97 protein-coding genes, 2 tRNA genes and 1 pseudogene (2 of these 100 running past the window's edge) are annotated in these 115,343 nt (G+C 61.5%); 49 read left to right on the forward strand and 51 right to left on the reverse strand.

Going from position 1 to position 115,343, the window contains the following annotated elements; genetic code table 11:
* On the reverse strand, positions 1-299 hold the 5' portion of the coding sequence (locus QNH97_RS15365) for a polysaccharide deacetylase family protein (RefSeq protein WP_283552767.1). Its footprint begins 601 nt before the window's first position; 299 of the gene's 900 nt are visible here — the first part of the coding sequence; the start codon lies at positions 297-299; its stop codon lies off the left edge, out of view.
* A gap of 195 nt (positions 300-494) precedes the next feature.
* Here QNH97_RS15365 and QNH97_RS15370 point away from each other — a divergent pair, with 195 nt between their 5' ends.
* From QNH97_RS15370 to QNH97_RS15380, 3 genes are all read left to right on the forward strand, one after another.
* A complete protein-coding gene (locus QNH97_RS15370; protein WP_283552768.1) occupies positions 495-749 on the forward strand; it encodes a DUF6555 family protein in 255 nt (84 codons plus the stop codon).
* Between the two features lie 152 nt (positions 750-901).
* Positions 902-1,132: a hypothetical protein gene (locus tag QNH97_RS15375; RefSeq protein WP_123344260.1), complete on the forward strand. Its 231-nt coding sequence runs from the start codon at positions 902-904 to the stop codon at positions 1,130-1,132.
* Positions 1,133-1,255: 123 nt separating this feature from the next.
* Positions 1,256-1,681: a hypothetical protein gene (locus QNH97_RS15380; protein ID WP_283552769.1), complete on the forward strand. Its 426-nt coding sequence runs from the start codon at positions 1,256-1,258 to the stop codon at positions 1,679-1,681.
* 27 nt (positions 1,682-1,708) lie between these two features.
* Here QNH97_RS15380 and QNH97_RS15385 read toward each other — a convergent pair whose 3' ends face one another.
* Together QNH97_RS15385 and QNH97_RS15390 are read right to left on the reverse strand one after the other, a co-directional pair.
* On the reverse strand, positions 1,709-1,936 hold the full coding sequence (locus QNH97_RS15385; RefSeq protein ID WP_025213790.1) for a PLD nuclease N-terminal domain-containing protein: 228 nt from the start codon (positions 1,934-1,936) through the stop codon (positions 1,709-1,711).
* Positions 1,937-1,997: 61 nt separating this feature from the next.
* A complete protein-coding gene (locus QNH97_RS15390; RefSeq protein WP_283552770.1) occupies positions 1,998-2,195 on the reverse strand; it encodes a hypothetical protein in 198 nt (65 codons plus the stop codon).
* A gap of 293 nt (positions 2,196-2,488) precedes the next feature.
* On the opposite strand from QNH97_RS15390, the gene QNH97_RS15395 reads away from it, so the two are divergent.
* Positions 2,489-2,851, forward strand: coding sequence for an NUDIX hydrolase (locus QNH97_RS15395; protein WP_283552771.1), 363 nt, complete (start codon positions 2,489-2,491; stop codon positions 2,849-2,851).
* 79 nt (positions 2,852-2,930) lie between these two features.
* On the opposite strand, the gene QNH97_RS15400 is transcribed toward QNH97_RS15395, so the two are convergent.
* Together QNH97_RS15400 and QNH97_RS15405 are read right to left on the reverse strand one after the other, a co-directional pair.
* Positions 2,931-3,017 (reverse strand) — tRNA-Leu (locus QNH97_RS15400).
* 195 nt (positions 3,018-3,212) lie between these two features.
* A tRNA-Cys gene (locus QNH97_RS15405) sits at positions 3,213-3,286 on the reverse strand.
* Between the two features lie 385 nt (positions 3,287-3,671).
* Here QNH97_RS15405 and QNH97_RS15410 point away from each other — a divergent pair.
* Positions 3,672-4,451 (forward strand): TSUP family transporter, encoded by a 780-nt coding sequence (locus QNH97_RS15410; protein WP_283552772.1) that lies wholly within the window; start codon positions 3,672-3,674, stop codon positions 4,449-4,451.
* Here QNH97_RS15410 and nudC read toward each other — a convergent pair.
* The 11 genes from nudC to norR form a co-directional block, all read right to left on the reverse strand.
* Positions 4,419-5,249 (reverse strand): NAD(+) diphosphatase, encoded by an 831-nt coding sequence (gene nudC / locus QNH97_RS15415; protein WP_283552773.1) that lies wholly within the window; start codon positions 5,247-5,249, stop codon positions 4,419-4,421. The two genes, QNH97_RS15410 and nudC, sit on opposite strands and share 33 nt — an antisense overlap.
* A gap of 6 nt (positions 5,250-5,255) precedes the next feature.
* Entirely contained in the window at positions 5,256-6,068 is an 813-nt protein-coding gene (locus tag QNH97_RS15420; protein WP_283552774.1) for a crotonase/enoyl-CoA hydratase family protein, read from the reverse strand.
* A gap of 185 nt (positions 6,069-6,253) precedes the next feature.
* On the reverse strand, positions 6,254-7,729 hold the full coding sequence (locus QNH97_RS15425; protein ID WP_283552775.1) for an efflux transporter outer membrane subunit: 1,476 nt from the start codon (positions 7,727-7,729) through the stop codon (positions 6,254-6,256).
* Positions 7,726-10,830, reverse strand: coding sequence for an efflux RND transporter permease subunit (locus QNH97_RS15430; protein WP_283552776.1), 3,105 nt, complete (start codon positions 10,828-10,830; stop codon positions 7,726-7,728). The genes QNH97_RS15425 and QNH97_RS15430 overlap by 4 nt, the downstream gene beginning before the upstream one ends.
* A 178-nt stretch (positions 10,831-11,008) precedes the next feature.
* Entirely contained in the window at positions 11,009-14,104 is a 3,096-nt protein-coding gene (locus QNH97_RS15435; RefSeq protein ID WP_283552777.1) for an MdtB/MuxB family multidrug efflux RND transporter permease subunit, read from the reverse strand.
* Positions 14,101-15,414 (reverse strand): MdtA/MuxA family multidrug efflux RND transporter periplasmic adaptor subunit, encoded by a 1,314-nt coding sequence (locus tag QNH97_RS15440; RefSeq protein ID WP_283552778.1) that lies wholly within the window; start codon positions 15,412-15,414, stop codon positions 14,101-14,103. Before QNH97_RS15440 ends, QNH97_RS15435 begins: the two co-directional genes overlap by 4 nt.
* A gap of 177 nt (positions 15,415-15,591) precedes the next feature.
* A complete protein-coding gene (gene tpx, locus QNH97_RS15445) occupies positions 15,592-16,092 on the reverse strand; it encodes a thiol peroxidase (protein ID WP_025213808.1) in 501 nt (166 codons plus the stop codon).
* A 147-nt stretch (positions 16,093-16,239) separates the two neighbouring features.
* Positions 16,240-16,911, reverse strand: coding sequence for a DUF3313 domain-containing protein (locus QNH97_RS15450; protein ID WP_283552779.1), 672 nt, complete (start codon positions 16,909-16,911; stop codon positions 16,240-16,242).
* Positions 16,912-17,003: 92 nt separating this feature from the next.
* Positions 17,004-17,498 (reverse strand): hypothetical protein, encoded by a 495-nt coding sequence (locus QNH97_RS15455; RefSeq protein WP_283552780.1) that lies wholly within the window; start codon positions 17,496-17,498, stop codon positions 17,004-17,006.
* Between the two features lie 98 nt (positions 17,499-17,596).
* Positions 17,597-18,094, reverse strand: a complete 498-nt coding sequence (locus QNH97_RS15460; RefSeq protein WP_283552781.1) for a GNAT family N-acetyltransferase — start codon at positions 18,092-18,094, stop codon at positions 17,597-17,599.
* Between the two features lie 120 nt (positions 18,095-18,214).
* Entirely contained in the window at positions 18,215-19,747 is a 1,533-nt protein-coding gene (gene norR / locus QNH97_RS15465) for a nitric oxide reductase transcriptional regulator NorR (RefSeq protein WP_283552782.1), read from the reverse strand.
* Between the two features lie 160 nt (positions 19,748-19,907).
* On the opposite strand from norR, the gene ytfE reads away from it, so the two are divergent.
* Entirely contained in the window at positions 19,908-20,585 is a 678-nt protein-coding gene (gene ytfE / locus QNH97_RS15470) for an iron-sulfur cluster repair protein YtfE (protein WP_283552783.1), read from the forward strand.
* A 135-nt stretch (positions 20,586-20,720) separates the two neighbouring features.
* On the opposite strand, the gene QNH97_RS15475 is transcribed toward ytfE, so the two are convergent.
* On the reverse strand, positions 20,721-21,161 hold the full coding sequence (locus QNH97_RS15475; protein ID WP_283552784.1) for a hypothetical protein: 441 nt from the start codon (positions 21,159-21,161) through the stop codon (positions 20,721-20,723).
* A 22-nt stretch (positions 21,162-21,183) separates the two neighbouring features.
* Positions 21,184-22,374 (reverse strand): NnrS family protein, encoded by a 1,191-nt coding sequence (locus QNH97_RS15480; protein ID WP_283552785.1) that lies wholly within the window; start codon positions 22,372-22,374, stop codon positions 21,184-21,186.
* Positions 22,375-22,938: 564 nt separating this feature from the next.
* Between QNH97_RS15480 and QNH97_RS15485 the strand changes: the two genes are divergently transcribed.
* Together QNH97_RS15485 and QNH97_RS15490 are read left to right on the forward strand one after the other, a co-directional pair.
* Positions 22,939-23,622 carry a Crp/Fnr family transcriptional regulator gene (locus tag QNH97_RS15485; protein ID WP_283552786.1) on the forward strand — a complete coding sequence of 228 codons (684 nt, stop codon included), beginning with the start codon at positions 22,939-22,941 and terminating at the stop codon, positions 23,620-23,622.
* Positions 23,619-23,819, forward strand: coding sequence for a protein DnrP (locus QNH97_RS15490; RefSeq protein ID WP_283552787.1), 201 nt, complete (start codon positions 23,619-23,621; stop codon positions 23,817-23,819). The genes QNH97_RS15485 and QNH97_RS15490 overlap by 4 nt, the downstream gene beginning before the upstream one ends.
* A 4-nt stretch (positions 23,820-23,823) precedes the next feature.
* Here the strand turns inward: QNH97_RS15490 and QNH97_RS15495 are convergent, their stop codons facing one another.
* The 6 genes from QNH97_RS15495 to QNH97_RS15520 form a co-directional block, all read right to left on the reverse strand.
* Positions 23,824-25,662, reverse strand: a complete 1,839-nt coding sequence (locus QNH97_RS15495) for a nitric oxide reductase activation protein NorD (protein WP_283552788.1) — start codon at positions 25,660-25,662, stop codon at positions 23,824-23,826.
* 165 nt (positions 25,663-25,827) lie between these two features.
* The gene (locus QNH97_RS15500; RefSeq protein WP_283552789.1) at positions 25,828-27,255 is read right to left on the reverse strand and encodes a cbb3-type cytochrome c oxidase subunit I; all 1,428 of its coding nucleotides are present in this window, start codon (positions 27,253-27,255) and stop codon (positions 25,828-25,830) included.
* A 3-nt stretch (positions 27,256-27,258) separates the two neighbouring features.
* The gene (locus QNH97_RS15505) at positions 27,259-27,699 is read right to left on the reverse strand and encodes a c-type cytochrome (RefSeq protein ID WP_283552790.1); all 441 of its coding nucleotides are present in this window, start codon (positions 27,697-27,699) and stop codon (positions 27,259-27,261) included.
* Between the two features lie 255 nt (positions 27,700-27,954).
* Positions 27,955-28,212 (reverse strand): cytochrome C oxidase subunit IV family protein, encoded by a 258-nt coding sequence (locus QNH97_RS15510; RefSeq protein ID WP_283552791.1) that lies wholly within the window; start codon positions 28,210-28,212, stop codon positions 27,955-27,957.
* 12 nt (positions 28,213-28,224) lie between these two features.
* Positions 28,225-28,809, reverse strand: a complete 585-nt coding sequence (locus QNH97_RS15515; protein ID WP_283552792.1) for a cytochrome c oxidase subunit 3 family protein — start codon at positions 28,807-28,809, stop codon at positions 28,225-28,227.
* Positions 28,793-29,596: a CbbQ/NirQ/NorQ/GpvN family protein gene (locus QNH97_RS15520; protein WP_283552793.1), complete on the reverse strand. Its 804-nt coding sequence runs from the start codon at positions 29,594-29,596 to the stop codon at positions 28,793-28,795. The genes QNH97_RS15515 and QNH97_RS15520 overlap by 17 nt, the downstream gene beginning before the upstream one ends.
* Positions 29,597-29,792: 196 nt before the next feature.
* Between QNH97_RS15520 and QNH97_RS15525 the strand changes: the two genes are divergently transcribed.
* The 11 genes from QNH97_RS15525 (at position 29,793) to QNH97_RS15575 (ending at position 39,024) form a co-directional block, all read left to right on the forward strand.
* On the forward strand, positions 29,793-31,472 hold the full coding sequence (locus tag QNH97_RS15525; protein ID WP_283552794.1) for a cytochrome D1 domain-containing protein: 1,680 nt from the start codon (positions 29,793-29,795) through the stop codon (positions 31,470-31,472).
* Between the two features lie 24 nt (positions 31,473-31,496).
* Positions 31,497-31,808, forward strand: a complete 312-nt coding sequence (locus tag QNH97_RS15530; protein WP_283552795.1) for a c-type cytochrome — start codon at positions 31,497-31,499, stop codon at positions 31,806-31,808.
* Positions 31,809-31,995: 187 nt separating this feature from the next.
* Complete coding sequence (locus QNH97_RS15535; protein ID WP_283552796.1) at positions 31,996-32,325, forward strand: c-type cytochrome; 330 nt, start codon at positions 31,996-31,998, stop codon at positions 32,323-32,325.
* Positions 32,322-33,500 (forward strand): cytochrome D1 domain-containing protein, encoded by a 1,179-nt coding sequence (locus tag QNH97_RS15540; protein WP_283552797.1) that lies wholly within the window; start codon positions 32,322-32,324, stop codon positions 33,498-33,500. The genes QNH97_RS15535 and QNH97_RS15540 overlap by 4 nt, the downstream gene beginning before the upstream one ends.
* 2 nt (positions 33,501-33,502) lie before the next feature.
* Entirely contained in the window at positions 33,503-33,961 is a 459-nt protein-coding gene (locus QNH97_RS15545) for an Lrp/AsnC family transcriptional regulator (protein WP_283552798.1), read from the forward strand.
* Positions 33,958-34,470, forward strand: coding sequence for a siroheme decarboxylase subunit beta (gene ahbB / locus QNH97_RS15550; RefSeq protein ID WP_283552799.1), 513 nt, complete (start codon positions 33,958-33,960; stop codon positions 34,468-34,470). Before QNH97_RS15545 ends, ahbB (QNH97_RS15550) begins: the two co-directional genes overlap by 4 nt.
* Positions 34,463-34,906: an Lrp/AsnC family transcriptional regulator gene (locus tag QNH97_RS15555; protein ID WP_283552800.1), complete on the forward strand. Its 444-nt coding sequence runs from the start codon at positions 34,463-34,465 to the stop codon at positions 34,904-34,906. The genes ahbB (QNH97_RS15550) and QNH97_RS15555 overlap by 8 nt, the downstream gene beginning before the upstream one ends.
* The gene (ahbB, locus tag QNH97_RS15560) at positions 34,881-35,417 is read left to right on the forward strand and encodes a siroheme decarboxylase subunit beta (RefSeq protein WP_283552801.1); all 537 of its coding nucleotides are present in this window, start codon (positions 34,881-34,883) and stop codon (positions 35,415-35,417) included. Before QNH97_RS15555 ends, ahbB (QNH97_RS15560) begins: the two co-directional genes overlap by 26 nt.
* A 28-nt stretch (positions 35,418-35,445) precedes the next feature.
* On the forward strand, positions 35,446-36,642 hold the full coding sequence (gene nirJ / locus QNH97_RS15565; protein ID WP_283552802.1) for a heme d1 biosynthesis radical SAM protein NirJ: 1,197 nt from the start codon (positions 35,446-35,448) through the stop codon (positions 36,640-36,642).
* Positions 36,643-36,691: 49 nt separating this feature from the next.
* On the forward strand, positions 36,692-37,531 hold the full coding sequence (cobA, locus tag QNH97_RS15570; RefSeq protein WP_283552803.1) for a uroporphyrinogen-III C-methyltransferase: 840 nt from the start codon (positions 36,692-36,694) through the stop codon (positions 37,529-37,531).
* Positions 37,528-39,024, forward strand: coding sequence for a cytochrome D1 domain-containing protein (locus QNH97_RS15575; protein WP_283552804.1), 1,497 nt, complete (start codon positions 37,528-37,530; stop codon positions 39,022-39,024). The genes cobA and QNH97_RS15575 overlap by 4 nt, the downstream gene beginning before the upstream one ends.
* Before the next feature lie 221 nt (positions 39,025-39,245).
* Here the strand turns inward: QNH97_RS15575 and QNH97_RS15580 are convergent, their stop codons facing one another.
* Positions 39,246-39,686, reverse strand: a complete 441-nt coding sequence (locus QNH97_RS15580; protein ID WP_283552805.1) for a carboxymuconolactone decarboxylase family protein — start codon at positions 39,684-39,686, stop codon at positions 39,246-39,248.
* Between the two features lie 206 nt (positions 39,687-39,892).
* On the opposite strand from QNH97_RS15580, the gene pdxR reads away from it, so the two are divergent.
* From pdxR to QNH97_RS15595, 3 genes are all read left to right on the forward strand, one after another.
* Positions 39,893-41,326, forward strand: a complete 1,434-nt coding sequence (gene pdxR, locus QNH97_RS15585) for a MocR-like pyridoxine biosynthesis transcription factor PdxR (protein ID WP_283552806.1) — start codon at positions 39,893-39,895, stop codon at positions 41,324-41,326.
* A 123-nt stretch (positions 41,327-41,449) separates the two neighbouring features.
* Positions 41,450-41,743, forward strand: coding sequence for a putative quinol monooxygenase (locus QNH97_RS15590; protein ID WP_283552807.1), 294 nt, complete (start codon positions 41,450-41,452; stop codon positions 41,741-41,743).
* Between the two features lie 303 nt (positions 41,744-42,046).
* Complete coding sequence (locus QNH97_RS15595) at positions 42,047-42,451, forward strand: cupin domain-containing protein (protein ID WP_283552808.1); 405 nt, start codon at positions 42,047-42,049, stop codon at positions 42,449-42,451.
* 185 nt (positions 42,452-42,636) lie between these two features.
* Here QNH97_RS15595 and QNH97_RS15600 read toward each other — a convergent pair whose 3' ends face one another.
* Complete coding sequence (locus tag QNH97_RS15600; RefSeq protein ID WP_283552809.1) at positions 42,637-47,505, reverse strand: NAD-glutamate dehydrogenase; 4,869 nt, start codon at positions 47,503-47,505, stop codon at positions 42,637-42,639.
* Between the two features lie 465 nt (positions 47,506-47,970).
* Between QNH97_RS15600 and QNH97_RS15605 the strand changes: the two genes are divergently transcribed.
* From QNH97_RS15605 to QNH97_RS15645, 9 genes are all read left to right on the forward strand, one after another.
* A complete protein-coding gene (locus tag QNH97_RS15605) occupies positions 47,971-48,324 on the forward strand; it encodes a hypothetical protein (protein ID WP_283552810.1) in 354 nt (117 codons plus the stop codon).
* A 384-nt stretch (positions 48,325-48,708) separates the two neighbouring features.
* Positions 48,709-49,734, forward strand: coding sequence for a LacI family DNA-binding transcriptional regulator (locus tag QNH97_RS15610; protein WP_283552811.1), 1,026 nt, complete (start codon positions 48,709-48,711; stop codon positions 49,732-49,734).
* Between the two features lie 174 nt (positions 49,735-49,908).
* Complete coding sequence (locus QNH97_RS15615) at positions 49,909-50,691, forward strand: IolE/MocC family protein (protein ID WP_283552812.1); 783 nt, start codon at positions 49,909-49,911, stop codon at positions 50,689-50,691.
* Positions 50,684-51,658: a sugar kinase gene (locus tag QNH97_RS15620; protein ID WP_283552813.1), complete on the forward strand. Its 975-nt coding sequence runs from the start codon at positions 50,684-50,686 to the stop codon at positions 51,656-51,658. The genes QNH97_RS15615 and QNH97_RS15620 overlap by 8 nt, the downstream gene beginning before the upstream one ends.
* Positions 51,659-51,752: 94 nt before the next feature.
* Positions 51,753-53,051 carry an MFS transporter gene (locus QNH97_RS15625; RefSeq protein WP_283552814.1) on the forward strand — a complete coding sequence of 433 codons (1,299 nt, stop codon included), beginning with the start codon at positions 51,753-51,755 and terminating at the stop codon, positions 53,049-53,051.
* 14 nt (positions 53,052-53,065) lie between these two features.
* Positions 53,066-54,043 carry a 2-hydroxyacid dehydrogenase gene (locus QNH97_RS15630; RefSeq protein ID WP_283552815.1) on the forward strand — a complete coding sequence of 326 codons (978 nt, stop codon included), beginning with the start codon at positions 53,066-53,068 and terminating at the stop codon, positions 54,041-54,043.
* 310 nt (positions 54,044-54,353) lie between these two features.
* Positions 54,354-54,869 (forward strand): RICIN domain-containing protein, encoded by a 516-nt coding sequence (locus QNH97_RS15635; RefSeq protein WP_283552816.1) that lies wholly within the window; start codon positions 54,354-54,356, stop codon positions 54,867-54,869.
* Positions 54,870-55,562: 693 nt separating this feature from the next.
* Positions 55,563-56,735, forward strand: a complete 1,173-nt coding sequence (locus QNH97_RS15640) for a YcaO-like family protein (RefSeq protein WP_283552817.1) — start codon at positions 55,563-55,565, stop codon at positions 56,733-56,735.
* A gap of 34 nt (positions 56,736-56,769) precedes the next feature.
* Positions 56,770-58,485, forward strand: a complete 1,716-nt coding sequence (locus QNH97_RS15645) for an ATP-binding cassette domain-containing protein (RefSeq protein WP_283552818.1) — start codon at positions 56,770-56,772, stop codon at positions 58,483-58,485.
* A 368-nt stretch (positions 58,486-58,853) separates the two neighbouring features.
* On the opposite strand, the gene QNH97_RS15650 is transcribed toward QNH97_RS15645, so the two are convergent.
* Positions 58,854-59,222 (reverse strand): DUF6124 family protein, encoded by a 369-nt coding sequence (locus QNH97_RS15650; RefSeq protein WP_283552819.1) that lies wholly within the window; start codon positions 59,220-59,222, stop codon positions 58,854-58,856.
* Positions 59,223-59,825: 603 nt separating this feature from the next.
* On the opposite strand from QNH97_RS15650, the gene QNH97_RS15655 reads away from it, so the two are divergent.
* The 6 genes from QNH97_RS15655 to QNH97_RS15680 are packed head-to-tail and all read left to right on the forward strand — an operon-like array spanning position 59,826 to position 66,669.
* Positions 59,826-60,785, forward strand: coding sequence for an AAA family ATPase (locus QNH97_RS15655; protein WP_025213310.1), 960 nt, complete (start codon positions 59,826-59,828; stop codon positions 60,783-60,785).
* Between the two features lie 9 nt (positions 60,786-60,794).
* Positions 60,795-61,739, forward strand: a complete 945-nt coding sequence (locus tag QNH97_RS15660) for a DUF58 domain-containing protein (protein WP_283552820.1) — start codon at positions 60,795-60,797, stop codon at positions 61,737-61,739.
* Positions 61,736-62,230, forward strand: a complete 495-nt coding sequence (locus tag QNH97_RS15665; protein ID WP_283552821.1) for a DUF4381 domain-containing protein — start codon at positions 61,736-61,738, stop codon at positions 62,228-62,230. Before QNH97_RS15660 ends, QNH97_RS15665 begins: the two co-directional genes overlap by 4 nt.
* Positions 62,223-63,302 (forward strand): vWA domain-containing protein, encoded by a 1,080-nt coding sequence (locus QNH97_RS15670; protein ID WP_283552822.1) that lies wholly within the window; start codon positions 62,223-62,225, stop codon positions 63,300-63,302. Before QNH97_RS15665 ends, QNH97_RS15670 begins: the two co-directional genes overlap by 8 nt.
* A complete protein-coding gene (locus tag QNH97_RS15675; RefSeq protein WP_283552823.1) occupies positions 63,299-65,035 on the forward strand; it encodes a tetratricopeptide repeat protein in 1,737 nt (578 codons plus the stop codon). The genes QNH97_RS15670 and QNH97_RS15675 overlap by 4 nt, the downstream gene beginning before the upstream one ends.
* Positions 65,032-66,669, forward strand: a complete 1,638-nt coding sequence (locus tag QNH97_RS15680) for a BatD family protein (protein ID WP_283552824.1) — start codon at positions 65,032-65,034, stop codon at positions 66,667-66,669. The genes QNH97_RS15675 and QNH97_RS15680 overlap by 4 nt, the downstream gene beginning before the upstream one ends.
* Positions 66,670-66,703: 34 nt before the next feature.
* Here QNH97_RS15680 and QNH97_RS15685 read toward each other — a convergent pair whose 3' ends face one another.
* The 3 genes and pseudogenes from QNH97_RS15685 to QNH97_RS15695 form a co-directional block, all read right to left on the reverse strand.
* Positions 66,704-68,287, reverse strand: coding sequence for an ABC-F family ATP-binding cassette domain-containing protein (locus QNH97_RS15685; RefSeq protein ID WP_283552825.1), 1,584 nt, complete (start codon positions 68,285-68,287; stop codon positions 66,704-66,706).
* 368 nt (positions 68,288-68,655) lie between these two features.
* Positions 68,656-69,177 (reverse strand): hypothetical protein, encoded by a 522-nt coding sequence (locus QNH97_RS15690; RefSeq protein WP_283552826.1) that lies wholly within the window; start codon positions 69,175-69,177, stop codon positions 68,656-68,658.
* Between the two features lie 1,123 nt (positions 69,178-70,300).
* Positions 70,301-72,529: pseudogene (locus tag QNH97_RS15695) on the reverse strand (type VI secretion system Vgr family protein); the annotation flags it as partial.
* A 485-nt stretch (positions 72,530-73,014) separates the two neighbouring features.
* Here QNH97_RS15695 and QNH97_RS15700 point away from each other — a divergent pair.
* Genes QNH97_RS15700 through QNH97_RS15710 form a run of 3 tightly spaced genes read left to right on the forward strand, consistent with a single transcriptional unit; the run spans position 73,015 to position 78,496 of the window.
* The gene (locus tag QNH97_RS15700; protein WP_283552827.1) at positions 73,015-74,259 is read left to right on the forward strand and encodes an exonuclease SbcCD subunit D C-terminal domain-containing protein; all 1,245 of its coding nucleotides are present in this window, start codon (positions 73,015-73,017) and stop codon (positions 74,257-74,259) included.
* Positions 74,256-77,897 carry an AAA family ATPase gene (locus QNH97_RS15705; RefSeq protein WP_283552828.1) on the forward strand — a complete coding sequence of 1,214 codons (3,642 nt, stop codon included), beginning with the start codon at positions 74,256-74,258 and terminating at the stop codon, positions 77,895-77,897. Before QNH97_RS15700 ends, QNH97_RS15705 begins: the two co-directional genes overlap by 4 nt.
* Entirely contained in the window at positions 77,894-78,496 is a 603-nt protein-coding gene (locus QNH97_RS15710) for a glutathione S-transferase (RefSeq protein WP_283552829.1), read from the forward strand. The genes QNH97_RS15705 and QNH97_RS15710 overlap by 4 nt, the downstream gene beginning before the upstream one ends.
* 142 nt (positions 78,497-78,638) lie before the next feature.
* Here QNH97_RS15710 and QNH97_RS15715 read toward each other — a convergent pair whose 3' ends face one another.
* From QNH97_RS15715 to QNH97_RS15745, 7 genes are all read right to left on the reverse strand, one after another.
* Entirely contained in the window at positions 78,639-78,764 is a 126-nt protein-coding gene (locus QNH97_RS15715) for a hypothetical protein (protein ID WP_003202672.1), read from the reverse strand.
* A gap of 203 nt (positions 78,765-78,967) precedes the next feature.
* On the reverse strand, positions 78,968-79,147 hold the full coding sequence (locus tag QNH97_RS15720; RefSeq protein WP_003202673.1) for a hypothetical protein: 180 nt from the start codon (positions 79,145-79,147) through the stop codon (positions 78,968-78,970).
* A gap of 156 nt (positions 79,148-79,303) precedes the next feature.
* A complete protein-coding gene (locus QNH97_RS15725) occupies positions 79,304-80,479 on the reverse strand; it encodes a lactonase family protein (RefSeq protein WP_283552830.1) in 1,176 nt (391 codons plus the stop codon).
* Positions 80,466-80,762: a DUF5629 family protein gene (locus QNH97_RS15730; RefSeq protein WP_283552831.1), complete on the reverse strand. Its 297-nt coding sequence runs from the start codon at positions 80,760-80,762 to the stop codon at positions 80,466-80,468. Before QNH97_RS15730 ends, QNH97_RS15725 begins: the two co-directional genes overlap by 14 nt.
* A gap of 237 nt (positions 80,763-80,999) precedes the next feature.
* Positions 81,000-82,580, reverse strand: coding sequence for an aldehyde dehydrogenase (NADP(+)) (locus QNH97_RS15735; RefSeq protein ID WP_283552832.1), 1,581 nt, complete (start codon positions 82,578-82,580; stop codon positions 81,000-81,002).
* 13 nt (positions 82,581-82,593) lie between these two features.
* The gene (araD1, locus tag QNH97_RS15740) at positions 82,594-83,586 is read right to left on the reverse strand and encodes an AraD1 family protein (protein WP_283552833.1); all 993 of its coding nucleotides are present in this window, start codon (positions 83,584-83,586) and stop codon (positions 82,594-82,596) included.
* A gap of 218 nt (positions 83,587-83,804) precedes the next feature.
* On the reverse strand, positions 83,805-85,127 hold the full coding sequence (locus QNH97_RS15745) for an MFS transporter (RefSeq protein WP_283552834.1): 1,323 nt from the start codon (positions 85,125-85,127) through the stop codon (positions 83,805-83,807).
* A 193-nt stretch (positions 85,128-85,320) separates the two neighbouring features.
* On the opposite strand from QNH97_RS15745, the gene QNH97_RS15750 reads away from it, so the two are divergent.
* The 3 genes from QNH97_RS15750 to QNH97_RS15760 all read left to right on the forward strand — a co-directional run bounded on the left by QNH97_RS15750 (position 85,321) and on the right by QNH97_RS15760 (position 92,903).
* Positions 85,321-87,057, forward strand: a complete 1,737-nt coding sequence (locus QNH97_RS15750; protein WP_283552835.1) for an IlvD/Edd family dehydratase — start codon at positions 85,321-85,323, stop codon at positions 87,055-87,057.
* A gap of 280 nt (positions 87,058-87,337) precedes the next feature.
* Positions 87,338-88,057: a FadR/GntR family transcriptional regulator gene (locus tag QNH97_RS15755; RefSeq protein ID WP_283552836.1), complete on the forward strand. Its 720-nt coding sequence runs from the start codon at positions 87,338-87,340 to the stop codon at positions 88,055-88,057.
* A gap of 133 nt (positions 88,058-88,190) precedes the next feature.
* Positions 88,191-92,903 (forward strand): dermonecrotic toxin domain-containing protein, encoded by a 4,713-nt coding sequence (locus QNH97_RS15760; RefSeq protein WP_283552837.1) that lies wholly within the window; start codon positions 88,191-88,193, stop codon positions 92,901-92,903.
* Positions 92,904-93,271: 368 nt separating this feature from the next.
* Here the strand turns inward: QNH97_RS15760 and QNH97_RS15765 are convergent, their stop codons facing one another.
* The 8 genes from QNH97_RS15765 to QNH97_RS15800 all read right to left on the reverse strand — a co-directional run bounded on the left by QNH97_RS15765 (position 93,272) and on the right by QNH97_RS15800 (position 103,666).
* On the reverse strand, positions 93,272-95,647 hold the full coding sequence (locus QNH97_RS15765; RefSeq protein WP_283552838.1) for an efflux RND transporter permease subunit: 2,376 nt from the start codon (positions 95,645-95,647) through the stop codon (positions 93,272-93,274).
* A 43-nt stretch (positions 95,648-95,690) separates the two neighbouring features.
* The gene (locus QNH97_RS15770; RefSeq protein WP_283552839.1) at positions 95,691-96,743 is read right to left on the reverse strand and encodes a WD40/YVTN/BNR-like repeat-containing protein; all 1,053 of its coding nucleotides are present in this window, start codon (positions 96,741-96,743) and stop codon (positions 95,691-95,693) included.
* A gap of 388 nt (positions 96,744-97,131) precedes the next feature.
* Positions 97,132-99,789, reverse strand: coding sequence for an aminopeptidase N (pepN, locus tag QNH97_RS15775; protein WP_283552840.1), 2,658 nt, complete (start codon positions 99,787-99,789; stop codon positions 97,132-97,134).
* Between the two features lie 13 nt (positions 99,790-99,802).
* Entirely contained in the window at positions 99,803-100,633 is an 831-nt protein-coding gene (locus tag QNH97_RS15780) for a DUF2797 domain-containing protein (protein WP_283552841.1), read from the reverse strand.
* Positions 100,630-100,890, reverse strand: coding sequence for a YeaC family protein (locus tag QNH97_RS15785; protein WP_283552842.1), 261 nt, complete (start codon positions 100,888-100,890; stop codon positions 100,630-100,632). The genes QNH97_RS15780 and QNH97_RS15785 overlap by 4 nt, the downstream gene beginning before the upstream one ends.
* A 45-nt stretch (positions 100,891-100,935) precedes the next feature.
* Positions 100,936-101,808, reverse strand: coding sequence for a rhomboid family intramembrane serine protease (locus QNH97_RS15790; RefSeq protein WP_283552843.1), 873 nt, complete (start codon positions 101,806-101,808; stop codon positions 100,936-100,938).
* Positions 101,805-102,779, reverse strand: a complete 975-nt coding sequence (locus QNH97_RS15795) for a metallophosphoesterase (protein WP_283557495.1) — start codon at positions 102,777-102,779, stop codon at positions 101,805-101,807. The genes QNH97_RS15790 and QNH97_RS15795 overlap by 4 nt, the downstream gene beginning before the upstream one ends.
* Positions 102,776-103,666, reverse strand: coding sequence for an NAD(+) kinase (locus QNH97_RS15800; protein WP_025213287.1), 891 nt, complete (start codon positions 103,664-103,666; stop codon positions 102,776-102,778). The genes QNH97_RS15795 and QNH97_RS15800 overlap by 4 nt, the downstream gene beginning before the upstream one ends.
* 105 nt (positions 103,667-103,771) lie before the next feature.
* On the opposite strand from QNH97_RS15800, the gene QNH97_RS15805 reads away from it, so the two are divergent.
* Positions 103,772-104,737: a DUF1853 family protein gene (locus QNH97_RS15805; protein ID WP_283552844.1), complete on the forward strand. Its 966-nt coding sequence runs from the start codon at positions 103,772-103,774 to the stop codon at positions 104,735-104,737.
* 131 nt (positions 104,738-104,868) lie between these two features.
* On the opposite strand, the gene QNH97_RS15810 is transcribed toward QNH97_RS15805, so the two are convergent.
* Together QNH97_RS15810 and QNH97_RS15815 are read right to left on the reverse strand one after the other, a co-directional pair.
* A complete protein-coding gene (locus QNH97_RS15810; protein WP_283552845.1) occupies positions 104,869-106,152 on the reverse strand; it encodes an arsenic transporter in 1,284 nt (427 codons plus the stop codon).
* Between the two features lie 291 nt (positions 106,153-106,443).
* Positions 106,444-107,001: an NADPH-dependent FMN reductase gene (locus QNH97_RS15815; RefSeq protein WP_283552846.1), complete on the reverse strand. Its 558-nt coding sequence runs from the start codon at positions 106,999-107,001 to the stop codon at positions 106,444-106,446.
* 184 nt (positions 107,002-107,185) lie between these two features.
* Here QNH97_RS15815 and QNH97_RS15820 point away from each other — a divergent pair, with 184 nt between their 5' ends.
* Positions 107,186-107,449 carry a hypothetical protein gene (locus tag QNH97_RS15820; RefSeq protein ID WP_283552847.1) on the forward strand — a complete coding sequence of 88 codons (264 nt, stop codon included), beginning with the start codon at positions 107,186-107,188 and terminating at the stop codon, positions 107,447-107,449.
* Between the two features lie 85 nt (positions 107,450-107,534).
* Entirely contained in the window at positions 107,535-108,428 is an 894-nt protein-coding gene (locus QNH97_RS15825) for a LysR family transcriptional regulator (protein WP_283552848.1), read from the forward strand.
* Here QNH97_RS15825 and QNH97_RS15830 read toward each other — a convergent pair.
* The 4 genes from QNH97_RS15830 to QNH97_RS15845 all read right to left on the reverse strand — a co-directional run bounded on the left by QNH97_RS15830 (position 108,394) and on the right by QNH97_RS15845 (position 111,607).
* Positions 108,394-109,008, reverse strand: coding sequence for a GNAT family N-acetyltransferase (locus tag QNH97_RS15830; protein ID WP_283552849.1), 615 nt, complete (start codon positions 109,006-109,008; stop codon positions 108,394-108,396). The genes QNH97_RS15825 and QNH97_RS15830 overlap by 35 nt on opposite strands.
* A 322-nt stretch (positions 109,009-109,330) precedes the next feature.
* The gene (dnaQ, locus tag QNH97_RS15835) at positions 109,331-110,095 is read right to left on the reverse strand and encodes a DNA polymerase III subunit epsilon (protein WP_283552850.1); all 765 of its coding nucleotides are present in this window, start codon (positions 110,093-110,095) and stop codon (positions 109,331-109,333) included.
* Positions 110,096-110,309: 214 nt separating this feature from the next.
* Positions 110,310-110,762, reverse strand: a complete 453-nt coding sequence (rnhA, locus tag QNH97_RS15840; protein WP_025213276.1) for a ribonuclease HI — start codon at positions 110,760-110,762, stop codon at positions 110,310-110,312.
* An 86-nt stretch (positions 110,763-110,848) separates the two neighbouring features.
* Entirely contained in the window at positions 110,849-111,607 is a 759-nt protein-coding gene (locus QNH97_RS15845; RefSeq protein ID WP_283552851.1) for a class I SAM-dependent methyltransferase, read from the reverse strand.
* Between the two features lie 65 nt (positions 111,608-111,672).
* On the opposite strand from QNH97_RS15845, the gene gloB reads away from it, so the two are divergent.
* The 3 genes from gloB to QNH97_RS15860 form a co-directional block, all read left to right on the forward strand.
* Positions 111,673-112,440 (forward strand): hydroxyacylglutathione hydrolase, encoded by a 768-nt coding sequence (gene gloB, locus QNH97_RS15850; RefSeq protein WP_283552852.1) that lies wholly within the window; start codon positions 111,673-111,675, stop codon positions 112,438-112,440.
* A 99-nt stretch (positions 112,441-112,539) separates the two neighbouring features.
* Positions 112,540-113,988 carry a transglycosylase SLT domain-containing protein gene (locus tag QNH97_RS15855; protein WP_283552853.1) on the forward strand — a complete coding sequence of 483 codons (1,449 nt, stop codon included), beginning with the start codon at positions 112,540-112,542 and terminating at the stop codon, positions 113,986-113,988.
* A 249-nt stretch (positions 113,989-114,237) separates the two neighbouring features.
* Positions 114,238-115,343: the 5' portion of an extracellular solute-binding protein gene (locus QNH97_RS15860; RefSeq protein WP_502944373.1), read on the forward strand. 727 nt of this gene lie beyond the right edge of the window; the window shows 1,106 of its 1,833 coding nt (coding positions 1-1,106); the start codon lies at positions 114,238-114,240; its stop codon lies beyond the right edge, outside the window.

Consider the following 115,343-nt stretch of genomic DNA (forward strand, 5'->3'; position numbering starts at 1 on the left):
CGCATCAATGAACGGCCGATATCACTTCCGCCAGCCCGTGGCGCACGGGTTTGAACAAAGAAGACCGCCTTGATCCCCGGCTGCACCGGATTATCCATGAGTGCGTCCAAGACCGCCTGGCTAGGATTCCAGAAGCGCGAAGCGCTGGGGCCATCATCGAATGTGAGCAAGAAACGAATCGGCGGTTGTGCCCGCAGGTTTTGCTCGGTCTGCGGAGTCAGTTCGATGGGTCGACCGATACATCCCGACAGACCGGTGGCAAGCGCTACGAGAGCCAGGGCCCTGGCGAAGATTTTCATGTTTTGCCTTAAATAAGATGCCGCACTGCTGTGCCTTTGATCCCTGGCCCACGGTCTTGAAGCTCACCTTGGAGAAGGTTAACTGGGTTTGGTTCCTGACAGGGAGCACCGGTCTGTTCATGACCGCCTGGAAATCCGATGGAATTTTCCGCACCGCTCCGCATCCATCCGTATAGAACTAATTAGGGAGGATTTATGGGCGGGCCATCGCTTTACATCATCGACTACGTGCTCCATGGCGAGCCCAAGTCATTCATCATTCGCGCTGAACTGATGAATAACTCCGAAGCTTGGCATTGGGCCAGTTGCGATGCGGGTGTCGGGCGCATACCCAAATTCGGGCGGGAAAAGGTCAAGCGGGTTTCAAAACCCCTGGCTGAAAAATACGGTATTACCGACGTGCGCTGGCGAGCGAGCGTCGCACCGTCCTGGATCAAGGAGTCCGGCTGACTTAGAGAACACAGTTTCCGGCGTACCGGTTGTCCAGCCGTGCGCCGGATTCTTCGACAGACCCGAAATAACTCAACTACGCTTGTATAACACCATAAACCCGCATCTCGCGGGCTTAGTGCTGCCTCATCAACCCTGAATGGAGGTGTGACATGTCCGAAAAAGAGTCCATCACCACGCTGCTCACTTTACTGGAATCGCGCCAGGCCAGGCTCACGGCCGCCTGCAAGGAAATCGCCGACTGGGTCGATCACCAGGGCGGACATCCCACCGCGCTGCGCATCCGCGACCGGCTGAACGACATCGACAAAGATGCTCCGTCGATCCAGAGCGCATTGACCTCGCTCAAGCCTGTTGAGCGGCCATTACCCAAATTCCGCTAACGCTTTGCGGCAGACACGTTCCCCTGAACTCTACCGGTTGGAAAACCGATGGAACGAGGGCGTTCTTTGCGCCTCGATATTGATATGTATCGGCGTAAAGAACCGCGAAAGGGAGAACCCATCATGAATGCCAAAGTCCTGCTGTTGATTGCCTGCACCAGCCCGGCCACCGTCATGGCGCAAGGTTGTGATGTCATCACGCGCTCCCAGAGTCCGTCTGTACCGGCGATTGAATCCCACAGCTGCTATGAATACAACGGCATGCCCGCCGAGACCTTGGACTGGTCCTGCAGCAATGAGAGCAAGGGAACAGTAAGCACCCAGAAGCGTAAAGTGGAGCGCTGCGACGAGGGGTATGTGGCCACGTGCCAAGCCAGACTGACGCAAGAAGCCCTGGCCAATCCGCGCTCGACCAGCAAGGACCGCACGGGCGGGTCCGCCAACATTCCTGACAATGCGCAAGTCACCCAGTACTACTATAGTGCCGAGGACTTGGGCCAGGCACAAAAGGACTGCGAAACCACCGGCGGCCGCTGGAAGAACCAGTGATCTCGCGATCCATGCACTCTCCTGCTGTCAGCCCTTGCTGTGTTCCGGCGATGACGGGCCTTCCTTGATGCCTCGAGGCCCGGCCACCCCCCAGATGATCAAGCCCAACACGGGCAGGATTATCAGCAGCAAGGCCCAACCGGCCTTGGTCCCTGCCGACTTGTCGCTTCGAAAGACGCTGATGATTGCCCACAGATCCACCAGCAGCAAAAGCACCGCAACAGCGATCCAGAAATAACTGGCTAATTCAGACATGGCCTTATCCTCTTGTCGGTCTAAGGATTAGGCATGAACGCTCAGGGACTGTTCAAAGAATTTACGTCCTGGCGGGCGCGCCATCATTCAGATGAGCTACCCACTGCTCATAGGCTTCGTGTTGACGCTGAACCGCCTCTTCCCAGGCCGCTCCGGTCATTTGATGAACACAAATAAGCGTCATCATCTCTGATGTCGCCGCATCGAGCTCCACGAGAAGCTCATGGGATTTGATTTTGAAGTCTTCAACGGTGGTCATCTCTCTCTCCCCACTGCCCGGGGCTGGCCATCCACCCAATGAGACATGGATTCATTTTTTTGAATCTGATTCATTCGAGGCGATGACCGGTAGCGCATACAGCGCTGGCGCTCGAATTGATGCAGGGCCTGGCAGCCGTCATGAGGCTTGAAATGAACTCAGTCATTCCCGTCCCGCCACGGTCGTATTGATAGGGCTACCGAAAAACTGTTATTTGAACGCGCGGGTGATGCCGGGCTCAAATATTGCAGTTATATTGCAATTATATGACAGTCACTGATCGAGCAAGGCTTATGAAAATTCGAGCGACCGTCATCTGCGAGGAGAATCGCCATATCCTCCTGGTTCGCAAAGCCAAGAGCCGCTGGGCATTACCTGGCGGTTCCGTTGAGCGCGGTGAAACCCACGCCGGAGCAGCCATTAGAGAACTGGCGGAAGAAACCGGCCTGGACGTCGAAAATCTGCTCTACCTGATGCGAATCCATGACGGTGAAACCGAACACCACGTATTCGAAGCCTCGGTCAGCGACTCAACGGCGGCCAGGCCACAGAATGAAATCAGCGATTGCCTTTGGCATCCACTGGACGCCATTGCGCAGCTGCAGATGAAAAGAGGGACGCGGGAGATTCTTGAGGCGTTTCGGCGGCGGTTGTGAGCCTGGCGGTAGCGCCGAAAAAAAAGAAGCGCAACAAAAAGGGTTGCATGAGATATCTCATGCAACCCTTTGTTTCGTATGGTGCCCGAAGCCGGAATCGAACCGGCACGCCCTTACGAGCGGGGGATTTTAAGTCCCATGCGTCTACCAGTTTCGCCATTCGGGCGGTAGCGCGGTCAAGCCGTCTGGAAGTGGGCAAACGTCGGGTTTGCCGGATCCAGCCGGGTGCAGCAGAGGGAGGAATATATACATCCCTCCCCGCCGAAGCAAGAAGGCCCCAGTCCTTTTCAAGACAAAACCTTGCAGCGCTTCTAAAATAAAAAAGCTCCGTAAATCAAAGATCTACGGAGCTATTTTAAAGTGGAGGCCGAAGTCGGAATCGAACCGGCGTAGGTGGATTTGCAATCCACTGCATAACCATTTTGCTATTCGGCCTCAAGACGCTTGATGCAATGCAGCCACATCAACCGCGTACAAACCTGATCAGGAAACAGGACTCTTAGTAAGCGCTATCCCCTTGAAAACATTGAGATTTTTTACGTCTCAGCGCGTTCGATGGGCGCAATTATGTACTCATTTGCCTAGGCTGACAACCCCTTGATTTCAAAAAAAATTGTCCCTTGACTAGCCTCAGTCTGAACATTGCAGGTGGCTGGTTTAGGGCTGCTGCGCAGCCCAGCGGGAGCAAGCTCCCTCGCCACGGGGGAAATTCAGGTGCCTAGGAGGAGCGAACTAAGGGGCAGTCGCAGCCCACCGCCATTATGGGTAACATACCGGCCTTCCCGCAGCCCTTCTGCGACCTGCCGAATAAGCCCATTCCATGCCTTTTGAACTCAGCGTTGACCTCACCACCCTCGCTATCCTTGCCGTTGTCGCGTTCATTGCCGGTTTCATCGATGCCATTGCCGGAGGGGGCGGCCTGCTGACCACGCCCGCCCTGCTGACGGCCGGCCTGCCGCCCCATCTGGTCCTGGGCACCAACAAGCTCAGTTCGACCTTCGGCTCGGCCACGGCCAGCTTCACCTTCTACAAGCGCAAGCTGTTCCATCCCCGGCAATGGACCCACGCCATCGTTGGCACGCTGGTGGGTGCCCTGACTGGCGCAGTCGTCGCCCATTACTTGCCGGCCGAATGGCTGAACAAGATGCTGCCGGTGATCGTCTTCGCCTGCGGCCTCTACCTGCTGTTCGGTGGCACGCCCAAGGCGCCGCTGGACAGCGACGCACCGATCAAGAAGACCTGGCAATCGACCCAGGGCTTCAGCCTGGGTTTCTATGACGGCGTGGCCGGCCCAGGCACGGGTGCGTTCTGGACCGTCAGCAGCCTGCTGCTCTACCCCATCGACCTGGTCAAGGCCAGTGGCGTGGCCCGTAGCATGAACTTCGTCAGCAACATTGCGGCGCTGTCGGTGTTCATCTTTTCGGGGCAGGTGGATTGGATCATTGGCCTGAGCATGGGCCTGTCGGTGATGGTCGGCGCGTTCTTTGGTGCCCGCACCGCCATCAGCGGCGGTGCCAAGTTCATCCGGCCGGTGTTCATCACCGTGGTGCTGGGCCTGACCGTACGCCTAGCCTGGCAGCACTGGTTCAGCGTGGCCTAGACGCCGCGCCACATAGAGGTCGATCAGGTAACGGGCGATGGAACGCGAGGCCGGCAGGGGCGGCAGGTCGTGGACGTTGAACCACTGCGCGTCCTCGATTTCATCTTCCTGGGGCACGATGTCGCCACTGGCGTATTCGGCGTGAAAGCCCAGCATCATCGAATGGGGGAACGGCCAGCACTGGCTGCCCATGTACTGGATGTTCTTCACCTCGATGCTGACTTCTTCGCGCACCTCGCGAATCAGGCAATCCTCCGCCGACTCGCCCGGCTCGGCAAAGCCGGCCAGGGTGCTGTAGACACCTGTGACGAAACGCGGCGAACGGGCCAGCAGGACTTCATCGCCGCGGGTAATCAGCACAATCATGCTCGGCGAAATCCGCGGGTAATGCCGTAAGTCGCAGGCATCGCAGTACATCGCCCGCTCCAGCGGAATCTGGCCCATGCGCTTGCCGCAACTGCCGCAGAAACGATGCTCCCGGGCCCAAGTGCCGATCTGCGCCGCGTAGCCCAGCACTTTGTACAGCGTGTGGTCGCCCTCGAGCATGAAGGCCCGCAGGCCTTTCCAGTTGCAACCGGGGATGTCCAAGGGACTGTGCAGTTCCAGCAGGTAGACCGGCTCGCCATCCAGATGGCCGATGCCGTGTTCGGCGAGAATCGACAAGTCCTGGCGCTTGAGCCAATCGCGGGGGAACAGCGCGCCGTTGTCGTCGAACAGAAAGCCTTCGGGGCTGCGGGCCACGGCCCAGCCGCCAGGAAGATCGGTATCGAGTACTGCGGTGGTCCAGCGTGAAATCATGGTCAGTCAATCCAGAAATTCGGGTTTCTGTTTGCTCATATGGGCGGCCATGGCCACGCGCAGGTCGGGCGATTGCAGCATGGCGGCGTTCCACGTGGCGACGTATTCCAGCCCGTCGTCGATGCGGTGGTCGCGCATGTAGCTGATCATTGCCTTGGTGCCGGTCACGGCAATCGGCGACTTCGCGGCGATGTCCCGGGCGATGCCCATCACGCCGTCGAGCAGGCTGGCGGCATCACTGTAGACACGATTGACCAAGCCGATGCTGCGCGCTTCGTCGGCACCGAAGGTGCGCCCCGTATAAGCGAGTTCACGCAGCATGCCGTCCCCGATGATCCGGGGCAAGCGTTGCAATGTGCCAACATCGGCGGCCATGCCGATATCGATTTCCTTGATGGAGAACTGGGCGTCTTCGGCTGCGTAGCGCATGTCGCAGGCTGAAACCAGGTCGATAGCCCCACCCAGGCAATAGCCCTGGATCGCGGCGAGCACGGGTTTGCGGCAGTTGTCCACGGCATTGAACGAGGCTTGCAGTTGCAGGATCTTGCGCCGCAACAGGCGTGCGTTGCGGCCGACGTCCTTGCCCAGTTCATTGGCCACCCCCGCCAGCATCATCAGGTCGATGCCGGAGGAAAAATGCTTGCCGGCACCGCTGAGCACCACCACTCGCACGGCGTCGGTGTCGTCGATCCACTGGAAAATCTCGATGATCTCGCTCCAGAACGCGGCGTTCATCGCGTTGATCTTTTCCGGGCGATTGATCTGCACATGGGCGATGTTGTCGGCAAGCTCGACGGTGAACGCTTGATATTGCGACATGGCAGTGATCCTTTACCGGCTGAAAAGAGGCCTGAACTATAGCAAGTCAGCACGACAGGTCGTAGACAGTGCATCGGCCAAAAGCGGGACTGCCTGCCGACCAAACAAAGGCGAACCTGCATAAGGGGATTTATCTGTGGCGAGGGGATTTATCCCCTCGCCACAAGGTCCTGCTTCGCTCCTGCTTATTCATCCGCCTTTAGCTGCCCATCCCAACCACCGCCCAGCGCCGCTATCAACTGCACGCTGGCAATCAATCGGCTCTGTTGCAAGCTCAGCATGCTGCGTTCGTTGCTCAGGGCGGTGGCCTGGACCGTGACCACATCGAGGTAAGCAATCAACCCGGCCTTGTACTGATTCTGGGTCAGGCGCAGGGACTCACGAGCGGCATCGAGAGCTTCCTGGCGCACGCGGGCTTCGTCTTCCAGCACCTTGAGCTGGATCATGTAGTTTTCCACCTCGCGAAAACCGTCGAGCACGGTCTGGCGATAGGTGGCGACGGTCTGGTCGTAGGCGGCGACAGAGCGGTCGACTTCCGCCGAACGCTGGCCGCCATCGAACAGCGTCATCGCCAGTTGCGGCCCCACCGACCAGAAGCGGTTCGGCACGCTGACCCAATTATCGTAGGTACTGCTGCTGTAGCCGCCGCTCAGGCTCAGGGTCAAGTCCGGGTAATAAGCGGCCTTGGCCACACCGATGTTGGCATTGGCGGCCATCACCGAGCGTTCCGCCGAGGCGATGTCCGGCCGGCGTTCGAGCAGTTGCGACGGCAGCGCCACCGGGATCTGCGGCAGCGACGGGATGTCCTGGGTTTCAGCCAGGTTGAACTCGGCCGGCGGCAGGCCCATCAGCACGGCGATAGCGTTTTCGAACTGGGCCCGCTGCCAGATCAGGTCGATCAGGTCGCCCTGGGTGGTCTTGAGCTGGTTTTGGGCCTGGGCCACCGCATCCTTGCCGGACACACCCGCGCGGTACTGGTTTTCGGTCATCTTCAGCGAACGCTGATAGTTGTCCACGGTGGTCTGCAACAGGCGCTTCTGTTCATCGATCACCCGTAATTGCAGGTAGTTCTGCACCAGCTCCGATTGCTGGCTCAGGCGCATCGCGGCCAGGTCGGCGAAACTCGCTTGCGCGCTGGCCTCATCGGCTTCCAGGGTTCGACGCAGCTTGCCCCAGACGTCCGCCTCCCAACTGACACCCGCCTGGGCACTGTAGGTGTCGCGAATGCCGCTGGAGGAACTGCTCAGGCTCGAACTGCTGCTGCCGGTGCCCTGGCTGGAGCGGTTCTTGCCGACGGTCAGGTCCACCGTTGGGAAGAAGGCGCCCCGGGCACTGCGCACCAGCGCCCGGGCCTGACGGTACTGGGCTTCGGCCTGGGCCACGGTCTGGTTGGAGGTGTTGAGCTGGTCGACCAGGCCATTGAGCTGCGCATCACCGTACAGTTCCCACCAGGCACCACGGGCCAAGGCGTCACTGGGGTTGGCCTGGCGCCAGCCCTGGGCCTCCTTGTACTGCACCGGTGCGGCGGCTGGCGGGCGCTGATAGTCCGGGCCGATGGCGCAGGCGCTAAGCAGCGCCACGCACAACGCCAGGCTCAGCGCCCGCGAACCACGAGCGGTGATCAGCGCAGAGGCAAGGTTGGAAAGCGAACGATCGGTCATAGCGGAGTTTCCAGGGCAGCATCAGTGCGCACGCCGCGCCAGCGGTTGAAGCGATGGCGCAGGTTGTCAAGATAAAGGTAAACCACCGGGGTGGTGTAAAGGGTCAGGACCTGGCTGAACACCAGCCCGCCGATGATGGTCAGGCCCAGCGGCTGGCGCATTTCCGAACCTTCGGCGGCGCCCAGCAATAGCGGCAAGGCGCCAAGGATCGCCGCCACGGTCGTCATCAGGATCGGCCGCAGTCGCAGCAGGCAGGCGCTGCGGATCGATTCCAACGGCGTTTGGCCGCCACGCTCCAGTTGTAGCGCCAGGTCGATCATCAGGATCGCGTTTTTCTTCACCACGCCAATCAACAGGAACAACCCCAACAGGGAAATCAGGCTGAACTCACCGCCCAGCGCGTAGATCGACAGCAACGCACCGACCCCGGCCGACGGCAAGGTGGACAGGATGGTCAGCGGATGAATGTAGCTTTCGTACAGCACACCGAGCACCAGGTACACCGCCAGCAATGCCCCGAGGATCATGAACGGCTGGCTCTTCTGGGTGGCGGCGAACGCATCGGCGGTACCGGCCATTTTGGCGATGACATCCTCGGGCAAGCCGAGCTTGGCGATGGCCCGTTCGATGGCGGCGGTGCCCTGCTCCACCGTCACGCCTTCGGTCATGTCGAAGGAGATGCCCTCGGAAGCGAACTGGCCCTCATGGCTGACCCGGTCGTCCTCCAGGCTGTTTTCATAATGGGCAATGGCCGACAGCGGCACCCGCGCCCCGTCGGCGGTAATCACCTGGACCTGTTCGAGGGTCTTGGGGTCCTGGGCATACTTGGGGTTGACCTCCATCACCACCTGATATTGGTTGAGGCTATCGTAGATGGTGGAAATCTGCCGCTGACTGTAGGCGTTGTTCAGCACGGCGGTGACCATATCCATGTCGATGCCCAGGCGCTTGGCCTGGTCGCGGTCCACCACCAGCGTCACCTGCTGGGCGCCGCCACCGTCACGGGCGTCGATGGCGGTCAGTTCCGGCAAGGCACGGAAGGCGGCCACCACCTTGGGATACCACGTGCGCAGGGAGGCCAGGTCGCCGCTCTGGAGGATGTAGGAATATTGCGAAGTGGTCTGCTCGCGGCCACCGCCAAACTGCAGGTCCTGATCGGCCATGAGCATCAGTTGGCCACCGGGGACCTTGGGCATTTCCTTGCGCAGGCGTTCAATGACTTTCTGCGCGGAAATCCCGCGCTCCTTGATCGGTTTGAGGCGCACCAGCATGAAGGCGTTGTTGGTGCCGTTGTTGCCACCGATGAAGCCGGCGACGCTCTCCACCGCCTCATCCTTGAGCACGGCGCGGCGGAAGATTTCCATCTTCGGTTGCATCACGTTGAACGACAGCCCATCGTCGCCGCGCACGAAACCGATCAGTTGGCCGGTGTCCTGCTGCGGCATGAAGGTTTTCGGCACCACCACGTACAACGCGACGTTCACCCCGATGGTCACCAACAGGCTCAGCAAGGTCAGGCGCCGATGGCGCAGCACCCAATCCAGGCTGGTGGCATAACCACGAACCATCCGCTCGTTGAGATCCTGGCTCCAGCGCTGCAAGCGGTTCTCCTGCCCAGGCACGTGGGGCTTGAGCCAACGGGCGCAGAGCATTGGCGTGAGGGTCAGCGAGACCACCAGCGAGACCACGATGGACGCCGCCAGGGTGATGGAAAATTCCCGGAACAGGCTCTCGATGATCCCGCCCATGAACAGGATCGACAGGAACACCGCCACCAGCGAGACGTTCATCGACAGCAACGTAAAGCCCACCTCTTCGGCGCCCAGGTAAGCCGCCTTCATCGGCGGTACGCCTTCGTCGATGTGCCGGGAGATGTTCTCCAGCACCACGATGGCATCATCCACCACCAAACCGGTGGCGAGGATCAGCGCCATCAACGAGAGGTTATTCAGGGAAAAGCCGTAGAGGTACATCACCGCGAAGGTGCCCACCAGCGACACCGGCACCGCCAGGGTCGGGATCAGCGAAGCGCGGAAGTTGCCGAGGAACAGGAACACCACCAGCACCACCAGGGCCACGGCAATCAGCAGGGTCATTTCCGCTTCGTGCAAGGTGGCCTTGATCACTGGCGAGCGATCCATGGCCAGGTTCAGCTTGACGCTGGCCGGCAGTACAGCCTGCAACGCTGGCAACTGGGCCTTGATCTCGTTGACCGTCTCGATGATATTGGCCCCGGCCTGGCGGTTGATCACCAGCAACACGGCCGCATCGTTATTGAAGAAGCCGCTGTTGTAGCGGTCCTCGACGCTGTCGGTGACCTTCGCCACGTCCTTGAGCCGCAGCACCGAGCCGTCCTGGTAACGGATGATGAGGGTTTCGTAATCCTTGGCTTTCTCCAGCTGGTCGTTGGCCTGGACCTGCCACATGCGCTGGTCGTCTTCCACCGAACCCTTGGGCCGGCGTACGTTGCTGTCAGCAATGGCGGTGCGCACATCGTCCAGTGCCACGCCGTATTGGTTGAGCAATTGCGGTTCCAGCTCGATGCGTACCGCTGGCAGGGAACTGCCGCCGATCTGCACCTCGCCGACACCCGAGACCTGGGACAGGCTCTGGGACAGGATGGTGGAAGCCAGGTCGTAAAGCTGGCCTTTTTCCAACACATCCGAGGTCAGCGACAGCACCATGATCGGCGCCTGGGACGGGTTGACCTTCTTGTAGGTGGGCATGCTGCGCATGCCGCTGGGCAAAAGGTTGCGCGAGGCATTGATGGCGGCCTGCACTTCCCGGGCAGCGCCGTTGATATCACGGTCCAGGTCAAACTGCAGGATGACGCGGGTAGAACCCTGGCTGGAGCGACTGCTCATGGTGTTGACCCCGGCGATGGCGCCGAAGGAGCGTTCCAGCGGGGTCGCCACCGTCGAAGCCATCACCTCGGGGCTGGCCCCTGGCAAGTTGGCCTGGACCACGATCACCGGGAAATCCATCTGCGGCAGCGGTGAAACCGGCAGCAGGCCGAAGCACACGCCGCCGAGCAGCATGATGGCGAAGCTCAGGAGCATGGTTGCTACGGGGCGGCGGATGAAGGGGCCGGAGAGGTTCATCAGCAACCGCTCCAGACTTCAGACCAAAGGCCGAGAGAAGTCGCCGGGCTTTTGTGACGAGGGAGCTTGCTCCCGCTTGAGTGCGCAGCGCTCACAAAAGGGGCTGCTGCGCAGCCCAGCGGGAGCAAGCTCCCTCGCCACAGGAAGCCCGTTCTGCCCAGGTTGTCGGGCGTTGCTGTCATACCCCCACCTCTTTCCCATCAGGCTTGGCAAAGCGGCGTCCCAAGCGATCGAAGTACAGGTAGATCACCGGCGTGGTGAACAACGTCAGCACCTGGCTCACCAACAGCCCACCCACCATCACCAGGCCCAGGGGCTGGCGCAGTTCGGCGCCGGAACCGGTGGCGAGCATCAGTGGCACGGCTCCGAACAAGGCTGCCAGGGTGGTCATCAGGATCGGCCGGAAGCGCAGCAGCGCGGCCTGGTAGATCGCCGTCTGCGGGTCCAGGCCCTGGTTGCGTTCGGCGTCGAGGGCGAAGTCGATCATCATGATCGCGTTCTTCTTGACGATGCCGATCAGCAGGATGATGCCGATGATCGCGATCATGCCCAAGTCATTGCCGCTGAGGATCAATGCCAGCAAGGCGCCGATGGCCGCCGAAGGTAATGTGGAGAGAATGGTGATCGGGTGGATATAGCTCTCATACAAAACGCCCAGGACGATGTACATGGTCACCACCGCCGCCAGGACCAGCAGCAAGGTACTCGACAGCGACGCCTGGAACGCCTGGGCTGCGCCCTGGAACTCGGTCTGCACGCCCACCGGCATGCCGATGTCCTGCTGGACCTTTTCAATCGCCTCCACTGCATGGCCGAGGGCCACGCCCGGCGCGAGGTTGAACGACATCATCACCGCCGGAAACTGACCGATGTGAGCGATCGCCAGTTGGGCCTGACGCTCTTCGACACGGGCCAGGCTCGACAGCCGGACCTGACCGCCGTCGGTGGTCTTGACGTGAATCTGGTCCAGCGCCTGCGGCCCGATCCGCTCCCCGGCCTGGGCCTGCAATACCACGCGATACTGGCTGGCCTGGGTGTAGATGGTGGAAATCTGTCGCTGGCCAAAAGCGTCATACAGCGCATCGGTGATGTTCGAGACGGATACGCCCAGGCGCGAGGCGGCATCGCGGTCGATCACCAGGTAGACCTGCAGGCCCTTGTCCTGCAAATCGCTGGCGACGTCAGTCAGTTCCGGCTGGTGGCTCAGGGCTTCGACAAGGCGCCCGCTCCAGAGGCTGAGCAACTCGGCGTCCGGCGAGGACAGGCTGAATTGGTACTGCGTTCGGCTGACGCGGTCTTCAATGGTCAGGTCCTGCACCGGCTGCATGAACAGACGGATGCCCACCAGGCGATCCAACTGTGGCTGCAAACGGGTAATGATCTCGGTGGCACTGTCATCCCGTTCGCTGTGGGGCTTGAGGTTGATCAGCAGCCGCCCGCTGTTGAGCGTGGCGTTGTCGCCATCGACGCCGATGTAGGACGATAGGCTCTCCACCGCCGGGTCAGCGAGGATCACCTTGGCCAGTTGCTGCTGGCGCTCGCTCATGGCCGCAAAGGAAATCGATTGCGGCGCCTCGGAAATGCCTTGGATCACTCCGGTGTCCTGCACCGGAAAAAAGCCCTTGGGCACGGCCAGGTACAACACCACCGTCAGTACCAGGCTGCCCACGGCCACCAGTAGGGTCAGCGGCTGATGCTTGAGCACCCACTGCAACTTGCGCCCGTAGGCGGCGATGAGCCAGTCGATCCAGGCCCCGCTGGCGCGGTAGAAACGGCCCTGCTCTGCTTCCTTGGGCTCACGCTTGAGCAATCGGGCGCACATCATCGGCGTCAGCGTCAGGGACACCACCAGGGAAATCAGGATCGCCACCGCCAGGGTGATGGCGAACTCGCGGAACAGCCGCCCCACCACGTCCGCCATGAACAGCAGCGGGATCAACACCGCAATCAGCGACAGCGTCAGGGAAATCAGCGTGAAGCCGATCTGCTTCGCGCCCTTGAGCGCGGCCTGCAACGGGCTGTCGCCCTCCTCGATATAACGGGCGATGTTCTCCAGCATGACAATGGCATCGTCCACCACGAAACCGGTAGCGATAGTCAGGGCCATCAGGGTCAGGTTGTTGATGGAAAACCCGGCCAGGTACATGACGCCGAACGTGCCGATCAGCGACAGCGGCACGGCCACCGAGGGAATGATGGTGGCGCTGACACGGCGCAGGAACAGGAACGTCACCATGACCACCAGGACGATGGCGATCAGCAATTCATGTTGCACGTCGGTGACCGAAGCGCGGATGGTCTGGGTACGATCAGTCAGCACCGTGACGTCCAGGCCGGCCGGCAGGTTGTCGGTGATGCTCGGCAGCAGGGCCTTGATCCGGTCCACCACCTCGATGACGTTGGCCCCGGGCTGGCGCTGGATGTTCAGCAGCACGGCCTGGTTTTCATTGGCCCAGGCGGCAAGGCGTTCGTTTTCGGCGCCGTCGACGATCTGCGCGACGTCCTTGAGGCGCAACGGCGCGCCGTTGGCGTAGGCCAGGATCAGTTCGGCGTAGTCTTTGGGCGAGGTCAACTGGTCATTGGCGTCGAGCATCGAGACCCGGGTCGGGCCGTCGAAGTTGCCCTTGGGCTGGTTGACGTTGGAGGCGCCGACCAGCGTGCGCACATCCGCCAGGTTCAAGCCGTTGGCCGCCAGGGCCTCGGGGTTGACCTTGATCCGCACGGCCTGGCGCTGGCCACCGGCGATGGTGACCATGCCGACGCCGCTGATCTGGGCGATTTTCTGCGCCATGCGGGTGTCCACCAAGTCGTTGAGCTTGGGCAGCAGCATGGTCTTGGAAGTGATCGCCAGGGTCAGCACCGGGGTGTCGGCCGGGTTGACCTTGTTGTACACCGGCGGTGCCGGCAGGTCATTGGGCAGCAGATTGGTGGCCGCGTTGATCGCCGCCTGTACCTGCTGCTCGGCAACATCCATGTTGATGTCGAGATTGAAGCGCAGGGTAATCACCGATGCGCCACCAGAACTGGTGGACGCCATCTGCGTCAGGCCTGGCATCTGCCCGAACTGCCGTTCCAGCGGGGCGGTCACCGCGCTGGTCATGACATCGGGGCTGGCGCCCGGGTACAGGGTCATCACGCGGATGGTCGGGTAATCGACCTGGGGCAATGCCGATACCGGCAACAACCGATAGGCGATCAGGCCGGCCAGGACGATGGCCAGCATGCTCAGGGTGGTGGCGACCGGGCGAAGGATGAACAGCCGCGAGAAATTCATGCGCCGCCCTTTTTCGCCTTGTCGGCCGCAGCCGGTTCAGTCGGGGTCGCCGCGGTTTTGCCTTGCAGGTGCTCGGTCGGTGTGGTGGGCACGTCCTGGCTGTCGTTGACCACTTCCACTTCGCTGCCCTCCTTCAAGCGATCAGTGCCTTCAAGCACGACTCGATCACCCGCCGCCAGGCCTTCGGTGACCACGGTGTTTTCACCGTCGTTGGCACCGATCTTCAACTTCCTGATGGTGACTTTCTTATCCCCTTCCAGCGCATAGACGAAGGTGCCGTTGGTGCCGAACTGAATGGCCGCCGTCGGCGCCAGGACCACGCCCTTGAGGGTGTCGGCCAGTAGATGGACATTGACGAACTGGTTGGGGAACAGCGACTGGTCGCGGTTATCGTAGCGGGCCTTGAATTTCAGGGTGCCGGTGGTGATGTCGATCTGGTTGTCCAGGCTCTGCAGCACACCGCTGGCCTGGAGTTTCACATCGCCACGGTCCCAGGCTTCGACCGGCAGTTTCGCCCCGCTGCGGTAGCGAGCGAGCACAGTGTCGAGGTTGTTTTCCGGCAGGGTGAACACGACGCTGATGGGTTGGGTCTGGGTGATGACTGCCAGGGCTGCAGTGTCATTGGCCGCCACCAGATTGCCAACGTCCAGTTGCCGCAGGCCTACCCGCCCGGAAATCGGTGCACGGATCTTGGTGAATTCGAGGTTGAGCTTGGCGTCGTTGACCGCCGCCTGGTTGGTCTTCACCGTGCCCTGGTACTGGCCCACCAGCGCAGCCGCAGTGTCGAGCGTCTGCTTGGCAATGCTGTCCTCGGCATACAAGCCGCGATAGCGCTCAAGGTCCACCTGGGCATTCTTCAGTTGGGCCTGGTTCTGCAACAGCGTGCCTTCGGCCTGGAGCAAAGCGTTCTGGTACGGACGTGGATCGATCTCGGCCAGCAGGTCCCCGGCCTTGACCATCTGCCCTTCTTCAAAAGCGATCTTGATCAGTTCACCGCCCACGCGGCTGCGCACGTTGATGGTATTAAGGGCCGTGACCGTGCCAAGCGCCTTGTAATACAGCGGGAAATCCCCGGTGACCGCTGGCGCCACCCGAACCGGAATCGCCCCCGCTGCGCCGCCAAACCCAGGCCGCATGCCGCCCGAGCGCCCCATGTGGCCAGCCGCGGCTTTATGCTCTGCTCCGGACTTGTCCGGGCCTGCGGGCCAGAACTTCCAGGCCAGTAGCGCGACGACCAATACGATGAGCAGACCGAACAGCCAGCGACGGGAATGACGGGAAACAGAGGATTGCATGGAGTGATCAACCATTGGGCGCGTGGGCTTCTTTTACAGGAGGCTGAACGATAAGCACTGGCGGGTATTTAGCAAAGCGCCTTTACCGGCAATTTACCTTGGGCTTACGCATCGCAGAGTCGGCTAAAGCCTTGAAGCACAAATAAAAACGGCCTGGAAGGGGCCAGGCCGTTAACAATTGTAATAAATGCGTTACTTCAGGACGGCGAGCGCAGCGTCGTAGTTCGGCTCTTCCGCGATTTCCTTGACCAGCTCGCTGTGCAGCACAGTGTCGTTTTCATCCAGCACCACCACGGCACGTGCCGTCAGGCCTGCCAGCGGACCATCGGCGATGGCAACGCCGTAGTTTTCGATGAACTCACGACCGCGCAGGGTCGACAGGTTCTGGACGTTTTCCAGGCCTTCGGCACCGCAGAAACGCGCCTGTGCGAATGGCAGGTCGGCGGAGATGCACAGCACCACAGTGTTGTTCAGTTCGTTGGCCTGGGCGTTGAACTTGCGCACGGAGGTGGCGCAGGTCGGGGTATCGACGCTTGGGAAGATGTTCAGCACTTTGCGCTTGCCGGCGAGGCTCGCCAGGGTAACGTCGGACAGATTGCCGGCCACCAGGGAAAAGGCTGGCGCCTTGGAACCGGCTTGTGGCAATTGGCCGTTGACTTGAACCGGATTGCCTTTGAGCGTGACTGTAGCCATGAACGGATTCCTTCTGACAGGTTTGAAAATGGTCGAGGGCGGAGTTAACCATGAAATCGCCGAACGACCTATGGTCGGACATAAAAAGTCATGGCTTGGGTGCCGCCTGTAGGCGCAGCCGAAGGCCTCCTACAGGTATCACCGGGCCTACCTGGCCTTGAGCTGTAGAAACGACTGGTGCAAATCCGACGCCCAGCCATCGATCACGCCTTTGACATCATCGGGTTTCATCACCTGGGACTCATTGGACAACGGCTTGCCCGTGCCCTTGCGCACCACCTGTGCGACCACTTGATTGCTGGCACCGTCGAGAAATACCGCTTCGGTGCCCAGGGTGGTCTCCTGGTCGCGAATGCCGCTGGCGGTGCTGACGGCAGCCGCCACCAGCGCAATCGGCACTACTTCATAAGGCTTCAGGCCTTCAGTTTTGCTGCTGACCGCGGTAATGGCGGCGCGCATCACCAATACGCCTGGCCCGGGGCTGGTTGCCAAGGGCAAGGACTTTCCCGCTTCTCGCTGGAGTGCCTGGTCGTAATAACCCGTGATGCCGGCCAAGGTGGCCTGGGGGATCTTCACGGTCGGCTGCGGTTTGGGATAGAGCTGTGTCGGCTCGATATAAAGGCTGGTGTACTTGCCAAGATCAATTTGCGGATCGACCCAGCGCATCACCTCGGCACCCGACGGTGATTTCTCTTCCTTGAGCCGGGTGTAATCCCCCAGGAAACCGGAGTATTCATCCGGCTGGGTGACCTTGCTGGAGCAACCCGCCAAGGCGAGCGAGACAATGCATACGGAGCCTATCATTGACGCGAACTTCATGCTGTCACTCCTGTAAGCCACACGAGATGGAGGCGCGAATTACAGGTATAGCCAATGGACAGGTTTTTGCCTGTGCTGGACAGAAGAAGTCATCAGCCTCGTTCGCGCGGTATCAGGCTCTGCAACTGCTGCGCGAGAAAGTCGGCGTCAAAGGCAAAAGTGTCCGGGTCCTTCAATCCGTTGGTGCGCCGCCATTGCCACTGCAACGAAGGTGGCTGGCAAACCAGCGAGATGCTGCCGTAGCGGGTGGCGGTCAACCCCATGATCGACAAGGATATCTGGCCACCGGCTCCCATCACATCCGGCACGAACTCCACCGGTTTGCCGGTAATGGACACCGTCAGTTTTTCAGTCTTGAAACTGGACGTTTCTGCCGGAACACTCGGCCCATGAGCCACATACGCCTCCCGCTTCACCTCCAGGAGGTTCGGCGCAATGACGGGCGCCAGCCATTGTTCGATTTGCCCGTACAACGCCTCGATCTGTTTTGCCCACACCGCCGCCTGGGCCTGGTGCTGCTGTTTCTTGTGCGCCTCGCTGTCGGCGTAGTGACGAAGCATCTCGCCCAATTGCTGTACATCGTCCATGCGCTGTTCCTCGATTAAGGCCGTACTGCAAAGCTGGATGATGACAGGTTAAAGACGCCGACGTATGCAAAAGCCACTTTGCCCGGGCGACGGGTTCTTCAGCGCAGCCGTGCCATGGCCAGGGTGTCCACCCAGCGCCCGTCACGTACGGCATAGTCGCGCATCAGGCCTTCGGTTTCGAAGCCGAACTTTCGATACAGTCCGATGGCGGCTTCGTTGTCGGCGTAGACCGTCAACTCGACCCGCCGCAGGTTCATCCAGTTGTCCGCCACGTCCAGCGCAGCGGCCAACAGCATCGAACCCACGCCTTTGCCCTGCCAGGCCTGCGCCACCCCCATGCCCAGACTTGCGCAATGGGCGCGACGGACACGGGTGTACTGTTCCAGCCCCAGATTGCCGATCACTTCGCCCCCGTGCAGGGCAACCAGTTTCACCTGGCGTTCGTCATCTGTTGCCAGGCGCTTGCGCCAGACCTCAGTGGATTGGAAAGGCATCTGCAATACCTGGCGGGTGACCACTGGGTCGTTGTAGAGCGCGGTGACACCGGCGATGTGGGCTTCAGTAAAGCGTGCGAGGGTTATCGTGGATTCAGGCATGCGGCTCCTCCCTGGAGCGTGACAAGGCCAAGCACTATAACCTGCGCGCCCCCACGTGGCATAAGCTCATACGACCTGACAGCCGGCGTTTCTCTTGCGGGACCGCGTACAGGTGAACCGCTACTTGAGCCCCAACCGCCGCGCCAGCTTATGCAGGTTGCTCGGGTCAACCTCCAACAACCGCGCCGCCCCCGCCCAGTTCTGCCCGCAGCGTTCCAGGGCCTTGAGGATCGCCTGCCGCTGGCAACCATCGACCGCTTCGCTCAAGGGCTGGGACGGTGTATCGAGCGCTTCCGGAGGCGCCTCGAGCAGCGCGTGCGTCATGGAGGTGTTGGCATTGACATCCAGATCCAGCACCTGCGGTTCCAGGGTCATGATCAGGCTGCGACTGGCGCCCCGGCTGAGTTGTTTCAGCGCAGCACGACTGATCACGTGCTCCAGTTCCCGCACATTACCCGGCCAGCTGTACGCCAGCAGCGCCTGTTCGGCCGCCGGTGACAGGCGCAACCCGCGCAAGCCCAGGCGTGTGCGGTTCAGTTCGAGGAAGTGCCCGGCCAGCATCAACACATCGTGGCCGCGCTCGCGCAACGGAGGGATCGGCACCGGGTAGACCGAAAGCCGGTGGTACAAATCGGCGCGAAACAGGCCATCGCGAATGCTGTCGGGCAGATGCCGGTTGGTGGCGGCGATGATCCGCACATCGACGTGCAACGGCTTGTCCGCCCCCAGGCGCTGAATCTCACCGTTTTGCAGGGTGCGCAGCAGCTTGGCCTGCACACTCAGCGGCAACTCGCCGACCTCGTCGAGAAACAGCGTGCCGCCATTGGCCGCGTCGAAACGCCCGGCGCGGTCGGTCGTCGCCCCGGAAAACGCGCCTTTGACGTGACCGAACAACTCGCTTTCGGCCAGGGACTCCGGCAACGCCGCGCAATTGACCTGGACCAACGGCTTGTGGCCGCGCCGGGACAAGCGATGCAGACGCCGGGCGAACAACTCCTTGCCCACCCCGGTTTCGCCCAGCAACAGCACCGGCAGTTCGGAGTCGGCCAGTACATCGAGCTCGTTGAGCAGCTGTTGCAGCCCCTCGCTGCGCCCGAGGATTTCGCCCTCTTCGGCCGGCAGCCGCAGGTCCGCCGGGTCACTGCGCGAGGCCCGCAGGCTACGGTTCTCCTGCTCGAGTCGAGTCACCCGCACCGCCGCCTCGATCTGCAAGGTGCAGCGCTTGAGCTCCTCTCGGGCGCGGCTGTCGAACGTACCGGCGTGCAACGCATCCAGGGTGATCGCGCCCCATAGCCGGCCTTCCACATACAGGCTCACGCCCATGCAGTCGTGCACCGGTAGCGGCTCGCCGACGTGGTCGTCGAGCAAGCCGTCATAAGGATCCGGCAGGCGACTGTCGGGCTCGAACCAGGTGGGTTCGCGCGAAGCCATGATCGCCGCCAGGCGTGGGTGCTGGGCAATCACGAATCGACGGCCCAATGCCTCGTGGACCAGGCCTACGGTCGCCACGGGCCTGAGGCTGTCATCGTCCAGGCGCAACAACCCCACGGCGCCGCTGTTGAAGTATTCGCGCAGGGTCTGCACCAGACGCTGCAATCGCACCGCATTGGGCAGCTCGACGATCAGGTCGGCGGCCAGGCTTTCACGCAGCATGGTAATGAAGACCCTCCAGGGTTCGTTTGACCCTTGGCAACCAGGGTGACAATCACCCAGGTAAAAAATTATTGGTTTATTTTCAACCAGTTAAATCTGGCACGCCGGCTGCAAAGTCCGGGTCATCTGTCCCTCCCGGGATTCAACCCAAGGAAACATGATGAGCCTAGAACTGCTGGAACAAAGCCTCGGCCAACTGGCCTGCGACATTCCCGGTGCCACCCGTACCTTCCATCATTACAACCTCGACTTCTGTTGCGGCGGGCAAAAATCCTTGCGCGAAGCGGCCCTGGGCAAAGGCCTGAACCCACTGCTGATCGCCGATGCCCTGCGCACTTTGCAAGCCGCCGGCGAACTGGGCCATGACTGGCGCGACGAGCCCCAGGCGCTGTTGATCGCGCACATCCTGGAACGCTACCACGCCCGCCATCGCGAACAACTGCCAGAGCTGATCCGCCTGGCCCGTCGCGTCGAACAGGTCCATGGCGCGCGGGCCAGTTGCCCAAACGGCCTGACCGATCACTTGCAGGACATGTATCAGGAACTCGAAGGCCACATGCTCAAGGAAGAACAGGTGCTGTTCCCGATGCTGCAACAGGGCCTGGGCGAACGGGCCTTGGCGCCGATCCAGGTGCTGCGCTACGAACACGAGCAACACGGTGAAGCCCTGGAAACCATGCTCGCCCTGACCGACCAGATCACCCCGCCCGCCGACGCCTGCAACACTTGGCGCGCCCTGTATCGCGGGCTGGTGGAATTTCGTGACGACCTGATGCAGCACATTCATCTGGAAAACAATGTGCTGTTCGTCAATGCGATGAAGCCCACTGCTCGCTGATCCTCAAACATTGCATTACCCCCTGTGGGAGCGAGCTTGCTCGCGATGACGGTGGCTCAGACAACTCAATACTGACTGATCCGACGCCATCGCGAGCAAGCTCGCTCCCACAGGGATTGCCATGGAGCGTTCCATCTAAAACTGCCAATAAAACATCGCCTTGGCCAACATCACGATCAACACCATGTGCCCAAGGATACTGCGGCGCAACCAGCAGGCCCGAGCCGGGGTCAACCGGCCGCTCTTGAGCCAGTACGCCAGCCACAAGTAGTGCCCGATGATGCTCAGGGCCAACAGGATCTTCAGGCTCAGCAGCAGCCCGAAGCTGTTGCTCAACGGTTGGCTCAATGCGCCGCGATGTTGCCAGGCCAGGGCGATGCCGGCGCCGTATAGCAACAGCACCACACCGTGCAGCACCTGCCGCGAGCGCTTGGCGATTGCCTGGTCAGCGGCGTCCCGGATGCCTTGGGCCAGGGGCCGGCGGGCGGCATGCCAGATGAAAACCTCGAAAAACAACGTGCCAATAAAAGCGATGGCAGCCAACAAGTGCGTGACCAGCAAGACCCCATACATCATCGTCCCCCTCCGCCCCATCGACTCATCCCGGATGCCCATCCACCCGGGCCTTCAACAGCATCGGGCCATAGCGCCAGGCATAAAGGCCGAACGCCAACGTCCAGCACAGCCCCGCCAGCCACAATGCGCCCAACGGGAACACCAGCACCAACAGCACACGGCTCACACACGCCAGATTCAGCAGGACGAAGGCCAGGGTCATGCCCGCCGGCGGCTCGAGGGGACGTCCGGTATGGCCCAGGCTGACGCGGGCAATCATCGCCAGGATCAACCCGGCCATGGCGCCGATGGTCAGGCCATGCACCGCGAGGCTCGGATTCACCGGCACGCCGAAGTGCCACAGCGCCATACCCAGGCACGCCACCGCCAGCCAGCCGTAGGCGAGATGCAGCGACCACAGCAGCGGCACCCGCCACAAGTCCCGATCATGCCAACGCACCAGTCGAATCCCGTGCCCCACCGCCAACGCGGCGAACAACAGGCCGACCCAGGCACTGGCCGACAGCGCCGGACCAAAGGCATAGAGCAGCGCCACCAGCGCCGACCCCGCCAGCAACAGGCGATCGAGCCACGGCCAGGGAGCGACGCCCTCTACCCGGCCCAAGCCGCGCTGGGTGAAGAATGGAATGACTCGCCCGCCGATCAACCCCATCATCGCCGCCACCAGCCACAAGCCGGTGAGCACGCTTTGGCGTTGCAAGCCCTCGTTGTGCTGCACCAGGCCGTACATCGACAGCGCATCGGCGGCGGCCAACAGCAGCAGGACCAACACAATGGGATAATTGCGCTTCTGCCGCACGCGCCACAACGTCACGCCCATCAATGCCGCGACCGCCAGGGCGAAACCCAGCTCCAGCACGGTCAGCAATGGCCAGGGCGCATCGACCAACCAGGCCAACCGCGCGCCCAACCACAATGACGCCAGCGCCGCCAAGCGCTTGCCGCTGATACCCGGGGTACCCGTCCAGGTCTGCACCGCCGTCAGCAGGAACCCGGCGATTATTGCCAGGCCGAAGCCGAACAACAGTTCATGGCGATGCCAGCCCAACCAACCGCCGGCCGGCTGCCAGGCCGACAACCGCCCGGTGAACGCCAGGAGCCAAAGGGGAACGGCCACCAGCGCCAACCCACAGCCCGCCAAGAACAACGGCCGAAACGCCAGGCGCCACAGCGGCAAAATGGCCATGGCCTTGCGACGGTCAAGCACTTGCATACACCACTCCTCTGCCTCACCGGGGATCTGGCCCGCTAGCGAGGTACGACAAATCAGGGTTCGGATGATCGGCTATCGATGCTGGCAGGCCTTGTCTCAGATCAAGCCCACTACCTGCCCGGACAGATACTTGCAAGGGGCCTGCCGAAACTGCTCCGCGCCGAGTGCAGTTCTCCAAAAAAGCCCATTCCCCCCTGTGGGAGCGAGCTTGCTCGCGATGACGGTGGGTCAGACAACTCAATACTGACTGATCCGACGCCATCGCGAGCAAGCTCGCTCCCACAGGCATCAGGGTATTTATCACCCTGACAGGGTCATTCGAACCCTAATGCGCCAGGGTTATTTATACCCTAACTCCCGGCAACCCTCGAAATACAAGGACGGCCGGCATGGCCCGTCTCTTGCTCAAGCAGGGCATAGACTTAAGCCCGAGGTAACCCATGAAAAACGTCGCTCTGCCACTGACCTGGTTCATAGTGCTCTCTTGCGTCGTGGCGCTGGCCAGCAGCCTGTCCCTCAGCCTCGTCTGAAGCCGATTACCTTCTTGCCACAAGGATTCATGCCATGGTGCTCCACCGTGTCCATCACCAGATTCTGCGCAGCCATCACCTGTTCGAGCCATTGAACGACGAACAACTCGACGAATTGATGAGTACCAGTCAACTGCTGAACATTGACAAGGGGAACCCGCTGTTCCGCCAGGGAGAACCGGCGCAGGCGTTTTATTTCGTGATCTCCGGGGCGGTGAAAATCTACCGCCTGACCCCGGACGGCCAGGAAAAAGTCTTCGAGGTGATCGGCGAGCGCCAGACCTTCGCCGAAGCCATGATGCTGATGGACACCCCCAACTACGTGGCCTCCGCCGAAGCCGTCGGCCCGACCCAGGTGTACCGGCTGTCCAATGCCACCTACATGCGCCTGTTGCACAGCAACAGCCAGTTGACCTTTGCCCTGCTCGGCAAGCTCTGCGTGCGTCTGCACCAGCGGGTCAACGAGATTGAAACCCTGTCGCTGAAAAATGCCACCCACCGCGTGGTGCGCTACCTGCTGACGCAACTGGTGCGCCTGCAAACCGTGGACAGCCAGTTCGAACTGCCGATGGCCAAGCAATTGATCGCCGGGCACCTGTCCATCCAGCCGGAAACCTTTTCGCGGATCATCCGACGCCTGATCGATGAAAAAATCATTACTCAGGATGGTCGCCAGATCGCCATTCTCGATCGCCTGCGTCTGGAACAGTTCGAATGACTGCACAGCCCATCTGCCTTTATTGCCAACACGCCAACCCTGCAAGCGAAACCGAATGCCGTCAGTGCGGCATGCCCCTGCCAGCCGAGGCCGCACAGGCCGGCGAGCGCCGGCTGCGGCGCTTCACCTGGTTCTGCGTCGGGCTGACGATCTTCTGCATCGTCATGTTTTTCTGGCTGCCTCGCAGCATCGCCTGAACCCTCAGTCCTGAGTCAGTTGTCGGTACAACTGCGGTAGACGCAGCGGCAGTTGCTCGGGCTGGCGAATCAAGGTGTAGCCATTGGCTCCGAACATGTACGGCAGGTAATCCCCCGCTTCCCGATCGATGGTGATACAGAACGGTGTCAACCCTTGGCGCCGAGCCTCCAGCACCGCCTGGCGGGTGTCCTCCACGCCGTAGCGCCCTTCGTAAAGGTCCAGGTCATTGGGCTTGCCATCGCTGAGCAGCAACAACAATTTGCGCCGCCGCTTGCAGCCAGCCAACCGTTGCGTGGCCTGGCGGATCGCCGCGCCCATGCGCGTGTAGTAACCGGGCTTGAGTCCCTGGATGCGGCCCCGGGTGTAGTCGTCGTAGCGTTGGTCGAAAGCCTTGAGTTCATGCATCCGCACCTGCTGGCGCCGCAGCGAGGAAAACCCGTACAAGGCGAAATCGTCCCCCAGCACCGAGAGGGTTTCACCGAACAGCAACAGGCTGTCGCGGATCACATCGATCACCCGATGCTCGTCGTTGAGGTGGGCGTCGGTGGACATCGACAGATCGGCCAGCAGCAGGCACGCCAGGTCGCGGCGGGTCTGGCGTTGCTCCATGAACAGACCGCGTTCGCTGCACTGGCCGTGCTGGCGTTCGACGTGGAAATCCAGCCAGGCTTGCAGGTCCAGTTCCGAACCCTGGGTTTGATGGCGCAGCCACTGTCGATCGTTGCGCAGGTGCTCGAACTGGCGACGCAAGCGCTGGGCCGAACTGCGCAGGCGTGCCGGCAGTGGCTGGGGCTGGCAATCGCGAGGGGTGAAGGTCTGCAGGCTGACGAAATCGTCTAGAAGCCGTTGTTTGCGGTAGTCCCATTCGGGCAACCGCATGCCCTCGCCCAGGGGAATGTCATCAACATCGGCCGGCGGCAGGTCAAGGTGCAGCTTCAGGCCGCCGCCCTTGCGCAAGCGAGTGCGTGACAGGGTCAATTGGTCCAGGTCGTCGGCGACGCGGGCGGCGTCGGGATCTTCGCTGTCGTCCGCCCAACGATCCAGGTCCACGTGTTCGGTCCAGCTGAACAGATTCTCCAGGCGCACGATCAACAATCCACCGTCACGGTTGCTGTCATCGATGCGCTCGGCGCGTTTGCGACCGCCCTGTTGCTCACCCGGCGGCGTCGCCAGGTATTGCTCGGACTCTTCAAGGTTGGCCGCCTGGGGATTGGCCAGATGCTGGGGTGGGTATAGCCACAACGGCAACGGCCAGGCCGCCCGCTCACTGCGGGGAAACTGCTCGACGCTGCCTGGCGCGCGCAGGGCTTGGCACAGCGCGCGTTCGAGGGCGCCTTCGGCGGGGTTGAGCGTGGCCGGGTCGGGGCGCAGGGACAGATGCGCGTCCACCAGTCGCCGGTAGCGAGGACGCAGCGCCGGGTAGCGCTCCAGCACCGCTTGGGTCCAGCGCTGATTGTCCCGCCCCCAATGCTTCATCGGTCCCGATTGCGCGGCCAGCAACGCGAGCCAGCGATACAACTCTTCGTTCAGACCGACATCGGGGAACGCCGCCAGGCTCGCCGGCAGACGCAGGTTATCGCCATCGCAACAGGCCAGGGGCACTTGCTTGCAGGTGCCGGCGATCTGCTGCAACAGGTTGCGACGCAGCAACAGCTCACGATCGCTGACCGCCTCCACACCCAACTGGCGAGAACCTCCCGTGGCGTGAAACAGCACTTGAAGGGAACGTTGCCGAGCGATCAGCTCCACCCGTGCTTCGGGAAAATCCACACTGGCGCGGCGGGTGATGAAACGGTGCCAGACACTGCCGACCCACTCTTCCAGCTCTAGGGTGAATGCCATGCTTATCTCCTCTTAAGCCGTTGCACTGAAGGGACTGGCTCACACCGCTTTTGTGGCGAGGGAGCTTGCTCCCGCTTGGGTGCGCAGCGCCCACAAAAAAGGGGGTCTGCTGCGCAGCCCAGCGGGAGCAAGCTCCCTCGCCACAGGTTTAGTGGTTGTGATCACTCACGAAGCCACCACCGCCGCCGGTGCCCGCAGGGCGGCACGGCCACGTTGACGGAAGCTGAACAGGTAGCAGAGCAACCCGGCCAGGAACCCGACACCAGCGACCAGGCGCGCCCAGAACAGCGGCTTCAAGTGATCCATCGTCGCCATGAAGGGCAAGGCACTGCCGTCCACTGCCCAACGTTGCAACCACACCTGGACGACACCGGCCGCCGTGAGGAACAAGGTGATCATCACCATCGACAGGGTCATCAGCCAGAAGCCCCAGATCTCCAGCCGCTGGGAACGTTCGTCCGCTGCTTCACCCAATCCACGCAAACGTGGCATGGCGTAGCTGATCAGCGTCATCACGATCATTGCGTAGGCCCCGTAGAAGGCCAGGTGACCGTGGGCCGCCGTCAGTTGCGAACCGTGGGTGTAGAAGTTGACCGGCGCCAGGGTATGCAGGAAACCCCAGACACCCGCACCGAAGAACGCGGTAACCGTGGTGCCCTTGGCCCACAATGTGGCGGCGCGGTTGGGGTGTTGCCGGCGACGGTTCTTGACCATGCTGAAGGCGAAAATCACCATCGCCAGGAACGGCAGCGGCTCCAGCGCCGAGAAGATCGAACCGACCCACAACCACACCTCGGGGGCGCCGATCCAAAAGAAGTGGTGGCCAGTGCCGATGATCCCGGTGATCAGCGCCATGGCGATGATCACGTAAAGCCACTTCTCGACAACTTCCCGGTCCACGCCGGTGACCTTGATCAGGACAAAGGCGAGCATCGAACCCATGATCAGTTCCCAGACGCCTTCCACCCAAAGATGCACCACCCACCACCAGTAGTACTTATCGCGAACGAGGTTTTCCGGGTTGTAGAAGGAGAACAGGAAGAACACCGCCAGGCCGATCAGCCCAGTCATCATCACCATGCTGACGGTGGTCTTGCGCCCCTTGAGCATCGTCATGCCGATGTTGTAGAGGAACCCCAGGCACACCACCACGATGCCCATCTTGGTGATGGTCGGTTGCTCGAGGAACTCACGGCCCATGGTGGGCAGCAAGTCGTTGCCGGTGACTTTTGCCAGCGTGGCATAGGGTACCGAGAGGTAGCCCAGGATCGTCGCCACACCCGCGGCGGCGAACACCCAGAACAGCACGAGCGCCAGTTTCGGGCTGTGCAGTTCGCGGTCGGCCTCCTCGGGGATCAGGTAATACGCCGCGCCCATGAAGCCGAACAACAGCCACACGATCAGCAGGTTGGTGTGGACCATGCGGGCCACGTTGAAGGGGATCAGCGGGAACAGGAAGTCGCCGACCACGTACTGCAAGCCCATGATCAAACCGAACAACACCTGTCCCAAAAACAGTATCAGGGCAAACACGAAGTAGGGTTTGGCAACGGCCTGCGAGGCGAATTTCAGATGCGGATTAGCCATGCTCATCTCTCAGCCCTCCTTGTTTGGCGGCCAGCCATTGGTGTTGATTTTCGAACTCCACTTGAGGAACTCGGCGATGTCGTCGACTTCCTGCTCGCTCAAGTTGAACTGCGGCATGGCCCGACGACCGGGAACCCCCAGGGGCTGCATTTTCATCCAGGCGTGAAGGAACGGTGTGAAGGCTTCCTCGCCGCCACGCCGGTTGACCACATTGCCCAGCTCCGGCGCAAAATACGCGCCCTCGCCCAGCAGGGTATGGCAGCCGATGCAGTTGTTGCGCTCCCAGACGCCCTTGCCGCGAATCACCGATTCGGTCAATTGCGCCTGGTTGCTGCGTTCTGGAAAGGTCTGTTCCGTGTGATAGGTCAGGGCCAGGAATATCAGGAAGAAGAAGATGCTTCCCCCGAAGTAAATATTCCTGGCCATGCCTTTGGTGAAGGTATCTGACATGGTCACTTCCTCATTGCTTGGCGTGTTCATTCTAGGAAGCAAGGGCTCGAAAACCGCTTGATGGCGATCAAGAATCTCCGATGGTTTTGGTGGGTTGTTCCAGCAGCACCGATCCACCGTGGCGAGGGAGCTTGCTCCCGCTGGGTCGCGAAGCGGCCCCAAAACCTGCTGGCAGGGTGTGTCAGGTATAAGAAGGTTGTTGTCGCGGGAGGGGCTGCTGCGCAGCCCAGCGGGAGCAAGCTCCCTCGCCACGGGTTATGTGCTTGACAGGAGTGCCGAGGCAATCAGTACCGCCAACAGCACCGCCCAGCTCAATATCAACCACCGCCACAAACGCGGCGCATGGCGCAGTTCCATGAAGCCATCGGCAATCACCCAGGCCTTGGCAACCGCCACCATCAATATGGCCACCGAGATCAGCCCGGTGCCAGCGGCCTGGCCCAGCGCCACGGTGCCCACACTGAGCATGGCCAACGCCGTCCAGCAGACGATCAGGACACGGGAAACCGACATGCGCACCTCATCTCAATCGAGGATGTAGACCAAGGGAAACAAGAGCACCCAGATCAGATCCACCATGTGCCAATACAGCACGCCGGATTCCAACCCACTGCACCGCTGCGAATCATAGCGACGGTGCCGGCAGCCCTCGGCCAGCCAGCCGAGGATCACCATGCCCAGCAACACGTGCAGGAAATGAAACGCCGTGAGGATCCAATACAGGGTGAAGAAGGTGTTGTGCTCCATGCCCAGGCCGTTCGCCAACAGATGGGCGTACTCAGTGAGTTTGATCCCCACATAGCCCGAAGCGAGCAACAACGCCACGCACAAGAACAGCGCGCCTCGGCGCGGCCGGTCTTGCCTGACCTGCTCTTGGGCCAGGGCAGCGAACAACCCGGCAGTCAGCAGGCTGAGGGTCATCGCCAGCCCGGTGGAGCGATCCAACAGGTGCCGGCCTTCGCTGAACATCTGCGGATGCAAGGCCTGGGCGACGGCGAAGGCCAGGAGCAGCAGCGCAAACACCGTCAGTTCGGCAAGGATGAAAAACCACATCGCCAAGTCTCCCGGCAAGCGCCGGGACGTGGTCGCGGTTTCAGCCGAAGTGGACATCGACCACATCCATCAAGGCCGCCACCGTCTGGGGGTCATCGCTCAATGGCTCGGCAAGGCAGGCCAGGCACGCTTGGCGTGGGTTCATGCCGGAGCCGATCATGCGCGCCGCGAAAATCAGCAGGCGCGTAGAGGCCACCTCCTCCAGATCATGCTGATCGAGGCGACGCAGCGCCTGCCCCAGCCGTACCACCTGGGCCGCCAGGGCCATATCCACGCCAGCCTCGCGGGCCACGATGCGTTCCTCATCGGCCACCGCCGGATAACCGAATCGCATCGCCACGAAACGCTGGCGGGTGCTGGGTTTCATGCCTTTGAGCAGGTTCTGGTAACCCGGGTTGTAAGACACCACCAGCATGAAGGACGGCGGCGCCTGGAGCACCTCGCCCGTGCGCTCCAGGTACAACTGCCGCCGGTCATCGGCCAGCGGATGCAACACCACCGCCGTGTCCTGGCGCGCCTCGACCACCTCGTCCAGGTAACAGATGCCGCCCTCGCGCACGGCCCGGGTCAGGGGCCCGTCCTGCCACCAGGTGCCCTGGGCACCGATCAGGTGACGCCCGACCAGATCCGCCGCGCTCAAATCATCGTGGCACGCCACGGTGTACAGCGGCAGCTTCAAGCGGTGGGCCATGTGCTGGACGAAACGGGTCTTGCCGCAACCCGTGGGGCCTTTGATCAGCACCGGCATGCCGTGATGCCAGGCCTGTTCGAACAGCGCCTGTTCGTTGTCCTGGGGTTGATAAAAGGGTTCGTCGGGGTGCTGCAGGGTATGGAGAGTGTTCATGACAGGGCCTGATCAGAGAACGCGATTGCAGGCCACGCTACGGGCCCCTGCGACAACCTGGCAAGGGCTGCGGCGGGCAAACTTGATCGCCGTCAAGCGGGTAACCACCGGCCTGGGCATAGCCTTGCACCGCACCAAGAACCTGCGCGCCGAACGTCAATTAGCGCAGCGCGGGTCACGCCTGAGGAGAAATGGAATGCTGATCAGCCACAAAAAATCGTGGGCCCTGAGGGTCACGGCGCTCTGTACAGCGTTGGCCGCCCCCCACGCCTTCGCCGACTCCACTGCCGCACCGGACCAGCCTCGCCTGGTCAAGACCGAAGGCGCACCGGACCTGAGCCAGACCGACTTCGACTCGGCCAAGGAAATCTACTTCCAGCGCTGCGCCGGCTGCCATGGCGTGCTGCGCAAGGGCGCCACCGGCAAACCGCTGACACCCGACATCACCCAGGCCCGCGGCCAGCCTTACCTGGAGGCCCTGATCACCTACGGCTCGGCCGCCGGCATGCCGAACTGGGGGACCTCCAATGCCCTGACCAAAGACCAGATCACGGTGATGGCCAAGTTCATCCAGCACACCCCACCCACGCCGCCGGAGTGGGGCATGGCCGAAACCCTCAAGACCTGGAAAGTCCTGGTCAAGCCTGAAGACCGGCCGAGCAAGCAACTCAACTCACTCAACCTGCAGAACCTGTTTTCGGTGACCCTGCGCGACGACGGCAAGATCGCCTTGATCGACGGCGACACCAAGAAGATCGTCAAGCTGATCGACACCGGTTACGCGGTGCACATCTCGCGCATTTCGGCGTCGGGGCGCTACCTGCTGGTGATCGGCCGCGATGCCAAGATCGACATGATCGACCTGTGGCCGAAGGAGCCGACCAAAGTCGCCGAAATCAAGGTGGGCATCGAAGCCCGCTCGGTGGAAACCTCCAAATTCAAGGGCTACGAAGACAAGTACACCATCGCCGGTTCGTACTGGCCGCCGCAGTTCACCATCATGGACGGCGAGACCCTGGAGCCCAAGCAGATCGTCTCGACCCGTGGCATGACCGTCGACACCCAGCAATACCACCCGGAACCTCGGGTTGCGGCCATCATCGCGTCCCACGAATGGCCGGAGTTCATCGTCAACGTCAAGGAAACCGGCAAGGTGATGCTGGTCAACTACCAGGACATCAAGAACCTCACCATCACCAGCATCGACGCCGCACCGTTCCTGCACGACGGCGGTTGGGACAGCAGCCATCGCTACTTCATGACGGCGGCCAACAACTCCAACAAAGTCGCGGTGATCGACTCCAAGGAACGCAAGCTCACCGCCCTCGTGGACGTGGGCAAGACGCCCCACCCAGGGCGCGGCGCCAACTTCAACCATCCGCTCTACGGACCGGTCTGGGCCACCAGCCACCTGGGTGATGCCGGGGTTTCGCTGATCGGCACCGACCCGGTCAAACACCCGCAATACGCCTGGAAGCAGGTCGGCTCGCTCCAGGGCCAGGGTGGCGGTTCGCTGTTCATCAAGACCCACCCCGCGTCCAGCCACCTCTATGTCGACACCACCCTCAGCCCCGACACCAAGCTCAGCCAGTCAGTGGCGGTATTCGACATCAACAAGCTCGACGCCGGCTACACCGTGCTGCCGATTGCCGAGTACGCCGGCCTCAAGAAAGGCGCGATGCGCGTGGTGCAACCGGAATACAACAAGGCTGGCGATGAAGTCTGGTTCTCGGTCTGGAGTGGCCAGGAAGACGAGTCGGCGCTGGTGGTGATCGACGACAAGACCCTCAAGCTCAAGAGCGTGATCAAGGACAAACGCCTGATTACCCCCACCGGGAAGTTCAACGTCTACAACACCCAACACGACATCTATTGAGCCCCATCAATAAGAGGAAAAACCATGAAGCCTATTCTGATTGCCCTGACCCTGGCCGCTGCGGCGTGCCTGCAACCGGCGCTGGCACAAGACGGCCCGACGTTGTTCAAGAGCAAGCCCTGCGCAGCGTGCCACGCCATCGATACCAAGGTGGTCGGCCCGGCGCTCAAGGAAGTAGCGGCAAAAAATGCCGGCGTCGCCGGGGCACAAGACGTGCTTGCCAAGCACATCAAGGAAGGTACGCAAGGCAACTGGGGACCGATGCCGATGCCGGCCAACCCGGTGACCGATGAAGAAGCCAAGATCCTGGCGGCGTGGGTCTTGACCCTTAAATAAACCCAGGCAAGACCTGCCTGACACAAACCCTGTGGCGAGGGAGCTTGCTCCCGCTGGGCTGCGCAGCAGCCCCCTGGTTTTGCCTGACACACTGAGTCGTCAGGTTGCTATTGGGACTGCTTCGCAGCCCAGCGGGAGCAAGCTCCCTCGCCACAGGAACGCGCATGACTTTAGTTCAGGAGGCGTCATGGAACGACACAGCTCAACAACCTTGGCGACCGCCCTGCTCTTTGCCTTTTCTTCCTGCGTGCTGGCCGCTCCCGCCCCCCAACGCCAGGCCCAACTGCAACACCTGCTGGAGCAGGACTGTGGCGCCTGCCACGGCCTGTACCTGACCGGCGGTCTCGGCCCACCCCTGACCCAGCAAGCCCTGGCCGGAAAGTCCCGCGACAGCCTCATCGCCACCGTCACCCTCGGGCGACCCGGCAGTGCCATGCCCGGTTGGGCAGCGCTGCTCGATCCCAACGACATCCGCTGGCTGGTGGACCGGCTCCTTCAAGGAAAACCCGCCTCATGATCCGTTCTCTCCTGTCCTTCACGGCCATCGCCGTGCTGCTGTCAGCTTGCGCCCAGGCACCACTGCGCGGCACCGGCGACCTGGGTGTGGTGGTGGAGCGCGCCACCGGCAGCCTGCAAATCATCGAAAGCGACACCCGCACCGCCCTCGCCCGCGTCGAAGGCCTGGGGGATCTGTCCCATGCCTCGGTGGTGTTCTCCCGTGACCAGCGCTACGCCTATGTGTTCGGCCGCGATGGCGGCTTGAGCAAGGTTGACCTGCTCACTGCGCGCATCGACCGGCGCATCATCCAGGGCGGCAACAGCATCGGCGGTGCGATCAGCCAGGATGGCAAGCTGATTGCCGTCTCTAACTACGAGCCCGGTGGCGTCAAGGTGTTCGATGCCCTGACCCTGGAGCAGGTCGCCGACATCCCCGCCACGCGGTTGCCTGACGGCCAGAAACGTTCACGGGTCGTGGGCCTGGTGGATGCGCCGGGGCAACGTTTCGTGTTCAGCCTGTTCGACACGGGCGAGATCTGGACCGCCGATTTCAGCCAGGGCCACACGCCACGCATCGAGCGTTTCACCGCCATCGGCCAGCAACCTTATGACGCCCTGATCACCCCCGATGGACGCTATTACATGGCCGGGTTGTTCGGCGAAGACGGCATGGCGCAACTCGACCTCTGGCACCCCGAGCACGGGGTGAAGCGAGTCCTGGGCCATTACGGACGCGGCCAGGCCAGGCTCCCGGTGTACAAGATGCCCCATCTGGAAGGGTGGGCCCTGGCTGATCAGCAAGCCTTCGTGCCCGCCGTCGGTCACCATCAGGTATTGGTGATGAACGCGCGCACCTGGCAGTTGACCGACGCCATCGCCGTCGCCGGCCAGCCGGTGTTCGTCACCGCACGCCCGGACGGTCGACAGGTGTGGGTCAACTTCGCCTATCCGGACAACGACCGCGTCCAGGTCATCGACACCCAGACCCACGCCATCGTCGCGGACCTGCGCCCCGGCCCTGCGGTGCTGCACATGGAGTTCACCGCACGGGGTGATCAACTGTGGCTGTCCGCCCGGGACGGTGGCGAAGTCCAGGTCTGGAACCCCTACACCCTCGAACGCCTGAGTACGCTGCCGGCCCTGAGTCCCAGCGGCATTTTTTTCAGCAGCCGTGCGCACAAGCCGGGGTATTGACCATGACCTCCCACTCACTGGCCCGGCGCCTGATCGATCAATTCCAGCATGGCATGCCGTTGTGCGCCGAACCCTACCGGGCCATGGCCAACGCCCTGGGTTGCACCGAGCCCCAGGTGCTCGAATGCCTGCAACACCTGCAAGTGGCCGGCACCTTGTCACGGGTCGGCCCGGTGTTCGAACACTCCCGGGCCGGCGCCAGTACCCTCGCCGCCCTGGCGGTGCCCCAGGACCGATTGCAGCAGGTGGCGGCGCGCGTCAGCCAATACCCGGAGGTCAATCACAACTACGCCCGGGAGCACCGCTACAACCTGTGGTTCGTGCTGACCGGCCCCAACCGCGCCCACCTGGAAAACATTCTCCAGGAACTGGAAAGCGACACCGGTCTCACGCCGTTGGACCTGCCCATGCTGACCGCCTACCGCATCGACCTGGGCTTTGCCCTGGAGGCCACCCCATGAAAATCGCCTTGAGTGAGCAACAGTCACTGGCGCTGCGCCGTCTGCTGGAGACCGGCCTGCCCCTGACATCACGGCCCTTCCAGGCCCTGGCCGAGCAGATCGACGCCAGCGAACAACAGGTCCTCGAGCAGATGCAGGATTGGCATGAACAGGGCCTGTTCCGCCGCGTCGGCCTGGTGGTCAACCATCGCGCCCTGGGGTTTGCCGCCAACGCCATGCTGGTGCTGGATGTGCCGGATGCGTTGGTCGATGAAGTCGGGCGCCGCCTCGGGCAAGCCCCAGGGATCAGCCTGTGCTACCAGCGCCCTCGACGCCTGCCCCAATGGCAATACAACCTGTTCTGCATGATCCACGGTCGCCAGCGTGACCGTGTGGAAGCGCAGGTCCAGGTGTTGCTTGACCAGCATTTGCTGAGCGACCTGCCCCACCAGTTGCTGTTCAGTACCCATCTGTTCAAGCAGTGCGGCGGACGCTTCGCGCCACCGGCCGGAGCCCGTGTCAATGGATGACCTCGACCGACGCCTGATCAATCGCCTGCAACTGGGCCTGCCGCTGGTGCGTCACCCTTGGCAGGCACTGGCCCATGAACTGAACAGCAGCAGCACCGAGCTACTCGACCGGCTGCACGAACTGCTCAACGACGGCGTGCTCACCCGTTTCGGCCCGATGTTCGATATTGATCGCCTCGGCGGTGCGTTCACCCTCGCCGCCCTGGCAGTGCCCGAACCACGTTTCGACACCATCGCCGAGCTGCTCGGGGCCATGCCCGAAGTGGCCCACAACTACCGCCGCGAGCACGCCTGGAACATGTGGTTCGTGCTCGCTTGCCCTGGCGAACAAGCCATCAGCGACACCCTGACACGCATCGAGCACCTGACCGGCCTGGTGCCGCTGAACCTGCCCAAAGAGGAGACTTACCATGTCGGCCTGTATTTCCCCGTCTGAACCGCGGCTGCACGCGCCGCAAGCGCTGGATGAAACGCCATTGGCGCTGCGGCTGGTGGAACTGACCCAGGCCGGCCTGCCTTTGCTCGAAGATCCCTGGGCCTGGCTCGGTGAACAACTGGGGCTGAGCGTGGAATCGACCCTCGACCTGATCAAACGCTTGCAGGCCGAAGGCGCGATCCGCCGCATCGCGGCCGTGCCCAATCACTATCGCCTGGGCTATCGCCACAACGGCATGACCGTCTGGGACGTGGCCGACACCGACATGCCGCGCCTCGGCGCCCTGCTGGGTGCGCAGCCCTTCGTCAGCCATTGCTACCGCCGCCCGCGCCGGCCGGGCTGGCGCTACAACCTGTTCGCCATGGTCCATGGCCGCAGCCGCGAAGAAATCGACAGCTACCGCGAGCACCTGCGCTACCTATTGGGGGACGCCTGTGGCGCCGACGACATGCTGGTGAGCAGCCGCATCCTGAAAAAAACCGGCCTGCGCCTGTCGCCATCCTTGCGCTGAACCCGCCCGTCGACCGAAGGAGCGCCTTATGTTGAGGATCAGCCACTACCTGCGAGCCCTGGCCGGCCAATGCCCCGCCCCACGCACCGCATCACCGGGCAGCACACGGCCACCCGTGGTGATCTGGAACCTGCTCAGGCGCTGTAACCTGACCTGCAAGCACTGCTACGCGACGTCGGCCGACAGCGTATTTCGCGATGAGTTGGACACGGCGGCGGCGCTCCAGGTCATCGATGACCTGCATGACGCCGGTGTGCGCGTATTGATCCTCTCCGGTGGCGAACCGTTGCTGCGCGAGGATCTGTTCCAGCTCAGCGCCTATGCCCGCGACAAAGGTTTTTTCCTCGCCCTGTCCACCAACGGTACGCTGATCGATGCGGGCAATATCCAGCAGATCGACGCGGCATGCTTCGATTACGTGGGCATCAGCATCGATGGCCTGGAAGCGACCCACGATGAGTTCCGCCAGCTCAAGGGCAGTTTCGCCAGCTCCATGGCGGCCATCCGGCTCTGCCGTGAGCGCGGGATCCGCATCGGCTTGCGCACCACCCTCACCCAGCAGAACCATGCCCAGTTGCCGCAATTGCTGGACTTGATGACTGAATATGACGTGCAGAAATTCTACCTGTCGCACCTCAACTACAGCGGCCGGGGCAAGCGCAGCCGCAAGCTCGATGCCCAGCAGCAGATGAGCCGCGAGGCAATGACGCTGATCTTCGAGCGGGCCTGGCGGGACATCGAGCAGGGTCGCGAGAGTGATTTCGTCAGCGGCAACAACGACGCCGATGCGATCCTGCTGCTGCAATGGGTCGCCCGGCGCCTACCCCAGCACTACACCGCCCTGGAGCAGATGCTGCGGGCCTGGGGCGGCAATGCTTCGGGCAGCGGCATCGCCAATATCGACAACACCGGCGAGGTCCATCCCGACACTTACTGGTGGCAGCACTCGGTGGGTAATGTCCGCCAGACACCCTTCAAGACCCTCTGGCTAGAGCGCCCCGACGCCCTGCTGCTGAAGCTGCGCGAGCATCCACGGGCCGTGGGCGGTCGCTGCGGCCAATGCCGCTGGCTGGCGATCTGCAACGGCAATACCCGCACCCGCGCCTGGGCCGACGGCGACTTGTGGGGCCAGGACCCCGGCTGCCATCTCAGCGATAACGAAATTGGTTTGCACGCGATCCCCAGCGTTGCGATGCCCAGCGACGCATTGCCCTGCGCCCGATAACCCAATGGCGAACCTGATGCCGAACCTGATTCCGAACCAAGGAAATCCCATGCCAGCCCCTCTCGTTTTGCCTGCTGCCCTGCAATCGACCCTCAGACCGGGGGAGGTCGCCCTGGTCGGCGCCGGCCCCGGTGACCCCGGCCTGCTGACGTTGCGCGCCTGGAGCCTGTTGCTGCAGGCCGACGCGGTGGTCTACGACCGCTTGATCAGCTCGCAGTTGTTGAGCCTGATCCCGCTGACGTGCGCCCGGCACTACGTGGGCAAGGCTGCCGGCTGCCACAGCCTGCCCCAGGCGCAGATCAACGAGTTGCTGGCCGACCTCGCCGACCAGGGGCAACGGGTGGTCCGGCTCAAGGGCGGCGATCCGTTCATCTTCGGGCGTGGTGCCGAAGAACTGGAGTACTTGCTCGCCCGCGGTATCGATTGCCAGGTGGTGCCCGGCATCACCGCGGCGGCCGGTTGCAGTGCCTACGCCGGCATCCCGCTGACCCATCGCGACTTGGTCAACTCCTGCCGTTTCATTACCGGTCACCTGCAACGCGAAGGCGATCTGAGTTTGCCCTGGCAAAGCCTGGCGGATGACAGCCAGACCCTGGTGTTCTACATGGGGTTGTCCAACCTGGGCACTATCGCCGCGCGGCTGATGGAGGCCGGCCTGGCCGCCGATACCCCGGCAGCGTTGATCAGCAACGGTACGCGCCCCGACCAGCAGGTGCTTCGCGGCACTCTGCAGCAATTACCCACCCTGGCCATGCAGTGCGCCGACGGCCTGCCGACCTTGACGGTGATCGGCAAGGTGGTCGGCTTGTTCGCCCATCAGTCGCTGGAGCATCCGGCGCGCCTGCACCCCGTACATGCTCTCCCCTTCGCCTCGAAGGTGGCGTCGTGAGTCGCTGGTGGCTCGTTCCGTTGCTGTGGGTTGGAACTGCCCATGGGACGGTCGCGACGGCGCCGGACATGGCACTGGCCGAGCGCGACTACCAGCAGCATTGTCAGCAATGCCACGGGGTGAATCGCATCGGCGGCGCCGGGCCCGCGCTGTTGCCCCAGAGCCTGAGCCGGATCAAGCCCGCTGAAGTCCGCCAGGTGATCGAGAATGGCCGGCCAGCGAGTCAGATGGCGGCGTTCGGCGCGATACTGGAACCGGCGCAGATCGACGGCCTGGCGCTGTACCTCCAGCGCCCGCCCGCCGTCGAACCGACCTGGAATGAAGACGACATTCGCCAGAGCCATCGGGTGCTGGCGGATGTCGCCAAATTGCCCACCAAACCCCAGCACACGGCTGACCCGCTGAACCTGTTCGTGGTGGTGGAGGCCGGCGACCATCACATCGACATCGTCGACGGCGATCGCTTCGAGGTGATCGCCCGTTTCGCCTCACACTTCGCGGTGCACGGCGGACCGAAGTTCTCGCCGGACGGGCGCTTTGTCTACCTGGCCTCCCGGGACGGTTGGATCAGCCTGTATGACCTGCACAACCTCAAGTTGATCGCCGAAGTGCGGGCCGGAATCAATACCCGCAACCTGGCGGTGAGCAAGGACGGTCGCTGGGTGCTGGTGGGTAATTACCTGCCCGGCAACCTGGCGGTGTTCGATGCCCGGGACCTGTCATTGGTCAAGACCGTCGCCACGGTGGGCGCTGACGGTCAGGCTTCGCGGGTCAGCGCGGTCTACACCGCTCCGCCGCGCAACAGCTTCATCGTCGCATTGAAGGACGTGAAAGAGGTTTGGGAACTGTCCACCGGTCCGAACCCGGACTTCGTGCCCAGGCGCATCGAAGTCCAGGATTATCTGGACGACTTTTCCTTCTCGCCCGATTACCGGCAGTTGCTCGCCACCTCGCGCAAAGCCCAGGGCGGCCAAGTGATCGACCTCGACAATGGCCGGGTGGTCACGGACATTGCGCTGCCGGGCATGCCGCACCTGGGCTCGGGGACTTATTGGAAACACGATGGGCACTGGGTGTTTGCCACACCCAATATCAGCAAAGGCCTGATTTCGGTCATCGACTTCAGTACCTGGAAAGTCATCAAGCAGATCCCCACCCTGGGGCCGGGTTTCTTCCTGCGCAGCCACGTCAATTCCCGCTACGCCTGGACCGACGTGTTCTTCGGCCCGGACAACGACGCCATTCACCTGATCGACAAACAAACCCTGGAAATCGCCCACACCCTGCGCCCCATGCCCGGCAAAACCGCCGCCCACGTCGAATTCACCCGCGACGGCCGCTACCTGCTGCTGAGCATCTGGGACACCGACGGCGCGCTGATCGTCTACGACAGCAATACCCTCCAGGAGATCAAGCGCCTGCCCATGAACAAACCGTCGGGCAAGTACAACGTTGGCAACAAGATCGAATTTGCCGAGGGCACCTCTCATTAGGTTGGGCGTGGTTCAGCCAGACAGACAAAAAACCTGTGGGAGCGAGCTTGCTCGCGATAGCAGTGGGTCAGTCAACCTCTCTATTGCTGATCCGACGCCATCGCGAGCAAGCTCGCTCCCACATTGTTCCGGAGGAGCGCAAGACCTATATCCACCCCAGTCCCCTGTGGGAGCGAGCTTGCTCGCGATGGCGATCTACCAGGCGCCGCATGACTTGCCAATCAGCCGCTGGGACTCTGGCGAAAACTCACCGCCAGCCGGTTCCAGCTGTTGATGGTGCTGATCGCCAGGGTCAAGTCCACCAGTTCTTCCTCGCTGAACACCCCACGGGCCTGGGCATAAACCTCATCCGGCACCTGGCTTTCCGCTAGCAGCGTCACCGCCTCGGTCCAGGCCAGGGCGGCGCGTTCACGGGGGGTGAAAAAGCCACTGTCGCGCCATACCGCCACGGCGTACAGACGCCGCTCGGTCTCGCCCAGGCGCCGTGCGTCCACCGAATGCATGTCAGTACAGAACGCACAACCGTTGAGTTGCGAAGCGCGGATCTTGATCAGGTGCAGCAACGCAGGCTCGATGCTCAGGCGGCTGGTCAGCGCTTCCAGGCCGATCATCGCTTTCATCGCCCCGGGGGACGCACTGTAGTAATCCAGACGCGGGCTCATGGCGCGCTCCGTAGCGATTGATACCTTCAAAGGTAGGCCCCGGGGTCGGCGAGCGACAGGTCCAATTTGTCGAAAAACCTGGGGCCACATCGTACATAGGCCAATGGACGGGATTTTCTCCACGCAACTTCTATGCAACCGCACAATGCGAGTAATCTTGCGCCTTTGACGCTGGCCGCCAAACAATCGCCCAGGAGCCTGCGGGTATGGAACTTCATGTTGTCATCAACGGCCGCAAGGACCTGGCGGGCCAGTTGTATCAACAATTGCGCAGCGCCATCGAAAGCGGGCGCCTGACCGCCGGCACGCAACTGCCGCCCAGCCGTTTGCTCGCCGAACAACTGGGGGTTTCGCGCAAGACCGTTTCCGACACCTACGCCCAACTGACCTACGAAAACTTCCTCACCGGCATTATCGGCAAAGGCACCTACGTCAATGCGCGGCCCGCCAGGATCGTGCGCAAACAAAGCCACCGCGAACTGGCTGGGGCCGACGTCGTCGAGGCCTGGCGCACCATGCCGGACCTGATGCGCCATCCCACCCTCGAGGGCGCGTTGCGGTATGACTTCATCGGCGGCGCCACCGGCAAAGGCCAGTTCCCCCTGGACGACTGGCGCCGTTGCACCGCCCATGCCCTGCGCCAGATCGCCAGCGCCAAGGGCTTCTACAGTCAGCCCGAAGGCTTGCCGGCGTTGCGCAATGCCATTGCCCGGCACATCGCGTTTTCCCGCGGGGTCAATTGCCAGGATGAAGACGTGGTGGTGTGCAACGGCGCGCAGCAGGCCCTGGACCTGATCTCCCGGGTGTTGACCCGGCCCGGTAGTTTGGTGGCGATGGAAGATCCGGGTTATCCGCCGGCGCGGCTGCTGTTCGGCTCCCAGGGCGCCACGGTGGCTGGTGTGCCGGTGGACGAGCAAGGCATGCGCGTGGATTTGATTCCCGATGGCACGCGCCTGATTTATGTAACGCCTTCCCACCAGTTCCCCCTGGGCATGCCCATGAGCCAGGCCCGCCGCGAAGCCTTGCTGGCGCGGGCCTATGAGTTGGGGGCGATCATCATCGAGGACGACTACGACAGCGAATTCCGCTACGAAGGCCGGCCCGCCGATTCACTGCAAAGCATGGACGAACGCGGGATCGTGGCGTACGTCGGGACCTTCTCCAAGACCCTGTTGCCAGAGTTGCGGCTCGGTTACGCGATCCTGCCGCCGGCGATCCTCGAAGCGGTGATCCTGGCCAAGCGCCTCACCGACCAGCACACCTCCACCCTGCCCCAGTGGGCACTGGCCAAGTTCATTGCCGAGGGCTGCCTGCTCAAGCACATCCGCCGCTGCCACACCCTGTATGCCGGTCGGCGCGAGCGGCTCCTGGCCCGCATGGCCGGCGACCTGTCGCCCTGGTTCGAGGCCGTGCCCACCACTGCGGGCTTCCACATGGCGGTGCTGTGCAAGGTGCCAATCGACTTGGCGCTGGTGATCGATCTGGCGAAAAAGGCCGAAGTCGGGCTGTACAGCCTTGAAGGTTTTTTCAACGAGACGCCGGTGCGGCCGGGGTTGTTCTTCGGTTTCGGGGCCATCGAGACCCTGGACATCGACATCGCCCTCGACCGTCTGCGGGACATTTTGCAGCAGGTCGCCTGACCGATTGGTCTGGGCATTTATCCGCCCATTGGCTGTTTGAGCCTCGCCCCGACGGGCCTATTCTGCACGGGTGTCGTTGAGTGTTGAGCAAACCCCATTCGACTTGATTCAGGAGCCTGAACAATGTCTCGCCAAGTGATCAATACCGTCCAGGTGCAGGCCGCCGCCGGACGCTCGGAAGAACTGGGCCGGCAATTACAGCAGATCGTCGAGACCCTGCGCGCCATGCCGGGCTGCGACGCCTATCTGGTTGACCGTTGCCCTGACGATGGCGACCGCTGGAACGTCAGCGCCCGCTGGCAATCGGAAGCGGCCATGCAGGCCCACTTCAACTGCCCTGAAGTGCAGAGCTTCATCGGCCTGATCGACAGCCATCTGGCCAGAAGCGTGGATTTCAATAGTTTTCCGGTTGTATGAGCGCTAAAGCCTTACTCCGTGGCGAGGGAGCTTGCTCCCGCTCGGCTGCGCAGCAGTCGTAAATCGGCTGACGTGGTCTGCCTGGACAGTGGCGGTGTTCCGATGGGGGTGGCTTCGCCACCCAGCGGGAGCAAGCTCCCTCGCCACGGGGGTATGGGCCAGCCTGGTGTAAATTCGCCGCCCACCCATTGGTCTACCCACCTTCCGAAAGATTGGACGTTTGCTTGCTCCACCTGGGGGCTTAGGGTGAATCCATCGCCGCGACAGCGCGAATCCACTCAAAACCACACAGGTCATACCCTCATGAAAACCCTCTGCCTGATCGCCGCCCTCGGCCTGCTGCCCGTCGCCCACACCTACGCCCACGAAGCCGCGCCTTCGGAGAAGGTCACGGTGTTGCAGGAAAAAATGCTGAAAAACCTGCCCGGTAAAAAAGCCATGATGCTGACCGTCGACTATGCCCCTGGCCAATCGTCCATCGCCCACAAACATGAAGGCACGGCCATGGCCTACGTGCTCGAAGGTGCCATCACCTCCCAAGTCAAAGGCGAGCCGGCGATCACCTACAAGGCCGGGGAATTCTGGTACGAAGCGGCGGGATCCGAGCACCTGGTTTCGAAAAATGCCAGTGCGACAGAGCCGGCGAAACTGCTGGTGTTCATGGTGATGGGAGAGAAGGAGGCGGTGTTGATTCCGCTGAAGAACTGAGCACTGGCAATGGTGTACCTGTGGGAGCGAGCTTGCTCGCGATAGCGGTGTGTCAGCCAATATCAATGTGGCTGATTCAACGCCATCGCGAGCAAGCTCGCTCCCACAGGGGTCCACAGTGAATCTTGAAAGCAAAAAAAACCCCGCATCTCTCAATGCGGGGCTTTTTTTCACTCAACGCCGGATCAGTTGGCCGTCACGACCGCCTGACCACTCAACGCCAGGTCCAGCAGTTCGCGGTTGGCGACCGCGTACATGGCGTAGTCGGTGCCGCTGGCGGCACGGATGTCCACCAGCATCGCACGCCAACGGTCAACCATGCTGGCATGCTGCTCCAGCCACAGCGCCAGGCGGGCTTCCACCTCCTGACTGCCATCGCCTTCCTGCAGGACCGAGATGGTGATCGCCCGTTGCTGCCAGTCGATGTCATCGCGGAACGCTTCACGGGCCAGTGCCTGCCAGTTGTTTTCCACCGGCAAGGCGCTGATCTGTTGCAGGTACCAGGTGATGTCCAGGGCGCTGCCCACGGCAAAGTAGGCCTTGGCCACATCGGCGGCGTTCTGACCGGTAACGTCGGAGGCCTCGATGATCGGCAGCAAGGTGTACAGGTGGGTGGTGCCTGCAACCATGCGCGCCAGCAGCTCCGGCACGCCGGCCGCCACGTAGGCCTGGTAGCGGGTCTGCCAGCCTTCGCGGGTCGGACCTTCCAGCAACTCGTCGAGCTTGAGGCCCAACGCCGCCAGGTGCGGACCGAAGTGCGCCACGTCACGGGCAGCGTTCTGCTCGTTGCGGCGGCTGCGCAGGAACCAGCGCGTCGCGCGACGACCCAAGCGCATCAACTCGTCCATCAACTCCAGTTGCACGTCCGCCGACACCTGGTGGTCCAGGGCTTCTATTTGGCGGAACCAGTGCGGGAGGTGGAAGATGTCGCGCACGATCACATAGGCACCGGCCACGTTCGCCGGGCTCATGCCCGTAGACTCCTTGAGCCTTTGAACGAAGGTGATGCCCATGTGGTTGACCAGGTCGTTGGCGATCTGGGTGCTGACGATCTCGCGCTTCAGGCGATGGCGACGCATGGCCTCGGAGAACTTGCTCACCAGGGTCGGCGGGAACGCAGTCTCCATGTCACGGGTCAGGTAGTCGTCATCCGGCACCTGGGAGTTGAGCAGCGCTTCCTTGAGGTCGATCTTGCTGTAGGAGATCAGCACCGACAGTTCGGCACGGGTCAGGCCATGGCCCGCCGCGACACGCTCAGCCAGCTGTTCTTCGGCGGGCAGGAACTCGATGGCGCGATCCAGCTTGCCGCGGGCCTCCAGGTCGTTCATCAGGCGCTTGTACTCGGCGATCCGCACGAAAGCGCGACGGGCCGCCAGGGACAGGGCCTGGGTCTGCTTGTAGTTGTTGCCCAACACCAGGCCACCGACTTCGTCGGTCATGCTCGCCAGCAACTGGTTGCGTTGCTTGTCGGTCATGTCGCCGGCCTGCACCACTTCGTTGAGCAGGATCTTGATGTTCACTTCGTGGTCGGAGCAGTCCACGCCGCCGGCGTTGTCGATGAAGTCGGTGTTGGAACCGCCGCCATTGAGGCCGAACTCGACGCGACCCAGTTGGGTCATGCCCAGGTTGCCGCCCTCGCCCACCACCTTGCAGCGCAGTTCGTTACCGTTCACGCGCAGTGCATCGTTGGCCTTGTCGCCGACATCGGCGTGGCTTTCGCTGCTGGCCTTGACGTAGGTGCCGATACCGCCGTTCCACAACAGGTCCACCGGCGCCTTGAGCAAGGCGTTGAGCAGTTCGGTCGGGGTCAGCTTGTCGGCCTTGATGTCGAAGCGTTCTTTCATCTGTGGCGAGATGGCAATACTCTTCGCGCTGCGCGAGAAGATACCGCCGCCTTCGGACATGATGCTGGTGTCGTAGTCGGTCCAGGCCGAACGCGGCAGGTCGAACAGGCGCTGGCGCTCGGCGAAGCTGCTGGCAGGCTCAGGGTTCGGATCGATGAAGATGTGCAAGTGGTTGAAGGCCGCGACCAGTTGCAGTTTGTCCGACATCAGCAAGCCGTTGCCGAACACGTCGCCGGCCATGTCGCCGACGCCCACCACGGTGATGCTGTCTTCCTGGACATTGATGCCGCGCTCGCGGAAGTGGCGCTGAACGCCGACCCACGCGCCTTTGGCGGTGATGCCCATTTTCTTGTGGTCGTAGCCGGCCGAACCGCCGGAGGCGAACGCATCGCCGAGCCAGAAGCCGTAGTCGATGGCAATGCCGTTGGCGATGTCAGAGAAGGTCGCCGTGCCTTTGTCCGCCGCCACCACCAGGTACGGGTCATCGTCGTCATGGCGCACGACGTTGGCCGGTGGCACCAGGGCGCCGTCCTTGAGGTTGTCGGTGATGTCCAACAGGCCCGAGATAAAGATGCGGTAGCAGGCGATGCCCTCGGCCGCGATCTCGTCCCGGCTGCCGCCCAATGGCAGGCGACGCGGCAGGAAACCGCCCTTGGCGCCCACCGGCACGATCACCGAGTTCTTCACTTGCTGGGCCTTCACCAGGCCAAGCACTTCGGTGCGGTAGTCTTCTTCACGGTCGGACCAGCGCAAGCCGCCTCGGGCAACGTTGCCGAAGCGCAGGTGCACGCCTTCGACCCGTGGCGAGTAGACGAAGATTTCGAACTTCGGTACCGGCTTTGGCAGCTCCGGGATCAGGTGCGGGTTGAACTTGAAGCTGAAGTAGGACTTGTTCTGGCCGTTGGCGTCGGTCTGGTAGAAGTTGGTCCGCAGGGTGGCCTTGATCAGGTCCAGGTAGCGACGCAGGATGCGGTCTTCGTTGAGCACCTGGACGTCGTCCAGCGCCGTGAGGATCGCCTGTTCCAGGCGCAGCTGCTTGTCTTCCAGGTCGTCGCCGCTGAGTTTGCGCGCCAGGTAGAAGCGGGTCTTGAACAACCGGGTCAACTCGCGAGCGATGTCGGTGTGGTTGTTCAGGGTGCTGGCGATGTAACCCAGGTCGAAGCCGAGGCGGATCTGCTTCAGGTAACGGGCGTAGGCACGCAGCAGCGCCACGTCACGCCATGGCAAGCCGGCGGTCAGCACCAGGCGGTTGAACGCATCGTTCTCGGCATCGCCGCGCACGATGTGGACGAAGGCGTCCTGCAAAGTGTCGTTGAGCTGCTGGATATCCAGGTCCAGGCCTTCGGCGGCGGTGAACGCGAAATCATGAATCCAGAACTCGCGGCCATTGGTGTGGCGCAGGCGGTACGGGAACTCGCCCAGCACACGCAAGCCGAGGTTTTCCAGGATCGGCAAGACGTCGGACAGCGCCAGCGGCGTGTCGGCGTGATACAGCTTGCAATGCAGCTCGCGCTGGCCGGAGACCTGGCCCAGTGGCTGGTAGAAGCTCATGACCAGCGGATTTTTTTCGTTCAGGCTCAGCAAGTGTTGCATGTCGACCACGGCCGAGTGCGCGGCAAAACGCTCACGGTAGCCGGCCGGGAAGCCTTTCGGGAAATCAGACAGCACGTTGGTGCCCTGGGCTTCGCCGAAGCTTTCGATCACCAGGTTGGCGTAGTCGTCCTTCCAGCTGCGGCAGGCCTGCACCACTTCTTTTTCCAGCAGGACCGGATCGATGTCGAGACGGTTCTTCGGGTCCACCCGCAGGATCAGCTGTACGCGGGCCAGCACGGATTCGGAGAAGAAGGTCCAGAATTCGCAGTCCGACGCCTTCAGGCGATCCATCAGCACTTGCTGGATCTTCTGGCGCACTTCGGTGGAATAGATGTCGCGAGGCACATAGGCCAGGCAGTAGCAGAAACGGCCGTAGGGGTCTTTGCGCAGGAACACGCGGATCTTGTTGCGTTCCTGGATCTGCACGATGGACATCACAGTGCTGAACAGCTCGTCCACCGGGGTCTGGAACAGGTCGTCACGGGGCAGCACTTCGACCACCTGGGCCAGTTCCTTGCCCAAGTGCGCCTTGGCCTGGAAGCCCGAACGACGTTCGACTTCCTCGACCTTGCGGCGGATGTACGGGATGACCCGCACGCTCTCGCCATACACCGAGGAGGTGTAAAGGCCCATGAAGCGGCATTCCTTGATGACCTTGCCGTCAGCGTCGATCACGCGGATCGACACGTAGTCCGGGTAGGCTGGACGGTGTACGCGACTCGGGTGCGCGGCCTTGGCGAACGACAGCGGGGTCGGTTCGCGCAGGTAGTTGACGGCGTAGTCTTCGATGCGCAGGTCATCGGCGGTGAGGCCGGCGCGCAGCAGTTTGGTCAGGCCGAGGAACGAGTCAGGGTTGTACTCGATGTGGCCGCCATCGGCTTCATCGCGCACCACGAACTCTTCGTAGCCGAGGAAGGTAAAGTGGTTGCCCACCAGCCATTCCAGGAAGCTCTTGATTTCGTTTTTTTCATCGGTGTCGATGGCGTAGGCGCTTTCGTCCAGGCCAACCAGGATTTCCTGGACCTTGGCTTTCATCGGTTCGAAATCAGCCACGGCCACGCGCACTTCGCCCAGCACTTGCTCAAGCTCCTTGCTCAGGACGTTGAGTTCGGCGGCGTTGGCGCAGCGGTCGATTTCCAGATACATCAACGACTCTTGCAGGATGTCGTCGCCTTGGGTGCCTTTGGGCAGGACTTCCAGCAACTCGCCCTTGCTGCCGCGACGCACGCTCAGCACGGTGGTTTGCAGGGTATGGATGCTGTAGCCGCGACGGTTCAGTTCGGTGCGGACCGAATCCACCAGGAACGGCAGGTCGTGGTGCAACACTTCCACAGCCGTGTGGGTCGACTGCCAGCCGTGGCGTTCGTAATCGGGGTTGTAGACGCGCACCTGCGGTTGCGCGTGATCGAAGCGCTCAAGCAGGCGCCAGGCAGACAAAGTGCAGCCGGCGAGGTCGGACAACCGGCGCTGGGTAAGTTCATCGAGGGAAATGATGCCGAAGAATTGTTCAGCGAACAGCGCCACTTGTGGCAGTGCCTGTTCACTGATGTGCTGCGCCAGTGCCGCTTGCAGTTGATGCTGGAAGTCGGCTTTGCTGGCTGCGGTGAAGAACGCCATCTGTGGTACTCCGCTTGGGCTTGTTATTGATGAAAGCGTCGCGTGCAACCCCTCGCGGGGCTATTGGCCATCCCGTTCCTGATTCTCGGGCAGAGGAAACAGGATGACAGGTGGGTGAAGCTGGACGAGCCCCGCAGGTCACATCCTTTTCCATGTAATTTCATGTCATGGACACCTGCAAAAAACACCCGTGGGGTGGCCTTTGCAGGTGCACATCCGTTGCGCAGCTTACCGAGTGCGACAATGTGCCTGCTTGCAGCGCTGCGACATATTCGGTCATCGGCTAGCTAAACAGCCCCTGCGCACCGAACAACCCTAGCAGCCCAAGGGCCAAACGGCACCTGGCGGAGTGAAATCAGCGCTGGATCCTGGGTCTGCCAGCGGTAATCCAGCAGAAATTCCTCCCGGCTGGCAAAATCGACCTTTTACTCCCCCGCAGGGCTCATCGAGCCAGGAGCCATCACCATGCAAATGACCACCGCCCTTCTGATCGCCAACCCGTGCGACGACGAAGAAGACAACATGGCCATGCTCTGCTGCCACAGCGCCCAGGGCGACATGTTCCTGATGACCCGCTACCCCGACGAAGACGAACTGGAAATCACCCTGGATGGCGAGCCTTCGACGCTTGATGGCGTGAAGGTGACGCTGAGCCCGACCCTGCTGAAGATCGAAATCGCCGCAGCGGACGCCGATGCGCTTAATGGCGATGATGTGCTGGAGATCATTCATAACAGCGATGCGGCGGATCTGGCGGAAGTGGAACTGACGTTGCAGAACATTCTCAGGGGTACGGGGACCTATGTAAGACAGGTCTGATTCCAGCGTTTTCATGGACGCCATCACGAGCAAGCTCGCTCCCACAGAGGAATGGCGATAGGAGTCGGGTAGCTCTTGTGGCGAGGGAGCTTGCTCCCGCTGGGTTGCGCAGCAACCCCAAAACCACACACCGCGATCTGACAGGTAAACCGCGGCAGCATCAATTGCGACTGCTGCGCAGCCGAGCGGGAGCAAGCTCCCTCGCCACACGGGTTTGCGAGCATCTCCCCACCGCACCTTGCCGACGCCGCGACTTCTTACCACCAGGTGAACCACCGTCGGTCGCTCTCGTATCAAGACGCCCTTGACGACCGCCCGGATTCTGATGTTTCCTGAAACCGGTTTCAGAGCCGCTCAATAAATCCAATAAGCAGGTTTCTATCCGTGAATTCTTTCTCCGCCGCCCAGCGCAGCCGCGTGACCATGCTTGATGTCGCCGAGCGCGCCGGGGTCTCCAAGGCCAGCGTCTCGCGTTTCATCGGCGAGGACCGCGCCCTGCTCTCCGAGGCCATCGCCCGGCGCATCGAGCAGGCGATCAGTGAGCTGGGCTATCGCCCAAACCAGATGGCCCGTGGCCTCAAGCGCGGACGCACACGCCTGATCGGCATGCTGGTGGCCGATATCCGCAACCCCTATTCAATAGCCGTGATGCATGGCGTGGAAACCGCCTGCCGTCGCCATGGCTACAGCCTGGTGGTGTGTAACACCGACCGCGATGACGAACAGGAACGCCAGCACCTGGCGTTGTTGCGCGCCTACAACATCGAAGGGCTGATCGTGAACACCCTCGGTCATCACCGTGAGGAACTGCTCGAATTGCGCGATGAAATGCCGCTGGTGTTGGTGGATCGCAAGGTCGATCGGCTCGAAAGCGATCTGGTGGGCCTGGACAACCCCGCCGCCGTCGAGATGGCGCTAGACCACCTGCAGCAACGAGGCTACAGCGACCTGCTCCTGGTGACCGAGCCGTTCGACGGCACCAGCTCGCGGATCGAGCGGGTCGACAGTTTCAAGGCTGGCATCGAGCGCCGCCCTGCCCTGACCGGCGCCGTGGTGGAAACCGGCGATCAGCTGGCCGCGCGTATCAAGACCTTCCTGGCTCAACCGGGCCATGGCCCCAAGGCGTTGTTCTGCGCCAACGGCATTGCCGCGTTGGCCGCCACTCAAGTTTTGCGCGACCTGGGTTGCCACTTGTTCGACGACGTGGGCCTGATCGCCCTCGACGATCTGGATTGGTACCCGTTGGTGGGCAGCGGCATCACTGCCCTGGCCCAACCGACCGCCGAGATCGGCGCCAGTGCATTCGAGTGTTTGCTCAAGCGCTTGCGCGGCGACAACGGGCCGGTGCGGACCCTGGATTTTGCGGCGCGGTTGATTGAGCGCGGGTCGACGCTTGGGAATGGTCGGTGATGGTGAGGGCCCTATCGCGAGCAAGCTCGCTCCCACACTGGACCTGCGTCGCACTGAAAATCCCTGTGGGAGCGAGCTTGCTCGCGATGAGGCCCTGAAGCACATCCCTATAAATTTTTTTTGAATGCTTTTTTTTTAAACAAAACTGAAACCGGTTTCAGAGGTACAAGGACAATGACCAAACCACCCGTTTCCATCAGCCTTTCCAGCTACGGCGCCGACCTGGTGCGGCAACATGGCCAAGGCAGCTTCATCAGTCTGCTGGCGGCCGCCGGTGCCTCGCGCATCGAATGGCGCGAAGAGTTGCTCACCACCGAACAGCCCGCCGAACTGGCCACGGGCGCCCAGGCCCAAGGTTTGCAAAGCATTTTTTCGTCACCCCTTGAGCTGTGGCTCGCGGGCCGGTCCAAGCCTAATCCAGCCCTGGTGCTGACCTTGCAACGTGCCGAGGCGTTCGGCTCGACATGGCTGAAAGTCTCTCTCGGTCATTTCACCGACTCCCATGACCTGTCGGCCCTGGCGGATGCGCTCGCCGCAAGCCCGGTGCAGCTACTGGTGGAAAACGACCAGACCTTGCAGGGCGGTCGAATCGAACCCCTGCAGCGGTTCTTCGCCGCCGCCGAGCAGCAAGCGTTGCCCATCGGCATGACCTTCGACATTGGCAACTGGCAATGGCAGGACCAATCGGCGGCCGTGGCGGCTCGGCAGCTCGGACGGCATGTGGTTTATGTGCATTGCAAGGCCGTGGCCCGACGCACCGACGGCAAACTGATTGCCGTGCCTCCGGCGATGGTGGACCTGCATCTGTGGGAGCAACTGCTCAAACAGATGCCAGCCGGCGTGATGCGTGCCGCCGAGTACCCGTTGCAGGGCGATGACTTGCTGCAATTGACCGCTGAACATGTCGCCACCCTTGCCCGCCTCGGTCAACCACGTCGGGAGCCTGCCCATGTCTGAGTTCGATGTGCTGTCGTTCGGCGAAACCATGGCGATGCTGGTGGCCGACCAGAACGGCGACCTGGCCTGCGTCAATCAGTTTCACAAACGCATCGCCGGGGCCGACAGCAACGTAGCCATCGGCCTGTCGCGCCTGGGCTTCAACGTCGCGTGGCTGAGCCGGGTCGGTGCCGATTCCCTGGGACGCTTCATTGTCGAGACGCTGGAGAACGAAGGCCTGGATTGCCGTCACGTGGCAGTCGATCCCGAGCGCCCCACCGGCTTCCAGTTCAAATCTCGCACCGACGATGGCAGCGATCCGCAAGTCGAGTATTTTCGTCGCAGCTCGGCGGCCAGTCAGCTGTCGTTCGAATCCATCGCGCCGCCGCTGCTTGGCGCCCGTCACTTGCACGCCACCGGCATTGTCCCGGCGCTGTCGGTCACCGCCCGGGAAATGTCCCTGGAGCTGATGACCCGCATGCGCGAGGCCGGCCGCAGCCTGTCGTTCGACCCCAACCTGCGCCCGAGCCTGTGGCCCAGCGAGTCGATGATGATTCGCGAAATCAATCGCCTCGCCGCCCTCGCCCACTGGGTCTTGCCGGGCCTCAGCGAAGGCCGGTTGCTGACCGGGTTCGACGAGCCGGCCGACATCGCTGCGTTCTACCTGGACCAAGGCGCCGAAGCCGTGGTGATCAAGCTCGGCGCGGACGGTGCCTATTACCGCACGCCGCTGGACCAGGGTGTTGTCGCCGGCGTGCCGGTGGCCCGGGTGGTGGACACCGTGGGCGCCGGCGACGGCTTTGCCGTCGGCCTGATCAGCGGTCTGTTGGAAAACCGCGGTATCACCGAGGCGGTGCAGCGCGCCAACTGGATCGGCAGCCGCGCGGTACAGAGCCGTGGGGACATGGAAGGGTTGCCGACGCGCCTTGAGTTATTGGCTGAATTTGAAACCGCCTATCGCGAGCAAGCTCGCTCCCACAGGGGTTAACTCGATCCCATGTGGGAGCGAGCTTGCTCGCGATAGACGCCACCGCAAAACACACCTGCTGCAAACAAAAACAACAAGCTCAGGAATCAAAGACATGCAAACGCTCAACCTCGCCACCCGCCGCTGGTGGTACATCATGCCCATTGTGTTCATCACCTACAGCCTGGCTTACCTGGACCGGGCCAACTACGGATTTGCCGCTGCCTCGGGCATGGCCGAAGACCTGATGATCACCCCAGGGCTGTCGTCCTTGCTGGGCGCGCTGTTTTTCCTCGGCTACTTTTTCTTCCAGGTGCCGGGGGCGATCTACGCGCAGAAACACAGCGTGAAGAAGCTGATTTTCGTCAGCCTGATCCTCTGGGGCTCCCTGGCGACGTTGACCGGGGTCGTTTCCAACGCGTACTGGCTGATCGTGATCCGCTTCATGCTCGGCGTGGTCGAGGCCGCCGTGATGCCGGCCATGCTGGTGTACCTGTGTCATTGGTTCACCCGGGCCGAACGCTCACGCGCCAATACCTTCCTGATCCTCGGCAACCCGGTGACCATGCTGTGGATGTCGGTGGTGTCGGGTTATCTGGTGCAGCAATTCGACTGGCGCTGGATGTTCATCATCGAAGGCCTGCCGGCGGTGCTCTGGGCCTTTATCTGGTGGCGCCTGGCCGATGATCGTCCGTCCCAGGCCAAGTGGCTCAGCGACCAGGAAAAACACGACCTGGAAAGTGCACTGGCAGCCGAACAGGTCGGCATCAAGGCCGTGAAGAACTATGCCGAGGCCTTCCGCTCGCCCAAGGTCATCATCCTGGCGTTGCAGTTTTTCTGCTGGAGTATTGGGGTCTACGGGTTCGTGCTGTGGTTGCCGTCCATCCTCAAGGCTGGCTTGCAGATGAGCATGGTCGAGGCCGGCTGGCTGTCGTCGTTGCCGTACCTGGCGGCGGTGGTTGGCATGCTGGTGGTGTCCTGGGCGTCGGACAAGGCCCAGAAGCGCAAGCGCTTCGTCTGGCCGCCGCTGCTGGTCGCTTCCATCGCGTTTTATGCCTCCTACCTGCTAGGGCCTGAACACTTCTGGTGGTCCTACAGCCTGCTGGTGGTCGCCGGAGCCTGCATGTACGCGCCGTACGGGCCGTTTTTTGCCATCGTTCCGGAAATCCTCCCCGCCAACGTTGCCGGCGGCGCCATGGCGCTGATCAACAGCATGGGCGCGCTGGGTTCGTTCGGCGGCTCGTACCTGGTCGGTTACCTCAACGGCTCCACCGGCTCCCCTGGCATGTCCTTTCTGCTGATGAGCGGCGCCTTGCTGGTGGCCGTGGTGCTGACCCTCGCCCTCAAGCCCGGCGCCAGTGACCGGGCCGTGCCGAAAACCGCGACGCCGCACTCGGCGCCCGCCCATTCCTGAATCGAGACCCACCCATGAAAAAGCACGTGGTGTTATACAAAGCGCTGTCAGCGCAATTGATGGCCCGTTTGCAAGCGCAGGCCCAAGTCACCCTCATTGAGCGCCTCGACGCCCAGGGCCTGGTGCAACTGCGCGAGGCCTTGCCGAGCGCCCATGGCCTGCTGGGGGCCAGTCTCAAGCTGGACGCGCCGTTGCTGGACCTGGCGCCGAACCTGCAAGCCATTGCCAGCGTCTCGGTGGGGGTCGACAACTACGACATCGACTACCTCACCGACCGCCGGATCCTGCTCACCAATACCCCGGACGTGCTGACCGAAACCACCGCAGACACCGGTTTTGCCCTGATCCTGGCAACGGCCCGACGCGTGGTGGAACTGGCCAACCTGGTGCGTGCCGGCGGCTGGCAACAGAGCATAGGCCCCAAGCATTTTGGCAGCGACGTCCATGGCAAGACCCTGGGCATCATCGGCATGGGCCGCATCGGCGAAGCCTTGGCCCAGCGCGGGCACTTCGGCTTCGGCATGCCGGTGCTTTACCACAGCCACTCGCCCAAGCCTGAGGTTGAGCAGCGGTTCAACGCACGCTATTGCAGCCTTGAAACGCTGTTGCAGCAGGCCGACTTCGTTTGCCTGACCTTGCCCTTGACGGCTGAAACCCAAGGGCTGATCGATACGCAGGCGTTTGCCCGCATGCGTCCCGAGACCATTTTCATCAATATTTCCCGAGGCAAAGTGGTGGACGAAGCGGCACTGATCGACGCCCTGCGCAACGGGCAGATCCGTGGCGCGGGGCTGGACGTGTTCGAGCGCGAACCCTTGAGTGCGGATTCGCCGCTGTTGCAAATGGATAACGTGGTGGCAACGCCGCACATGGGCTCGGCCACGCATGAGACACGGGAGGCGATGGCGCGTGGTGCGGTGGATAATCTGCTGGCGGCATTGGCGGGTGAGCGGCCGGTGAATCTGGTGAATGCGGGGGCGTGGAAGGGCTGAATTGTCCTTCCTTTTGTGGCGAGGGGATTTATCCTCGCAGAGCTGCACAGCAACCTTGAAAACCTGACCCGGTGCGCCTGGCTTATTGAATCGACAATGTAGGGGCTGCTCCGCAGCCCAACGGGGATAAATCCCCTCGCCACAGGGTTCTGCCCAGAATGGATTATGCGAGTTTAATTATCGGCTTGGAGGAAATGCCGCTTGTCGGCACTGTCAACTCTGACAGCTGACGCACCCGGACCATTGGGTCCTAACTTATGGTGCGAGCAAACGTCCTATCCGTTGGCCCGAATCAATGGAGACTCTGATCATGAAAAACGATGCCAGACCCCGTGACGGCGAAGCCCTCGATATAGCAGGCAAAGGCGCTCCAGGAAAAGTTGTCATAGTAGACGAAGGACGCATATACAGAATCTACTCATGTTTAAATCCAGCCGCCAAACTTGTTGATATGAGCCATCAAAGCAATAACGGCATGCACAACATAAAGTTATTTACCACAAGCGCCGACAAAGCGTCCCAGTGGAGATTTACCGGGCGAACCTCCGACGGTTATTACTTAATCCTCAACCAGAGGGATGAAAATCTAGCGCTTGGAGAGGCGACCAATGACAACGTAATAGCCTCAGCACTCACCCGAAGACCGGCCCAATATTGGATATTAAAGGAGGTTGGCAACGGTTATTTCTATTTTGAAAACAAATATGATGGTTTGGTTATGGATGTAGCAGGAGGCAGCACGGAGAATAATACTAACATTGTCGTTTGGCCCCTTCCAGCGTCAGGAAAAAAAGCCCATCAGCAATTCAAATTATCTCCAGTATGAGAGCGCTCATCATTTTTGAATCACTCATTACCTGAGATTCAAAATTTGCCCTGAGAACAACCAAAAAAACGCCGCTCACCACAAATCCCCTGTGGGAGCGAGCTTGCTCGCGATGGCGGTGGTTCAGCCTGCATCAAATGCTGACTTTGTAACCGTCACAGATCAGGTTCGCCCCCGCTTCTTGAATCCAACCGATCACAAATCCGCACACTAAGACACCTCCAATACACGTCTGTAACCTTTCCAGCAACTCTTTCGACCCTTTCTTAAAATAATAAACATCCCAAACGACGAAAATAGTAGAGAAAACCAAAATCTTCAACAAAACTGCCACATTCCTACATCCCCCTCCTACTCAACGGCAAGAACGAACCTACGCCAGCCTCGGAAGTCGCGCAATAGCCTTCACTTCACCCCAATGCTATTAATTAATCACTTGCGAACACACGCAAGTTGGGCGCTCGCGTCGCGACGTCCATTAACTACATTGGAGTAAATCGACATGGGCAGGAAACGTTCTGAAATAAATAATACCTTTTTTAGTCTGCCACAGGCATTGGGCTTTTCTAAAGGCCTCCTCGCAACGGAAGCCGATTTTTTTGCGTCGCTGACCAATTAAGCCAGTGATCGATTAAATATCGACGAACAGATGCCGAAAGGATCTCCTTTCGGCATCCATTAACGGAGATCCCTATGTCTGAACGAGAACTAACACCCACCGAAGCGCTGTTCAACATCATGTCCACGCTCCATACACTGGGCCTCAGTGCAGTAACACGGTACACGACAACCTCCAAACTAGTAGCTACGGCCGAACTGTTTGATGGCAACGATAACCTCGTTGAATCGGGGGCTGGCAAAGGACCAGACTCACTGATAGGCGCACTGGCAGAAAGCATTGAACACTTCAGCACGTTTCAGCCTCTTGCTGATCCTCCCACACGGTACCGCTCCGACGAGATAGCTACTCAAAAAGCAGTCAAAGAAGATGGAATTTTTACCAGCCTGCCCCACACCGAAAAATTAATAGAATGCTTTAGGCTTACGTCGCTCAGCAACAATGAAGAGCTATTCGCTCCGTGCGCCCTTCTATGCCCTGAAACGACGCAAACCACCCAAGAAGAGACTAGTTCCGCACTGCATTTTTTATCTCGCTACTCATCTAACTCAGGAATTGCTTTTGGTTGCACAGAGAACGAAGCACTGCTACATGGTATCCACGAGTCAATCGAGAGGCATATCCTGTCTCTTTTCTACATGACTGTCTGTGGCCTCGGTCCGGCAATGGAACTGTACACTCCTTCGACCGCGTTGCTTGAAGCAGCGCTGAAGAGCCATCCTTCCGCCTTGGCGTCAGCAAACAGACTGCAAGTGATTATTATCAAGGATGTGCTGTCAGTTTATTTCGCTGTGGCATTTCCCAAGGCGGGCCCTGGACCTCACCACCTTTCACCCATCGGCTCCGGATGCTCACTTGAAATCCAAACTGCAATCCAAAGGGCAATTACTGAACAGTTCCAGTCCGAGGACTTATATGATGCCACTGAAGAATCCATAGATAGAGAAACCTTTGATTTACTATCCAAATCAAAGAACCTGAAACACTTGATTGACTTCGCACCAGTCACAAGAGCAACATTCCCTACAATTGACACCCCTGGACATACCGACTCCGCGACAGTTTCCGCACAATTAGAAACACTGCAAAGAAATCTATCAGATACAGGAATGAAAATATTCCGTCGAACCGTAGCACGCTTTTCAAGCAACAGCATCGTCACTCAAATTTACATTCCAGGACTTGAGCGCTTCAATATCATTAGGAACGGTCGCTTGGTAGCGCCTCAGTACGTATTACGCGGCTGAACTAATGAAACACGAAGCCATCAGGAGCGAGTACATGCACAGCATCCGAACAATGATAAAAAACGCCTATAAGAAACACACCAAACTCCTAACAGCGACCATAGTCACAATCATCGCACTCAAACTAATCACACTCGCCCCGCCACTGTTATTTGGAACCATCATCGACACGCTGCAAGGCAACAGAAATCCAGCCTCCAGCACGCTGCTCGCCCTGACGACAGGCCTGATTGTCGCGGGATGTATTCATGCCATCATCACTCCGCTGCAAATCCATGCGCTGTCCAAGCTGGTACAAAGCATTATCATGAATGCGTCCATCGAGTGGATCACCGAACTCATGGGCAAGGAGTTTTCGTTATTCAATTCCTGGAGGATCGGCCACTTCATCAAATCGGTCGAGCGCGGCATTACTGCTCACGAACAGCTGCTGACTTTCATTGTGACCATTGCGCTTCCCGTACTCTTGGAGTTTATAGTTGTTGGGGCTGCTTTTATTTACATTGGGGGCAGTGAAATTTTTTTGAGCATGACGGCGTTCGGAATTATCTATCTGGCTGTCACCCATAAAATTATCAGATGGCGGAGAAAGCACATCGATGCGGTCAATGAACAGGAAGATGAATTAAGTGCCCACCTCTACAACACCCTTAACGCCGGAAAAATCATAAAACTGGAAAGTGCCATACCTACGGCCCTGCACCCGTTGAACGCGGCGTTCGGAGGCTATGCCAACGCGGCTGTGACTACGGCATCATCTGGCGGCCTGCTGAGCACCGCCAAGATACTGTTCGTAAGCCTTTCCACTGGGGGATTACTCTACTGGGGCGTCGTGGACCAACTGTCGGGTCAGCCCAGTATCAGTGTCGGGCAACTGGTTGCCATTTTTTCAATCGCGGGGAGTTATCTGCTGAGCATTTCAACCTTGACTGAAGGGTATCGTGTTCTTGATCAGTTCCTTGCAGACCAGCGTCAATTTCAGGGTTTGCTATCACTTCCGGATTTCGATTGCAGCAATCGGCTGGCGCGGGTTGATTTCCAGCGGTCCTCAGTCCTGGAGCTCGGACCCTGCGAAGTAGCAGGAACGGGACCGCTGCGCCTGTCGATCAAGCGCTCCCTGGCATTTACTCAAGGGCAGTCAGTGGCCGTTACGGGCCCTAGCGGCGCAGGCAAAACCACTTTTCTGGAAGTGCTCGCCGGGCTTGATGCATCGACGCGAGACCAACTGAGTATCGACTCGGTACCGGTTTCACTTTTGACCGGTCAAGCTCACCTGTACGCCTTGAGGTACTGTCCCCAGCAACCACGGTTCCTGGAAGGCTCTTTTGAACAATCGGTTCTGTTCGGAGGCTGTGCAACGCCGGTGTTGTCTAGGGCCATACGGCAATTAGAACTGGATGAGATCGTGACAACACGGCAGGTCAGCGAAAATGCATCGAATATCTCCGGAGGCGAAGCCAAACGCCTATCGCTGCTGCGCCTGATCAACAAGCCCGGAAAATTCAATATGTTCGACGAGCCAAGCGCATCCATCGAACCCAGGCTGACCACGCCCATCTGGGATCTGTTATTCGACGTTTTTGCCGGGCAGGGGTTGATATGTGTCACCCATGACGTTGACCACCTACATCGGTTTGACCGGGTCATTGTGATGCATGAAGGAGCAATCGTGGACGATGGTCCGTGGCGGGATCTGGTCGACAGGCCAGCAGTCAAGCTGCTGGTGGATGAGATTCGGATGCAGAGCTAGCGAATAGGGTGGTGGATCTGCTGCCGTCATCGCGAGCGGGCTCGCTCCCACATTGGGGCTGTGGCAACACTCAGATCCTGGGCCTGCCGCAGAACCTGTGGGAGCCGAGCTTGCTCGCGATGGCGGCGGTACAGTCAACTAGATGGAGCCTGAACCATCGCTATCGCAAGCAAGCTCGGCTCCCACAGGTTTTGCGGCTTGCCCAGGATTTAAGGAATGCCACAAGTCCCCTGTGGCGAGGGAGCTTGCTCCCGCTCGACTGCGCAGCAGTCGCAGGCCCGGCGAGCGCGGTGCATCTGGGGAACCGCACCGGCTCGGTTTGGGGCTGCTGCGCAGCCCAGCGGGAGCAAGCTCCCTCGCCACGGGGGTTATGTCGGCTGACGGGTTTCGATGTTGTCCAGTGCACGGTTCGCCAGCAGGCTGCCCAGTTCGATCAGTTGCTGAATGCCCAGGAGGAAATGCCGGCGTGAACCGTCCAGGTCGAAAGCCAGGTCATTGACCATGGCATTGGCCGAAGCCAGGGTTTCGCTGAGGTTGGCAAGCAGGCTTTCGGTGTCGATGTCTTTGTTGACGGTGAAAAGTTGGCCGGGGGCAGGTTCTGCTTCGGATTTGTCCGGTTTGGGTTTCAGGTAATGGTCGAGGACCCGGTCGGTGACTTCGTCGTGTTTTTGGGACTTGGTTCTTGGGCGCGGTAAGGTCGGATCGGTGTCCGGGGGATTGGGGGTAGCTTTGAACATAAATGGAATCTCATGTGGGATAGGAGGAACCACCACCTCGCTACCAAACGAGGGTGGCGGCCATACGAAGGTTGGTAGACCGGCCCACATGAACTCCGGCGCGCTCGAGAGCGCCCTACGCATGGCCACCATCAATACAAATGCTGAGATGCACTTGTAACAAGTGACGCTTGCGTCATGTAGAGAGCCGGGCTACCAAACCCGATCGCTGATTCATCAGCGACCCGGAAACGATAGAACCTGCCTCCCAAGCGCACAAGCCGGCGGATTCTGGCGCAGGTGTAGGCAATGGCGCAAGACCACGTAGCCTGTTCCGGGGCACTCCTACATCCATATAAACACCCCTTCATTTTGTGAGTGCTTCGCACTGGAGCGCCAGCCCGGTCAAGCGGGAGCACGCTCCCTCGCCACGGGGTAAGTGCGCCTGTCCGGGTGGTATTCATGGCAAGCAAACCCACCCCCACAATCTTTCCAAGCCGATCACAATTCACACGACCAATCAAAATCCCGTTAGTCGCCACCCCCTGCCATGCATTAAAGTAACGCCCCCAGCCCCGGCGTTATCCGAACGTCCGGGGCCACCCTTTCCAGGAACAGTCACCGATGGAACATCGTGAAGCGCTGCTTGCGCTGCGAACCTTTCTTTCAACGCAGATTCTCGGCCAGGAAAAACTCATCGAGCGCCTGCTCATCGCCCTGCTCGCCGACGGCCACATGCTGGTGGAAGGCGCGCCGGGGCTGGCCAAGACCAAGGCCATCAAGGAGTTGGCCGAAGGGATCGAAGCGCAATTCCATCGCATCCAGTTCACCCCCGACCTGTTGCCCGCCGACATCACCGGCACGGAGATCTATCGCCCGGAAACTGGCAGTTTCGTGTTCCAACAAGGGCCGATCTTCCACAATCTGGTGTTGGCGGACGAAATCAACCGTGCCCCGGCCAAGGTCCAGTCGGCCTTGCTGGAAGCGATGGCCGAGCGGCAGGTCAGCGTCGGGCGCAGCACTTATGAACTGTCGCCGCTGTTTCTGGTGATGGCCACGCAGAACCCGATCGAGCAGGAAGGCACCTACCCGCTGCCCGAAGCGCAGCTCGACCGGTTCCTGATGCACGTCAAAATCGGTTTTCCCGATGCGGCGGTGGAACGCCGTATCCTGCAACAGGCCCGGGGTGAAGCGCTGAACGGCGAAACCAAGCCCGAGCGCCGGGTGAGCCAGCAGGCGATTTTCTCTGCCCGCAAGGAAATCCTCGGGTTGTACATGGCCGATGCCGTGGAGGAATACCTGGTGCAACTGGTCATGGCCACCCGTACACCGGCCAAGTTCGACCCGGAGATGGCCGAGTGGATCGCCTACGGTGCCAGCCCGCGGGGTTCCATCGCCCTGGACCGTTGCGCCCGCGCCCACGCTTGGCTGGCCGGACGCGACTTCGTCAGCCCGGAAGATATCCAGGCGGTGCTGTTCGACGTGCTGCGCCATCGCATCATCCTGTCGTTCGAAGCCGAAGCCGCCGGCATCGACCAGGACCGGGTCGTGCAGCGGATTCTCGACGTCGTCGCTGTCGCTTGAGCATGCGTCATGAATAACCCACTGGCGCCCGCACCGGGCATCCGCGTCAGCCTTGCGGAGCTGATCGAGATGCGCCATCGCGTGCGTGAAGTGCAGTTGTTCTCGACCCCTGGCCAGCGCAGCCCGTTGATCGGCCTGCATCACTCCAAGCTGCGCGGGCGTGGGGTGGATTTCGATCAGGTGCGGGTCTATCAGGCCGGCGACGATGTGCGCACCATCGACTGGCGCGTCACCGCCCGGACCCAGGAGCCCCACACCAAACTCTTTCACGAAGAACGAGAGCGGCCGATCTTCATCATGATCGAGCAGAGCCACCGGCTGTTCTTCGGCTCGGGGCTGGTGTTCAAGTCGGTGCTCGCAGCCCAGGCTGCCAGCCTGATCGGCTGGGCCGCGCTGGGACACAATGACCGGGTCGGCGGGCTGGTGTTCGGCGACAACAGCCATTACGAGGTCAAGCCCCGGCGCAGCAAACAGAGTCTTCTGCAATTGCTCAACCGCCTGGTGCGGGTCAATCAGTCGCTGCACACCGAAGGCGAGCCAGACCGCGACTCGTTCGGCATCGCCCTGCGCCGGGCCCGGGAAGTGCTGCGGCCCGGCAGCCTGGTGATCGTGATTTGCGACGAGCGCGCGCTGTCCGACAGTGCCGAGCAACAACTGAGCCTGCTGTCGCGCCATTGCGACCTGTTGCTGCTGCCGCTTTCGGACCCGCTGGATCACGCCCTGCCCGCCGCCGGCCTGCTGCGCTTCACCCAACGCAGTTCACAGCTGGAGCTCGACACCCTGAATTTCGAACTGCGCCAGGCCTATCGCGCCCAGGCCGAGGCACGCCAGGAACGCTGGGAGATCCTGGCGCAGAAGCTGCGGATCCTGATGATGCCCCTGAGCACCCAAGGCGACATGGTCGAGCAGTTGCGTGAATACCTGAACCCCAAGCGGGCCGGGAAAAGCCGATGAGCAGCCTTGATCAACTGCAGCCGCTGATGGCCCCACCGCCTATCGGCTTCTGGCCTCCCGCGCCGGGGTGGTGGCTGCTGCTGATTTTGATCCCATTGCTGGGCCTGGGCCTGTGGCAGTTGCGCCGGTTCATTCCCATCAAGCGCACCGCCGCCCGCGCCGAACAACCCCTGGACCCGGTGCGCCTGGCCGCCCTGGCCGAACTCGCCCTGCTGCCCAAACCCTACGACGGCGTGCCGGCCGGGGCCTGGCTGCAACAGCTCAACGGCCTGCTCAAGCGCTTGTGCCGCAACCACTACCCCTACAGCCAGAGCCACACCCTCAATGGGCGTAAATGGCTGGCTTTCCTCGATAACCGCTGCCCGGCCGCCGGCCTGACGCGCTGGATGATACTGGTGGAAGGTGCCTACAAACCCGAATGCAAGCTCGATGACAAAGCCATCGCGGGCCTGACCCAAGCGGTCGAAATCTGGATTCGCAAACATGTTTGAATTCGCCTGGCCGTGGGTGTTCGCCCTGTTGCCGCTGCCCTGGCTGATGCGCCTGGTGCTGCCAGCAGCCGACAGCGGCGAACCGGCGCTCAAGGTCAGTTTCCTGGGGGATCTTGAAGGCCTGGTGGGTCGTCGGGCCCGGGCCCATCTGCCGACCTGGCGTCAACAGGCGCCCTTCCTCCTGCTCTGGCTGCTATTGCTGATCGCCGCCGCCCGTCCTCAATGGTTGGGCGAGCCGTTGCCGATTGCCGCCAGCGGTCGTGACCTGCTGGTGGCGGTGGACGTTTCGGGCTCCATGGACTTTCCCGACATGCAGTGGAAGGACGAAGAGGTCAGTCGCCTCGCGCTGGTCCAGCACATGCTCGGGGACTTTCTCGAGGGCCGCGAAGGTGACCGGGTCGGCCTGATCCTGTTTGGCAGCCAGGCCTATCTGCAAGCGCCGCTGACCTTCGACCGGCGCACCGTGCGACGTTGGCTGGACGAAGCACGCATCGGCATCGCCGGCAAGAACACTGCCATCGGCGACGCCATCGGCCTGGCCCTCAAGCGCCTGCGCCAACGCCCGGCCCACAGCCGCGTGCTGATCCTGGTCACCGACGGTGCTAATAACGGTGGCGAAATCGACCCGCTGACCGCCGCGCGGCTGGCCGCCGACGAAGGCGTGAAAATCTACCCGATCGGCATTGGGGCCGACCCGGAACAAAGTGGTACGGCGGGCTTTTTGGGCGTCAACCCGAGCCTGGACCTCGACGAGCCGACGCTCAAGGACATCGCCAACGTCACGGGCGGCCAGTATTTCCGCGCCCAGGATGGTGAGCAACTGCTGGCGATCAAGACCACCCTCGATCAGCTCGAACCGGTGACTCAGCAACCGACCCAAGCCCGCCCTGCCCTGGCGCTTTATCATTGGCCCCTGGCCCTTGCGCTGCTGTTGAGCGTATTGCTGGTGGCGCGGGAACGTTGGCCGGATAACGCGCTGCAACGCCTGTTCAACCGGCCGCTGTTCCAGCCGAGCCAACATGCCGAGTGGCGCCAGCGGCTCAAGCGCCTGCGCTTGCGGAGGCGTCGATGATCGCCCTCTGGCCGCATTGGCTACGCCCCTGGTTTGTCTTGCTGCTGCCGTTGCTGGGCTGGTTGCTCTGGCAACTGTGGCATCGACAGAAACGCGTAGGCCGCTGGCAGATGATCTTGCCGCCAGCCTTTCATGCCGTGCTGCTCAGTGGCGGTAGCGGCCGTGAAAGCCGGCTGCCGTGGATCGCCCTCGGCCTGGGTTGGCTATTGATGGTCCTGGCGTTGCTGGGACCGAGCTGGGCACGGGTCGAACAGACCAGCCAAAAACCTGCCGACCCGTTGGTGGTGGTGCTGGAACTGACCCCGGAGATGCTCGCCACCGACGTTCCGCCCACGCGCCTGGAACAGGCTCGGCGCAAGGTGCTGGACCTGCTGCAAAACCGCAGCGACGCCCAGACCGCGATCATCGTCTATGCCGGCAGTGCCCATACGCTGGTGCCGCTGTCCGACGACCTGTCCACCAGCGCCAACCTGCTCGAAGCCCTCGCACCGTCGATCATGCCGCAAAGCGGCCATCGCGCCGACCTGGCGGTTCACAAGGCCCTGGCCCTGCTGGACCAGGGTGAACTTGGCCACGGCCGGATCCTGCTGATCGGTTCGTCGTTGAACGAGCAGGAACGCCAAGGCATTCGCCAGGCCCTGGACGGTTCCGCCACGCAATGGCTGATGCTGGGCATCGGCACCCGCGAAGGCGCACCGGTGGCCCAAGAGGACGGCAGTTACCTCAAGGATGCCCAGGGCGCAATTCTGCTGCCGCGCCTGGACAGCCCGGGCCTCAAGGCCTTCGCCAATGAGCTGGACGGCCGTTACCGTCCGGCGCGCCTGGACGACAGCGACATGCGTGGCCTGGGCCTGCTGGACGGCCCTCGGCATCTGCGCAGCGACGGTCAGACATTGCGTCTGGACACCTGGGCCGACCAGGGCTACTGGCTGCTCCTGCCGCTGTTGCTGTTGGCCGCTTGCGCCGGACGTCGAGGCTGGCTGTTCTGCCTGCCGCTGCTGTTGATGTTGCCGCAAACCGGCCACGCCTTCGAACTCCAGGACCTGTGGTTGCGCCCCGACCAACAGGGCCAGCACCTGCTCAAGCAGAAACGCCCGGCCGAGGCCGCCGAGCACTTCGAGGACCGCCAATGGCAAGGCGTCGCCCTGTACGAAGCCGGCGACTACAATGAAGCCGCCCGGCGTTTTGCCGAGGGCACCGACGCCCGCGCCCATTACAATCGTGGTAATGCCCTGGCCAGGAGCGGCGAACTGGAAGCCGCGCTGGATGCCTATGAACAGGCCCTGGAATTGCAACCGGACCTGCGCCCCGCCCAAACCAACAAGGCGCTGGTGGAGAGCGTGTTGAAAGAGCAGGCGCCGCCAGCGGAAGAACCAAAGCCTGCCGAAAGCGAGGACGCGAGCCCCGCCGAGCAATCACCGGATGCCGCGCCCCCCACCCAGTCTTCAGAGGCGGGTCAGCCCTCCGCCGAGACCACTGCGACGCCGGACGAGTCCCAGCCGCCCCGTACAGCGCAACCGCCCACGGCCCAGGATGTGCCAGGCAGTGAACTGCCCGATGAGCAGACCACCACCCCGCCGCTGCGTCCCGCCGCTGGCCAGCGTAACGAAGAAGAACAGCGCCAGGCCCTGGAACAATGGCTGCGCCAGATCCCGGATAATCCAGGGGAACTGCTCAGGCGTAAATTCTGGTATGAACAGCAAAGCCATCAGGCCCAGGGAAAAAACCAATGACCCGCTTCACCGTCTACCTCCTCGTCTTGCTGCTCTGGACCTCTGGAACCCAGGCGGCGCAGCTGGCGGCCAGTGTGGACCGCAGCCGCCTGAACTCTGGGGAAACGGTGGAACTGACCCTGGAATCCACTGACGCCACCCTGTTCGGCAAGCCTGACCTGAACCCGCTCCAGGCGCTGTTCGAGGTGCGCGGCACCCGCCAGGTCAACCAACTGACCACCCTCGACGGCGAGAACCGCGCCACCACCCGCTGGATTGTGACCCTGCTGCCGCGCCAAAGCGGCACCGTGGTCATTCCGCCGTTGCAACTGGGCGAAGTGAGCAGCCAGCCGATCACCCTGCAAGTGATCGAAAGCGAAACCCGCAATGCCTCCGGCAATCTGGCGCCGGTGTTCATCGAGGCCAGTCTCGACCAGGCCCAGGTGTATGTGCAGGCCCAAGCGATCCTGACCCTGCGCATCTACCATTCGGTGTCGCTGTACGACGACAGCAGCCTGACGCCGCTGCACATCCCCGACGCCCGCACCGAACAACTCGGGGAATCGCGCACCTATGAAAAGGTCATCAACGACGTGCGCCACGGCGTGATCGAACTGCGTTATGGCATCTATCCGCAGCGCAGCGGCGAACTGACGATCCCGGCCCAGACCTTCAGCGCCACCCTGGTCGAGCCGGTGGCCCGGGACGCAGCGCCTTCGGGGCCCAAGCCCGGCCAGTTGATGCACGTCAGCTCCGAGCAATTGCGGCTGACCGTCAATCCCAAGCCCGCCAGCTACCCGGCCGATGTGCCCTGGCTGCCGGCTCGCAGCCTTTCCCTGAGTGAAAGCTGGAGCCCGGAACCGACCCACAGTCAGGTGGGCGACTCCTTGACTCGCAGCCTGACCCTGGAAGCCGAAGGCCTGGCCAGCTCACAATTACCCCCTCTGCCAGCCACTGAAATCAACGGTCTGCGGCGTTATCCGGACCAACCGGTCCTCAGCAGCCGTAGCAGCGAGCGCGGGCTGGTGGGCAGTCGAGAAGACCGCGAGGCGCTGGTGCCCAATCGCAGCGGCACCATCGAGCTGCCGCCGGTGGAAGTGGTCTGGTGGAACACCCTGGAAAACCACCTGGACCGCACCAGCCTCCCGGCGCGGACCCTGCAAGTGGCGAACAACCCGAGCCTGATGGTGGATACGCCGGCGGGCACGGCGCAGATCGTGACGACCGTCGACAGCGACATGCTCTGGTACTGGCAACTGAGTACCTTGATCCTGGCCTGCACGACCGTACTGGGCTTCGCCCTGTGGTGGCGCGGCCGCTGGCAGCCGGCCATCCTGCGCTCGACCCAGGCCGGGCCAAGCCCACGCACGCTGTTGGATGATCTCAAACGCACCTGCCTGGCCAACGACCCCCACGCCACCCGCCAGGCCCTGGACGCCTGGGCCCGCCAGCAACCGGAAACCCTGGCCGACATGGCAGCGCGCTTCGTGCCGCTGTCCGACGCCCTCGACGGCCTCAACGGCGCGCTCTACAGCGAAACCGGCCAGCACTGGCAGGGTGAAGACCTGTGGCGGGCGATTCGGGCGATTCCCGCCGCTGACCGCTCTCAGGACCCGCTGGGCGACAGTGGGTTGCCGCCGCTTTATCCGAAGTGATTCCGATAAAGATCGGCAACACATCAAAGTGCGTCTAAATGTTGAGGGTGAGCTCGGCGTCCAGATGGATGGCCTGTAAAAAAGTGCTGTCGTGAGAAACCACGATCAATGCCCCTTGATACTGATTAAGCATTTGCTCCAGCGCGATGCGACTGGGCAAGTCCAGATGGTTGTCCGGCTCGTCCAGTAACAGCAGTTGTGGCGGGCACTGTGAATACAACTGTGCTGCAAGTGCTATTTTCAAGCGTTCGCCACCACTCAACTGACAGGTCTTGAGCATCGCACGATCCGCATCGATACCCATCTGCGCCAACCGGGTTCGCGCCTCGGCCTCGGGCAACTGCCGATTGCTCTCGTATAGCCATTGCACGGCTGTGCGATCGGGGTACTGCAATCCGGCGTGTTGATCCAGCCACCCGACATGGCAACTGCGTATCAGCTCGCCTTCCCGCACCGGCAGTTGACCGGCGATGACCCGCAGCAAGGTTGATTTTCCGCTACCGTTGGCGCCCAGAATGGCCAGACGCATAGGCCCCGTCAGCGTCAGATTGACAGGCGTAGTGGAACCGAACGGCAACACGATTTCGTTGAGCTGCACTATCAACTTGCCGTTGGGCACGGTGCTTTCCGGGGACAGCATCATGCGCTGAATCTCCGGCGCACACCGCGCACGGGCCTCGACAATGCGTTGTTGCTGCTGCTCACGGGCCACCTGTTGATTAAGGCGTAGTTTCCCCTGACTGTTTTCACTGCGCTCTTTCTGGGCGTTGGTGATCAGCTTGGTCTGATTGCCGTCACGAGCCTGACGATCACCGCGGGCATTACGCCGCTGCTGACGCTCCATCTGCACGGCCATCTCACGTTGCTCACGCTTGGCCTGCGCTCGTTCCCCTTGCAATGTCGACTGAAACGCCAGCTGCTCCTGTTCGCGTGCCGCTGCATACTGACTGTAATTACCGCCATAAACCGCCAGCCCCAAGGGCGAAAGCTCGACAATTTCGCTTACGTGCTCCAGAAGGCCACGGTCGTGGCTGATCAACACCAGGCCGTTGGGCCAGCGATCGATCTGCTGCGCGAGCTTGTGCTGCTGATCAATATCCAAGTGGTTGCTGGGCTCATCCAGAACGAGCCACTCGGCCCTGGATAACCAAGCCCCCAGCAACGCCACCCGTTGCCGTTCGCCACCACTGAGTGCGTCGGTGCGCGAGTCCGCATTCAAGTGGCCCAACCCAATCTGCTGCAGCTGCGCCTCAAGGCGTGTGGCGCAATCCCATTGGTCAACCGCCAGCGAATGGTCATCATCGTCGACGCTACCTTGGGCAATGCGCTCCAGCGCGGCCAGAATGTGTTCGACACCGGCCAGCGCGGCAACACTGGGGTAACGTTCAGGTTCGAGTAACTGCGCCACGGCGTAAACCCGTCCTTCTCGACGAACGGTGCCGCTGGTGGGCAACTGCTCCCCCGCCAGGAGCCGGCCGAGCAAGGACTTGCCACAGCCATTGGCGCCGACGATTCCCGTGGCCCTGGTACTAAAGGTGTGATTCAAGTGATCGAACAGCACGCGCCCGTCGGGCAGGTTGAACGACACTTGATCAAGTTGAAGTAACCGTTGAGTCATGACGCTTCCTTAGACAATCGGCGCGATGGGTCCTGAATCGCTCCCTGGTGTTGCGCAACAGCACTCGGCGGATGCTTACGGAGAGTAGGCGGGGCATCATAGCCCAGCAATATCGCGCCCAGGCTGCCCAACTACCGCATATCGGTACGTCACAACATGCGCCACTCGACGCGCTCCTCATCGACGGTATAGGTGTCTGGAAGCAGGAAACGCATTCGGTGACGTTCCACCTGTTGCATGGGCATGATCTCGCCCTTCTCGAAGCGACGGTGGCCGCCTGCTACCCGACCTCTAAAACAATGGGCCTTCCAATAGCCGGTATTGATAGGCCTTAGCGCCCTGGCTGCTATCCGTCAATGAGGCGTGAGTTATTCTGATGCACTCCCGTTACGTCTGCCGTCGCAAGATGGAATAAAATCTGATCCGTTCGGCATAGGACTGTACTGAATGAATTGTCTAGAACCGTCAGCGCTCTCGCTTATACAAAATGCCGCGCTGTATGTATCTGTTGGGTTGTATGCGCTACTCAATCCAAACACATAGGTATGATTGACCTTCAGGATTAAAGACCTACCTTTAATATTGTAATTACCCAAACCATAACCCTCGGGAATTACATCGTATACAATACAATCGCCGGACTTTAACTCTAACGGCTTGAAACCCGACCTTAAATAAACTCCCCAAGAGCTGGGATTTAGCTCATAGCTTTCTGATAACGATATCCAACCGACAGGAAACCCTTGCTCTGTCTTATCGGGCAAACAAATTGCTGGTTTATTATCAATAGATACAATCGTCCCAGCGCCCGTGCGCCCAAACGATGTTGCATGAACGTCCTCCAAGGCGATACACAATGAGCAGAGCAGAAAACCGACTGAAAATTTCATATTTGTGTCTCAATTTGGGAGATGTTTTTTATTGGCCGGATCTTCCAATACCCCTTTAACCGTTAAAGCAAGGAGTTCTGGGCTTTTACCAAGGTTACTTGAGTTCCAGACCCTTCGCGGGTTACGAAGGACACAAATAAGATAGTAGTCAGAAATGATTTCACCTTGCTGCTCCATATTGTATATCGGATAAAATCCCGCTTTCTGTCAGGGTATATCTGTAGGCTTCCTCTCCGCGACGGGTTACCGTCAGTCCGGCTTTCTTGACAGGACAACCAAGTTGATATTGCCAAACATGGGTCATTTCGTGCATGAATAGCGCTTTGTCCCTATCGTCTCGTGTATCAGAAAAATCATCCTTGTAGTACGCAGTACTTGCCGGAAAATACATCTCCCCATTAGGCGTAACAGCCGTATTCTGAAACCCGAAAAACAACCACCACCCACCGTGATGAACCTTAACTTTGCTGTAATTTATTGAATCTTTGAATACAGTTCTTGCCATGGTGATTTCACCCAGTGTCAATGCGCGCGCCTTACCTTTTGGCAACGGAACGTTCTGCACGGAAGTACCCACATTTGTATCGTTGGTGGTGATGGTCATTGCGTCCAGGTCAATCTCCAGAGGTGCCTGGGCGCTCTGCGCAGCGCAACAGAATGGTTTCACGCCTTCTGACGGAAATAATGTCAATCGTTTGATTTGAGTCGGCTTCTGGGTCACGAGGCGCTGTGTATAACCCTGCTCATCAGTCACCCCATCGAGAATGCTGTCGTCAGCCAAAGTCGCCGCATACTTCAAGCTGCCTGCCAACTCCCCGTTAGGGCTGATCAAACGAAGTTGTTCGTCATAGACCGCATCCGGTAGCTCAATCTTCAAATTCCCCGGCACCAGGGTATTAACACTCATGGTCCGACCATCCCTGTCAGTCACCCCACTGAACACCTCGCCCTGTTGCGTCGTGACGCGGTAGCGGGTAAAGGGCATCGGTGCCCGGGCCTCGTCTTTGAGCGAATAGCCAGCGGCATAACCGGCGGGTAATGGTGATGTCGGCGTATTCAGACGGGCACCACTGATCTTTTCCACATGGGGCGCTTTCAGGTAAATATTGCCCGGCGCGCCCAGTTCGATCTCGCCATCCTTCAGGCGGATGTAGGCACCGCCGCAATTGAGCACCAGTTCTTGCGGTGCGCTGATTTCTACCCGCCCCTGCAAGCTTTCAATCTTGATGTCGGTCTTCGCCAGGGCGTGGAGATGGCTTTTTTGGGCGTGCAATTCGACTGTGCCTTCGGCAGCCTTGAGCTGTAGGGCTGCCTCTTTGGCGAACACACTGATGCCGCCTTGCGCGGTGGCGGTGATGTCATGTCCAGCACTGATATCGGCGTTGTGCGCAGCCGTGATGCCAACGCTTTCAGCCCCCGAGGCCAGGCATACGGCTTCGGGGCTGACCATGCCGATTCCGCCCGGGGCATGGACCAGTACGCCAGGTTGCGTCAAGCCGTTGAGTGCCCGGCCAAGGCGTTGCTGGCTGGCGGTACACTGGGTGTCGCTTTAGCGCTGCGGGCGGCATTGGCCAGGGAGCGCGCCAGGGCCAACGCACTTTCCAGTTGCGCGATGGCAGCACTCATATCGAGTTGCCCGCCCAAGGCCTTGGCCTGCTCATCCGCACTGATAAACAGCCCCTTGCCCCCCCGAATCGCCCCCCAACCATCGGTGCGCAACTCAAACCCTTCCCCGCGTTTTTTCTTCTGCGCATCCACCAGATGCCCCAGGTTCAGCTGGCTCTTGCCCCCATGCTCGGTACTGAGCTTGACGTGCTCCTTCCCCCGCGTGTCGTCCATGCGCAGTTTGTTGTTGGCCGGGGTGCGCAGGACGTTGCGTTTTTCGTTGCGTGCGGTGACCAGGTCGGGATGTTCATTGTCGTGCAGGGCGTGGGCGATGTAGGGGCGGTCCGGGTCGCCTTGTTCGAAGGCCACCGCCACTTCGGTGCCGGCCAGCAGCGGGAAATGCAGGCCGTGGGTGTCGCCGGCGTAGGGTCGGGCCAGGCGCAGCCAGAGGCTTTCCTGGCCGAGTTTCCAGGTGTCGCGGTCGAACAGGAAGTGCACCCGGTAGCGGCCTTCAAAGTCGAGGTCGGCGTACGGGGCGTTGGCTTCCGGGTGGCTGACGCGGGCCGGTACGGTGCCGGCGATTTGCGGTTTGGGCAGCACCGGTGGACGGAAGCACACGGTTTCCGAATAGGGGATGGCCTCGAACGTGGCGATGAAGCTGCTGTCGCGGGCCGCTTCGGTGCGCAGTTGGACGATCACCGCGCCAGGGCTGAACGCTTCGGGCGCGCCGCCGGAAATGTGCAGTACCTGGCCCGGCGCCAGGGTTGCGCTGCTGGTGGTGCCGCTGAGGCGGGTCTGGTCGTTGAGGTAGCGTTCGTGGCGCAGGCGCGCGTAGAAAAAGCCGCTTTCGCTGAGCAGGTCTTCGTCCTGCTCATAGCGGTCGCCCAGCACCCGGTAGGGTTCGGCGTAGTGATAGGCCTCGCCGTAGGTGCCCTTGGCGCGCCGGGTCTGGTCGACTTCGCCGTCGAGGAAGGCGTAGCTGTCCCCATAGTGGTAGGCACGAAAGTGCACGTTGCGCTCCACCACCTGATGGGAAGTCTGCAGTTGCCAGACCGCATCCTGCCCGCTGCTGACCAGCCCGGACTGCGGGCGACACGGCAGCTTGATGCCGCGCTGGTAATGCCGCTGGTCGTCGTGGAATTCCACCACGTCGATGCTCAGGCGATCGTCGCTGGTGAAGCGATACCAGATGCCGACTTCGGCCAACAGCCGGTCGATGAAGGCCAGGTCGCTTTCATCGTATTGCATGACCTGCTCGCGCCGGGGGTAGTCGCGCACCAGGTTGAAGAAAAAGTCCTGGCCTTCGAGGTCGTGGCGGCTGCGCAGGATGTGCTCGACGATCTGCGGCACCGACTGGTGCTGGTAGACACGAAACTGCTTGCCGCGGGCGAGCCGTGCCAGGCGCGGCTGCAAGGTGATTTCGTAGCGGGCTTCGTCGCGGGAGCCGGACAGGCGCTTGAACCCTGTGACCACGCCATGGAAGGTGCGCAGCGGCTTGATCACCGGCGGGGTAAAACCCTTGGGCGTTGGCGGTGGCGGCACGGCGTAGAGGCTGAAATCCGCTTGCCGGTTGAGCAGGTCGGTGGCAGCCAGGTCGCTCGGTGCAGGTGAACTCCACGCGATAGGTGAACGGCCGGCTCAGGTGTTCTTCACCCGCGAAGGCGAGGACGTCGAGCTGGGCAGCGAGTCGGCGTACGTGCAGGGTGTGGCGGCTGTGGTCGAAGAAGGTGCGTACGGCGGTGTTCATTGCGCGGTCTCCATGGCGGCGGTTTTCGCCATGTCCGAAGCACCGATAATTCGCAGGTAATACCCTCCTCTTTCTGCGCTGATGCCTGGACAGAGGGTGGGTCGTTGCCGTCGCTCTGCTTTCTGTCAATTTCGGCTGCACAGGCTAAGCGCAAGACCTGAAGCTCGACACCCTTGATCGGCTGCCTGCCAACCGGAAAAGAAGAAACTTACGAAGAGATACGAGAATCTCCTACAGACTGACCTTACGCGACATACATGCTCATAATAACTATTCGTACTTATGTAATCCCACTGGGCTGCGCAGCGCGCCCCTTTTTTGCGATTGCTGCGCAATCGAGCGGGAGCAAGCTCCCTCGCCACAGGGTCGTGTTCACAGAGGTCAAACGAAGTTGAGCAGGTCCTCCCCGCCGTTTCCCAGTAAACTCTGCTTCTTTTTTAGCCGCCCCTCTTCACGCGGCCACCATCTGTTTCCTGGAGTTCACCTTGCGTCTGTTTCACACCTCCGACTGGCATCTGGGCCAAAACCTCCACGGCCAGGAACGCGACTTCGAACACGCCTGTTTCCTCGACTGGCTGCTGCGCCAGCTCACCAACGAAAAACCCGATGTGCTGCTGATCGCCGGCGATATCTTCGACACCGTGAACCCGCCGGTCAAAGCCCAGGAGCGGCTGTACGACTTCATCGTCAGCGCCCATGAACAAAACGCCAACCTGACCATCGTGATGATCGCCGGTAACCACGATTCCGGCTCGCGCATCGAACTGCCGGCGCCGCTGATGCGGCGCTTGCGCACCCATGCCCTGGGCCGGGTGTTGTGGCTGGACGACGGCCAATTGGACGTCGAGCGCCTGTTGCTGCCGTTGCCCGACGCCAAGGGCAAGGTCAAGGCCTGGTGCCTGGCCCTGCCGTTCCTGCGGCCCGCCGAAGTCACCGGCGCGCAGTTGGGTGATGACTACCTGCGGGGCATCGGCCAAGTGCATGAATGGCTGATCGCCGCCGCCAACGGCAAGCGCAAGAAAGGCCAGGCGTTGATCGCCATCAGCCATGCGCACATGGCCGGCGGTTCGGTGTCCGAGGATTCCGAGCGCAGCCTGATCATCGGCAACGCCGAAGCGCTGCCCGCCAGCCTGTTCGGTCCGAGCATCAGCTATGTCGCCCTCGGCCACTTGCACAAGCCGCAGAAGGTCAACGGTGAAGAACGCATCCGCTACAGCGGCTCGCCGATTCCACTGTCGTTCTCGGAGATTGGCTATCAGCACCAGATTCTCGACGTCACCCTGGACGGCGAAACCCTGGTCAAGGTCGAGCCACGGCTGATTCCCCGTGCCGTCAACCTGCAACGCCTGGGCCCTGCGCCGCTGGCCGAGATCCTGGTGCAACTCAAGGAGCTGCCCGACATCGACCTGCTGGCCGATGTCCAGCGTCAGCCCTGGCTGGAGGTGCGGGTGCGCCTCGACGAGCCACAGCCAGACCTGCGTCATCAGGTGGAAACCGCGCTGCAAGGCAAAGCCGTGCGGCTGGTGCGGATCGCCGCCGAGTACGCCGGCAACGGTGGCAGCGGCAGCGCCGATGACGGCGCCGCGCTGATCGAGTTGGACCAACTCAGCCCCCAGGAACTGTTCAGCCGCGCGTGGCAGGACACCTACGGCAACGACGTGGACGAACAGACCCTCAAGGATTTCGCCGTGCTGTTGCAAGACGTGCAGATGGAGAGCGAACAGCCATGAAGATCCTCGCCATCCGCCTCAAGAACCTCGCCTCCCTGGCCGGCCCTTTCGAAATCGATTTCACCGCCGAACCCTTGGCCAGCGCTGGCTTGTTCGCCATCACCGGCCCCACGGGTGCCGGCAAGAGTACGCTGCTCGACGCCCTGTGCCTGGCGCTGTTCGGTGCCGTGCCGCGCCTCAACAACACCGGGCGCGATGCCAAGGTGCCGGACGCCGACGGCGACATTGCCACCGGCGATCCGCGCACGCTGTTGCGCCGGGGTACGGGCGACGGTTATGCCGAAGTGGATTTTCGCGGCATCGACGGACGCCGCTATCGGGCCCGCTGGGAAGCCAATCGTGCCCGGGAAAAGGCCGGTGGCAAGTTGCAAGCCAGTCGCCAGAGCCTGCGGGACCTGGACAACGATCAACTGCTGGCGAGCCAGAAAGGCGAATACAAGACCCAGCTCGAAGCGGCCTTGGGCCTGAACTTCGAACAGTTCACTCGGGCCGTGCTGCTGGCCCAGAGCGAGTTCAGTGCGTTCCTCAAGGCCGATGACAACGAGCGCAGCGAACTGCTGGAAAAACTCACCGACACCGCCCTGTACACCCGCCTCGGTCGCCGGGCCTTCGACAAGGCCAAGCTCGCCAAAGAAACCCACAAGCAGTTACAGGACCAGGCCACCGGCGTCACCCCGCTGGCCCCCGAGGCCCGGGCCGAGCTGGACCAGCGTTTCAACGAAGCCCAGCAGCAACTCAAGGCCCAACAAGCCCAACTCAAGCAGCTGGAACAGCAACACATCTGGCTCAAGGACCTGCGCCAGTTGCAGGACGAACAGAGCAGCGCCGCCGAGCAACTGCAACAGGCCCAAACCGATTGGACCGTGCTGGCAGATGAGCGCCTGAAACTGGCTCGCCTGGAACAACTGGCGCCCCAGCGGCATCAGTTCATTCGCCAGACGGAGCTGAACCGGCAGCTCGAGCCCCTGGCGGTGCAGATCCAGCAACTCACCCAGCAGCAGATCGACCTGCATGCACAGCAGGCCGAGCTGGAAAAGGCTCTGGAGAACGCGCATCAGGCGTTGGCCACCGCCAGGCAGCAAAGCACCGACACTGCGCCGTTGCTGCGCCAGGCCTTCGACGAGCAGAGCACCCTCGCCCGTCTGGCCCAGGACACGAGCCTCAGCGCCGAACGCCAGGAACAGGCACAACAGGCGTGTACCGAAGGCCAGCGCACGATCGACAGCTTGCTTGAACAGCAAAAGCAGGTGGCCGAGCGCTTGCAGCGCATCGCTGGCGAGCTTGAACAAAGCAGCCACCTTGCGCCACTGAGCGACGCCTGGAACGCCTATCGCGACCGACTTCAACAGTTGATGCTGATCGGCAATCGCCTGAACAAGGGCCAGGCCGAACTCGCCACGTTGGAGCACAGCGCCGCCCGCGCCGCCGAGGACCTGGCGACCCGCCGGCAAGACCTCGAAGTGCTCTACAAAGAAGCCGGCGCCGAACCAGCGGCGGTGGCCGAACAGATCCAACTGCTCGGCAACCTTCTGCAAGACAACCGCAAGCAACTGCGAGCCTTCGAAGAGCTGACGCGGCTCTGGGCCAGCCAGCAAGAACTGGACACACGCGGCGCCGAGCTGGAACAGCGCCAACAGATGGCGTTGCAGGAACGTGACCGGCTGGTGCGCGAAGGCGGTGAAGCGAAGGCCGAACTGACGATTGCCGAACAGACCCTGACGGTCACCCGTGAACTGCTGGAACGCCAGCGCCTGGCCCGCAGCGAAAGCGTCGAGCAACTGCGCGCGCAATTGCAGGACGAGCAGCCCTGCCCGGTGTGTGGCAGTGTCGAGCATCCTTATCATCAGCCCGAAGCGCTGCTGCAAAGCCTCGGGCGTCACGATGAAAACGAAGAGGCCAACGCCCGCAAAACGGTCGAGCAGCTCAATGAAAAAGTCATCGACCTGCGCGCGCAATACAGCGGTGTCATCGCCCAGCTCAAGGAACTCAAACAGCAACAGGAACACCTCGCCAGCCAGCAACAGGGTCTGGCCCCCAGCCTTGAAGCTCACCCACTGTCGGCGCAACTGCTGGCCCAGGATTCGAGCAAGCGCGATGCCTGGCTGGCCCAGCAGAACAGCCAACTGCACCAGCACATCAGCCAGGACGAACAACGGCAAACCGCCCTGCTGACCCTGCAACAAGATGCCGTGCGCCTCTCCCAGCAACTGCGTGATGCCGAAACGGCAAGCCAGCAGGCATCACAGCAGCTGAGCAACCAGCAGCAGGAACTGGCCCGAGATCGCCAACGCCTGGACGATGAATTGAGTCACTTCAGCGCGCTGTTGCCGGCCGATACCTTGCAGGCCCTACGCACCGAGCCCGCCGTAACGTTCATGCAGCTTGACCAACAGATCGCCCAGCGCCTGGAACAAGTGGAACAGCAGCGCGACGAACTCAGCGAACAGCTCAAGCGCCAGCAAACCCTGGAGAAAGAGCAGGACCGCCAGCAGACTCGCGTTCAGCAATTGGAATCGGCGCGACAGCAATTCAGTGCCCTGACCGGGCAACAGCAGGCCTGTCAGCAAACACTCACGCAGCGGCTGGGCGCACACACCAGCGCCGAACAGTGGCAGCAACAAATTGACCAGGCCCTGGAACAGGCTCGCCAAGCCGAGGCGACAGCCAATCAACAACTGCAGGAACTGCGTAACAACCTGGTGCAACGGGCCGCCGAACTCAAGGCCAGGCAGGAACAAGCCCAATCATTGAGCGCAGAGCACCAGGCGCTGGCTGCTGGCATCGCACAATGGCGCGCTTCCCACCCGGAACTGGGAGATGCTGCGCTTGAAGCCTTGCTCAGCCTGGATGAGCAGCACGTCAACCAGTTGCGCCAGCGCCTGCTCAACAGCGAAAAAGCCATCGAACAGGCCCGCGTGCTGCTGACCGAACGCGAGCAACGTCTGCAAAATCATAAGGCCCAGCACAACGGCAACCTGCTGCCGGAGCAATTGGCCGATGCCCTCACCGAACTGCAAACGCAATTCGCCGCCAGCGAACAACGCTGTGCCGAGCTGCGCGCCGAACAGGCCGAGGACCAGCGCCGGCAGAACGCTAACCAGGCCCTGGCCCAGCAGATTGAACAGGCCTATGTCGAATACCAGCGTTGGGCGCGGCTGGATGCGCTGATCGGTTCAGCCACCGGCGACCGTTTCCGCAAACTGGCCCAGGCCTACAACCTCGACTTGCTGGTGCACCACGCCAACGTCCAGTTGCGCCAGTTGGTGCGTCGCTACCGGCTCAAGCGCGGCGGCAGCATGCTCGGGCTGCTGGTGATGGACACGGAGATGGGCGATGAATTGCGCTCGGTGCATTCGTTGTCCGGCGGCGAAACCTTCCTGGTCTCCCTCGCTTTGGCGCTGGGCCTGGCCTCGATGGCGTCCAGCACGCTGAAAATCGAGTCGCTGTTCATCGACGAAGGGTTTGGCAGCCTTGATCCCGAGTCCCTGCAACTGGCGATGGACGCCCTCGACGGGTTGCAGGCCCAGGGCCGCAAGGTCGCGGTGATTTCCCACGTGCAGGAAATGCACGAGCGGATCCCGGTGCAGATCCAGGTCCGACGCCAGGGCAATGGGTTGAGCACTGTGGAGGTGAAATGAGCCGCGCCACGCTCTATTCCTTCCGCCGCTGTCCCTACGCGATGCGAGCGCGCATGGCGTTGCGCTACAGCGCTGTCGAGTTGGACATTGTCGAAGTCAGCCTGAAGGCCAAGCCCGCCGAGATGCTCGCGTTGTCCAGCAAGGGTACGGTACCGGTGCTGCAGGTTGAGGGCCGGGTGATCGATGAAAGCCTGGAAATCATGACGTGGGCCTTGGCCCGGCATGATCCGCAAGACTGGCGGCTGCTGGATGATTCTGTGGGCCAAGCGTTGACGGCGGCGTTGATCGAGGAGAACGACCATCGGTTCAAGCTTCACCTGAATCGCTACAAGTACCCCGAGCGCTATCCTGAACAGCCGATGGAGCATTATCGGGCCGAGGGCGAGGTGTTCCTGGGCAGGCTGGAAACGTTACTTCAAGCGCGGCCATTCCTGGTGGCGGATCGCCTGAGCCTCGCCGATGTGGCGCTGATGCCATTCGTGCGGCAGTTTGCCCATGTCGACCGCGAGTGGTTCGCCCAGGCGCCCTACCCACATTTGCAACAGTGGTTGCAGCGGCTCCTGGAGTCCGAGCTGTTCGTGGCGATTATGGCCAAGTAACCATTTGAGATGAGAACACTTTTGTGGCGAGGGAGCTTGCCCCCGCTGGGCTGCGTAGCGGCCCCCTGAATTTGCGATTGCTGCGCAATCGAGCGGGAGCAAGCTCCCTCGCCACAAGAGCACTCCTAGCGAGCCAGGAGTATCAGTCGCTAAGCAAACTCAACAATCGCTCACGAGCCGCTTCCAACTCACCGGAGTCCGGCTGGGCGGCTGAAACAATCGGAGTGGAGTAGAGAAACAGCAACATCACTGCCAGACGCATTGCCATGGTGTCGATCCTTGTCCGCAAAGGAGTCAATTTGTCAGCGTCAAATTTAACCACATGGCCATATGATATTACAGCAGGGATTTATCGAATCGCAGAAATTCGAACACAAGGATCACCCAACATCCTCCAAAACTGACGAAGCCTGCGATCTTTTCTCTCCTGGAAGATGAAAAGATCGCAGGCTTCGGCCGTCGTGCGGGATTTCAGTGTTGGGTCTTGTGATCCAGCGCCGCATAGAAGTTAGCGCTTTGTTGCAGGTATTTCTCGGTGTAGCTCTGGGTACGATTTTTCTTGTCGCTGATCTCGACACTGGCACTGGCGGGCAGCGCCACGGTGGCCGAAATAGCGGAAGCGGCGATTACGGAAAAGAGATTCAAGTTCATGGCGGTAATCCTCGGATTCAGTTGGCTGGCTTGCCCGGTTGGGCCGTGAAGCAAACTTACGCGCCGAGGCGTGCTGGCTTGAAATGCTTTGTAATACTAGCGAATATCAGTCTCGTTGATACAGCGGCGCAGGCCTTTAAAAACAAGGCCTGCGGTCTATTGACGCAGCATGAATTTCAAGTCGCTCGGTGCATCCATGGGCATTTTCTGCACGGTTTTACCCAGCAGGCCGGTCTTGGAATCACGCTCGAGCACCACGATCTGGTTGCTCTTCTGGTTGGCAATCAGCAGGAATCTACCGCTCGGGTCGAGGCTGAACTCGCGCGGATGGTCGCCTTCTACGGAGCGCCGTTGCAACTCCTTGAGCGTCCCCGCTGCCGGGTCGATGGCGAATACCAGCAGTTCGTTGGTGGTGCCGCGATTGCTGACGTAAAGGAACTTGCCGTCCTTGGACGCGTGCAGCGCAGCCGCCGCCCTGCCCGTCTGCGGTTTGCCAGCCGCCAGGTCCACCAGTTGGCGCTGGGTCAAGTGTCCATCCTGGTAATCGAACACGGCCACTTGCGCGGTCATTTCCATCGTCAGCCAGGCATGCTTGCCATCGGCACTGAACAGCAAATGCCGTGGGCCACTGCCCGGTGGCAATTGCACAAAGGCCGGATCGGCGGCAGTCAACGGCAGCTCGGGATTGGCCTTGGGGTCGTAGCGGTAGATGAAGACTTTGTCCGCCCCCAGGTCATTGGCGAACACATACTTGCCATCGGGCGAAGACACTGCCGAGTGCACGTGGGCCGACATCTGCCGCTCGGGATTGACCCGGCTCGGTTGATGGCTGCTCATCTGCACCACCGGCGACAGCTTGCCGTCGGCGCCCACTGGCAACACCGCCAGGGTGCCGCCCGGGTCTTCCATGACTGAATAGTTGCTGACCAGCAGGTGTCGGCCATCGCCGCTAAGGCTGGAATGGGTTGGCTCGTTGCCCAAGGACTGCACCTGATTGATCAGGCTCAGTTCATGGGTTTTCGGGTCGATGGCGTAGCTGCTGACCTTGCCCACCGGGTCTTTCTGTCCCGGCCCGTTTTCGTTGACCACGAACAGCCGGGTCATGTCGCTGGACAGCGTCAGCCAGGAAGGATTGTCAGTCTTGATCACTTGCAACGGATTGGCATCGAGCTGGCCGGTGCGGCTGTCGAATTGCAACCGGTAGATGCCCTGGCTCTGGCCGGCGGTATAGGAACCCACCAGCAATTGATGGCGTTCATCGGTACCTGCGTGGACACCCATGGCGCCCACGCTGCCAGCCATCAACAATGGCCAGAGACTACGCATCTTCATGTTCGTCGTCCTCATCGTCGTGGCCGCTGGTGGCTTCGACGCATTCCAGATGGTGGTCGCCGGAGTCACTGGTGATGATCCAGTGATTCGAGGCTTTGTCGAACGTCGCGGCCTGCATTTGCGCCGGTGTGAAACGCCAGTGCTCGAGGGTGCGGCCGTTCATGCACTCAACGTGCAGTTGGTCCTGCTCGTCGAGCTCAAAATTGAATGCGTGCAGGCCGTCGATAATCAGCATGTCGCAGGAGTCGAGGGCTTGCAGCAGGGGGTCGGTTACGGCAGTCATGGTGATCAGTCGGTCGTTGGGAAAGTTGTCATGATAACCCAATGGGCGAGTGGACCTTGGGCCATCACTTCAAAAGGGATGTTGACCGGACAATCGCCATCGCGAGCAAGCTCGCTCCCACAATGGATCTTTTGTGAACAGGAGATTTGTATTCACTGAAATCCTAATTGTGGGAGCGAGCTTGCTCGCGATGGCGGCAGCCCATCAAACCTCAATGCAACTGCCCCACCGCGACCCTCAGAGCGCCTCGCGCCCCGGCACGCCATCCACCAACCGCTGAATCCCCAGCGGGTTAGCGTTTTTCAACGGCTCCGGCAGCAGGCTGTCGGGATAGTTCTGGAAGCACACCGGGCGCAGGAAACGATCGATCGCCAGGGTACCCACCGAGGTCCCCCGAGCATCGGACGTCGCCGGGTAAGGCCCGCCGTGGACCATCGAATCACACACCTCGACCCCGGTCGGATAACCGTTGAGCAGGATGCGGCCAACCTTCTGTTCCAACAGCGGCGTCAATTCGCTGAACCGTTCGAAATCCGCCGGCTCGCCAATCATCGTCGCGGTCAGTTGACCGTGCAGGCCGTTCAGCGCGACGCTGAGTTGCGCCTGGTCCGCCACTTCGACAAACACCGTGGTCGGGCCGAACACTTCTTCCTGCAACGCCTCGTCACCGTTGATCAGCAGGCTCGCGTCAGCCTTGAACAACTGCGGCTGGGCCTGGTTGCCCTGCTGCTCGCGCCCGGCCAGATGCTCGATACCTGGGTGAGCCAAAAGCTTCTGCAGGCCCTTGCCGTAGCTTTGCAGCGTGCCGGCATTGAGCATGGTCTGGGGCGACTGGTCGCCGATCAGCGCGGCCACTTGCTGGGTGAAGGCGGTAAATTGCGGCGAACGAATGCCGATCACCAGGCCAGGATTGGTGCAGAACTGACCGCAGCCTTGCACCACCGAGGCAGTCAAGTCGCGCGCGACACCTTCAGCGCGGGCCTCCAACGCTTGCGGCAATACGATCACCGGATTGATGCTCGACATTTCGGCGAACACCGGGATTGGCTGCGGCCGCGCGGCGGCCATGTCGCACAGGGCGCGCCCGCCCTTGAGGGAACCGGTGAACCCTACCGCTTGGATCGCCGGATGCTTGACCAGCCATTCGCCAACGCCACCGCCGTAGATCATGTTGAACACACCGGCAGGCATCGCGGTTTTCTCAGCCGCGCGGATGATCGCATCAGCCACGTGCTCGGCGGTCGCCATGTGACCGCTGTGGGCCTTGAACACCACCGGGCAACCGGCGGCCAGGGCCGACGCGGTGTCGCCTCCGGCCGTGGAAAACGCCAGGGGAAAGTTACTGGCGCCGAACACTGCCACCGGGCCCAGGCCGATGCGGTACTGGCGCAGGTCCGGACGCGGCAACGGCGTGCGCTCCGGCAAGGCCCGGTCAATGCGCGCACCGTAGAAATCGCCACGACGCAGCACCTTGGCGAACAGGCGCATCTGGCCGCTGGTGCGACCGCGCTCGCCCTGGATCCGTGCCGCCGGCAATGCGGTTTCACTACAGACCACGGCCACGAACTCATCGCCCAGGGCATCCAGTTCATCGGCAATGGCCTCGAGGAACTCGGCCCGGCGCACCGCGCTCAGGCTCCGGTAGGCCGGATAAGCCGCAGCTGCGGCCTTGGCGGCGGCGTCGACTTCTTCCGCCGTGGCCTGGATGAAGTCATGGGGCAAGGCTTCGCCCGTGCTGGCGTCGACGCTCTGCAGGCGGGTCTGGCCGGCCGCGCTGCGTGCGCCACCGATGTAGTTGTGGCCAAGGATCTGGTTCATCGCAAGTCTCCTTTTAAAGTGTGCCGATAGTACCCGGGTTGAACACCGCGTCTACCGGAGCAATGCCGTTGACCAGCGGTGCGCCGAATTCAGCCTGGCTGATTTCGAACACATCCCCCGGTTGGGTGCGGACGCCGTCGGCGAACGACAGGGTCGCGGTGCCGAAGAAGTGAACGTGCACGTCCCCCGGGCGCAGGAACTGACTGTACTTGAAGTGATGGAACTCCAGGTTTTCGAGGCTGTGGCACATGTTCGCCTCGCCGCTGAGGAATTCGTTCTGCCACAGCACTTCGCCGTTGCGCAGGATACGACTGGTCCCGGAAAGATGTTGAGGCAGTTCACCCACGCGAAGTTCCGGACCAAAACTGCAGCTGCGCAATTTCGAGTGGGCCAGGTACAGGTAATTCTTGCGCTCCATCACGTGGTCGGAAAATTCGTTGCCTACCGCAAAGCCCAGGCGATAGGGCTTGCCGTCGTGGCCGATGACATACAGGCCGCTGATTTCCGGCTCTTCGCCGGCGTCTTCGGCAAAGGGCGGCAGCGGGAATGGATGGCCCGGACGGACCACGATGCTACCGTCACCCTTGTAGAACCATTCCGGTTGCACGCCGGCCTGCCCGGACTGGGGCTTACCGCCCTCCACGCCCCATTTGAAGATGCGCATGGTGTCGGTCATGGCGCTTTCGTCGCCTGCCTGCTGGTGCATCTTGTCCCGGGCCGAGGCGCTGCCCAAGTGGGTCAGGCCGGTGCCGCTGACCAACAGGTGCGCCGGGTCCGGGTGGTCCAGCGGGGGCAGGATGCGCAGCTCACTGAGCAACCGGGCGTAGTCATGGCCGGCGCCCAGGCCCAGGCTGTTGACCTGCTCTTCAAGCTTCACGCCCGCCTCGATGGCCGCCAGCGCCAAGTCGCGCACGCTACCGGCACCCTGCACTTCCCGCACCTGGTCGCCGTCAACCACACCGACGCGGCGTTCGCCGTTAGGCAATTCGAACTGAACTAAACGCATGGATTTTCTCCTGTGAAACAAAACATGAATATGCAGTGAACTGTGGGGCCCTCTTGCAAGCTCTTGTGGCGAGGGAGCTTGCTCCCGCTCGACTGCGCAGCAGTCGCAAACCAGGCGATTGTGTTTTGCCTGAATAAACTCGGCGCCTGATATTGGGGGGCGCTTCGCACCCCAGCGGGAGCAAGCTCCCTCGCCACAAGAGCGCGCTCGCCGTGACCTCAGGTACGCGTCGCCCCCCGGGCGCTGGCCGCGAATTGATCCGCCGGCAGCACATGCTTGCGCTCCAGCAACCGATACACCACGCCAGTCAACACCAAGCCAAACACCATCACGCAGGACAGGAAATACAGCCCCGAGGCCAGATTGCCGGTGTACTCCTTCAACGCACCGATCACGAACGGCCCGATGTAGCCACCCAGGTTGCCCACCGAGTTGATCAGCGCAATACCCGCCGCCGCACTGGCGCCGGCAAAGAAACGCCCCGGTAAGGTCCAGAACACCGCCGTGCAGGAAAACAATGCGAACGCCACCAGGCACAGCGCCGCCAGTTGCAACACCGGCACCGACAGCCAGGCACTGAGGAACAGGCCAATGGCACCCAATACATAAAGCACGGCCAGATGACCGTAACGATCATTCAAGCGATCGGAGCTGCGAGGAATGATCAACAAACCGATGATGCCGAAGATGTACGGCACCGACGACACGAAACCGGTCACCAGGTCGCTGCCACCGAACTGTTTGATCAGCGTCGGCAACCATAGGCCCAGGCCGTAGATACTCAAAGTGACAGGCAGGTAGAACAGCGCCAGCAGCAGGACGCGTTTGTCCTTCAGGGCATGCAGCGGATTGCCGTGGCGGGTCTGGCCGTATTCCTGCAAATCCTTTTTCAGCTCACCGGTCAGCCAGTCCTTCTCGGCCTGGTCCATCCACTTGACCTGTTGTGGGCCATCGGGCAGGTAACGCAGCACCGGCCAGGTCAACAGTACCGCCGGCAGGCCGATGACGATGAACAACCATTGCCAGCCGTGCAGGCCCAGCACGCCGTCCATGCCCAACAAGCCGCCGGACACCGGGCCGGTGATCATCATGGCGATCGGTTGGGAAAGAATGAACAGGCCGAGGATCTTGCCGCGATGGCGTACCGGGAACCACTGGGTGATGTAGTACAGCACACCAGGGAAAAAACCGGCCTCGGCCGCGCCGAGCAAAAAGCGCATGACATAGAAACTGTGAGGACCCTGCACGAAGGCCATACCGATGGTGATGGCGCCCCAGGTGATCATGATCCGGGCGAACCAGCGCCGGGCGCCGTAGCGTTCCAACATCAAGTTGCTGGGGATCTCCAGCAGGAAATAACCAATGAAAAACAGACCTGCGCCCAAGCCGTAGGCGGCATCACCGATGCCAAGGTCGGCCCCCATGTGCAGCTTGGCGAAACCCACGGCAGAGCGGTCCACATAGGCAATCAGGTATAGCAGGATCAGGAAAGGAATCAGTTTCAGCGTGATGCGACGAATAAGCCGCAATTCCTGGCTCATGGGACCGGTCTCCGATTGTTGTTGTTATAGAACCTCGGGGGATTTCTCTCGCCAATGACAGCCAGGACAATCCCTCCGTTGAATCGGACTATATAGTAATACTATTTACCCAACAACACTTCCAAACGGCGTAAATTGCGCTTATGTTACGCTCACGCCAGAACAATATAGTCATACAATAAGAGAATCGATCATGTCTGATAAGAAACCCTCCCTGCGCTCGGCCCAATGGTTTGGCACCGCCGACAAAAACGGCTTCATGTACCGCAGCTGGATGAAAAATCAGGGCATCGCCGACCATCAGTTCCACGGCAAGCCGATCATCGGCATCTGCAACACCTGGTCGGAGCTGACGCCGTGCAACGCGCATTTCCGGCAGATCGCCGAACACGTCAAGCGCGGCGTGATCGAGGCCGGGGGCTTCCCGGTGGAATTCCCGGTGTTCTCCAACGGCGAATCGAACCTGCGCCCCACCGCCATGCTGACCCGCAACCTGGCGAGCATGGACGTGGAGGAGGCAATTCGCGGCAACCCGATTGACGGCGTGGTGCTGCTCACCGGTTGCGACAAGACCACCCCCGCCCTGCTGATGGGCGCCGCCAGTTGCGACGTGCCGGCCATCGTCGTCACCGGCGGGCCGATGCTCAACGGTAAGCACAAAGGCCAGGACATCGGCTCGGGTACAGTGGTCTGGCAATTGAGCGAGCAGGTCAAGGCCGGCACCATCACCATTGACGACTTCCTCGCGGCCGAGGGCGGCATGTCCCGCTCGGCCGGCACCTGCAACACCATGGGCACCGCCTCGACCATGGCCTGCATGGCCGAAGCCCTCGGCACCTCCCTGCCGCACAACGCCGCCATTCCGGCGGTGGATGCTCGCCGCTATGTGCTGGCCCATATGTCCGGCATGCGCGCCGTCGAGATGGTCCGCGATGACCTCAAGCTGTCGAAGATCCTCACCAAGGAAGCGTTCGAAAACGCCATCCGGGTCAACGCGGCCATCGGCGGCTCGACCAACGCGGTGATCCACCTCAAGGCCATCGCCGGACGCATCGGCGTGCAACTGGACCTGGACGACTGGACCCGTATCGGTCGCGGCATGCCGACCATCGTCGACCTGCAACCGTCCGGGCGCTTCCTGATGGAAGAGTTCTACTATGCCGGCGGCCTGCCCGCCGTACTGCGGCGTCTCGGCGAAGCCAACCTGATCCCTCACCCGAATGCCCTGACGGTTAACGGCAAGAGCATCGGCGAGAACACCAAGGACGCACCGATCTACGGCCAGGACGAAGTCATCCGCACCCTGGACAATCCGATCCGCGCCGACGGCGGTATCTGCGTACTGCGCGGCAACCTGGCGCCACTGGGCGCGGTGCTCAAGCCTTCCGCCGCCACCGCAGAACTGATGCAGCATCGCGGGCGCGCGGTGGTGTTCGAGAACTTCGACATGTACAAGGCCCGCATCAACGATCCGGAACTGGATGTGGACGCCAACTCGATCCTGGTGATGAAGAACTGCGGGCCCAAGGGTTACCCAGGCATGGCCGAAGTCGGCAACATGGGCTTGCCGGCCAAGCTGCTGGCCCAGGGCGTGACCGACATGGTGCGGATTTCCGATGCGCGCATGAGCGGCACCGCCTACGGCACCGTGGTCCTGCACGTGGCGCCGGAAGCCGCCGCCGGCGGGCCTCTGGCCGCGGTGAAGGAAGGAGACTGGATCGAGCTCGATTGCGCCAGCGGTCGCCTGCACCTGGACATCCCGGACGCCGAACTCGCCGCCCGCCTGGCCGACATCGTCCCCCCGCAGCAACTGCTGGTGGGCGGCTACCGTCAGTTGTACATCGACCATGTGCTGCAGGCAGACCAGGGCTGTGACTTCGATTTCCTGGTCGGTTGCCGCGGGGCCGAGGTGCCGCGTCACTCTCACTAAGCCCCTCCATCCCCTGTGGGAGCGAGCTTTTGTGGGAGCTGAGCTTGCTCGCGATAGCGGTGTAACAGACAACATCCAAAGTTAGCTATCACACCGACTGTGGCGAGGGAGCTTGCTCCCGCTGGACTGCGAAGCAGGCCCCTCGGCGGTCGCTGCGCAACCGAGCGGGAGCAAGCTCCCTCGCCACAAGGTCACCAGGCCCAAGGGTTTGGCCTGATGAATATCCGCCGCGCCTGCTATCATGCGCAGCACCCCCTCGCACAGGATCGCGCCGCATCCCATGGATTACCGTAAACCCTCCGACCGCAAGAGCATGCACGCGCGCATCGTCCAGGAATTGGGCATGCAGATCGTCTCAGGGCGTTTCAAGCCGGACGATAAACTGCCCGCTGAAGCCTTGTTGTGCGAGGAATACGCCGTCAGCCGTCCGGTGCTGCGCGAAGCCACGCGCGTGCTGGTGGCCAAGGGTCTGGTGTATTCGCGGCCGCGCGTGGGTACGGTGGTCAAGGCCCGTCGGGAATGGCACATGCTCGACCCGGATGTCCTGCATTGGCTGATGCAGAGCAGCCCGCAGAACGAGTTCTTCAATCTGCTGACCAGCGTGCGCAGCATTATCGAGCCGGCCGCCGCAGCCCTCGCCGCCCAGTTCGCCGACGAGACCGACATCGCCGCCATCCGCGAAGCCTACCAACGCATGGAAGCGGCACCGACCCCTGAGGCCGTGCTGCAACCGGACCTGGACTTCCACAGCCGAATCGCCGACGCCACCCACAACGACCTGCTCGCCAACCTGTCCAACATGTTGTCGGTCGCCATCGCCGAAGCGCTCAAGCATTCCAACCAGCGGCCCAACCTGCATGAACTGGCGATGCCACGGCACAAGGCGATCCTCACCGCCATCGAGAACCGCGATGCCCTCGGTGCACGCCATGCCACCCTGGTGCAACTGGACGATGCCCGCAGTGCGCTGAACGTGGTGTTGGGCGCCGATCCTTCCTGATCGCTAGCCCGGCCCATCCGGGGCCAGGCTCACACTTCAGCCGCCGTGGCGGTATCTATATACCGCCCGCACAAGCCCAGAGGTCGATACTTTTCCGGCGTCATTTCCAACGACCCCATGAAAAGGATTTCTCATGACCTCGCCCTCTCCGGCTGACAGCCCTTCTGCGCTTGCACAGAACGTCAGTTTGCAATTTTCCAGTCGCCCGACCTTTGAGCAGTTCGCGCAACGCATGCTTGAACAAGCCATCCAGGAACAGTACCCCACGCTGACCTTTGATCTCTCCAAGATCCAATTGGCGACTCCAGACGTCGCCACTCGTGCCTGGAGAGTCCAACCCTTCATGTCCCGCGTCCTCGACTACCTGGCTCTGGGCACAACTGTGGATTTCCGGGATGCGGGCGGGCTCTCCTGCTTTCTTTCCGAAAAAATGCCCCACCCCCTCAGGTCAGCCGAAGGCAGGCTGGACATGAAGGTCATTGAAAAATGCCTGTTTGAACTGCGCTGGAGCGTGCCCATTGGCCTGGAGGATGCGCTGACCCGCTACTGGAACAGCGAAGTCGACCCCGGCACTCAAGCCGAAAAGCCAAGCGGTGTGAGTCGCTGGCGCTGGCTCAGCGATGTGCTCAAGAACCAATTGCAAGCCCGTGGGCTGCAACAGCCAGACCTCACCGATGGGGCGCGCGAGGCCCTGGACCAGATCGTCCGCTGGCCGGACCGTGACCAGCGTTTTCGCAGTAAAAACCAGTCGCCCGTCCATGCCTATAGCCTGGAGACCAGGCTGACCCAAGGCAGCTCGAGCACCGTGCTGATCGCCAGCGAGATCCTCCTGACCCATGCCACAAAAGACGCCACCGCCTACCTGCTTTGCGGCCCCGCCGGCACCGTGCAGCCCTTTGCATCCCTGGAGGCGTTTACACGTCATTGGGGCGAACGGATTGCCAGCCGCTACGCCACCGACACCGTCACCTGCCAGCGCAATGAGATCGATGGCAACGTCTTCGACACCCAGGCAGCCCTGATACTGGAGCAGCAATTGGCCGACCTGAAGGCCGTGCAACTGCCCTCCCGGATCGGCCTGCAAGACCTGAAGTCACTTTACGAAGAACTGAGCGACCCGGCCCGTTATCTGCTGGACGGCCCTCGCCTCACCCCTGAAACCTCGGCGCGACTCGAACCGCTGCTGCCCGACTGGTTGAAAAAGGCCTCCATCGTCGATCAAACGACCTTCCAGCACTACAGCCTGGCCCTCGCCAGCGCCAAGAAACGCAATCAGGGCCGGACCTATCTCAGCGACATCAAGGACATCAAGGCCTTTGCCGCCGACGCCCTGCTCCAGCAATTGCAGCAAACCAACGCCAGCCAGCCGGCCAGGGTCAACGCCAGCCATTACCAGCCCGACGATGTGCAACTGACGTTCGCCGTGGCCGCCGGTTACCCCGGGACCACCGGGATCATCGAACAAACAACGATGAGCCTGACCGAACTGGCCATCAACAACCTCGTTGCCCGCCCCAGCGGTAACCTGACGCTCGCCCATCGCCTGGGCCTGAAGCTTCCCGCGTGGCTGACGCCGGACTTCATCACTCGCAAGGGCGGGTTGATCGAACAGGTCGACATAGGCACGACCTACCCCCGTTATCTGCAGCAACACCTGTTGGACGATGGGCCCCAAGCCCGGGAACGTGAACGGATGTTCGCCGAACAGATCCCGGCGCAACTGCCGCTGGAAGCGCTGAAGCAGATGCTCAACAACGAAAACGGCGTGACCCGCCCAGGCCTGCGCTTGATTGAGGCCCTGCTCAAGCCCGATCCCGACAATCAACGGGTTCGCGACCGGCAGGTGGTCATTCGGCACCTGGCTCTGCTGCGCAAACCCGAGGCCCGTCCCGACACCGTGACCAACATGTTCATCATCGAGCCGCAGGACAGCCGAACCGGCCCGCACCTGCTGTATCGCCCCCTCTACGCGCCGTCGCTGCAAGAATTCCCCACGCGCGAGGCGCTGCTGCAAGCCATCGTCACCCCCGGAGATCTGCAGAACAGCATCCTGACCTGGATGCCGGCTGCCGCGCGCCCGATCTATGCCAATGGCGGTTTCCTGGAACCTCACATCGTGCGTTTTTTCCAGGGCGACGAGTTCAGCGCTCCAGCCAAACCCGCCCCGGCGACACTCGCCCTCGACAGCGTCGACGACGAGTTGCAGCAATTCCTGCGCAACGGCGAGCTGATGCAATACCTCTACGGCAGCAACGCCCGAGCCCTGGTCAGCCAGGCCGACCGGGCGTCGGTTTCCAACAGCGAAAGTCGCTGGGCCGTTTTGCTCCAAGGTTCCAGCCTGTTGTTCAACACGCTGCTGATGCCCCTGTTGCGCGGGCCGGCTATGGCCGCCGTCTGGCTGTGGAGCCTGATGGCCAGCGCCAGCCACGATATTCCGGCCCTGAGCAGCGAAGACGCGGTGACACGCGAACTCGCCGCAGTCGATCTACTGCTCAACCTCGCCATGCTGGCGGGCCAGCTGCCATCTACCCGCGCAGCCTTGGCGCACCCCCTGCCCGAAGCCCTCAAGGAGCAGGCGATGCGTCCACCGGCGCCGCGCGCCGTCCCTGAGCGGTGGCCCTTGCTGGGTCCGCCCGTCATTCTGGAGGGGGCCGTTGGCCTACCCGGGGAACCCTCGAAAGCCGCCGATATGAACCTGGATTTCAGTTTCGCCAGCGCCCGTCACAACCTGACGGCACAGCAGCGCGCCCGTCTCAGGAACTTGCAGGTGCCTCGCCCGGCAAGGCTTCCTGGGCCGGTCACCTATGGCCCGTACACCGGCTTGTATGTCATCGATAACAAGTGGCACGCCCTGGTGGAGGACAAGCTGTATCGAGTCAGCCCGGAAGCGGACGGCAGCGCGACGATGATCGACCCCCTCGCCCCCCGTGATCCGGCGCGCAATGGCCCGGTGTTGCAAGCGGACACTGAAGGCAACTGGTCCATCGACCTGCGCCTGCGGCTGCGCGGAGGTATGCCACCTAAACGCTTGAAGGAAATGCGCCGCCACAGGGCTCAACGAGGGTTCGAACTGAGCGAGGCATTGAGAAACTACCATGCACAGGAAGCCAGCCAGCAAAAAGCCCTGGACATCGCCCAGGAAGTCATGAGCAGAACCCAGGAAGGCGCATTTACCGAGGAGCAACGGGCGGTCAAGCGCGCACAGTTTTATAAGCTGCTCCAGGAACAGACTGACAGTTATTTAAAGTTGCTGGACAACGTCACCGAATATGCCCGCCTGGACATGACATTACCGCCGCAGATCATTCGCGCTTTGATGGAGAACGTGGTCAACAACGCCCGAAAGGCTTTCCTGATCTCCGAGTTTGACCTGACGGCGCTGGATGCCGCTTACAGCCAATTCACCCAAGATGCAGAGGAGTTGCAGGCGGCTGTCGCGCAGAATGTCCAAGGCTACTTCAAGTACCTCGATGCATTGAGTGACATCAACGATCGCTCGATCCACTGGCTGGAACTCAGGGACCGTTACCTGGACGCGCTATTGAACCTGGATGCCGCAGGCGCGCAGGTGTTCGAGCGTCTGACCAAGGACCGGCCATTGGACGAAAGAACGGCACTGGCCACCAAGACCCTGCAACTGCCCACACTGGCGGCGCTGGTGTTCAAGGATCGCGATTCCGACCTTCCCGAGAACCTGCACAGCATCACCAAGTCATTGATGGAACAGGCGCGCTCCCAATCCGACCTGGGTACCTACGAACTGACCCCACCGGAACGGCTTGCGGTCCTGGAAAGCCTGACCGAACACTATGGCGCGGCGCTCGATGCCATGCAGGGCATCAAGGCCTTCAATGCCAGCGACATTGACACCTCTTACTTCGGCAGGTTGTTCAGGCTGGTGGAAAGTCTGTATGAGGACGCCTCCAGGAAACTCGCCACCGAACTCAAACCGGAACCGCAACCGCGCAAACGCCCGCCAAAGCGTAGCAAGACGTCTTCCGGACGCCCGCAGAAAAAGGTGATCAAGACCCGCAAGGGTGGCGTCCTGATTGGTGACCTGAAACCGGCCGGCACCCGCTTGCCAATTGAGGTTGTCGAACTGCGCTCCGAAGTCGGCGACAAATTGCTGGCCACGTATTCGCAACATGACGAAGTCTGGGACGTCGTCGAAGTACAACGACCGGCCCCAGCGCCTCGCACAAGGTCGGTCAAAGCGATCAAGGCCGATGCACGGAAACTGCTCGATCAATTGGAAACCAGTCTGTTGAACGCCGAGCGCTATAAAACCCAATGCCGCTTCCCTCAGGAAATCGAGGAAATCATGGGCAATGAGGCCAGTCGCTATCGCAAACTCTCCGAAGAACTCGAAAGAGCCTTCACGGCGTCGAATACTCCGCGCACCGCCGCCGATCAGAAGCTGACCGAACAGCTGTCAACCGCCGTTTCGCGCCTGACCACCCGGGGCAGCGAACTGCGCACCGAATTGAGTCTGCAACTGCCCCCCACCGACAGTAACCTTCGCTACCTGTTCGAGAAGAACCTGATACAAGTCGCAATGCTCGGCGAACGCAAAGCCTTGAAAGGCGAGCGCAAGGATTTCCTCCAGGAGTACGCCATCAATGACCGGGACGGTTGGCCCCTCTGGTACGCGCACTTCCATTACGAAGCGGCGGACACGCCAAAAGCTGACTTTAGCGTCGCGCACTTGAAAACCAAGGAACAGCGCAAGGAGCACTACCATTCAATGCTGGCCAAGGCTAAAAGCCCTTACGCAGTGGTGAATGTGCATCGAGGACAGATCGGCAGGCCGCTGGCACAAAGCAAGTTCTTGCCGTTGGCGCCTTGATTACCTAGAACAGCGCCACCCGTGGCGAGGGAGCTTGCTCCCGCTGGGCTGCGCAGCAGCCCCAAAAAGATTGGATGCGATCAGCCAGTTACACCGAGGTGCCTGGCTTGGGGGCTGCTGCGCAGCCCAGCGGGAGCAAGCTCCCTCGCCACATAAATCCGGGTTGGCCGCTTTTTGTGGTGAGGGGATTTAGCGAAACGTCGCACCGCCCCGCTGGGCTGCGTAGCAGCCCCAAAAGGTTGGATACGATCAGCCAGTTATACCGAGGTGCCTGGTTCTGGGGCGGCTGCGCAGCCCAGCGGGAGCAAGCTCCCTCGCCACGGGTCATTCCAAGCTGCTTGAGCTGCAGCGTTGCCATTCAGCAGCAGTCAGTGCGCAAACAACGAATTGCCCTTCTTCCCCGCCATTTTCTCAGGCTTGATCAGGAAGCGTGCCAGCGCCGGCAGCAGCCAGAGCGCGCCGAACATGTTCCACAGCAACATGAACGTCAGCATCAACCCCATGTCCGCCTGGAACTTGATGGCCGAGAAGATCCAGGTGCAGACACCGATGGCCAGGCACAGGCCAGTGAACAGCACGGCCTTGCCGGTGGACTTCAGTGTCTGGTAATACGCCTCCTGCAATGGCAATCCGGCCCGCAGGAAGCTTTCCAGGCGACTGTAGATGTAGATGCCGTAGTCCACGCCAATCCCGACACCCAGCGCCACCACCGGCAAGGTCGCGACCTTCACGCCAATGCCCATGAACGCCATCAGGGCGTTGCCCAGCACCGAGGTCAGCACTAGCGGCAGCACGATGCACAACGTCGCCGCCCAGGAACGGAAGGTGATCATGCACATGGTCGCCACGCAGATGTACACCAGGATCAGGATGGTCAGCTCCGACTCCTTGATCACTTCGTTGGTGGCCGCCTCGATGCCGGCGTTACCGGCGGCAAGGATGAATTCCAAGCCATCGCGGTTATTTTCCTTGGCAAAGTCCTGCACCGCCTTCACCGCACGGTCCAGGGTCTCCGCCTTGTGGTCATTGAGGAACACCAGCACCGGTGCCAGGGAGCAGCTGTTGTTGTACAGGCCATCGGCCCGGGCAATGGAGTTGTTCAGCACGTCAGGGTTGCGCGACAGGGTTTCCCATTTCAGGTTGCCCTCGTTCATGCCCTTGATCATCTGCTTGGATACGGTCACCAGGGAAATCGCCGACTGCACGCCCTCGGTGTTCTGCATCTTCCACATCAATTCATCAATGGGTGCCATGGCTTCATAACGCGAGCAGCCTTCGGTCTTGGTCTTGACCATCACCACCAGCACATCGGAGCTGGTGGAATAGTTGCTGATGATGAAGTTGTTGTCCTGGTTGTAGCGCGAGTCCGGACGCAGTTCCGGCGCACCCTGATCCAAATCGCCGATCTTCAGGTTCTGGCTGTACCAGAGGCCGCCGCCGAAGGCGATCAGGGCCAGGGCAATGGACACCGGCGCGACTTTGGCGCTGGCGAAATTCGACAGCGTGCGCCAGAACGGATGTTCACGGGTCGCGTCTTTCTTGCTGCGCTCGATGGCACGCTTGCTGATGCCGGCGTAGGAGATCGCTACCGGCAGCAGGATCAGGTTGGTAAACACGATCACCGCCACGCCGATGGACGCGCCGATGGCCAGTTCGCGGATCACGCCGATGTCGATGATCAGCAAGGTGATGAAGCCCACGGCGTCCGCCAGGATCGCGATCATCCCCGGCAGGAACAACTGCCGGAAAGTGCGCCGTGCCGCCGTCAGGGCGTTGTCCGCCTCGCTGGACTGCAAGGCGATGCCGTTGATTTTCTGCACGCCATGGGAAATGCCGATGGCAAAGATCAGGAACGGCACCAGCATCGAGTACGGATCCAGACCGAAACCGGCCGCATGCATCAGCCCCAGTTGCCAGACCACGGCCACCAGGGTGGTCGTCAACACGGCGATGGTGCTGCGCATGCAGTTCGTGAACCAGTACAGCAGGATCAGCGTGATGACGAAGGCCACGCCGAAGAACAGCACCACCATGACCAGGCCATCGATCAGGTCACCGACCTTCTTGGCGAAGCCGACGATGTGGATCTGCACGTTGGGGTTCTGGGCTTCGAACTTGTTGCGGATCTTGTCTTCAAGCTCGTGGGAGAACTTCTGGTAGTCCAGGGCGAGCAACTTGCCCTGGTCCTGGGGGTCCGGATAGGACTCCAACAGCGGAATGTCGACGATGCTCGACTTGAAATCGTTCGCCACCAAACGCCCGACCTGTCCAGACTTGAGTACGTTGTTGCGCAGCAGATCGAGGCTGTCGGCCGAGCCGTTGTAGCTCTGGGGGATCACCTCGCCACCGGCGAAGCCCTCCTCCGTCACTTCGGTCCAGCGCACGCTCGGGCTCCACAGCGACTTGAGCCCGGAACGGTCGACGCCGGAGATGTAGAAGACTTCGTCGTGGATCTGGCGCAGGGTCTCCATGTACTCCTTGGAGAAGATATCGCCATTGGTGGCCTCCACGGAAATCCGCACCGTGTTGCCCAGGTTCGCCAAGTCATTGCGGTGTTCGAGCATCTTCTGGATGAAGGGGTGCTCGAGGGGGATCATTTTTTCGAAACTGGTGGACGGCCGGATCAGCGTGGCCTGCCAGAACAGGAAAACGCTGACCAGCAGGCAAATGACGATCACTGCCGGGCGGTTGTTGAAAATCAGGCGCTCGAGGAACGTCGCCTTGTCTTGGTGATGACTGCTCATGGGGTCCGCCTTCTTGTTTTTATGCCCGTCTTATAGGCCTGACTCATTTGCTCAGTTCGGCGCCGGTGGAGGTGGTGGCGCGCACGCCCCCTTGCCCCGCCAGGATCAAGTTGCCGTTGCCGGCGGCCGTGACCGCTGCCACGGAAATCCGATCCGGGCGGTTGAACACGCTGAAGGTCACGCCGTCGTCGGTACTGCGCACCACGCTGCCGCCATTGCCGACGATCACGATGGAACCATCCGGCAACAAGGTGGCCCCTGACAGGCCGAACTCCAGCGCACCCCGGGTGGCCTTGAGCTCGACCTGCTCCCAGGTATCGCCGAAATCGGTGGAGCGATAGAGATTGCCGCGCAAACCGTAGGCCAGCAGCGTCGAAGGCTGGGCCGTCCCGATAACCCCGAACAGCGAGCCTTCATACGGGCCTTCAAGCTTTTCCCAAGTCTCGCCGCCATCGCTGGAGCGGAACATGCTGCCGGCCTCGCCGACGATGAACAGCCCGGCGTCTTTCACAGCGGTGATCGCGTTGAGGTGAAACTGGTCTTCGTTGTCGAGGCGGTCGCTGACGTCTTCCCAGTGCTTGCCGGCGTCGGTGGTTGCCAACAACGCACCGTAGGCGCCCACGGCAAAACCGTTATTGGCGTCCTTGAACCAGACGTCCAGCAGTGGCGATTCACGGGCAAGGTCTTCGAATTGCTTGGTCCAGGTGCTGCCACCGTCGTCGCTGGCAAGGATCTGCGCATCGTGCCCCACGGCCCAGCCGTGTTTGTCGTCGACGAAAAACACCGCAGTGAGCAGTTGCCGGCTCGGCACCTTGGCTTGGGTCCAGGAGCTGCCCTGGTCGTCCGAAAAGACAATGTGCCCACGATCGCCGACCGCCACCAGGCGCTGGCCAGCGTGGACCACATCGAGCATCAGGGTTTTGCTGGCCTTGGCCGATTGGACGGAGTAGATGACATCGGACGTCGACGCCGCCACGGCCATCACCGGCGCCGACAACACGGCAGAGCCCAGCAGCGAGACCACCGCAGCCAACAACGCGACTTTGCGCAACATCGGCGGACAGCAGCGACCCACAGCCATGACAGGCTCACTCATAGACCTTTCCCCCATTATTATTGTTAGGTCATTCAACCCTTCAGGGCACCACAAGCGGGCTCATCCACGTTGCCGGTCTTCGGAGCATAGTCCTGAAACCTGCAATCTAGAGCCACTTCGGAAGCTGACCTATCCTATCGGGCTTTCGAAAGGTCTGACAATCGACGCCGCGTTATCTTTTGTTAACCAGGGGGGTAATGACCAGGGGTGAATCAGAAGACATTCGCGAGGCTGATGAATGTGACGAGGGAGCTTGGTCCCGCTGGAGGCCGAAGGACTCCCTGACCTTGGTCCCCCGCTATTCGCAGCGAAAGTGAACCAGGATCGGGCCTGCTTCGCAGGCCAGCGGGAGCAAGCTCCCTCGCCACAAAGGTACGGCAGTGCCTGTTTACGCCAGGCTCTTGCTCACCACTTCAAACACATCGGCCGACAGCCCGCCGGACGCCAGGATGCGTTCCAGCTCGCCTTTCATCAACGCCTGGCGGGCGCTGTCGTATTTGCGCCAGCGGGTCAGTGGCGCCAGCTGTCGCGAAGCGATCTGTGGGTTGAAGCCATTGAGCTGGATCACCAAGTCCGCCAGGAAGCGATAACCCGAACCGTCGGCGGCGTGGAAGTTGACCAGGTTCTGCCCGGCAAACGCGCCGACCAGCGCCCGCACCTTGTTCGGGTTCTTGATATTGAACGCCGGATGCGCCATCAGCGCCTTGACCCGCGCGAGGCCACCGGGCAACGGGCTGCCCGCCTGGACGCTGAACCATTGGTCCATGACCAGCGGGTTGCCCTTGAAGTTTTCCGCGAACACTTCCAGGGCCTTGGCCTTCTCGGCTTCGAACGGCGAATTGACCAGCACCGCCAATGCCGTAAGACGCTCAGTCATGTTATCGGCGGTGTCGAACTGCTCCAGGGTAGCGCTGAGCACCTCAGGCTTGTCGGTGAGCATCAGGTACGACAGCGCGATGTTCTGCAACGCACGACGGGCGAAATGCTCGGCCTCGGCCACATAAGTCGTTCTTTTCGACAGGTCGCGGTTGGCTTCGTAGCGCAGCCACAAGGCTTCGAACAGGTTCTCGGCCAACTGCCGGCGAGCGAACTCCCGGGCGACATGGATCGCCTCGACGTCGGCCACTTCGCTGATTTCCGTCAGATAAGCCTCGCTTGGCAGCGAGAGCATTTCCGCGACCATGGCCTGGTCCAGGGATTCGTCCGATAACACGGTGCGCAACGCACTGACCAGGCGCGGATCCAGCGACAGCTTGGCGCCCTTTTGATGCTGGGCAATCAACTCCTGCAACACCTGCACCGACAACTGCTGGCCGGCATCCCAGCGGTTGAAGCCGTCGCTGTCGTGTTGCATCAGGAACATCAACTGGTCGCGGTTGTACGGGAAGCTCAGCTTCACTGGCGCCGAAAAGCCGCGCAACAGTGATGGCAGAGGCTGTTCGGCGATGTCGACGAAGGTGAAGGTCTGCTCGGCTTCAGTCACCGAGATCACTCGGGAAGTGCCGCTTGCCGCCGCTTCACCGGCCAGGCGCAAAGGCATTTCAGCGCCCTTGCTGTCCAGCAAGCCGAGCTCCACGGGAATCACGAACGGCAGCTTGTCCTGCTTGTCCGGGGTTGGCGGGCAGCTCTGGCTGAAGGTCAGGCTGTAGGTCTTGGCCGTGGCATCGTAAGCCTCGCTGACCGCCAGCCGTGGCGTCCCGGCCTGGCTGTACCAGCGCTTGAACTGGGCCAGGTCGACGCCATTGGCATCTTCCATCGCCTTGATGAAGTCATCGCAGGTCACGGCCTGGCCATCGTGGCGTTCGAAGTACAGATCGCTGCCCTTGCGGAAACCCTCCGGTCCCAGCAGGGTATGGATCATGCCGACCACTTCCGAGCCCTTTTCGTACACGGTCAGGGTGTAGAAATTGGAGATCTCGATGAAGCTGTCCGGACGCACCGGGTGCGCCATCGGGCCCGCGTCTTCGGCGAACTGGTGGGTGCGCAGGTAAGCCACGTCCTGGATGCGCTTGACGGTGGCGGAGTTCATATCGGCCGAGAAGCCGGCGTCGCGGAAAACCGTGAAGCCTTCCTTGAGCGACAGTTGGAACCAATCGCGGCAGGTCACGCGGTTGCCCGACCAGTTATGGAAGTATTCGTGGGCAACGATCGCCTCGACCCGCTGGTGCGCGGCATCGGTGGCGGTTTCGGCGCGGGCCAGCACGGCGCTGGAGTTGAAGATGTTGAGGCCCTTGTTCTCCATGGCGCCCATATTGAAGTCGTTGACCGCGACAATCATGAAGATGTCCAGGTCGTATTCACGCCCATAGACTTCTTCGTCCCAGCGCATCGATTTCTTCAGGCTGGTCATGGCGTGCTGGCATTTGTCGATGTTTTCCGGCTCGACATAAATGCGCAACGCCACGCTGCGCTCGCTCAGGGTGGTGAACGTGTCTTCGACGCACCACAGGTCACCGGCCACCAGGGCAAACAGGTAGGCCGGCTTCTTGAACGGGTCTTCCCAGGTTGCCCAGTGCCGGCCATCTTCGCCGGGACCGCTGGCAATCGGGTTGCCGTTGGACAGCAGCACCGGATAGCTGTGCTGCTCGGCCACCACGGTGGTGGTGAACTTGCTCATCACATCCGGGCGATCCAGGTAATAGGTGATCTTGCGGAAACCTTCGGCCTCGCACTGGGTGCAGAACATGCTGCCGGACTTGTACAGGCCTTCCAGGGCGGTGTTGGTTTCCGGATGGATCCTGACGGTGGTATCAATCGTAAAGGCCTGAACCTTGGGCTGCACGGTCAGGTGGCTGTCGTCGACCTGATAGTCACTCGGGTTCAGGTCGACGTCATCGAGCTTGAGCGAGACCAGCTCCAGGTGCTGGCCATCGAGCACCAGGGGCGGCAACCCGGCACCGCGCTCGGGATTGCGGCGCATTACCAGTTGCGCATGGACCAGGCTGTGGTCCTCGAACAACTCGAAGGTCAGGTGTGTCTCGTCGATCAGGTACTCGGGCGCCTGATAGTCCTTCAGGTAAATCATCTTCGGTTGTTCGGTGCGCATGGGTCGAATCCTTCTACTGATGCACGGCGAGCTGGTAAGCCGTGTATTTACGAATGTTGATCACGCCGGTGTCAAAAATCAGGTATTGGCCCTTGATCCCCAGCAGCGTGCCTTCGGCGATCGGGTTCTTGTCCAGGTTGAAGCTGACGATCTTGGCCGGGTACTGCTCCACCGGATAACGGATCTCGATGGGTTCGACGTCCGCTATGGTCTGGATCGCTTGCAGGCCGAATCGTTCCTGCAAGCCCTGCAATCCCTCGGCGCAGCTCTCGAACAGCGAATCGCGGATCCGCGGCAAATCCACCGTCACCGCATCGCCCTTGAGCAACGCGCGCCAGTTGGTCTTGTCCGCCACCTGGCTGCGGAACAGGTCTTCGACAAACCCCGATTGCTGTCGCGTGGCGACCCGCAGGATCGGCAGCGCCTGGCTGGCGCCCTGGTCCAGCCAGCGGGTCGGCAATTGCGTGGCGCGAGTGATGCCGACCTTCACGCCCGAGGAATTGGCCAGGTACACCACATGGTCGGTCATGCAGAACTGCTCACCCCAGGCCGGATCGCGGCAGGTGCCCGCCTCGAAATGGCAGCGCTCGGGGCTCATGATGCACAGGTCACACTGGGCCAGTTTGGTCATGCAAGGGTAGCAATAACCCTGGCTGAAACTGGTCTTGGTCCGGCGCCCGCAATGGCTGCAGTGGATCGCACCGAGGTACTCCAGGCGCACGGTGCTGCCGATCAAGGGGTTGACCGGCACCTCGGTATCGCCCAAGCGAAAGGCGTATTGAACGGTCAGCCCGTCAAGGCGCGCCGACATTTTGCTGATTGCACCGCGGCCAATCTCGATCAATGGATGGCGTCCGACTTGAACAGGATGTTTGGCACCTCGGTCGACTTCGACTGGCACTCCTGCGGGCCCATGTAGCCGGTGCGCTCCTCTTCAGGCAGGTTCTGGATTTCCCAGGCAATCATCGCCTGCAGCGACAGCTCGCGCTGCTCGGCGGTGAGCTTGTTGCCATCGGCCCATTTACCGATTTCCACCGCCAGTTTCAGGCTTTGGTAGATGTCGGGGGTGATGTTTTGGATCATTTCGTTGAACGAGGACATGGGTTCTCCGCGCAGTCGCGCATATTCAAAAGGCACAAACGCCAGTCAGAGGGCCATTTTACGGCGAGCGAAAAGCCCGCCCAACAAACCGGTGAAGCAACCGATGAGCAGCCCGCCGACATGGGCCGCATTGGCGATTTCGCCGAAACCGATCAGCGAGACCAGCCCCGACAGACACAGCGCCAGCCACACCAGCATCATCACCAGCACCCCACGGGGCAAGTGATAGGCCGGGTTCGGCGCCAGCAGTTGATAGATCCAGCAGTGCCCCAGCAGCCCGTACAGCACCCCGGACAAACCACCGAACAGCGTTGCACCGCTGAATACATACTGGGCGAAGTTGGACACAAGACTGAATAACAGCGTCAGGCCCAGCAGGTTGATGCTGCCCTGTCGGGCCTCGATCCGCCGCCCCAACTCCCAATACCACATGCCATTCATGGCGATGTGCAGGAAACCGAAATGGATCAGCATCGGTGTCACCAGGCGCCACCACTGCCCCGCCGCCAGACTGTCGCCCAGGGGCGTGAACTGGATGTAGTCACCGACGACCCGAAACTCCAGGAAGGTCAGCCAGCGCAAGGTTTGCAGGTTTTCCCCCAGCAGGGTCACGGCAGCGACGATCAGACTCAGCAGCAACACCAGGGCGGTGACCGGGCTACGGCTCAGTTGCTGGACGAATCCGGCCCGGCGCGAGGTGCTGGCCGTGGCCGGCAACTCCAGCTGTTGCTCGGGATCGCCGGCCGGGAAGCGCGCATACAGGGAGCGCACGTCCTCGCTGATTTCATCCGGCACCCAAAGCACCTGCTCACCGGCCTCTTCGCTGACCCGATGGGGCACCTGCATGCGTTGCAACAGCTTGACGAACCCGCTCAAATCCACGGCCAGGGGCAAGCGCAATACGGCGACAACACTCATTGCATCATCTCCGGCCGCTCGACATCGACCCAGACAAATTTGTGCGGATCCAGGCGGGTTTCCTGGTCCAGGCGATAGGCCACCAACTTGCCGTAGAGCACCGCGCTGTAATCCAGGCAGGCCAGGTTCTGGCGGATCGGCGCGGGCTTGCCACTGCGCCAGTAGTGGCCGACGAACAACAGCGGTTCATGGACGCCATAACGCAACAGGTTGTTCTTTTCATCCGGCGACAGTGGTCTGCGGGCCACCGGCTCAGGCAAGGCGTCGGGCTGGAACACGATGTCGCCGTAGGTCTGCGGATCGTCTTCCCAGAACTTGGTCCGGAAGAACGAGCGGGTCAGGCCGTCGCCGCCGGTGAGGGTCTGGCCATGGGGCAGGCGCATGTCGGTGCCGCGCAACAAACGATCGAACACCGTGCAGGCAAAGCTGCCGGGTTCCGCCGAGGCCTGGAGGAAATGCTCGTCGATGCAGCCGTCCGGGAACAGGCCGCGCAGCGGCTCGATCAGGCCGGCGTCCCAGCAGGCGTGCACCACCCGGAAACGGCCAGCGTCGACAAACAACGGCAGCTCATAGAACCACTTGAGGAAGTCATGCCAATCTGCAGGATGCTGCTCGAACTGGGTCAGGGTTTCGTTGAGCAGGCGCGCATGGCGCGGGGTGTGTTCGCGCACGTAGCGCTGGCCACTGCCCGGCAGTGCCGGCGTGCTCCAGCCCAGGGCATTGAACTCGTGGTTGCCCATGATGCACAACGCCTGGCCGGCCACCACCATGTCATGGACGATGTGCAGCGCCTCGCGGATGCGTGGCCCCCGGTCAATGATGTCCCCCAGGAACACCGCCATGCGCGACGGATGCCGCCAGACTCCGCCCTGCTTGTGGTAACCGAGTTGGTCCAGCAGGCGTTCAAGGGTCAAGGCGCATCCGTGCACGTCGCCGATCAGGTCGTAACTGCGCGCAGGATCGAGCATCAGTCGCCTCCACCCCCCAACCGGCTACCCCAGCCGAGCTTGGTCCGGCAGACTTCGTAGTAGTTGTGATCCAGCGGATGGATCAAGCGCAGCTTCTGCGCTTTCTTGCTGACGGTGATGGTGTCACCCGGCGCGCAGGTGAAATGGTTCTGACCGTCACAGGACACTTGCGGGTAGATCTGCATATCCTTGGACACGACGATTTTCAGCTCACTGTTGCCATCGACCACGATGGGTCGCCCAGACAAGGTATGGGGGTACATGGGCACAATCACAATAGCGTCGAGCTTGGGGTGCATGATCGGGCCACCGGCAGACAGCGCATAGGCCGTGGAGCCGGTGGGCGTGGCGACGATCAGGCCGTCGGCCTTCTGGCTGCAGACGAACTGGCCGTCGATGTACAGCTCGAACTCGATCATGCGCGTGGACTTGCCGGGGTGCAGAACCACATCATTGAGGGCATCGCCCTGGCCAATGGCCTCGGCGTGGCGACGGACCTCCGCCTGCAACAGGAAGCGGTTTTCCACCAGGTAGTGGCCGTCCAGCACTTCGGCGACCTTGGTTTCCAGCTCGTCGGGGCGGATATCGGTCAGGAACCCGAGGCTGCCCCGGTTGATGCCCAGCACGGGAACGTTGTGCCGCGCCAGGGCCCGGGCCGCCCCCAACAGGCTGCCGTCGCCGCCGACTACGATCACCATGTCACAGACTTCGCCGAGCATCTTGCGCGACGACGTCTGCAGGCCATGACCCGGCAGCACTTCGGCGATGGTATCTTCGAGGATCACATGCAGGTGCCGCTCCAGGAGGAAACGTTTGAGACGGCGAACGGTGTCCAACACCTGTGAACTGCCCAGGCGACCGATGATGCCGATATTGCGAAATTGCTCCATGAGGCTCCTGCGAAGGTCTGCGGCGGGCGAAAAACACGATTATGGGCGAAAGCGCTCCATAGACAAAATTCTTTAAGCCTTCACCACAGCGGCTATGCTCGCAAAATGATCCTGTTTCCTGAATTGCTGGACTTGCCTCGCCGCCTGCGCCATCCCGAAGTGCGCGATCTGGCGTGGGCGATACTTGCCCCACCGATGCTCATCGACCCTCCCTGGCCCCAGCGCCATCCTCTCGCCGGCAGCGGCTGGGTACAGGATCCTCATCGACTGGAACACTGGCTGCGGCAGCTGGACCGTGACAGCTATCCACTGCTGCATTGCCTGTCCCTGGGGCGAACACGGCGCTTGGGCCTGTACTACGAAAGGCTGTGGCAATTTGCCGTGCAACACGCCCCGGGCATCGAGCTGATTGCCGCGAACCTGCCGATCCGGCACGCCGGCCATACGCTGGGCGAATTGGACCTGCTGCTGCGCGATGGCGACGGCATCCATCATCTGGAGTTGGCGATCAAGTTGTACCTCGGCCCCCAGCACGGCAATGGCCAGGACACCGCGCAATGGCTCGGGCCGGGCTGCCATGACCGACTCGACCGCAAACTGGCGCATTTGCGCGATCACCAGCTGCCGATCTCGGCACGTCCGGAAAGCCGCGAGGCCTTGGCGGCACTGGGCATTGAACCGTCCGGCACCGAGGTGTTTCGTTCCGAGCTCTGGCTCGGCGGTTATTTACTGTATCCCTGGCCGGGCCAGGCCGAACCGCCGGCCGGCGCGCACCCCAGGCATCTGCGGGGGAGCTGGCTGCATCAGCGCGATTGGCCAGCCTTCGTCGCCCAACGTCCGCCGGGGCGCTGGCAACCCCTGCCCCGCGCCGCCTGGCTGGCCCCGGCCCATTATCCGGCGGACCAGACCTGGAGCACCGAGCAACTGGAAGCCTGGCGAATGGCCCTCGACCCCATGGCGCCGGCGCAACTGATGGTGCGCCTGACCGAAAGCGCCGAGGGCGAGTGGGAAGAGGCCGAGCGGCTCTTCCTGGTGGCGGATCTTTGGCCGGATGTGCCGGGCAATGGCTGAATTTGAGGGGGCCTGCCAGGTCCTCATCGCGAGCAGGCTCGCTCCCACAGGGTTATGTGTAGATCATCAATTCTGTGAACAACACAAATCCACTGTGGGAGCGAGCTTGCTCGCGATGAAGTCACCTCGGTCTAAATGGACAACCGCACCGCCAGCGCCGCCAACGTCACCAGCAACACCGGCGTCGTCAGCACGATCCCGACCTTGAAGTAATACCCCCAGCCGATCTGGATGTTCTTGCGTGCCAGCACATGCAACCAAAGCAAGGTCGCCAGACTGCCGATAGGGGTGATTTTCGGGCCCAGGTCGCTGCCGATGACGTTGGCGTAGATCATCGCCTCCTTCACCACTCCGGTGGCCTGGCTGGCATCGATGGACAAGGCACCGATCAGCACCGTCGGCAGGTTGTTCATGACCGACGAGAGCAACGCCGTCAACAGCCCGGTGCCCATGGCCGCGCCCCACACGCCATATTCGGCGAAACCGTCGAGCCAGTGGGCCAGGTACCCAGTGAGCCCGGCGTTACGCAGGCCATAGACCACCAAGTACATGCCGAGGGAAAAGATCACGATCTGCCACGGCGCTTCCTTCATCACCTTGCGGGTGGAGATCTTATGGCCGCGGGCGGCGACGGCCAGCAGCAACGCGGCACAGACAGCCGAAATCGCGCTGATTGGAATCCCCAAAGGCTCCAGGGCAAAGCAGCCCAACAGCAGGATCACCAGCACCGCCCAACCGGCATAGAACGTTGCTGTGTCGTGGATTGCACTCGCCGGATCATCCAGCTGATGCGGGTCGTAATCGCTCGGGATATCGCGTCGAAAGAACCACAGCAGGATCGCCAGGCTGGCCGCCACGCTGACCAGGTTCACCGGGACCATGACCGCTGCGTAGCGGTTGAAGCCGATGCCAAAGAAGTCCGCCGAGACAATGTTGACCAGGTTTGACACCACCAATGGCAGGCTCGCGGTGTCGGCAATGAAACCGGCGCCCATCACGAACGCCAGGGTCGCCGCCGGGGAAAAACGCAACGCCAGCAGCATCGAGATCACGATGGGGGTCAGGATCAGCGCTGCCCCGTCATTGGCGAACAGCGCCGACACCAACGCACCCAGCAGCACCATGAACGCAAACAGCTTGCGCCCACTGCCCCGCCCCCACCGGGCCACATGCAGGGCCGCCCAGGCGAAGAACCCAGCCTCGTCCAGCAACAGGCTGATGATGATCAGCGCGACAAAAGTCCCGGTGGCGTTCCAGATAATCTGCCAGACCAGCGCAATGTCACCGACCTGCACCACTCCACTCAACAAGGCCAGCACCGCGCCGAGCGTGGCGCTCCAGCCGACCCCGAGCCCCTTGGGTTGCCAGATCACCAGCGTAATGGTCAGCAGGAAAATCAACGACGCGATGAGCATGTGCAACAGCCTTGAACGGGGGAATGAAGGGAAAAAGCCAGCAGCCACGCGCCCGCCGACGCCCGGGAGCCTTCAATGGGACCGTGGGAATCGGGCATGGAGAAGGCGGGCCTTGGGGTGCGAGAGGCGAATATAGGGAGCTTGGGGTATTCAGTAAAGCCGAGGGCCCACATTTGTGGCGAGGGAGCTTGCTCCCGCTGGGCTGCGCAGCAGACCCTAAAACCGGGGCCGCTACGCGCCCCAGCGGGAGCAAGCTCCCTCGCCACAGGTGTTGCCTGGAATCTCGGAATATCAGGCCTTTTTATGTTGCTCGACCCACTTGCCATAGGCGTCGATGAATTTCTGCAGGAACGGCCTTACGGCATCCGACAAATTACCCGCCTCGTCAAACGCCGTCCCGGCGCCGCTCAGGTAGGCTTCCGGCTGCTGCATGCAAGGTACATCGAGGAACACCAGGGACTGGCGCAAATGATGGTTGGCGCCAAAACCACCGATGGCGCCGGGCGATGCACTGATCACCGCGCCCGGCTTGCCACTCAGGCAACTCTGGCCGTAGGGGCGCGAACCCACGTCGATGGCATTCTTCAGCGGTGCCGGCACCGAACGGTTGTATTCAGGCGTGACGAACAGCAATGCGTCGGCTGCGCCCACTTGCTGACGGAATGTGGTGTAGGCTGCCGGCGGCGTTACATCGATGTCTTCGTTATAGAGTGGCAAGTCGCCGATTTCGACGATGCTCAGTTTCAGATTGGCTGGCGCCAGGTCAGCCAGTGCCAGCGCCACCTTGCGATTGATCGATGCCTTGCGCAGGCTGCCCACCAAAACGGCCACTGTGTAGACATTACTCATAAGAGTCTCTCGACTGTCGGCTCAAAGGAGCCTGTAGTTATAGATGATCGGAGCGACAATTGGACCAGCGGGACGACGAAAACCGGCCAACTGGACTATTTTTTTCATGTAGGAAAACTTACCGCGCTTGACCGGGGTCTACAGAACCGCAAATCGAGTGATCTATTTCCAGAGGTTCTAAGCAATGGCAGCAGTACTTGTCGGACAATTTCATGCGCGGGACGCCGAAGGTCGCGTCTATTCGGTGCATGAGTTCCAGGAATCGACCCCGTCGCCCGACGGAAACGGCAAGGAGCCTGTCACTACCTACAAGCTGGCTATCGGTGATCGCGTCAACAAACTCGACGACGGCAAATTTGTGCTGGTGCAGTCCCAAATCGAATTGACGCGCGAACCGGAAACGCCACCACAAGCTCAAACGCCCACTGAAACACAAATAGCTTCATAACGGTTGTTATGAGCAGAAGTCATGCCCGGACTTGGGTTAGGATTCGGCCACTCAATGGCTTACCCGCCGAACATGGACTTCTTGCATGCGTTTACGCCACATCGAAGTGATCCAGGCGCTGCTGCAGACCGGCCACCTCGGCACGGCGGCCGAATGGCTGCAATTGCCGGTGGCGGAGGTCGAGGCGATCCTGCGCGATGCCGAGGCGCAACTGGGCTTCATGCTGTTTGCCAGTGTGCGTGGGCGCTTGCAGGCCACTCGAGAAACCCTTGAGTTGCGTAACGGCATCACACGGGTGTACGACACCCTCGAACCGGTGCAACGCCTGGCCAGTAGCCTGAAACACTATCAGGCACCGCCCCTGCGAGTCATCTGCACCCCGCCGCTGGCCCAACAGTTGTTGCCCCATAGCATCGCCGCCCTGCGTCGACGGCATCCAGATGTGCCTTGCACCCTGCTCAGCCAACCGACCCGCGACATCGTCCAGAGCCTGCTATTGCGTGAAAGTGACCTGGGCCTGAGCTTGCACGACCCGGAACACCCCGACATCCATTGCCAGATGATTGCCCAGGGCAAACTGCAATTGCTGGCGCCCCACGGCTGGCTGCAACCGCGGCAAAAATACATTTCGCTTCAGGATCTGGCGGGCCAGTCACTGGTGGGGCTCGATGGCCACGACCCGCTGAGCCCCGCGTTCGAGCATAAACTGGCGGCGCTGCGTCCGGCGCCGCTAATCCAGATCCGCGTACAGACCCATCAGATGATGCGCGCCATGGTCGAAGCCGGCGAAGGCCTTGCCATCGTCGACCCCTTCACCGCCTCAGGCGCCAAGGGCGGCGACCTGGACGTCTGCCCGGTGTCACCGGCGATTGCGATTGGTCTCTATGCCCTGAGCCTCAACGGCACGCAACCCTCGCCCGCCGTCCAATCACTGCTGGAACGACTTACGGAACAAGCCGAGGTGTTGCTGAGCCACTGATCGACATGCCCAGCGGATCGTCGAACAACCGATACCAGAACAGCGCCACTTCAGCGGTATGCCGGTCAATGCCGCGATAGCGCAGGTGGTCGATGCCGCCAAGTACGTACCCGCAACGCTCATAGAGTCGGCAAGCCCCCAGGTTGTTGTTCTGGGTTTCCAGCATGATCCCCGGCAGTTTCTTCTTGCGGCTCCAGAAATGCGCGACGTCGAGCAACGCCTTGGCCACCCCGTGGCGACGGGCAGGCGCGTGCACCGCCAGTTCGTCGATGTGGGCGAAACCGTTCCAGTTAGTGCTGACCACCAAGTGCCCTACCGGCTGGTCGTCGAGATAAGCCATGAAGATCTCGCTGTCCGGGGCATTGCGAAAACTGCTGAACTCTTCCGGATCGATGCCATAGCACTTGCGATAGGGAACGATGGGCGTCACCGGCCATTGGCTCACGGGCCGGCCAACCTGCGCTGTGCCGTAGTCACTGACCTCGAAACTGAAATCACTGCCCCAGATGTAGGCGGCAAAACCATCATCGACGACGCGTACCGACAGGCCGGGGTGCTTGGGATTCATGACCGGTTGCATACTGGGGAAAGTCCTCATTCCTTGAGACAACCAACGGCGCATCGCCATCCATTGCCCTTGCCTTGCAAATCTTTCATCAAGCGGGATCCATTGCCTGCCCGTTACCTCAGGTTAGAAGGTACTGGCGATTGTGGCGAGAAATGAACGTGGATACAGCCGTTCGCTAAAGGTCTGCCGGAATCATCGTGGCGAGGGAGCTTGCTCCCGCTGGGCTGCGAAGCAGCCCCATTTTGTGAGCGCTTCGCACTCAAGCGGGAGCAAGCTCCCTCGCCACGGGTTCTTTATTTGCCTTTAATGAACAGTATTGGTTCCCTAAGGAGCTTCATCCGTTCGCCGGGACCTGCGCCTCGGCCAACTGCGTCCACAGTGCCGGAGCACCGGCGGACTTGGCGATGGCTTCCAGACGTGCGGCATGTTCGGCCAGGTCGCTTTCGCTGGCGCGGATGATCCGGCACGGCCTGCGGCCAGCCGGCAAACGACGAATTTCCGTGGCCTGGTTGCCCGAGCCCTCGCCGGTACCGTTGCCGTCCGAGGCGTTGCCGGCCAGGGACAGGCTGGTCTGGCCGCCCGTCATGGTCAGGTAGACGTCGGCCAGGATCTCGGAGTCGAGCAAGGCGCCGTGCAGCTCACGACCGGAGTTATCGACCCCGTAGCGTTTGCACAAGGCATCGAGGCTGTTGCGCTGCCCAGGGTGACGCTCCCGAGCCATCATCAGGGTATCGAGGATGGTGCAATGCTGGGTGATGTCGGCGCGGTCGTGCTGGCCCATCAGGGCGAACTCGTTGTTGATGAACCCAACGTCGAACGCGGCGTTATGGATGATCAACTGCGCGCCCTGGATGAACTCGAAGAACTCATCGGCCACTTCGGCGAAACGCGGCTTGCCCACCAGGAACTCGTTGGTGATGCCGTGGACGCCAATAGCGCCTTCATCACTTTCGCGATCCGGTTGCAGGTAAACATGAAAATGGCGGCCGGTCAGGCGCCGGCCGATCAGCTCGACACAGCCGATTTCGATAATCCGGTGACCATCGGTCACCGGCATGCCGGTGGTTTCGGTATCCAGTACAACAGATCTGTTGGCCATCAGTGTTCAGCTCTCAACGGGCATGCTTGCAAAAGCGCGGATGTTAACACGCTCACGGAGCGCGGTGCCGCACACCGTTTATGTGGCGAGGGAGCTTGCTCCCGCTCGGTTGCGCAGCGACCGCCCGAAGGGGCCTGCTTCGCAGTCCAGCGGGAGCAAGCTCCCTCGCCACAGGTCAATCATTCCTTCTGACCAAGGGCCCCAGCCGGCTGAATCAAGCCTGCTTGAAGCCCCGCACCTCATCCACCCCACGGTTGGCCAGTTGGTCGGCCCGTTCGTTGCCGTGGTGGCCGATGTGGCCGCGCACCCACTTCCAGGTGACGTTATGACGGTTGACCTGCTCATCCAGCAACATCCAGAGGTCAGCGTTTTTCACCGGCTCCTTCGCCGCCGTCTTCCAGCCACGCTTCTTCCAGTTGGCCATCCACTCGTTGATGCCCTTCATGACGTACTGCGAGTCGGTGACCAGCAGTACGTCACAGGAACGCTTGAGTTCTTCCAGGCCACGGATGGCACCCATCAATTCCATGCGATTGTTGGTGGTGTTGGTTTCACCGCCCCAGAGCTCCTTCTCCACCCCTTTGCACACCAGCAACGCGCCCCAGCCGCCAGGGCCGGGATTGCCCTTGCAGGCGCCATCGGTGAAGAGTTCTACGCTATCGCTCATGCCAATCTATCCAAAAAAATGCAAAGGCCTGCCGATCTGGGCGATAACGCCCGAAGCCGAAATGCCGGCAGGTCATCAGAAAAGGGTTACGGCTCGATATGGCGACGGTTGACCTTGGCCATCGGCAGGGGAATCAGCTTGCCCATCGGCTCGCGTCGCGCCTGACGCACCGGGCGCAGCCCGACCGCGATCTTGCGCGCCACCAACAAATAGAAACCACCGCCAGACAATTGCCAGTCACCGGCCTTGCGCTCCCAACCGGCCAGGCGGGCCTGCCACTTGGGTGATGCAAGCGGCGGACGATAGCACCCGAAGCGGCGTTTCTCCAGCGCGAAGCCCAGCAGGTTGAGCCAGTCACCGACCCGCGAGGCCGAGATGCAGCGGGCCTGGCGCAAGGCATCGTGGGCGAACACGTGACGCAACCCCCAACTGCTCCAGGGGTTGATGCCGATGATCACCAGATGCCCGCCCGGGCGTACGCTGCTGGCAGCTTCACGCAGCAAGCCGTGGGGAGACAGGCAGAAATCCAGGCCGTGCTGCATCACCACCACGTCGGCGGCATGCTCGCTCAAAGGCCAGGCTTGCTCCTCGCAGACAATCTCCACGCCGGGCAACGGTGCGCCCAGGCGGACGTTGCGCTGGACCTGCGGTGCCGACGGCGGCGTCTGCGCCGAAGGCCCGTAATGCACCAGGTAGCCGCCGAAGAACCGACCCAGCTCCTCCTCGAGCATGCGCCGCTCTTCTTCCAGCAAGAATTGCCCGACAGGGCCGGACAGCCATTCACGGGCCGCGCTAATCAACGCCAGCCAGTCAGGATCAGCCTGAGCGAACGCTTCATCGGTCATTGCATTCTCCAACGCGTCAGGAAGTTCTAAGATGCGCCTTTGTTTTCTGCTTGGCGAATTCCGCGATGATACAGATCAGTGCCCTGCCCGCGTTCACCGATAACTACATCTGGTTGTTACAGGACCATGCCACCCAACGCTGCGCCGTGGTCGACCCCGGTGACGCCGCGCCGGTGCAAGCCTGGCTCGACGCCCACCCAGGCTGGGCCTTGAGCGACATATTGATCACCCATCATCACCATGATCATGTCGGCGGCGTCGAGGCGCTGAAAAACGCAACGCACGCTACCGTCCATGGCCCGGCCAGTGAAAATATCCCGGCGCGGGATGTGGCGCTCCGTGACAACGACACGCTCAACGTGCTCGGCCTGGATTTCGAGGTCTACACGGTGCCCGGCCACACCTTGGGGCATATCGCCTACTACCACCGCGGCCTGCTGTTCTGTGGCGACACCCTGTTTGCTGCCGGTTGCGGCCGGCTCTTCGAAGGTACGCCAGGGCAGATGCACCATTCCCTCGACCGCCTCGCCGGCCTGCCCGAAGATACGCTGATCTACTGCACCCATGAATATACCCTCAGCAATCTGAAATTTGCCGCCGCAGTGGAACCGGGCAATCCGGACATCGCCGCCCGTCTGGAAAAAGTCACCCGGCAACGCAACGAAGGTGTCATCACCCTGCCCTCGACCCTGGCCCTGGAAAAACTCACCAATCCCTTCCTGCGCACCGCTGAAACATCCGTTAAACAAAAAGCAGACGAACGGAGTGGCCAGCGTAACGAGACGCCGACCGAGGTTTTTGCTGCCTTGAGAGCTTGGAAAGATAAGTTCTAAGGGCGCTATCGATTGATACAAAAATTCTGAATGGTTGACCTGTTGGGGTGCGCTTCCTAGAATCGGCCGACATTTTTGCCCGGAACTTACTTCCAGCCAATGTCGTCATCTATACGCAGATCCGCCCAGTCAGACACATTGACCCGCTTGGCTCAAGCCATTGCGGTGGCTGTGTCCGCCACCCTGGCGGGCTGCCAGAGTTCGGGCCAGGCGCCGCAAACCGACGTGGCCCACACGCCGAATATCGCCGCTCGGGCCAAACAGAAGCCTATCTGGCTCACTGAAAGACCCACCCCTCAAGTACCCCAGGACGTCTGGGAACGCATGCGCCAGGGCTTCCAACTGCAAGAAACCGCCGGGGTCAATCCACGCATCGAGCAACAGCGCCTGTGGTTCGCCAGTAACCCGTCCTTCTTGGAAAACGCCGGTGAACGCGGCAGCCTCTATATCCATTACATCGTCGAACGCCTCGAAGAGCGCAACATGCCGCTGGAGCTGGCGCTGCTGCCGGTGATCGAAAGCGCCTACAACCCGATGGCCTATTCCCGGGCCAACGCGGTGGGGCTTTGGCAATTCATCCCGTCCACGGGGCGTTACTTCAACCTGCGCCAGACCCGCTTCTATGACGGGCGTCGCGACATCACCGCCTCCACCACGGCCGCCATGGATTACCTGACGCGCCTGCACGACATGTTCAACGGTGACTGGCTGCTGGCACTGGCGGCCTATAACGCCGGTGAAGGCACAGTCAGCCGCGCCATCGAGCGCAACGAAAAGCTGGGCCTGCCCACCGACTACTGGAACCTGCCGCTGCCCAGCGAGACCCAGGCCTACGTGCCGAAGCTGCTGGCGCTGTCCCAGGTGGTGCTCTCTCCCGATGCCTATGGCGTGAACCTTAACCCGATCGCCAACGAACCCTATTTCCAGGTCGTCGAAATCAACCAGCGCATGGACCTGTCCAAGGTCGCGGCAGTGGCCAACATCGACGAAGACGAGCTGTTCCAGCTCAATCCGGCTTTCAAGCAGCGCACCACCATCGACGGCCCGCAGCACCTGCTGGTGCCCACTTCCAAGGCCCAGTTGCTGACCGCCAGCCTGTCGACCATGCGCCCGGAAGAGCTGATCAGCCAGCGCTCGCTCAAACCGGTTTTCGAGAACGCCGATGATAGCGACGTGGAAGGCGCCAGGCGCAGCTACCGCGTCAAGCGCGGCGATAACCTGGCCCAGATTGCCAAGGCCAACAACGTCCAGACCAAGGACCTGCAACGCTGGAACAAGCTCAGTGGCAACAAACTCAAGGTTGGCCAGACCCTGGTGATGCGGGACACCAAAGCCACCAAGGCCACCGGCAAGCGCGTCAGCACCGTGGTCGCCGCCAACAGCAAGGCTCAAAAGAAGCAGACCCAATACAAGGTCAAGCAGGGCGACTCGCTGTACGTGGTGGCCAAGCGCTTCAACGTCGAAATGCAGCACCTCAAGCGCTGGAATCCACGGATGGGCAAGGCGCTCAAGCCTGGGCAGATGCTGACGGTCTACTCTCCCCACTGATCGAGGGACTCCCTGTGGCGAGGGAGCTTGCTCCCGCTGGGCTGCGCAGCAGCCCCAAAAGCAGCGACTCAATCCACCTGTCACACCGAGGTGCCAGATTCGGGGTCGCTTCGCAACCCAGCGAGAGCAAGCTCCCTCGCCACGGTTCAAGCAAACCCTGAAGCTTTGTGCCCCCGCCTTTTTCCTGCCGATACAAGCTGTTACTGTACAGGCCATAAACGCCCATGCCGCCTGGATCGAATCTCAGACTTGATACGTCCCCTCCTCCTGCTCCTGATCAGCCTGGCCTTGAGTTCTCCCGCCAGCGCAACCATCAGCGAAAGCCATGGCTATGCGCAGTTCGGCACACTCAAGTACCCGGCCAGGTTCACCCACTTCGACTGGGTCAACCCGCAAGCGCCCAAGGGCGGTACCTTGCGGGTCATGGCATTCGGCACCTTCGATACGCTCAACCCCTACACATTCAAGGGCAGCAGCCCGGTTTCCACGCCAAACTTCCTGCAATACGGCATCAACGAGCTGAACGAACCGCTGATGGTTGGCACCGGCCAGTACGCGCCGTCCGGTGATGAACCGACGTCAAGCTACGGCCTGATCGCCCGGTCAGTGGAATACAGCGAGGACCGCAGTTGGGTGGTATTCAACCTGCGGCCCGAAGCGCGATTCCACGATGGTGTGCCAATCACCGCCTATGACGTGGCGTTCTCCTATAAAACCCTGCTCAAGGACGGCCACCCGCAATATCGCACCAACCTGCAGGAAGTGTTGCGGGTCGACATTCTCAACCCGCTGAAAATCCGCTTTGTCTTCAAGCGCGCGGGCAATCCGCTGTTGATACTGCGCCTGGGTGAATTACCGGTGCTGCCCCAGCATTACTGGAAAGACCGCGACTTCAAGGCCACTACGTTCGAGCCGCCCCTGGGCAGCGGGCCTTATCGCATTACCAAAGTGCAGCCAGGTCGCCAACTGGTGTTCGAAAGGGTCAAGGATTACTGGGGCAAGGACCTGCCGGTCAATCGCGGTAAATACAACTACAACCGAATGGACGTGGAGTTCTACCGCGACAGCGAAGTGGCCTTCGAAGCGTTCAAGGCTGGTGAGTTCGACATCTACATCGAGCATCAGGCCAAGAATTGGGCCAACGGTTATCATTTCCCGGCGATCAAGCGTGGTGATGTGATCAAGGCACAGATTCCCCACCAGATCCCGACCCAGACCCAGGGCTTGTTCATGAATACCCGGCGCAACACATTTGCCGAGGTCAAGGTGCGTGAAGCCTTGGGGCTGATGTTCGATTTCGAGTGGACCAACCGCACGCTGTTCAGTGGCGCCTACAAGCGCACCCTCAGCTATTA

The organism is Pseudomonas sp. G2-4, from assembly GCF_030064125.1.
Classification (GTDB): Bacteria; Pseudomonadota; Gammaproteobacteria; order Pseudomonadales; family Pseudomonadaceae; genus Aquipseudomonas.

What these genes read in the sequence shown, in the direction of transcription:
- QNH97_RS15495 (WP_283552788.1), bottom strand. Translation starts at nt 25,662, where the DNA reads ATGGCATTCACCCTAGAGCTGGAAGAGTGGGTCGGCAGTGTCTGGCAC.
- QNH97_RS15525 (WP_283552794.1), top strand. Translation starts at nt 29,793, where the DNA reads ATGCTGATCAGCCACAAAAAATCGTGGGCCCTGAGGGTCACGGCGCTC.
- QNH97_RS15735 (WP_283552832.1), bottom strand. Translation starts at nt 82,580, where the DNA reads ATGAACCAGATCCTTGGCCACAACTACATCGGTGGCGCACGCAGCGCG.
- QNH97_RS15725 (WP_283552830.1), bottom strand. Translation starts at nt 80,479, where the DNA reads ATGAAGATGCGTAGTCTCTGGCCATTGTTGATGGCTGGCAGCGTGGGC.
- norR (WP_283552782.1), bottom strand. Translation starts at nt 19,747, where the DNA reads ATGCTGCGTGAAAGCCTGGCCGCCGACCTGATCGTCGAGCTGCCCAAT.
- QNH97_RS15500 (WP_283552789.1), bottom strand. Translation starts at nt 27,255, where the DNA reads ATGAGCATGGCTAATCCGCATCTGAAATTCGCCTCGCAGGCCGTTGCC.
- QNH97_RS15510 (WP_283552791.1), bottom strand. Translation starts at nt 28,212, where the DNA reads ATGTCGGTTTCCCGTGTCCTGATCGTCTGCTGGACGGCGTTGGCCATG.
- gloB (WP_283552852.1), top strand. Translation starts at nt 111,673, where the DNA reads ATGATACAGATCAGTGCCCTGCCCGCGTTCACCGATAACTACATCTGG.
- QNH97_RS15420 (WP_283552774.1), bottom strand. Translation starts at nt 6,068, where the DNA reads ATGTCGCAATATCAAGCGTTCACCGTCGAGCTTGCCGACAACATCGCC.
- QNH97_RS15785 (WP_283552842.1), bottom strand. Translation starts at nt 100,890, where the DNA reads ATGTCCTCGTTCAACGAAATGATCCAAAACATCACCCCCGACATCTAC.
- QNH97_RS15820 (WP_283552847.1), top strand. Translation starts at nt 107,186, where the DNA reads ATGGCAGCAGTACTTGTCGGACAATTTCATGCGCGGGACGCCGAAGGT.
- QNH97_RS15655 (WP_025213310.1), top strand. Translation starts at nt 59,826, where the DNA reads ATGGAACATCGTGAAGCGCTGCTTGCGCTGCGAACCTTTCTTTCAACG.
- rnhA (WP_025213276.1), bottom strand. Translation starts at nt 110,762, where the DNA reads ATGAGCGATAGCGTAGAACTCTTCACCGATGGCGCCTGCAAGGGCAAT.
- QNH97_RS15720 (WP_003202673.1), bottom strand. Translation starts at nt 79,147, where the DNA reads ATGAACTTGAATCTCTTTTCCGTAATCGCCGCTTCCGCTATTTCGGCC.
- QNH97_RS15625 (WP_283552814.1), top strand. Translation starts at nt 51,753, where the DNA reads ATGCAAACGCTCAACCTCGCCACCCGCCGCTGGTGGTACATCATGCCC.
- QNH97_RS15805 (WP_283552844.1), top strand. Translation starts at nt 103,772, where the DNA reads ATGATCCTGTTTCCTGAATTGCTGGACTTGCCTCGCCGCCTGCGCCAT.
- QNH97_RS15800 (WP_025213287.1), bottom strand. Translation starts at nt 103,666, where the DNA reads ATGGAGCAATTTCGCAATATCGGCATCATCGGTCGCCTGGGCAGTTCA.
- pepN (WP_283552840.1), bottom strand. Translation starts at nt 99,789, where the DNA reads ATGCGCACCGAACAACCGAAGATGATTTACCTGAAGGACTATCAGGCG.
- QNH97_RS15515 (WP_283552792.1), bottom strand. Translation starts at nt 28,809, where the DNA reads ATGTCCACTTCGGCTGAAACCGCGACCACGTCCCGGCGCTTGCCGGGA.
- pdxR (WP_283552806.1), top strand. Translation starts at nt 39,893, where the DNA reads ATGGAACTTCATGTTGTCATCAACGGCCGCAAGGACCTGGCGGGCCAG.
- QNH97_RS15595 (WP_283552808.1), top strand. Translation starts at nt 42,047, where the DNA reads ATGAAAACCCTCTGCCTGATCGCCGCCCTCGGCCTGCTGCCCGTCGCC.
- QNH97_RS15675 (WP_283552823.1), top strand. Translation starts at nt 63,299, where the DNA reads ATGATCGCCCTCTGGCCGCATTGGCTACGCCCCTGGTTTGTCTTGCTG.
- ytfE (WP_283552783.1), top strand. Translation starts at nt 19,908, where the DNA reads ATGAGCCTAGAACTGCTGGAACAAAGCCTCGGCCAACTGGCCTGCGAC.
- QNH97_RS15685 (WP_283552825.1), bottom strand. Translation starts at nt 68,287, where the DNA reads ATGACTCAACGGTTACTTCAACTTGATCAAGTGTCGTTCAACCTGCCC.
- nirJ (WP_283552802.1), top strand. Translation starts at nt 35,446, where the DNA reads ATGTTGAGGATCAGCCACTACCTGCGAGCCCTGGCCGGCCAATGCCCC.
- QNH97_RS15485 (WP_283552786.1), top strand. Translation starts at nt 22,939, where the DNA reads ATGGTGCTCCACCGTGTCCATCACCAGATTCTGCGCAGCCATCACCTG.
- cobA (WP_283552803.1), top strand. Translation starts at nt 36,692, where the DNA reads ATGCCAGCCCCTCTCGTTTTGCCTGCTGCCCTGCAATCGACCCTCAGA.
- QNH97_RS15770 (WP_283552839.1), bottom strand. Translation starts at nt 96,743, where the DNA reads ATGAGTGAGCCTGTCATGGCTGTGGGTCGCTGCTGTCCGCCGATGTTG.
- QNH97_RS15410 (WP_283552772.1), top strand. Translation starts at nt 3,672, where the DNA reads ATGCCTTTTGAACTCAGCGTTGACCTCACCACCCTCGCTATCCTTGCC.
- QNH97_RS15630 (WP_283552815.1), top strand. Translation starts at nt 53,066, where the DNA reads ATGAAAAAGCACGTGGTGTTATACAAAGCGCTGTCAGCGCAATTGATG.
- QNH97_RS15755 (WP_283552836.1), top strand. Translation starts at nt 87,338, where the DNA reads ATGGATTACCGTAAACCCTCCGACCGCAAGAGCATGCACGCGCGCATC.
- QNH97_RS15710 (WP_283552829.1), top strand. Translation starts at nt 77,894, where the DNA reads ATGAGCCGCGCCACGCTCTATTCCTTCCGCCGCTGTCCCTACGCGATG.
- QNH97_RS15440 (WP_283552778.1), bottom strand. Translation starts at nt 15,414, where the DNA reads ATGGTTGATCACTCCATGCAATCCTCTGTTTCCCGTCATTCCCGTCGC.
- QNH97_RS15475 (WP_283552784.1), bottom strand. Translation starts at nt 21,161, where the DNA reads ATGATGTATGGGGTCTTGCTGGTCACGCACTTGTTGGCTGCCATCGCT.
- QNH97_RS15455 (WP_283552780.1), bottom strand. Translation starts at nt 17,498, where the DNA reads ATGGACGATGTACAGCAATTGGGCGAGATGCTTCGTCACTACGCCGAC.
- QNH97_RS15505 (WP_283552790.1), bottom strand. Translation starts at nt 27,699, where the DNA reads ATGTCAGATACCTTCACCAAAGGCATGGCCAGGAATATTTACTTCGGG.
- QNH97_RS15605 (WP_283552810.1), top strand. Translation starts at nt 47,971, where the DNA reads ATGCAAATGACCACCGCCCTTCTGATCGCCAACCCGTGCGACGACGAA.
- QNH97_RS15680 (WP_283552824.1), top strand. Translation starts at nt 65,032, where the DNA reads ATGACCCGCTTCACCGTCTACCTCCTCGTCTTGCTGCTCTGGACCTCT.
- QNH97_RS15830 (WP_283552849.1), bottom strand. Translation starts at nt 109,008, where the DNA reads ATGCAACCGGTCATGAATCCCAAGCACCCCGGCCTGTCGGTACGCGTC.
- QNH97_RS15745 (WP_283552834.1), bottom strand. Translation starts at nt 85,127, where the DNA reads ATGAGCCAGGAATTGCGGCTTATTCGTCGCATCACGCTGAAACTGATT.
- QNH97_RS15645 (WP_283552818.1), top strand. Translation starts at nt 56,770, where the DNA reads ATGCACAGCATCCGAACAATGATAAAAAACGCCTATAAGAAACACACC.
- QNH97_RS15620 (WP_283552813.1), top strand. Translation starts at nt 50,684, where the DNA reads ATGTCTGAGTTCGATGTGCTGTCGTTCGGCGAAACCATGGCGATGCTG.
- QNH97_RS15395 (WP_283552771.1), top strand. Translation starts at nt 2,489, where the DNA reads ATGAAAATTCGAGCGACCGTCATCTGCGAGGAGAATCGCCATATCCTC.
- ahbB (WP_283552801.1), top strand. Translation starts at nt 34,881, where the DNA reads ATGTCGGCCTGTATTTCCCCGTCTGAACCGCGGCTGCACGCGCCGCAA.
- QNH97_RS15375 (WP_123344260.1), top strand. Translation starts at nt 902, where the DNA reads ATGTCCGAAAAAGAGTCCATCACCACGCTGCTCACTTTACTGGAATCG.
- QNH97_RS15590 (WP_283552807.1), top strand. Translation starts at nt 41,450, where the DNA reads ATGTCTCGCCAAGTGATCAATACCGTCCAGGTGCAGGCCGCCGCCGGA.
- QNH97_RS15425 (WP_283552775.1), bottom strand. Translation starts at nt 7,729, where the DNA reads ATGACCGATCGTTCGCTTTCCAACCTTGCCTCTGCGCTGATCACCGCT.
- QNH97_RS15765 (WP_283552838.1), bottom strand. Translation starts at nt 95,647, where the DNA reads ATGAGCAGTCATCACCAAGACAAGGCGACGTTCCTCGAGCGCCTGATT.
- QNH97_RS15660 (WP_283552820.1), top strand. Translation starts at nt 60,795, where the DNA reads ATGAATAACCCACTGGCGCCCGCACCGGGCATCCGCGTCAGCCTTGCG.
- QNH97_RS15435 (WP_283552777.1), bottom strand. Translation starts at nt 14,104, where the DNA reads ATGAATTTCTCGCGGCTGTTCATCCTTCGCCCGGTCGCCACCACCCTG.
- QNH97_RS15705 (WP_283552828.1), top strand. Translation starts at nt 74,256, where the DNA reads ATGAAGATCCTCGCCATCCGCCTCAAGAACCTCGCCTCCCTGGCCGGC.
- QNH97_RS15845 (WP_283552851.1), bottom strand. Translation starts at nt 111,607, where the DNA reads ATGACCGATGAAGCGTTCGCTCAGGCTGATCCTGACTGGCTGGCGTTG.
- ahbB (WP_283552799.1), top strand. Translation starts at nt 33,958, where the DNA reads ATGAAAATCGCCTTGAGTGAGCAACAGTCACTGGCGCTGCGCCGTCTG.
- QNH97_RS15730 (WP_283552831.1), bottom strand. Translation starts at nt 80,762, where the DNA reads ATGACTGCCGTAACCGACCCCCTGCTGCAAGCCCTCGACTCCTGCGAC.
- QNH97_RS15855 (WP_283552853.1), top strand. Translation starts at nt 112,540, where the DNA reads ATGTCGTCATCTATACGCAGATCCGCCCAGTCAGACACATTGACCCGC.
- QNH97_RS15690 (WP_283552826.1), bottom strand. Translation starts at nt 69,177, where the DNA reads ATGAAATTTTCAGTCGGTTTTCTGCTCTGCTCATTGTGTATCGCCTTG.
- QNH97_RS15810 (WP_283552845.1), bottom strand. Translation starts at nt 106,152, where the DNA reads ATGCTCATCGCGTCGTTGATTTTCCTGCTGACCATTACGCTGGTGATC.
- QNH97_RS15760 (WP_283552837.1), top strand. Translation starts at nt 88,191, where the DNA reads ATGACCTCGCCCTCTCCGGCTGACAGCCCTTCTGCGCTTGCACAGAAC.
- QNH97_RS15715 (WP_003202672.1), bottom strand. Translation starts at nt 78,764, where the DNA reads ATGGCAATGCGTCTGGCAGTGATGTTGCTGTTTCTCTACTCCACTCCG.
- QNH97_RS15650 (WP_283552819.1), bottom strand. Translation starts at nt 59,222, where the DNA reads ATGTTCAAAGCTACCCCCAATCCCCCGGACACCGATCCGACCTTACCG.
- QNH97_RS15370 (WP_283552768.1), top strand. Translation starts at nt 495, where the DNA reads ATGGGCGGGCCATCGCTTTACATCATCGACTACGTGCTCCATGGCGAG.
- QNH97_RS15540 (WP_283552797.1), top strand. Translation starts at nt 32,322, where the DNA reads ATGATCCGTTCTCTCCTGTCCTTCACGGCCATCGCCGTGCTGCTGTCA.
- QNH97_RS15380 (WP_283552769.1), top strand. Translation starts at nt 1,256, where the DNA reads ATGAATGCCAAAGTCCTGCTGTTGATTGCCTGCACCAGCCCGGCCACC.
- araD1 (WP_283552833.1), bottom strand. Translation starts at nt 83,586, where the DNA reads ATGCGTTTAGTTCAGTTCGAATTGCCTAACGGCGAACGCCGCGTCGGT.
- QNH97_RS15790 (WP_283552843.1), bottom strand. Translation starts at nt 101,808, where the DNA reads ATGAGTGTTGTCGCCGTATTGCGCTTGCCCCTGGCCGTGGATTTGAGC.
- QNH97_RS15385 (WP_025213790.1), bottom strand. Translation starts at nt 1,936, where the DNA reads ATGTCTGAATTAGCCAGTTATTTCTGGATCGCTGTTGCGGTGCTTTTG.
- QNH97_RS15530 (WP_283552795.1), top strand. Translation starts at nt 31,497, where the DNA reads ATGAAGCCTATTCTGATTGCCCTGACCCTGGCCGCTGCGGCGTGCCTG.
- QNH97_RS15390 (WP_283552770.1), bottom strand. Translation starts at nt 2,195, where the DNA reads ATGACCACCGTTGAAGACTTCAAAATCAAATCCCATGAGCTTCTCGTG.
- QNH97_RS15750 (WP_283552835.1), top strand. Translation starts at nt 85,321, where the DNA reads ATGTCTGATAAGAAACCCTCCCTGCGCTCGGCCCAATGGTTTGGCACC.
- QNH97_RS15600 (WP_283552809.1), bottom strand. Translation starts at nt 47,505, where the DNA reads ATGGCGTTCTTCACCGCAGCCAGCAAAGCCGACTTCCAGCATCAACTG.
- QNH97_RS15555 (WP_283552800.1), top strand. Translation starts at nt 34,463, where the DNA reads ATGGATGACCTCGACCGACGCCTGATCAATCGCCTGCAACTGGGCCTG.
- QNH97_RS15640 (WP_283552817.1), top strand. Translation starts at nt 55,563, where the DNA reads ATGTCTGAACGAGAACTAACACCCACCGAAGCGCTGTTCAACATCATG.
- QNH97_RS15825 (WP_283552848.1), top strand. Translation starts at nt 107,535, where the DNA reads ATGCGTTTACGCCACATCGAAGTGATCCAGGCGCTGCTGCAGACCGGC.
- QNH97_RS15490 (WP_283552787.1), top strand. Translation starts at nt 23,619, where the DNA reads ATGACTGCACAGCCCATCTGCCTTTATTGCCAACACGCCAACCCTGCA.
- QNH97_RS15635 (WP_283552816.1), top strand. Translation starts at nt 54,354, where the DNA reads ATGAAAAACGATGCCAGACCCCGTGACGGCGAAGCCCTCGATATAGCA.
- QNH97_RS15580 (WP_283552805.1), bottom strand. Translation starts at nt 39,686, where the DNA reads ATGAGCCCGCGTCTGGATTACTACAGTGCGTCCCCCGGGGCGATGAAA.
- QNH97_RS15450 (WP_283552779.1), bottom strand. Translation starts at nt 16,911, where the DNA reads ATGAAGTTCGCGTCAATGATAGGCTCCGTATGCATTGTCTCGCTCGCC.
- QNH97_RS15545 (WP_283552798.1), top strand. Translation starts at nt 33,503, where the DNA reads ATGACCTCCCACTCACTGGCCCGGCGCCTGATCGATCAATTCCAGCAT.
- QNH97_RS15520 (WP_283552793.1), bottom strand. Translation starts at nt 29,596, where the DNA reads ATGAACACTCTCCATACCCTGCAGCACCCCGACGAACCCTTTTATCAA.
- QNH97_RS15670 (WP_283552822.1), top strand. Translation starts at nt 62,223, where the DNA reads ATGTTTGAATTCGCCTGGCCGTGGGTGTTCGCCCTGTTGCCGCTGCCC.
- QNH97_RS15665 (WP_283552821.1), top strand. Translation starts at nt 61,736, where the DNA reads ATGAGCAGCCTTGATCAACTGCAGCCGCTGATGGCCCCACCGCCTATC.
- QNH97_RS15815 (WP_283552846.1), bottom strand. Translation starts at nt 107,001, where the DNA reads ATGAGTAATGTCTACACAGTGGCCGTTTTGGTGGGCAGCCTGCGCAAG.
- nudC (WP_283552773.1), bottom strand. Translation starts at nt 5,249, where the DNA reads ATGATTTCACGCTGGACCACCGCAGTACTCGATACCGATCTTCCTGGC.
- QNH97_RS15460 (WP_283552781.1), bottom strand. Translation starts at nt 18,094, where the DNA reads ATGCCTGAATCCACGATAACCCTCGCACGCTTTACTGAAGCCCACATC.
- QNH97_RS15535 (WP_283552796.1), top strand. Translation starts at nt 31,996, where the DNA reads ATGGAACGACACAGCTCAACAACCTTGGCGACCGCCCTGCTCTTTGCC.
- dnaQ (WP_283552850.1), bottom strand. Translation starts at nt 110,095, where the DNA reads ATGGCCAACAGATCTGTTGTACTGGATACCGAAACCACCGGCATGCCG.
- QNH97_RS15480 (WP_283552785.1), bottom strand. Translation starts at nt 22,374, where the DNA reads ATGCAAGTGCTTGACCGTCGCAAGGCCATGGCCATTTTGCCGCTGTGG.
- QNH97_RS15430 (WP_283552776.1), bottom strand. Translation starts at nt 10,830, where the DNA reads ATGAACCTCTCCGGCCCCTTCATCCGCCGCCCCGTAGCAACCATGCTC.
- QNH97_RS15615 (WP_283552812.1), top strand. Translation starts at nt 49,909, where the DNA reads ATGACCAAACCACCCGTTTCCATCAGCCTTTCCAGCTACGGCGCCGAC.
- tpx (WP_025213808.1), bottom strand. Translation starts at nt 16,092, where the DNA reads ATGGCTACAGTCACGCTCAAAGGCAATCCGGTTCAAGTCAACGGCCAA.